General features: G+C 58.2%; 108 protein-coding genes, 3 tRNA genes and 3 pseudogenes (2 of these 114 running past the window's edge). 73 read left to right on the plus strand and 41 right to left on the minus strand.

Annotation, left to right across the window (positions count from 1 at the left end):
* A protein-coding gene (locus PCPL58_RS09770) for a GGDEF domain-containing protein (RefSeq protein WP_065351031.1) crosses the window boundary here: on the minus strand, window positions 1-96 show its 5' end (the start). The gene continues 1677 nt to the left of window position 1, outside the view; 96 of the gene's 1773 nt are visible here — the first part of the coding sequence; its start codon is at window positions 94-96; the stop codon falls past the left edge of the window.
* Between the two features lie 117 nt (window positions 97-213).
* Complete coding sequence (locus tag PCPL58_RS09775) at window positions 214-2295, minus strand: carboxy terminal-processing peptidase (RefSeq protein ID WP_173926058.1); 2082 nt, start codon at window positions 2293-2295, stop codon at window positions 214-216.
* A 138-nt stretch (window positions 2296-2433) separates the two neighbouring features.
* Here PCPL58_RS09775 and PCPL58_RS09780 point away from each other — a divergent pair, with 138 nt between their 5' ends.
* Window positions 2434-3396 (plus strand): NAD(P)H-quinone oxidoreductase, encoded by a 963-nt coding sequence (locus tag PCPL58_RS09780; protein WP_044309986.1) that lies wholly within the window; start codon window positions 2434-2436, stop codon window positions 3394-3396.
* A 19-nt stretch (window positions 3397-3415) separates the two neighbouring features.
* Here PCPL58_RS09780 and PCPL58_RS09785 read toward each other — a convergent pair whose 3' ends face one another.
* The 6 genes from PCPL58_RS09785 to PCPL58_RS09810 all read right to left on the minus strand — a co-directional run bounded on the left by PCPL58_RS09785 (window position 3416) and on the right by PCPL58_RS09810 (window position 8763).
* A complete protein-coding gene (locus PCPL58_RS09785; RefSeq protein WP_003368346.1) occupies window positions 3416-4069 on the minus strand; it encodes an HAD family hydrolase in 654 nt (217 codons plus the stop codon).
* Window positions 4070-4196: 127 nt separating this feature from the next.
* Window positions 4197-5186, minus strand: a complete 990-nt coding sequence (locus PCPL58_RS09790) for an ABC transporter ATP-binding protein (protein ID WP_065349311.1) — start codon at window positions 5184-5186, stop codon at window positions 4197-4199.
* A 1-nt stretch (window position 5187) separates the two neighbouring features.
* On the minus strand, window positions 5188-5985 hold the full coding sequence (locus PCPL58_RS09795; RefSeq protein ID WP_065349312.1) for an ABC transporter permease: 798 nt from the start codon (window positions 5983-5985) through the stop codon (window positions 5188-5190).
* A complete protein-coding gene (locus PCPL58_RS09800) occupies window positions 5972-6814 on the minus strand; it encodes an ABC transporter permease (protein WP_003430949.1) in 843 nt (280 codons plus the stop codon). Before PCPL58_RS09800 ends, PCPL58_RS09795 begins: the two co-directional genes overlap by 14 nt.
* Window positions 6811-7617, minus strand: coding sequence for an alkaline phosphatase family protein (locus tag PCPL58_RS09805; protein ID WP_003430952.1), 807 nt, complete (start codon window positions 7615-7617; stop codon window positions 6811-6813). The genes PCPL58_RS09800 and PCPL58_RS09805 overlap by 4 nt, the downstream gene beginning before the upstream one ends.
* A gap of 78 nt (window positions 7618-7695) precedes the next feature.
* Window positions 7696-8763 carry an ABC transporter substrate-binding protein gene (locus PCPL58_RS09810; RefSeq protein WP_003368360.1) on the minus strand — a complete coding sequence of 356 codons (1068 nt, stop codon included), beginning with the start codon at window positions 8761-8763 and terminating at the stop codon, window positions 7696-7698.
* Between the two features lie 354 nt (window positions 8764-9117).
* On the opposite strand from PCPL58_RS09810, the gene PCPL58_RS09815 reads away from it, so the two are divergent.
* Window positions 9118-9837: a UTRA domain-containing protein gene (locus tag PCPL58_RS09815; protein ID WP_060708803.1), complete on the plus strand. Its 720-nt coding sequence runs from the start codon at window positions 9118-9120 to the stop codon at window positions 9835-9837.
* 911 nt (window positions 9838-10748) lie between these two features.
* A pseudogene (locus tag PCPL58_RS09820) lies at window positions 10749-13985 on the plus strand (beta strand repeat-containing protein); the annotation flags it as partial.
* Window positions 13986-14239: 254 nt separating this feature from the next.
* Here PCPL58_RS09820 and PCPL58_RS09825 read toward each other — a convergent pair.
* The 5 genes from PCPL58_RS09825 to minC form a co-directional block, all read right to left on the minus strand.
* On the minus strand, window positions 14240-15529 hold the full coding sequence (locus PCPL58_RS09825; RefSeq protein ID WP_003368366.1) for a M18 family aminopeptidase: 1290 nt from the start codon (window positions 15527-15529) through the stop codon (window positions 14240-14242).
* A gap of 632 nt (window positions 15530-16161) precedes the next feature.
* Window positions 16162-16797 (minus strand): RluA family pseudouridine synthase, encoded by a 636-nt coding sequence (locus PCPL58_RS09830; protein WP_003368367.1) that lies wholly within the window; start codon window positions 16795-16797, stop codon window positions 16162-16164.
* Window positions 16798-16887: 90 nt separating this feature from the next.
* Complete coding sequence (minE, locus tag PCPL58_RS09835) at window positions 16888-17142, minus strand: cell division topological specificity factor MinE (protein WP_003317453.1); 255 nt, start codon at window positions 17140-17142, stop codon at window positions 16888-16890.
* The gene (gene minD / locus PCPL58_RS09840) at window positions 17142-17954 is read right to left on the minus strand and encodes a septum site-determining protein MinD (protein ID WP_003317454.1); all 813 of its coding nucleotides are present in this window, start codon (window positions 17952-17954) and stop codon (window positions 17142-17144) included. Before minD ends, minE begins: the two co-directional genes overlap by 1 nt.
* A 231-nt stretch (window positions 17955-18185) precedes the next feature.
* Window positions 18186-18926 carry a septum site-determining protein MinC gene (minC, locus tag PCPL58_RS09845; protein ID WP_010432596.1) on the minus strand — a complete coding sequence of 247 codons (741 nt, stop codon included), beginning with the start codon at window positions 18924-18926 and terminating at the stop codon, window positions 18186-18188.
* Window positions 18927-19046: 120 nt separating this feature from the next.
* Between minC and PCPL58_RS09850 the strand changes: the two genes are divergently transcribed.
* Both PCPL58_RS09850 and PCPL58_RS09855 read left to right on the plus strand, forming a co-directional pair.
* Entirely contained in the window at window positions 19047-19979 is a 933-nt protein-coding gene (locus PCPL58_RS09850; RefSeq protein ID WP_003430968.1) for a lipid A biosynthesis lauroyl acyltransferase, read from the plus strand.
* Window positions 19980-20011: 32 nt separating this feature from the next.
* A complete protein-coding gene (locus PCPL58_RS09855; protein WP_054080800.1) occupies window positions 20012-21193 on the plus strand; it encodes a patatin-like phospholipase family protein in 1182 nt (393 codons plus the stop codon).
* Window positions 21194-21260: 67 nt separating this feature from the next.
* Here PCPL58_RS09855 and PCPL58_RS09860 read toward each other — a convergent pair whose 3' ends face one another.
* From PCPL58_RS09860 to PCPL58_RS09870, 3 genes are all read right to left on the minus strand, one after another.
* Entirely contained in the window at window positions 21261-22115 is an 855-nt protein-coding gene (locus tag PCPL58_RS09860) for a pirin family protein (RefSeq protein ID WP_065349313.1), read from the minus strand.
* A 190-nt stretch (window positions 22116-22305) separates the two neighbouring features.
* Window positions 22306-22716 (minus strand): PA2817 family protein, encoded by a 411-nt coding sequence (locus tag PCPL58_RS09865; RefSeq protein WP_003317460.1) that lies wholly within the window; start codon window positions 22714-22716, stop codon window positions 22306-22308.
* A 76-nt stretch (window positions 22717-22792) separates the two neighbouring features.
* On the minus strand, window positions 22793-25240 hold the full coding sequence (locus PCPL58_RS09870; protein ID WP_065349314.1) for an acyl-CoA dehydrogenase: 2448 nt from the start codon (window positions 25238-25240) through the stop codon (window positions 22793-22795).
* A gap of 160 nt (window positions 25241-25400) precedes the next feature.
* On the opposite strand from PCPL58_RS09870, the gene PCPL58_RS09875 reads away from it, so the two are divergent.
* From PCPL58_RS09875 to murB, 10 genes are all read left to right on the plus strand, one after another.
* Complete coding sequence (locus tag PCPL58_RS09875; protein ID WP_065349315.1) at window positions 25401-26027, plus strand: glutathione S-transferase; 627 nt, start codon at window positions 25401-25403, stop codon at window positions 26025-26027.
* Window positions 26028-26210: 183 nt separating this feature from the next.
* Complete coding sequence (locus tag PCPL58_RS09880) at window positions 26211-27143, plus strand: ABC transporter ATP-binding protein (RefSeq protein ID WP_065351032.1); 933 nt, start codon at window positions 26211-26213, stop codon at window positions 27141-27143.
* A complete protein-coding gene (locus PCPL58_RS09885) occupies window positions 27140-27928 on the plus strand; it encodes an ABC transporter permease (RefSeq protein WP_065349316.1) in 789 nt (262 codons plus the stop codon). The genes PCPL58_RS09880 and PCPL58_RS09885 overlap by 4 nt, the downstream gene beginning before the upstream one ends.
* Window positions 27929-28064: 136 nt before the next feature.
* Window positions 28065-30281: a DNA internalization-related competence protein ComEC/Rec2 gene (locus PCPL58_RS09890; protein WP_065349317.1), complete on the plus strand. Its 2217-nt coding sequence runs from the start codon at window positions 28065-28067 to the stop codon at window positions 30279-30281.
* Window positions 30282-30362: 81 nt separating this feature from the next.
* Window positions 30363-31040: a MotA/TolQ/ExbB proton channel family protein gene (locus PCPL58_RS09895; RefSeq protein ID WP_003430973.1), complete on the plus strand. Its 678-nt coding sequence runs from the start codon at window positions 30363-30365 to the stop codon at window positions 31038-31040.
* A complete protein-coding gene (locus PCPL58_RS09900) occupies window positions 31037-31468 on the plus strand; it encodes an ExbD/TolR family protein (protein WP_003409582.1) in 432 nt (143 codons plus the stop codon). Before PCPL58_RS09895 ends, PCPL58_RS09900 begins: the two co-directional genes overlap by 4 nt.
* Complete coding sequence (gene lpxK, locus PCPL58_RS09905) at window positions 31468-32463, plus strand: tetraacyldisaccharide 4'-kinase (RefSeq protein WP_065349318.1); 996 nt, start codon at window positions 31468-31470, stop codon at window positions 32461-32463. Before PCPL58_RS09900 ends, lpxK begins: the two co-directional genes overlap by 1 nt.
* Before the next feature lie 17 nt (window positions 32464-32480).
* A complete protein-coding gene (locus PCPL58_RS09910; protein WP_002552679.1) occupies window positions 32481-32666 on the plus strand; it encodes a Trm112 family protein in 186 nt (61 codons plus the stop codon).
* Window positions 32663-33427, plus strand: coding sequence for a 3-deoxy-manno-octulosonate cytidylyltransferase (gene kdsB, locus PCPL58_RS09915; RefSeq protein WP_003317470.1), 765 nt, complete (start codon window positions 32663-32665; stop codon window positions 33425-33427). Before PCPL58_RS09910 ends, kdsB begins: the two co-directional genes overlap by 4 nt.
* 34 nt (window positions 33428-33461) lie before the next feature.
* A complete protein-coding gene (gene murB, locus PCPL58_RS09920; protein WP_065349319.1) occupies window positions 33462-34481 on the plus strand; it encodes a UDP-N-acetylmuramate dehydrogenase in 1020 nt (339 codons plus the stop codon).
* A 154-nt stretch (window positions 34482-34635) separates the two neighbouring features.
* On the opposite strand, the gene rne is transcribed toward murB, so the two are convergent.
* Window positions 34636-37932, minus strand: a complete 3297-nt coding sequence (gene rne / locus PCPL58_RS09925; RefSeq protein WP_065349320.1) for a ribonuclease E — start codon at window positions 37930-37932, stop codon at window positions 34636-34638.
* 726 nt (window positions 37933-38658) lie between these two features.
* Here rne and rluC point away from each other — a divergent pair.
* Genes rluC through sppA form a run of 3 tightly spaced genes read left to right on the plus strand, consistent with a single transcriptional unit; the run spans window position 38659 to window position 41290 of the window.
* A complete protein-coding gene (gene rluC, locus PCPL58_RS09930) occupies window positions 38659-39615 on the plus strand; it encodes a 23S rRNA pseudouridine(955/2504/2580) synthase RluC (protein WP_003317474.1) in 957 nt (318 codons plus the stop codon).
* Complete coding sequence (locus PCPL58_RS09935) at window positions 39605-40267, plus strand: HAD-IA family hydrolase (RefSeq protein ID WP_065349321.1); 663 nt, start codon at window positions 39605-39607, stop codon at window positions 40265-40267. The genes rluC and PCPL58_RS09935 overlap by 11 nt, the downstream gene beginning before the upstream one ends.
* 24 nt (window positions 40268-40291) lie before the next feature.
* Window positions 40292-41290 carry a signal peptide peptidase SppA gene (gene sppA, locus PCPL58_RS09940; protein WP_003368394.1) on the plus strand — a complete coding sequence of 333 codons (999 nt, stop codon included), beginning with the start codon at window positions 40292-40294 and terminating at the stop codon, window positions 41288-41290.
* Window positions 41291-41345: 55 nt separating this feature from the next.
* On the opposite strand, the gene PCPL58_RS09945 is transcribed toward sppA, so the two are convergent.
* On the minus strand, window positions 41346-41924 hold the full coding sequence (locus tag PCPL58_RS09945; protein WP_065349322.1) for a Maf family protein: 579 nt from the start codon (window positions 41922-41924) through the stop codon (window positions 41346-41348).
* Between the two features lie 106 nt (window positions 41925-42030).
* Between PCPL58_RS09945 and PCPL58_RS09950 the strand changes: the two genes are divergently transcribed.
* From PCPL58_RS09950 to PCPL58_RS10105, 32 genes are all read left to right on the plus strand, one after another.
* Window positions 42031-42558: a YceD family protein gene (locus tag PCPL58_RS09950; RefSeq protein ID WP_002552687.1), complete on the plus strand. Its 528-nt coding sequence runs from the start codon at window positions 42031-42033 to the stop codon at window positions 42556-42558.
* A 13-nt stretch (window positions 42559-42571) separates the two neighbouring features.
* On the plus strand, window positions 42572-42754 hold the full coding sequence (gene rpmF, locus PCPL58_RS09955; RefSeq protein ID WP_003179396.1) for a 50S ribosomal protein L32: 183 nt from the start codon (window positions 42572-42574) through the stop codon (window positions 42752-42754).
* A 4-nt stretch (window positions 42755-42758) separates the two neighbouring features.
* A complete protein-coding gene (plsX, locus tag PCPL58_RS09960; protein WP_065349323.1) occupies window positions 42759-43781 on the plus strand; it encodes a phosphate acyltransferase PlsX in 1023 nt (340 codons plus the stop codon).
* Between the two features lie 116 nt (window positions 43782-43897).
* On the plus strand, window positions 43898-44836 hold the full coding sequence (gene fabD / locus PCPL58_RS09965; RefSeq protein ID WP_025990978.1) for an ACP S-malonyltransferase: 939 nt from the start codon (window positions 43898-43900) through the stop codon (window positions 44834-44836).
* Between the two features lie 15 nt (window positions 44837-44851).
* On the plus strand, window positions 44852-45595 hold the full coding sequence (gene fabG / locus PCPL58_RS09970) for a 3-oxoacyl-ACP reductase FabG (protein WP_003318510.1): 744 nt from the start codon (window positions 44852-44854) through the stop codon (window positions 45593-45595).
* 191 nt (window positions 45596-45786) lie between these two features.
* Window positions 45787-46023, plus strand: coding sequence for an acyl carrier protein (gene acpP, locus PCPL58_RS09975; RefSeq protein WP_065349324.1), 237 nt, complete (start codon window positions 45787-45789; stop codon window positions 46021-46023).
* 114 nt (window positions 46024-46137) lie between these two features.
* Complete coding sequence (gene fabF, locus PCPL58_RS09980) at window positions 46138-47382, plus strand: beta-ketoacyl-ACP synthase II (protein ID WP_004408311.1); 1245 nt, start codon at window positions 46138-46140, stop codon at window positions 47380-47382.
* Complete coding sequence (gene pabC / locus PCPL58_RS09985; RefSeq protein WP_065349325.1) at window positions 47382-48197, plus strand: aminodeoxychorismate lyase; 816 nt, start codon at window positions 47382-47384, stop codon at window positions 48195-48197. Before fabF ends, pabC begins: the two co-directional genes overlap by 1 nt.
* 2 nt (window positions 48198-48199) lie before the next feature.
* Entirely contained in the window at window positions 48200-49333 is a 1134-nt protein-coding gene (mltG, locus tag PCPL58_RS09990; RefSeq protein WP_065349326.1) for an endolytic transglycosylase MltG, read from the plus strand.
* A gap of 19 nt (window positions 49334-49352) precedes the next feature.
* Entirely contained in the window at window positions 49353-49985 is a 633-nt protein-coding gene (tmk, locus tag PCPL58_RS09995; RefSeq protein WP_065349327.1) for a dTMP kinase, read from the plus strand.
* Complete coding sequence (locus PCPL58_RS10000) at window positions 49978-50964, plus strand: DNA polymerase III subunit delta' (RefSeq protein ID WP_024639327.1); 987 nt, start codon at window positions 49978-49980, stop codon at window positions 50962-50964. The genes tmk and PCPL58_RS10000 overlap by 8 nt, the downstream gene beginning before the upstream one ends.
* Window positions 50965-50998: 34 nt before the next feature.
* The gene (locus PCPL58_RS10005; RefSeq protein WP_003368414.1) at window positions 50999-51355 is read left to right on the plus strand and encodes a PilZ domain-containing protein; all 357 of its coding nucleotides are present in this window, start codon (window positions 50999-51001) and stop codon (window positions 51353-51355) included.
* 14 nt (window positions 51356-51369) lie between these two features.
* Window positions 51370-52155, plus strand: coding sequence for a TatD family hydrolase (locus PCPL58_RS10010; RefSeq protein WP_065349328.1), 786 nt, complete (start codon window positions 51370-51372; stop codon window positions 52153-52155).
* Window positions 52156-52458: 303 nt separating this feature from the next.
* Entirely contained in the window at window positions 52459-53112 is a 654-nt protein-coding gene (locus PCPL58_RS10015) for a LysE family translocator (protein WP_065349329.1), read from the plus strand.
* A gap of 157 nt (window positions 53113-53269) precedes the next feature.
* Window positions 53270-53932, plus strand: coding sequence for a TetR/AcrR family transcriptional regulator (locus PCPL58_RS10020; protein ID WP_003368424.1), 663 nt, complete (start codon window positions 53270-53272; stop codon window positions 53930-53932).
* A 123-nt stretch (window positions 53933-54055) separates the two neighbouring features.
* Entirely contained in the window at window positions 54056-54658 is a 603-nt protein-coding gene (locus PCPL58_RS10025) for a DUF4823 domain-containing protein (protein WP_003318496.1), read from the plus strand.
* A 28-nt stretch (window positions 54659-54686) separates the two neighbouring features.
* Window positions 54687-55247: a DUF1285 domain-containing protein gene (locus PCPL58_RS10030; RefSeq protein WP_065349330.1), complete on the plus strand. Its 561-nt coding sequence runs from the start codon at window positions 54687-54689 to the stop codon at window positions 55245-55247.
* 85 nt (window positions 55248-55332) lie between these two features.
* Complete coding sequence (locus tag PCPL58_RS10035) at window positions 55333-56346, plus strand: aspartate-semialdehyde dehydrogenase (RefSeq protein WP_065349331.1); 1014 nt, start codon at window positions 55333-55335, stop codon at window positions 56344-56346.
* Window positions 56347-56455: 109 nt separating this feature from the next.
* The gene (locus PCPL58_RS10040) at window positions 56456-59278 is read left to right on the plus strand and encodes a FimV/HubP family polar landmark protein (protein ID WP_065349332.1); all 2823 of its coding nucleotides are present in this window, start codon (window positions 56456-56458) and stop codon (window positions 59276-59278) included.
* A gap of 159 nt (window positions 59279-59437) precedes the next feature.
* A complete protein-coding gene (truA, locus tag PCPL58_RS10045) occupies window positions 59438-60262 on the plus strand; it encodes a tRNA pseudouridine(38-40) synthase TruA (protein ID WP_003368434.1) in 825 nt (274 codons plus the stop codon).
* A gap of 61 nt (window positions 60263-60323) precedes the next feature.
* Window positions 60324-60944, plus strand: coding sequence for a phosphoribosylanthranilate isomerase (locus PCPL58_RS10050; protein WP_003368435.1), 621 nt, complete (start codon window positions 60324-60326; stop codon window positions 60942-60944).
* Window positions 60945-61196: 252 nt separating this feature from the next.
* On the plus strand, window positions 61197-62117 hold the full coding sequence (accD, locus tag PCPL58_RS10055; protein WP_003318491.1) for an acetyl-CoA carboxylase, carboxyltransferase subunit beta: 921 nt from the start codon (window positions 61197-61199) through the stop codon (window positions 62115-62117).
* Window positions 62114-63418 (plus strand): bifunctional tetrahydrofolate synthase/dihydrofolate synthase, encoded by a 1305-nt coding sequence (gene folC, locus PCPL58_RS10060; protein ID WP_065349333.1) that lies wholly within the window; start codon window positions 62114-62116, stop codon window positions 63416-63418. Before accD ends, folC begins: the two co-directional genes overlap by 4 nt.
* Window positions 63402-64073, plus strand: a complete 672-nt coding sequence (locus tag PCPL58_RS10065; protein WP_003368439.1) for an SPOR domain-containing protein — start codon at window positions 63402-63404, stop codon at window positions 64071-64073. The genes folC and PCPL58_RS10065 overlap by 17 nt, the downstream gene beginning before the upstream one ends.
* 118 nt (window positions 64074-64191) lie before the next feature.
* Window positions 64192-64779 (plus strand): CvpA family protein, encoded by a 588-nt coding sequence (locus tag PCPL58_RS10070; RefSeq protein ID WP_003318487.1) that lies wholly within the window; start codon window positions 64192-64194, stop codon window positions 64777-64779.
* Between the two features lie 12 nt (window positions 64780-64791).
* Window positions 64792-66300 (plus strand): amidophosphoribosyltransferase, encoded by a 1509-nt coding sequence (gene purF, locus PCPL58_RS10075; protein WP_003347797.1) that lies wholly within the window; start codon window positions 64792-64794, stop codon window positions 66298-66300.
* A 20-nt stretch (window positions 66301-66320) separates the two neighbouring features.
* The gene (locus PCPL58_RS10080) at window positions 66321-67532 is read left to right on the plus strand and encodes an O-succinylhomoserine sulfhydrylase (RefSeq protein WP_003368440.1); all 1212 of its coding nucleotides are present in this window, start codon (window positions 66321-66323) and stop codon (window positions 67530-67532) included.
* 50 nt (window positions 67533-67582) lie between these two features.
* Window positions 67583-68347, plus strand: a complete 765-nt coding sequence (locus tag PCPL58_RS10085; RefSeq protein WP_161428779.1) for an SDR family oxidoreductase — start codon at window positions 67583-67585, stop codon at window positions 68345-68347.
* 156 nt (window positions 68348-68503) lie between these two features.
* Window positions 68504-68579: transfer RNA gene (locus tag PCPL58_RS10090), tRNA-Val, on the plus strand.
* Between the two features lie 79 nt (window positions 68580-68658).
* Window positions 68659-68735: transfer RNA gene (locus PCPL58_RS10095), tRNA-Asp, on the plus strand.
* 115 nt (window positions 68736-68850) lie between these two features.
* A tRNA-Asp gene (locus PCPL58_RS10100) sits at window positions 68851-68927 on the plus strand.
* Window positions 68928-69160: 233 nt separating this feature from the next.
* On the plus strand, window positions 69161-70489 hold the full coding sequence (locus PCPL58_RS10105; RefSeq protein ID WP_065349335.1) for a tyrosine-type recombinase/integrase: 1329 nt from the start codon (window positions 69161-69163) through the stop codon (window positions 70487-70489).
* A 152-nt stretch (window positions 70490-70641) separates the two neighbouring features.
* Here PCPL58_RS10105 and PCPL58_RS10110 read toward each other — a convergent pair whose 3' ends face one another.
* Both PCPL58_RS10110 and PCPL58_RS31720 read right to left on the minus strand, forming a co-directional pair.
* Window positions 70642-71511, minus strand: coding sequence for a phage exclusion protein Lit family protein (locus tag PCPL58_RS10110; protein WP_157893897.1), 870 nt, complete (start codon window positions 71509-71511; stop codon window positions 70642-70644).
* Between the two features lie 63 nt (window positions 71512-71574).
* Window positions 71575-72174, minus strand: a complete 600-nt coding sequence (locus PCPL58_RS31720) for a hypothetical protein (protein ID WP_197676931.1) — start codon at window positions 72172-72174, stop codon at window positions 71575-71577.
* A 66-nt stretch (window positions 72175-72240) separates the two neighbouring features.
* Between PCPL58_RS31720 and PCPL58_RS32310 the strand changes: the two genes are divergently transcribed.
* Window positions 72241-72372 (plus strand): hypothetical protein, encoded by a 132-nt coding sequence (locus PCPL58_RS32310; protein ID WP_269453997.1) that lies wholly within the window; start codon window positions 72241-72243, stop codon window positions 72370-72372.
* Between the two features lie 244 nt (window positions 72373-72616).
* Here PCPL58_RS32310 and PCPL58_RS31725 read toward each other — a convergent pair whose 3' ends face one another.
* The 3 genes from PCPL58_RS31725 to PCPL58_RS32315 form a co-directional block, all read right to left on the minus strand.
* Window positions 72617-73006, minus strand: a complete 390-nt coding sequence (locus PCPL58_RS31725; RefSeq protein WP_197676932.1) for a hypothetical protein — start codon at window positions 73004-73006, stop codon at window positions 72617-72619.
* A 120-nt stretch (window positions 73007-73126) separates the two neighbouring features.
* Window positions 73127-73612, minus strand: coding sequence for a hypothetical protein (locus PCPL58_RS31730; protein ID WP_197676933.1), 486 nt, complete (start codon window positions 73610-73612; stop codon window positions 73127-73129).
* 240 nt (window positions 73613-73852) lie between these two features.
* Complete coding sequence (locus PCPL58_RS32315; protein WP_269453998.1) at window positions 73853-73975, minus strand: hypothetical protein; 123 nt, start codon at window positions 73973-73975, stop codon at window positions 73853-73855.
* A 130-nt stretch (window positions 73976-74105) separates the two neighbouring features.
* Here PCPL58_RS32315 and PCPL58_RS10125 point away from each other — a divergent pair, with 130 nt between their 5' ends.
* Complete coding sequence (locus PCPL58_RS10125) at window positions 74106-74990, plus strand: type I restriction enzyme HsdR N-terminal domain-containing protein (RefSeq protein ID WP_065349337.1); 885 nt, start codon at window positions 74106-74108, stop codon at window positions 74988-74990.
* A gap of 248 nt (window positions 74991-75238) precedes the next feature.
* Here PCPL58_RS10125 and PCPL58_RS29360 read toward each other — a convergent pair.
* From PCPL58_RS29360 to PCPL58_RS30790, 5 genes and pseudogenes are all read right to left on the minus strand, one after another.
* Window positions 75239-75511: pseudogene (locus PCPL58_RS29360) on the minus strand (transposase); the annotation flags it as partial.
* Between the two features lie 262 nt (window positions 75512-75773).
* A complete protein-coding gene (locus tag PCPL58_RS10135) occupies window positions 75774-76799 on the minus strand; it encodes an IS110 family RNA-guided transposase (protein WP_065349338.1) in 1026 nt (341 codons plus the stop codon).
* A 414-nt stretch (window positions 76800-77213) separates the two neighbouring features.
* Entirely contained in the window at window positions 77214-77882 is a 669-nt protein-coding gene (locus PCPL58_RS10140; RefSeq protein WP_065349339.1) for a hypothetical protein, read from the minus strand.
* A 2-nt stretch (window positions 77883-77884) separates the two neighbouring features.
* Entirely contained in the window at window positions 77885-78442 is a 558-nt protein-coding gene (locus tag PCPL58_RS10145; protein WP_173926060.1) for a hypothetical protein, read from the minus strand.
* Between the two features lie 143 nt (window positions 78443-78585).
* Window positions 78586-78861 (minus strand): hypothetical protein, encoded by a 276-nt coding sequence (locus tag PCPL58_RS30790; RefSeq protein ID WP_157893898.1) that lies wholly within the window; start codon window positions 78859-78861, stop codon window positions 78586-78588.
* Between the two features lie 202 nt (window positions 78862-79063).
* Here PCPL58_RS30790 and PCPL58_RS10155 point away from each other — a divergent pair, with 202 nt between their 5' ends.
* The 3 genes from PCPL58_RS10155 to PCPL58_RS29370 all read left to right on the plus strand — a co-directional run bounded on the left by PCPL58_RS10155 (window position 79064) and on the right by PCPL58_RS29370 (window position 81309).
* The gene (locus tag PCPL58_RS10155) at window positions 79064-79942 is read left to right on the plus strand and encodes a putative phage abortive infection protein (protein ID WP_029290798.1); all 879 of its coding nucleotides are present in this window, start codon (window positions 79064-79066) and stop codon (window positions 79940-79942) included.
* A gap of 147 nt (window positions 79943-80089) precedes the next feature.
* Window positions 80090-80401: a hypothetical protein gene (locus PCPL58_RS30795; protein ID WP_065349342.1), complete on the plus strand. Its 312-nt coding sequence runs from the start codon at window positions 80090-80092 to the stop codon at window positions 80399-80401.
* Window positions 80402-80547: 146 nt separating this feature from the next.
* On the plus strand, window positions 80548-81309 hold the full coding sequence (locus tag PCPL58_RS29370; protein WP_173926062.1) for a hypothetical protein: 762 nt from the start codon (window positions 80548-80550) through the stop codon (window positions 81307-81309).
* On the opposite strand, the pseudogene PCPL58_RS10165 reads toward PCPL58_RS29370, so the two are convergent.
* The 3 genes and pseudogenes from PCPL58_RS10165 to PCPL58_RS10175 all read right to left on the minus strand — a co-directional run.
* Window positions 81235-82548: pseudogene (locus PCPL58_RS10165) on the minus strand (efflux RND transporter permease subunit); the annotation flags it as partial. The gene PCPL58_RS29370 and the pseudogene PCPL58_RS10165 sit on opposite strands and share 75 nt — an antisense overlap.
* Window positions 82488-83813 carry a DHA2 family efflux MFS transporter permease subunit gene (locus PCPL58_RS10170; RefSeq protein WP_232002915.1) on the minus strand — a complete coding sequence of 442 codons (1326 nt, stop codon included), beginning with the start codon at window positions 83811-83813 and terminating at the stop codon, window positions 82488-82490. The gene PCPL58_RS10170 and the pseudogene PCPL58_RS10165, both read right to left, overlap by 61 nt.
* Entirely contained in the window at window positions 83806-84396 is a 591-nt protein-coding gene (locus PCPL58_RS10175) for an HlyD family secretion protein (RefSeq protein WP_232002917.1), read from the minus strand. The genes PCPL58_RS10170 and PCPL58_RS10175 overlap by 8 nt, the downstream gene beginning before the upstream one ends.
* On the opposite strand from PCPL58_RS10175, the gene istA (PCPL58_RS10180) reads away from it, so the two are divergent.
* Window positions 84343-85365 (plus strand): IS21-like element ISPsy4 family transposase, encoded by a 1023-nt coding sequence (gene istA / locus PCPL58_RS10180; RefSeq protein WP_002551322.1) that lies wholly within the window; start codon window positions 84343-84345, stop codon window positions 85363-85365. The genes PCPL58_RS10175 and istA (PCPL58_RS10180) overlap by 54 nt on opposite strands.
* On the plus strand, window positions 85362-86171 hold the full coding sequence (gene istB / locus PCPL58_RS10185; protein ID WP_005741073.1) for an IS21-like element ISPsy4 family helper ATPase IstB: 810 nt from the start codon (window positions 85362-85364) through the stop codon (window positions 86169-86171). Before istA (PCPL58_RS10180) ends, istB (PCPL58_RS10185) begins: the two co-directional genes overlap by 4 nt.
* Before the next feature lie 25 nt (window positions 86172-86196).
* On the opposite strand, the gene PCPL58_RS10190 is transcribed toward istB (PCPL58_RS10185), so the two are convergent.
* Window positions 86197-86877, minus strand: a complete 681-nt coding sequence (locus tag PCPL58_RS10190) for an HlyD family secretion protein (protein WP_083188363.1) — start codon at window positions 86875-86877, stop codon at window positions 86197-86199.
* Between the two features lie 96 nt (window positions 86878-86973).
* Between PCPL58_RS10190 and PCPL58_RS10195 the strand changes: the two genes are divergently transcribed.
* Entirely contained in the window at window positions 86974-87669 is a 696-nt protein-coding gene (locus PCPL58_RS10195) for a CerR family C-terminal domain-containing protein (RefSeq protein ID WP_065351033.1), read from the plus strand.
* Between the two features lie 60 nt (window positions 87670-87729).
* Here PCPL58_RS10195 and PCPL58_RS10200 read toward each other — a convergent pair whose 3' ends face one another.
* Window positions 87730-88356 carry a TetR/AcrR family transcriptional regulator gene (locus PCPL58_RS10200; protein ID WP_083188364.1) on the minus strand — a complete coding sequence of 209 codons (627 nt, stop codon included), beginning with the start codon at window positions 88354-88356 and terminating at the stop codon, window positions 87730-87732.
* A gap of 187 nt (window positions 88357-88543) precedes the next feature.
* Between PCPL58_RS10200 and PCPL58_RS10205 the strand changes: the two genes are divergently transcribed.
* The 6 genes from PCPL58_RS10205 (at window position 88544) to istB (PCPL58_RS10230) (ending at window position 93364) form a co-directional block, all read left to right on the plus strand.
* Entirely contained in the window at window positions 88544-89062 is a 519-nt protein-coding gene (locus PCPL58_RS10205; protein WP_003419257.1) for an acyloxyacyl hydrolase, read from the plus strand.
* Window positions 89063-89408: 346 nt separating this feature from the next.
* A complete protein-coding gene (locus PCPL58_RS10210) occupies window positions 89409-89822 on the plus strand; it encodes a DUF4398 domain-containing protein (RefSeq protein ID WP_065349345.1) in 414 nt (137 codons plus the stop codon).
* Window positions 89823-89867: 45 nt separating this feature from the next.
* A complete protein-coding gene (locus PCPL58_RS10215) occupies window positions 89868-90650 on the plus strand; it encodes an OmpA family protein (protein ID WP_065349346.1) in 783 nt (260 codons plus the stop codon).
* Window positions 90651-90801: 151 nt separating this feature from the next.
* Window positions 90802-90984 carry a hypothetical protein gene (locus tag PCPL58_RS10220; protein ID WP_065349347.1) on the plus strand — a complete coding sequence of 61 codons (183 nt, stop codon included), beginning with the start codon at window positions 90802-90804 and terminating at the stop codon, window positions 90982-90984.
* A gap of 84 nt (window positions 90985-91068) precedes the next feature.
* Window positions 91069-92568, plus strand: coding sequence for an IS21-like element ISPsy20 family transposase (istA, locus tag PCPL58_RS10225; RefSeq protein WP_104685642.1), 1500 nt, complete (start codon window positions 91069-91071; stop codon window positions 92566-92568).
* Complete coding sequence (gene istB / locus PCPL58_RS10230) at window positions 92561-93364, plus strand: IS21-like element ISPsy20 family helper ATPase IstB (protein WP_031598096.1); 804 nt, start codon at window positions 92561-92563, stop codon at window positions 93362-93364. The genes istA (PCPL58_RS10225) and istB (PCPL58_RS10230) overlap by 8 nt, the downstream gene beginning before the upstream one ends.
* A gap of 208 nt (window positions 93365-93572) precedes the next feature.
* On the opposite strand, the gene PCPL58_RS10235 is transcribed toward istB (PCPL58_RS10230), so the two are convergent.
* Both PCPL58_RS10235 and PCPL58_RS10240 read right to left on the minus strand, forming a co-directional pair.
* Window positions 93573-94631, minus strand: a complete 1059-nt coding sequence (locus PCPL58_RS10235; RefSeq protein WP_232002918.1) for a DNA-binding transcriptional response regulator — start codon at window positions 94629-94631, stop codon at window positions 93573-93575.
* The gene (locus PCPL58_RS10240; protein ID WP_065349349.1) at window positions 94621-95244 is read right to left on the minus strand and encodes a sensor histidine kinase; all 624 of its coding nucleotides are present in this window, start codon (window positions 95242-95244) and stop codon (window positions 94621-94623) included. The genes PCPL58_RS10235 and PCPL58_RS10240 overlap by 11 nt, the downstream gene beginning before the upstream one ends.
* A gap of 46 nt (window positions 95245-95290) precedes the next feature.
* Here PCPL58_RS10240 and PCPL58_RS10245 point away from each other — a divergent pair, with 46 nt between their 5' ends.
* Window positions 95291-96268 carry an IS5 family transposase gene (locus tag PCPL58_RS10245; RefSeq protein ID WP_065348561.1) on the plus strand — a complete coding sequence of 326 codons (978 nt, stop codon included), beginning with the start codon at window positions 95291-95293 and terminating at the stop codon, window positions 96266-96268.
* A gap of 328 nt (window positions 96269-96596) precedes the next feature.
* Here PCPL58_RS10245 and PCPL58_RS29375 read toward each other — a convergent pair whose 3' ends face one another.
* The 4 genes from PCPL58_RS29375 to PCPL58_RS10270 all read right to left on the minus strand — a co-directional run bounded on the left by PCPL58_RS29375 (window position 96597) and on the right by PCPL58_RS10270 (window position 103555).
* The gene (locus PCPL58_RS29375; RefSeq protein ID WP_232002920.1) at window positions 96597-97925 is read right to left on the minus strand and encodes an ATP-binding protein; all 1329 of its coding nucleotides are present in this window, start codon (window positions 97923-97925) and stop codon (window positions 96597-96599) included.
* 35 nt (window positions 97926-97960) lie between these two features.
* A protein-coding gene (locus PCPL58_RS29380) for an IS5 family transposase (RefSeq protein ID WP_102136180.1) occupies window positions 97961-98814 on the minus strand; the annotation gives its coding sequence in 2 pieces (ribosomal slippage) (window positions 97961-98466 and window positions 98466-98814; 855 coding nt in all).
* A gap of 356 nt (window positions 98815-99170) precedes the next feature.
* A complete protein-coding gene (locus tag PCPL58_RS10265; protein ID WP_002554639.1) occupies window positions 99171-100418 on the minus strand; it encodes a ribonucleotide-diphosphate reductase subunit beta in 1248 nt (415 codons plus the stop codon).
* A 224-nt stretch (window positions 100419-100642) separates the two neighbouring features.
* Window positions 100643-103555 (minus strand): ribonucleoside-diphosphate reductase subunit alpha, encoded by a 2913-nt coding sequence (locus PCPL58_RS10270; RefSeq protein WP_003434349.1) that lies wholly within the window; start codon window positions 103553-103555, stop codon window positions 100643-100645.
* Between the two features lie 714 nt (window positions 103556-104269).
* Between PCPL58_RS10270 and PCPL58_RS10275 the strand changes: the two genes are divergently transcribed.
* Genes PCPL58_RS10275 through fhuF form a run of 3 tightly spaced genes read left to right on the plus strand, consistent with a single transcriptional unit; the run spans window position 104270 to window position 107326 of the window.
* Window positions 104270-105007, plus strand: coding sequence for a response regulator (locus PCPL58_RS10275; protein WP_162273815.1), 738 nt, complete (start codon window positions 104270-104272; stop codon window positions 105005-105007).
* A gap of 4 nt (window positions 105008-105011) precedes the next feature.
* Window positions 105012-106622, plus strand: a complete 1611-nt coding sequence (locus PCPL58_RS10280; RefSeq protein ID WP_065349351.1) for an ATP-binding protein — start codon at window positions 105012-105014, stop codon at window positions 106620-106622.
* A complete protein-coding gene (fhuF, locus tag PCPL58_RS10285; protein ID WP_065349352.1) occupies window positions 106580-107326 on the plus strand; it encodes a siderophore-iron reductase FhuF in 747 nt (248 codons plus the stop codon). The genes PCPL58_RS10280 and fhuF overlap by 43 nt, the downstream gene beginning before the upstream one ends.
* Here the strand turns inward: fhuF and PCPL58_RS10290 are convergent, their stop codons facing one another.
* Window positions 107327-108052: a 4'-phosphopantetheinyl transferase family protein gene (locus tag PCPL58_RS10290; protein WP_197676935.1), complete on the minus strand. Its 726-nt coding sequence runs from the start codon at window positions 108050-108052 to the stop codon at window positions 107327-107329. It lies immediately after the preceding gene.
* Between the two features lie 724 nt (window positions 108053-108776).
* Here PCPL58_RS10290 and PCPL58_RS10295 point away from each other — a divergent pair.
* Window positions 108777-109310: an REP-associated tyrosine transposase gene (locus PCPL58_RS10295; protein WP_058417403.1), complete on the plus strand. Its 534-nt coding sequence runs from the start codon at window positions 108777-108779 to the stop codon at window positions 109308-109310.
* A 114-nt stretch (window positions 109311-109424) separates the two neighbouring features.
* Here PCPL58_RS10295 and PCPL58_RS10300 read toward each other — a convergent pair whose 3' ends face one another.
* Window positions 109425-110213 (minus strand): dienelactone hydrolase family protein, encoded by a 789-nt coding sequence (locus tag PCPL58_RS10300; RefSeq protein WP_065349354.1) that lies wholly within the window; start codon window positions 110211-110213, stop codon window positions 109425-109427.
* A gap of 173 nt (window positions 110214-110386) precedes the next feature.
* Between PCPL58_RS10300 and PCPL58_RS10305 the strand changes: the two genes are divergently transcribed.
* The 4 genes from PCPL58_RS10305 to PCPL58_RS10320 all read left to right on the plus strand — a co-directional run.
* A complete protein-coding gene (locus PCPL58_RS10305; RefSeq protein WP_003363261.1) occupies window positions 110387-110737 on the plus strand; it encodes a hypothetical protein in 351 nt (116 codons plus the stop codon).
* Between the two features lie 27 nt (window positions 110738-110764).
* Window positions 110765-111442 (plus strand): response regulator, encoded by a 678-nt coding sequence (locus PCPL58_RS10310; RefSeq protein WP_003407750.1) that lies wholly within the window; start codon window positions 110765-110767, stop codon window positions 111440-111442.
* On the plus strand, window positions 111439-112785 hold the full coding sequence (locus PCPL58_RS10315; RefSeq protein ID WP_003434355.1) for an ATP-binding protein: 1347 nt from the start codon (window positions 111439-111441) through the stop codon (window positions 112783-112785). The genes PCPL58_RS10310 and PCPL58_RS10315 overlap by 4 nt, the downstream gene beginning before the upstream one ends.
* Window positions 112786-113245: 460 nt before the next feature.
* Window positions 113246-114595 carry the 5' portion of a dicarboxylate/amino acid:cation symporter gene (locus PCPL58_RS10320; RefSeq protein ID WP_003363255.1) on the plus strand. The gene runs 3 nt beyond the window's last position, so the window shows 1350 of its 1353 coding nt (coding positions 1-1350); the start codon lies at window positions 113246-113248; its stop codon lies beyond the right edge, outside the window.

Consider the following 114595-nt stretch of genomic DNA (forward strand, 5'->3'; position numbering starts at 1 on the left):
GTGCTCCGACAGCGAGACGATGGGTTGGAACAAGCTGTGCAAATCACCACGAGCCAGAATGGAACTCAGTGCGCTCAGCTGCTCTGTTATGGTCATGGTCGTCTCGGAGAGAATGAAAAAGGGCTGAGCGCTTTCGCGTTCAGCCCCGTATTTCACGACAGCTTCATGACTGTTTGATGACGTTGCGGCTAACTGGCCATCAATGAGCCTGCGTTACTTTTTCGCGACAGCCGCACTCAGACCCAGATAGTCGATGAGAATGCGCCCGGTCTCTGCCAGGTAGGCATCGTCCTCGGGTTTGGTTTTCTCGTCTTCTACCGGCAGCGCGTCTTCATCTTCCTTCTTCAGCTCTTTGAGCGGCTCTTCACCCTTGGCCTTGCGGCGGGTGTTTTCCAGCACAAGTTGCTTGCTTTCGATAGACGCATGCTCGGCACGACGGTCGGCTTCATTGAGGCTGACGGTCTTCTCGTTCATCAGCTTCTTGGCCAGCGCCAGGCGATCCTCGATGAACACGAACTCGGCGTCTTTTGCCGAACGTGCTTCATGACGCGCCTGCAATTGGGCCAGGAACGGCTTGAACGGGTCGATTGCCGGCTTGATCGCCGGTTTGATGCTGTCCCACGGCATGGCTTCGGGCAGCGCGCTCTCGCCGATCTCCTTGGTGTCGATCAGCGATGGGTACGTGATGTCCGGTATCACGCCCTGATGCTGGGTGCTCTGACCGGAAACCCGATAGAACTTGGCCAGTGTCAGTTTCAGTTCGCCGTGATTGAGCGGCTGAATGGTCTGCACGGTGCCTTTACCGAAGGTCTGGCCACCGATCACCAGCGCGCGGTGATAATCCTGCATCGCCCCGGCGAAAATCTCCGACGCCGACGCAGACAGACGGTTGACCAGCAATGCCATCGGGCCTTTGTAGAACGCGCCCTTGGCTTCGTCTTCCAGGACGTCGACCTTGCCGTCGGCATTACGCACCAGCACGGTCGGGCCCTTGTCGATGAACAGGCTGGTCAGCTCGGTGGCTTCCTGCAACGAACCACCACCGTTGTTGCGCAGATCCAGTACCACACCGTCGACCTTCTCGGCCTGCAATTCGGTGAGCAGTTTCTTCACGTCACGGGTGGTGCTCTTGTATTCCGGATCGCCAGCACGGTAGGCCTTGAAGTCCAGATAGAAGGCCGGAATGTCGATGACCCCGAGCTTGTAATCCTTGCCGTCCTGCTTGAGGTGCAGGATCGACTTCTTGGCCGCCTGTTCTTCAAGCTTCACCGCTTCACGGGTAATGGCGACGATCTTGCTGGTCTGGTCGTTCGGTGCATTGCTGGCCGGGATGATCTCCAGGCGTACCACCGAGCCTTTCGGACCGCGAATCAGCTTGACCACTTCATCGAGGCGCCAGCCGATCACGTCGACCATTTCCTTGTCGCCCTGGGCAACGGCCACGATTTTGTCGGCCGGAGCGACCTGTTTGGTCTTGGCCGCCGGACCTGCCGGGACCAGACGCACGATCTTCACGTTGTCGTTGTCGCTCTGCAACACGGCGCCGATGCCTTCCAGCGACAGGCTCATGTTGATGTCGAAGTTCTCCGCGCTGTCAGGTGACAAGTAGTTGGTGTGCGGGTCGTAGGACATGGCGAACGTGTTGATGTAGGCCTGGAAGATATCTTCGGCACGGGTCTGGTTCAGACGCGCCTGCTGATTCTTGTAGCGCTTGGTCAGGGTTTCCTGAATCTTCGCCGGGTCCTTGCCCGCAATCTTCAGACGCAGGACTTCATCCTTGATGCGCTTGCGCCACAGTTCGTCGAGCTCGGCAGTATCCTTGGGCCATGCGGCGTCCTTGCGGTCGACCAGCAGGGTTTCCTTGGTATTGAAGTCGAGCTTGTCGACGCCCTTGCCCAACTCGGCCAGCGCAAAATTCAGACGCGCATTGACGCGGTCCAGATAGCGCTTGTAGATGGTGAAGCCGGCGTTCAGGTCGCCGCTTTTCAGGAAGTCGTCGAACTGGAACTGCCATTTGTCGAAATCGGCAATGTCGCTGGCCATGAAATAGCTGCGCGAGGGGTCCAGTTGCTTGATGTAGCTCTGGTAAATAATCGCCGAACGCTTGTCGTCCAGGGGCGGCTTGCTGTAGTGATGTCGTTTGAGCAGCTCAACCACGTTGAGACTGGCAATCACTTCGTCGCGGTCCGGCTGAAGACTATCCCAGCTGTTGGCGGCAAAGGTACTGGCTGACATCGGCAAAACGCTAAGGCCGACAAACAGTGCGAGGGCAGTGCTGGGGAATAATTGCTTCATGCTGATTCGACGCGAGGACAATTGATAACGCATATTAGGCCGTCTTTGAGGTCGCCGGTTCCTTTGGACCCGGCCGCATAATGCAAAAGCCCGGGCAAAACAGCCACGGGCTCAGTCTGGACTCACTATGGAGGCACCGTGAAGGCATTGCAAGGCGTTGAAGGACATGTGGAATGGGTCGAGGAGCCGAGTCCGGCCCTCGATGTGGGGCAGGTACGCATCAAAGTGGCTGCGGCAGGTTTGAATCGTGCCGATCTGTTACAGCGCGAAGGCAAGTATCCGCCGCCGCCCGGCGTCACTCAGACGCTGGGTCTGGAGTGCTCGGGCGTGATCGCCGAAGTCGGTCCGGGTACGTCCTGGGTGGTCGGAGACCGCGTCTGCGCGCTGTTGGCGGGCGGGGCGATGGCCGAAGAAGTGGTGGTCGATGGGCGACACGTGCTGCCGGTACCGGAAGGTCTGTCGCTGCACGAGGCGGCCGCCATTCCCGAGGTCTATGCCACTGCGTGGTTGAACCTGTTCGAGCTCGCCGGGCTCAAGCCTGGCGAGAAGGTTTTGCTGCACGCTGGCGCAAGTGGGGTTGGTTCAGCCGGGATTCAGCTTTGCAAGGCGTTTGGCAACCCGGTCTGGGTCAGTGTCGGCTCGACCGAACGTCTGGCCTATTGCGTCGAACTGGGTGCTCAGGGCGGTGTGGTACGCAGCGAAAGCCTTGAAGGCCTGAACGACTTTGCACCGTTCAACGTCATCCTCGACCCGGTGGGGGCGAGCTATGCCGAGCTCAACGTCAAACTGCTGGCCCTGGACGGTCGCTGGGTGCTGATCGGCGTCATGAGCGGCCGCGAGGCGCAGGTGGATCTGGCTCACGTACTGGGCAAGCGTATCCGGCTGATGGGTTCGACCTTGCGCAGTCGCGACGACACGTTCAAGGCCGACCTGCTCAGCGACCTGGGCCAGCACGTCTGGCCGCTGTTCACTGAGGGCCGCCTCAAGCCGCAACTGGCGAAATCCTTTGCGATCAAGGATGCCGAGGCGGCGTTCGAAGAGCTGGCGACCAACACGGTTTCCGGCAAGATCGTGCTGGTCATCGACGAAAGCCTGGTCTGATCAGGCGGTGCCTCTGGACTCAGCTCCAGTCGTGCACCGGCCAGCCGGCTTTCTGCGCGTGTTCCAGTAACACGGCATCGGGGTTGACCACGTTAGGGTGGTCAACCTTGAGCAGCAGCGGCAGGTCATTGCGCGAATCCGAATAGAAACTCGCACCCTCAAGATTTTCCCCCTCGGCATCCAGCCATTCCATCAGGCGCGTGATCTTGCCTTCCCGATAGGTCAGCACGCCGACGGTTGCACCGCTGTAGACGCCGTGCTGCACGTCCAGTTCGATACCCAGCACTTCGTCGATCCCGAGGCGTTCGGCGATCGGCTTGACCAAGTGCACGCCCGACGCCGAGATCACCAGAATGCGGTCACCCTTGGCGCGGTGCTTTGCAATGCATGTGCAGGCGTCGCTGTAGATGATCGGCTCGATGACGTCCTCGACCCAAGGGCCGACCAGATGGTCGATTTCTTCAGGGGTACGGCCAGCCATGGGTTCCAGGCTGAAGGCCATGTAGTCTTCCATCGCGAGCTTGCCCTCGCTGTAGGCGGCCATCAGTTCGTCGTTGCGTTGCATGAACGACGTCGAGTCAACCCAGCCCAGGCGACCCATCTGCTCGCTCCAGAGCGTGGCGCAGTCACCACCGATCAGGGTCTCGTCCAGGTCGAAAATTGCCAGGGGCATGTGCGTTTCTCCTAAAAGTCTGTTGAGTCGGCTGTCAGCTTCACGCATGGCGTCTTGATCGGCAAGCGCGTGGCGTTATGCGTGCAGAACGAATTCAGTTCACGGCGCGTTCAGTTCAAGGCAACGCTCAGTTCAAGGCGCAGAGTGCCGACGGTTCAATGTTCAGTGTTACACGCCTTCCGTCCGGGTGCAGGTCGTCGGCGCTGCGGTTCAGTACGTCGACCACAAGGTCTACGCCACGCGCCTGGACCCGGTAGCGGATGACGTTGCCGAGCAGACTGTGACTGCGTACTTCGCCTTCCAGTTCGCCCGTCAGGCTCAATTGGATCGACTCAGGGCGGATCGCCACACGGCTGTTGATCGGGCGCTGCATCAGGCGAGTGGCATTGTCGGCTTCCAGCAGGTTGTAGTTGCCGATGAAGCCTGCGGCGAAAACGTCCACCGGCGCGGTGTACAGTGTCTCGGCGTCACCGCTCTGCACGATCCGGCCCTGGTTCATCAGGAAGATACGGTCTGACAGGGTCAGTGCCTCTTCCTGGTCGTGGGTCACGAAAATAGTGGTCAGGCTCAGCTCGCGCTGAATGGCGCGTATCTGTTCACGCAGGTTCTTGCGAATCCGCGCATCCAGCGCCGACAGCGGCTCATCGAGCAACAGCAGACGCGGGCGAGTGACGAGCGAGCGCGCCAGCGCCACACGCTGGCATTGCCCGCCGGACAGTTGATGCGGGTAGCGCGTGGCAAAATCGTGCAGCTCGACCATGCGCAGAATCTCGGCAACACGCCTTGAGCTCTCGTCGGCACCGACTTTCTGAATGCGCAGCCCGAAGGCAACGTTTTGCTCGACGGTCATGTTGGGAAACAGCGCATAGCTCTGGAACACCATGCCGATGTTGCGCTTTTGCGGCGTGAGCGGCACCAGGTCGCTGCCATCGAGCAGAATGCGCCCGCTGTTTACCGGGGTCAGCCCGGCAATGCAGCGCAATAACGTGGATTTGCCGCAGCCCGACGGGCCCAGCAAGGTAACGAATTCGCCCTTCGCGATGCTGCAGTTGATGTCGCTGAACACTGACGTGCTGGCGTAGCTTTTCTGCAGGTTTTCAATACTGACAAAACTCATCTCAGTCTTTGTCCTTGTTCAGTCGATTGGCGGCCCAGGTCAGCACCAGCACGAAGAGGAAATAGGAAATCACCAGCGCGCTGTTGAAGTGACCACTGCTGTTGCGCATGTTGTTGAGGTAGACCTGCAGGGTTTCATAGCGCGTGCCGACCAGCAGGTTGGCGAACACGAATTCGCCGAACAGGAACGAGAACGACAGCAGCAGGGCAATCATCAGGCCCTTGCGCAGGTTGGGCAGCACGACCATGAACGCCGCCTGCCAGGTGCTGGCGCCGAGCAACTGGGCGGCGTCCATCAGGTCTGTCAGGTTGATGGCCTGCAGGTTGTTGGTGATGGCGCGGTACATGAAGGGCAGGGCGACCGTGAAGTAACAGCCAATCAGAATCCACGGTGTACCGACCATCGCCATGGGGCCTGAGCCATACAGCTGCAGCAGGCCGACCGAGGAGACCACGGGCGGCACGGCGAACGGCAGCAGGATGAGGATGTTCATCAGCCCGTCGAGGCGCGGAAAGCAGTAATGCACGACGAACAGCAGGGGCAGAATCAGCACCACCGAAAGGACCAGTGCGCCGACGCAGACCAGCAACGACTGGCCGAACGCCGTCAGAAAGCGTGGGTCGCTCCACAGCGCCACGTACCATTTGAAGGTCAGGCCGCTGGGCAGAATAGTTGCCGACCAACTGGTCGCGATCGAGTACAGGAAGGTGCCGGCCAGTGGCAGCAACAGGATCAGGAACAGCAGGTAGACCACTGTCTTGTGATAAATGCTCGCAGGCCCTCGTTCAACGCGTGACATGGTAGCTCCTTCTCAACAACCACTGATGGACCACGGTGACCAGGGTCATGAGCCCGACCAGAATCATGGCCAGCGCGCTGGCCATGTTCGGATCCAGCGTGATATCCCCCGCGACCATCGCCGCGATACGGATCGGCAATACGTTGAAATTGCCGGTGGTCAGCGCGTAGACCGTGGCATAGGCGCCCAGCGCATTGGCCAGCAGAATGACAAACGTGCCGAGCAGCGCCGGGGTCAGCACCGGCAGGCCGATGTAGCGCCAGAACTGATAGCTGCTGGCCCCCAGCAACGCTGCCGACTCGTTCCAGTCTTCGCGCACGGCATCGAATGCGGGGTAGAGCAGCAGCACGCCGAGGGGGATCTGGAAGTAGGTATAAAGGATGATCAGTCCGGTCTTGGAATACAGGTTGAAGTCATCGATGATCCCGGTCTGCTTGAGGATCAGGGTCAGCGCGCCGTTGAACCCCAGCAGGATGATGAACGCGAACGCCAGTGGAACGCCGGCAAAATTGCTGGTCATGTTGGCGAACGAGTTGACGAAATCGCGCAGCCGCGAATCCACCTTGCGCAGCGAATAGGCACCCAGGATCGAGATGATGATGCCGAACAGGCTCGACCAGAAGCTGATCTCCAGGCTGTACTGAATGGCTTGCCGGTAGAACTTCGAGCTGAACGCCCGGATGAAGTTTTCCCAGCCCCAGCCAGCATCGCTTTGCAGGCTGTGGATCGCGACCCAGAGCAGCGGTGCGATCTGAAACACGATGAAAAATACGGCGAAGGGCAGCAGGCACAACAGCCCCAGCCACTTGCCTCGGGAAAAGGTTGTCAATTGAGAATCTCCCGGCAGACCGGTTTGTCGTGCGGCACGCCAAGCAGCTCGCAGACGGTGCCGCACAGATCGATCTGGCGCGGCGCGGCGTCGACATTCAGGCTGAAGGCATCACCGATGACGAACAGCGGCACCTCACGCTCTTCCGGCAACAGCCCGTTGTGCGAGCGGTCATTGTTCATGCCGTGGTCGGCCGTCACCAGCACTTGATAACCCGCATCCAGCCAGCGTTGCAGGTAGTCAGCCAGAATGATGTCTGCGCTGCGGGCGCTGTTGCGGTACTGCGCAGTGTCGAGGCCGTGCTTGTGCCCGGCGTCGTCGATGTTCATGGGGTGGATCAGCAGAAAGTTCGGGGCGTGCCCGAGGCGCAGGCTTTCGGCGTCGGCGAACAGGTGCGAATCAGGGTAGTGATCGGCCCAGTAGAACAGTCCGTGCTGAATCGGCAGATCCGTGGCTTCCGTATGGCGATCGCGTGCCGGGTCGAACGGGGTGCGGTTGTACAGCTCGCTGACCCAGTGATAGGCCGCTGCTGCAGTGCTCAGCCCGGCGTCGCGAGCATAGTGAAAGATGCTGCGCTGATTCGACAGGCGCGAGACGTTGTTATGCACGATGCCGCTGTCGATGGGCGCGACACCGGTCAGTATGCATTCGTAAAGGGGGCGTGAGAGGGCGGGCAGTTCGCATTCCATCTTGTAGAGCGCGGCCCGGCCCGCATCATGCCAGGCTTGCAGGTGCCCCATCGCATGGCGTGCGACTTCGTAATTGAGGCCGTCCAGCACGATCAGGATGACGTTGTGTTTCATGGGCGACTCGCTTTGAAAGAACGGGCGAGACTGGCTCGCCCGGAGTACACGACTTCATCCCTGAGCCGCAGGAGAGGATCAGTTCATCTCGATGATGACCTGCTCGTTCCACATCTGCGGCAGCGCTTTGGAAGTTTTCTCCCACGCCTCTGCGTTCTCGATTGGCTTGGCGTTTTTGTACTGGTCTTGCGGCAGCAGTTTGGCTTGAACATCTTCAGGCAGTTTGATGTGCTCTACGCGAATCGGGCGTGCATTGCCCTTGGCCAGATTGATCTGACCCGCGTCGCTGAAGGTGTATTCACGCGCCAGCTTGGCGGCGTTCGGATGTTTGGCATACTTGTTGATGATGGTGGTGTAGCCGGAAATCACCGAGCCGTCCGAAGGGATCAGCACGACGTAATCATCGGGTTTGGTCATCTTGGCTTTGTAGCTCAGGCCGTTGAAGTCCCAGACCACACCGACTTCGATTTCGCCTTTCTCGATGGTCTGAATGGTCGGGTTGGCCAGCGACAGACGCTTCTGTTTGGCCAGATCGGTGAACAGTGCCAGGCCCGGTGCGATGTTGGTTTCGTCACCTTTCATGGCGATGGCCGCTGCCAGTACACCGTTGGCAGCCTGAGCCGCAGTGCTCACGTCGCCGATGGACACCTTGTATTTGCCGGTTTTCAGGTCAGCCCAGCTTTTCGGGATTTCAGAGCCGTGCAGCAGGTTTTTGTTGACGATGAAGGCGATGGTGCCGGTGTAGGCCAGCGCCCAGTGGCCGTCCTTGTCCTTGGCCCAGGTCGGGATCTGATCCCAGGTAGTTGGCTTGTAAGGCTGGGTAACGCCTTTTGCTGTGGCGATAGGGCCGAACGCTGCGCCTACGTCGCCAATGTCACCGCTGGCGTTGTCTTTCTCCGCCTCGAACTTGGCGATCTCCTGGGCCGAACTCATGTCGGTGTCCATGTGCTTGAGGCCATATTTGGCTTCCAGGTCTTTCCAGATGCCGCCCCAGTTTGCCCAGTCATCCGGCATGCCGAGGCTGTTGACCGCGCCTTCAGCCTTGGCCGCAGCCTCCAGCGTTTTAAGATCCGTGTCCGCAGCCATGACCAGCGAACTCATTGCCATGGCTGAACCGAGGAGTGATGCCAACAAAAGATGTTTCATTCGGAGCTCCTAGTGCACTTCTTGAGAAAAGTGTTCGTTGCGGGTTATTTGGTCTAGATCAGCAATACCTGAGCCAAGTTAGGCTTTTTGCATGACATTTTCGTGTCGTGTTGCACGGACAAAAGCGTTTTTCACGGGCCCCGGCAGTGCCTGGCGCTAAGCGTAGACCATCGCAATGGGCCTGTTGGGCAGGGGGTTATGGGCTCTTTTCGGCGCAGTTGGCATGCAACGTGATTTGTCCTGTAACAGTACAGTCATGTCCCCGGCCTAGGCTCACGGCAAGGGAGTCAACGGCGTTGGCTGCACTGATGTATGCCTCGTAACAGGGCTGGTCTAGTCCAGACGGATACCGGAATGCGCGAAGATGTGCCACGGGCGGTAACAACCATTTGCCATGCGCTGCAGGAGCAGATCGAACATGGTTTGTTGCCGCATGGCAGCAAGTTGCCTGCAGAGCGCAAGCTCAGCGAGGTATTCGCCACCACCCGCATCACCTTGCGTGAAGCGCTGTTGCAGCTTGAGGCGCAGGGGTTGATCTATCGGGAAGAGCGGCGTGGCTGGTTCATCTCGCCGCCGCGACTGGCCTATGACCTGATCAGGCGTAGCCATTTCCACGCAATGGTCTGTGCCCAGGGAAGGGTGCCGCACACCCGGCTTCTGTCTGCACGCCTGCAACCTGCTTCAGCGATGATCTGCGAAATGCTGGAACTGCCGGCGCTGTCGAGCGTGATCCAGATCTGTCGCGCGCGACGGATCGATCAGCGTCTGGTGCTGTATGTCGAGCACTACCTGAGACCGGAGTTGTTCCCCGGCATTCTCGAACACGACCTGAACGAATCGCTCAGTGAACTCTACGCCCGCCGCTATGACATTCATTACGGTCGGGTGCGCTTCGACATGGTCCCCACGGCGCTGCACAGCGAAGCAGCCGCTGCACTGAAGGTTTCACTGGGTAGCCCGGGCCTGCGCATTGCACGTGTCAATTATGATCGGAAAGATCGGTTGATCGACTGTGACCTCGAATACTGGCGTCATGATGCTATTCATGTGCGCGCAGAGGTGCACGGCGACTGAATGCCGGTGTGGCAAACCCACTTCCCAAGCGCGGTCTGTGCCACCGTTAGTTCGCTTTTTTCTATAAATAAATACTCATTTCGTTGATAAGAATGTGTGCAATGTACAGCCTGTTTAATAGGTTTTGTATAATGCATACATTTGATTAACAAAAAAAATTAATGAGCGTTATTCTATTGTTGCTGGCGGGGTGGCGTTAAATTAGTTGGTTTTTTTGATGAAATGTCCCAGAGTAATTATTCTAGTTTTCAGCGGATTTAAGAAAAATCTTAATATTAATTAATGTTTGTTAATGGGGTGTGGTAGGTTTTTGGTGTGGAAGGATAGGCGCTGGTTAGTTGGTATTATTTGCACGATCGTTCCACGTTTGGATTAAGGCTGACATGGCAGCTGTCCTATAAAGCAATGCTTGATAAGTGCGGCTGCTTTTATTTAAAGGATCTATGAGGATGCTGTAATGACTCTCGACAAGGCGTTGGTGCTGCGTACCTGTGCAAATAACATGGCCGATCACTGCGGCCTTATATGGCCCGCGTCCGGCACGGTGGAATCCAAATACTGGCAGTCAACCAGGCGGCATGAGAATGGTCTGGTCGGTTTACTGTGGGGCGCTGGAACCAGCGCTTTTCTAAGCGTGCATGCCGATGCTCGATGGATTGTCTGTGAAGTTGCCGTTGCAGACATCATCAGTCTGGAAGAGCCGGGAATGGTCAAGTTTCCGCGGGCCGAGGTGGTTCATGTCGGCGACAGGATCAGCGCGTCACACTTCATTTCGGCACGTCAGGCCGACCCTGCGTCAACGTCAACGCCAATGCCCACGGCCATACCCACGCCCATGCCTGCGGCAGCAAGTGTCACGTTACCGGTGGCCGAACAGGCCCGTCATGAAGTGTTCGATGTCGCGTCGGTCGGACAGCTCGCTGATCGCCGGCTACGGCAGTACCCAGACTTCCGGAGAAGACAGCTCGCTCACAGCGGGTTACGGCAGCACGCAAACGGCTCAGGAAGGCAGCAATCTCACCGCTGGGTATGGCAGCACCGGCACGGCAGGTTCGGACAGCTCGCTGATCGCCGGCTACGGCAGTACCCAGACTTCCGGAGAAGACAGCTCGCTCACAGCGGGTTACGGCAGCACGCAAACGGCTCAGGAAGGCAGCAATCTCACCGCTGGGTATGGCAGCACCGGCACGGCAGGTTCGGACAGCTCGCTGATCGCCGGCTACGGCAGTACCCAGACTTCCGGAGAAGACAGCTCGCTCACAGCGGGTTACGGCAGCACGCAAACGGCTCAGGAAGGCAGCAATCTCACCGCTGGGTATGGCAGCACCGGCACGGCAGGTTCGGACAGCTCGCTGATCGCCGGCTACGGCAGTACCCAGACTTCCGGAGAAGACAGCTCGCTCACAGCGGGTTACGGCAGCACGCAAACGGCTCAGGAAGGCAGCAATCTCACCGCTGGGTATGGCAGCACCGGCACCGCAGGCTCGGACAGCTCGTTGATCGCCGGTTATGGCAGTACACAAACCTCGGGAGGCGACAGTTCGCTGACCGCGGGCTACGGCAGTACTCAGACGGCCCAGGAGGGCAGCAATCTGACGGCGGGGTACGGCAGCACGGGTACAGCAGGTGTCGACAGCTCTCTGATCGCGGGATACGGCAGCACGCAGACCTCGGGAAGTGACAGCGCCCTGACCGCAGGCTATGGCAGCACGCAAACGGCCCAGGAAGGCAGCAATCTCACTGCTGGGTATGGCAGCACCGGCACGGCAGGTTCCGACAGCTCGCTGATCGCCGGTTACGGCAGCACGCAAACCTCGGGCAGTGACAGCTCGCTCACGGCGGGGTACGGCAGTACGCAGACGGCTCAGGAGGGCAGCAACCTGACGGCGGGGTACGGCAGCACGGGTACAGCAGGTGTCGACAGCTCTCTGATCGCGGGATACGGCAGCACGCAGACCTCGGGAAGTGACAGTGCGCTGACAGCGGGGTACGGCAGCACGCAAACGGCTCAGGAAGGCAGCAACCTGACGGCGGGCTACGGCAGCACTGGCACGGCAGGTGCCGACAGTTCGTTGATCGCCGGATATGGCAGCACGCAGACGTCAGGCAGCGAAAGTTCGCTCACCGCAGGCTATGGCAGTACCCAGACTGCCCGTGAGGGCAGCACCCTGACGGCCGGATATGGCAGTACCGGAACAGCTGGCGCTGACAGCTCGCTGATCGCCGGTTACGGCAGCACGCAAACCTCGGGCAGTGAAAGCTCGCTCACGGCAGGTTATGGCAGTACCCAGACCGCACAGCAGGGCAGCGTACTCACATCAGGCTATGGCAGTACGCAAACGGCCGGGGCTGCCAGTAACCTCACCACCGGTTACGGAAGTACAGGTACCGCGGGTCACGAGAGTTTCATCATTGCGGGTTATGGAAGTACACAGACAGCGGGCCACAAAAGTATCCTGACCGCTGGTTATGGCAGTACTCAGACGGCCAGGGACGGTAGCGACCTGATTGCGGGCTATGGCAGTACGGGAACCGCAGGCTCGGGCAGTTCGCTGATCGCAGGTTATGGCAGCACCCAGACCGCGAGTTACAGAAGCATGCTGACCGCCGGCTATGGCAGTACGCAGACCGCCAGAGAACACAGCGACCTTGTCACAGGCTATGGCAGCACTTCAACGGCAGGGTCAAACAGTTCGCTGATCGCCGGCTATGGAAGCACTCAGACGGCGGGCTTCAAAAGCATACTGACCGCCGGTTACGGCAGTACCCAGACGGCACAGGAGCGCAGCGACCTGGTCGCCGGCTACGGCAGCACGTCGACTGCGGGCTATTCCAGTTCCTTGATCGCCGGCTATGGCAGCACGCAGACGGCAGGCTACGAAAGCACGTTGACCGCCGGTTACGGCAGTACGCAAACCGCTCAGGAAAACAGCTCGCTCACCACAGGTTACGGAAGTACTTCTACTGCGGGCTATTCCAGCTCGCTCATCGCGGGTTACGGCAGTACGCAGACGGCAGGCTACGAGAGCACGTTGACCGCCGGTTACGGTAGTACGCAAACCGCGCAGGAGCGCAGTGATCTGGTGACAGGTTATGGAAGTACCTCCACCGCCGGCTATGCGAGCTCGCTGATTGCGGGTTATGGCAGCACGCAGACTGCGGGTTATGAGAGCACGTTGACCGCCGGTTACGGCAGCACGCAAACCGCACAGGAAAACAGCTCGCTCACCACCGGGTACGGAAGTACCTCCACAGCCGGCTTTGCCAGCTCGCTGATCGCCGGTTATGGCAGTACGCAGACAGCCGGCTATAAAAGTACCCTCACGGCCGGTTACGGCAGTACTCAGACCGCAGAGTATGGAAGCTCACTCACTGCGGGCTACGGCAGCACTGCAACGGCCGGGCAGGACAGTTCATTGATAGCCGGCTATGGCAGCTCCCTGACCAGCGGAATCAGAAGTTTTCTGACGGCAGGCTATGGCAGTACGCTGATCGCCGGACTTCGCAGCGTTTTGATCGCCGGTTATGGCAGTAGTCTTACATCGGGCATTCGCAGCACGTTGACTGCGGGTTATGGCAGTAACCAGATTGCAAGTTACGGCAGCTCGTTGATTGCAGGCCATGAAAGCATTCAGGTCGCCGGAAATAAAAGCATGCTGATCGCCGGCAAGGGCAGCTCGCAGACAGCAGGTTTTCGCAGCACGCTGATTGCTGGTGCGGGCAGTGTACAACTGGCGGGTGATCGCAGCCGGTTGATTGCCGGTGCAGACAGTAATCAGACTGCGGGTGACCGCAGCAAACTGCTGGCCGGTAATAACAGTTATCTGACTGCCGGCGATAGAAGCAAACTGACCGGCGGGCATGACTGCACCCTGATGGCGGGAGACCAAAGCAGATTGACCGCTGGTAAGAACAGTGTCTTGACGGCAGGCGCTCGTAGCAAACTGATTGGCAGTGAAGGCTCGACGCTCTCGGCTGGAGAAGACTCCACACTAATTTTCAGGCTCTGGGACGGGAAGAGGTACAGGCAACTGGTCGCCAGAACGGGTGAGAACGGTGTTGAGGCCGACATACCGTATTACGTGAACGAAGATGACGATATTGTCGATAAACCCGACGAGGACGATGACTGGATAGAGGTAAAGTAGCCCGCGTTATTCAAGCACTCCACGACTGAATCATCGACAGGGCGCGTCGATGGAATTCGGGACATGAAGTCCCTTTATAAACAAATGACCTGTTGTCCGGTACGAGGTGGTTCAAAATGGCGCAGGCAAAAGTATCTTTTTTATCGTTATGATGAGAGACATTTTATTTCTTTCAATGGGCACTCTAGCGAGCGTCAACACCGAAACGCGGGAGCAACAGGTCACCCCCGCGTTATCGATTATCGCCTCAGCCGTTATGGCAGCTCGTGGCTGGCATAGAACGCGCTCAATACCTTGACCAGATGCGCCAGGTCATGGCTACCGGCCAGTTCGCGAATCGAGTGCATGGCGAACGTCGGCAAGCCGATGTCTACCGTGCGAATACCCAGATGGCTGGCAGTGATCGGTCCGATGGTCGAGCCGCAACCCATGTCGCTGCGTACCACAAAGCTCTGTACCGGGACCTCTTCGGCCATGCACAGATGGCGGAAGAAACCGGCGGTTTCGCTGTTGGTGGCGTAACGCTGGTTGCTGTTGACCTTGATCACTGGCCCTGCGTTGAGCTTGGGACCATGATTGGCGTCGTGCTTGTCAGCGTAGTTGGGATGAATGCCGTGGGCGTTGTCGGCTGATATCAGCAGCGACTTCTGAATCGTGCGCACGTAGTCTTCGCTGCTTGGCAGCAGACGCTGGACGATCTGCTCGAGCATCGCACCGTCTGCGCCACAAGCGGAAGACGAGCCGACTTCTTCGTGATCGGTGCACACCAGCAGGGCGGTTTCGTCGCTCTCGGTGTTGAGCAGTGCCTGCATCCCGGCGAAACACGACAACAGGTTGTCCAGGCGTGCGCCTGCCAGGAAGTCCCCATTGAGGCCGACCACAGCGGCGCCTTGGGTGTCGTAGAAACTCAGCTCGTAATCGAGCACCACATCGGCATTGAGGCCGTGCTCGCGGGCCAGTTGGTCGGTCAGTAATGCCCGGAAGTCGGCGCGCTCGTCACCGGCGACCTGCGCCAGGATGGGAGGCAGTTCGTTTTGCGCATTGATTGCCCAGCCTTCGTTGGCAGTGCGGTTCAGGTGAATCGCCAGATTGGGGATCACGGCGATCGGCAGTTTGAAGTCGATCAACTGACTTTCAACCTTGCCGTCGCGGCGGAAAGTGACACGGCCGGCCAGCGACAGATCACGGTCAAACCAGGGGGCCAGCAAGGCGCCGCCGTAGACTTCGACGCCCAGTTGCCAAAAACCCTGACGTTGCAGTTCCGGTTGCGGCTTGACCCGCAGGCACGGGCTGTCGGTGTGTGCGCCGACCATGCGGATGCCGCCCGTGAGTGGTGACTGACGACCCATCCGGAAAGCGACGATGGAAGAGTCATTACGGGTGACGAAATAACGGCCCCCGGTTTCTACTGCCCACGTGTCACGTTCGTCCAGCCGCTGAAAGCCTGCGGCTTCGAAGTGTTGCACGAGGGTGGCGGTGGCGTGGAACGGGGTGGGAGAAGCCTTCAGAAAATCGATGAGGCCTTTGTTCAACTCTGCGCGCATAAATAGCTCCAGACAGCAATGGCGCGAGTTTACCGCATTGGCTCAGTCGTTGCCGCTGCCACAGAAACGCTTTTCGGCCGCGAAGGGCCTGACGAAGTTGAGCCGGAAACCGGAGCCAAGGGCCTTGCTCGCTTTGGTCCCTCAAAGTGAGTCGCCGAGGGGCGAAAAGGTAACTTGAGCCGAACGCCAATCCACCTGATATCGCAAACCCTGGGTGACGCGGAGCGTAACGAACTGCATGCCTACGCGGAGCGCAGGCACGATAGTCTAAGCTGACGCACAGCGCCGAGAGTAAAAGCGCTTTTCAACCGCGGTGGCACTGACGACGCAGAGTGCGACGTTAGTGACGGCTGAGTCCTGGCGCTGATCCGGGGGTAGCCTGGCAGGACGCCAGGCTAGCCGCACCGGGCCATGGATGGCCCGTTGCGGCGACCCCCGGATCAGTGACAGGGCGAAGGAACCCGACGAAGTCGGGCCGGAAACAGGAGCGGGGGGCTTTGGTTACTTTGGCCCCATCAAAGTAACTCGCCGAGGGGCGAAAAGGTGACCTGAGTCGACCCTAAATCCACCTGAAGTCGCAGAACCGCTGTTTGACGCGGAGCATCTGCACGATATTCAGCGTGTCATTCAGATCAGAACGGCGCGGTGCACTCGAAGGTCAATCGCTCGCCGGTCCCCGGATGGGTAAAGCTCAGCATGCTGGCATGCAGACACAGACGCGGATACGCCGCCAGCGCTTCCGGATGCGCGTACAGACCATCACCCAACAACGGATGCCCGATCGACAGCATGTGCACACGCAACTGATGCGAGCGGCCAGTGATCGGCGTGAGCTCGACGCGACAGTAAGTGTCATGCCGCTCGACAACCTTCCAGAACGTCAGCGCGTGTTTGCCACCCTCGTGGTCCACCACATGCCGGGGCTTGGTGGGCGGGTCATAGCGCAATGGCAGATCGATACTGCCGCTGTCCAGGGACGGTTGACCCCAACACAGTGCGGTGTAGGCTTTCTCGGTTTCGCGGTCATGAAACTGACGCGACAGCTCTCGATGCGTATCGGCATCACGGGCCAGCAGAATGATGCCCGAGGTTTCCCAGTCCAGGCGATGGACGATACGCGCTTCGGGGTAACCGTTTTCCTGCAGGCGGGTAATCAGACAATCCTTGTTATCGTCGGCACGGCCGGGAACGGAAAGCAGCAGGGTAGGCTTATCGATCACCAGAACGGCGGCGTCCTGATGAATGATGCGGATGTTCGACAACGGCATGCAACGGCCTCGAAACGCTAGAAACGCCAACGGCGGCAAGGGCGCAGCTTCCGTAGAAGTGCGCCGATACCGCCGCGAGCGACTGCCTGATCAGCGATCGGGCAGGGTGATATTGAGTTCCAGAATCGAACAGCTGCCCTGGCTTTCCAGAGCGACCTGTACCTGGTCAGACTCGATATTGACGTATTTACGGATCACTTCCACCAGCTCTTTCTGCAGCGCAGGAAGGTAGTCCGGGGTACTGCGTTGGCCGCGTTCGTGAGCAACGATGATCTGTAGACGCTCTTTCGCGACCGAGGCCGTGCTTCCTTTTTTGCGGTCACGAAAGAAGTCAAAAATATTCATTAATTACCCCCGAACAGGCGTTCAAAGAATCCTTTCTTATGCACATCCAGAAACCGGTGCTCAAGTGTTTTGCCCAGCAGGCGGTCAACCGCATCGCTGTAGGCCTGACCCGCATCGCTCTGGTCATCGAGAATGACCGGCACGCCCTGATTGGAGGCTTTCAGTACAGCCTGGGATTCGGGGATCACGCCGAGCAGGGTAACGGCAAGGATTTCCTTGACGTCTTCCACGCCGAGCATTTCGCCCTTGCTGACGCGCTCAGGGTTGTAGCGGGTCAGCAGCAAGTGTTCCTTGATCGGGTCTTCGCCACGTTCGGCGCGACGCGATTTGCTGGCCAGCAGGCCCAGCATGCGGTCGGAGTCACGTACCGACGAGACTTCAGGGTTGGTCACGACGATGGCTTCGTCGGCGAAGTACATGGCCAGGTGAGCACCGGTTTCGATACCGGCCGGCGAATCGCAGACGATGTATTCGAAGGATTCCTTCAGCTCCATGAGGACTTTTTCAACGCCCTCCTTGGTCAGTGCTTCCTTGTCACGGGTCTGGCTGGCGGCCAGCACAAACAGGCCTTCGATCTTCTTGTCCTTGATCAGCGCCTGTTGCAGGTTGGCTTCGCCATTGACCACGTTGACGAAGTCATACACGACACGACGTTCGCAACCCATGATCAGGTCGAGGTTACGCAGGCCGACGTCGAAGTCGACGATGACTGTCTTGTGGCCGCGCAGTGCGAGACCGGTACCGATGGCGGCGCTGGTGGTGGTCTTGCCCACACCACCCTTGCCGGATGTAACAACGAGAATCTTGGCCAAGGTGTATCACCCCTAGAGGAAAAGGACATTGAGTCCCTGAAAGGCATCTCCTGGCGCCGCGCCCGCCGAAGCATTCTGGAAATCCTGGGGTCTGATTCCGGAAAGCTAGCACTAAGCTATTACTTTCGACTCATATACCCGCTGAAAAGCAGTGCTTTTCAGAACTTCCTGCCGCCTTCACGACAATTTCGCGACGAATCAGAGATGCTTTGAAAATTGCGGCAGTATCCGTTAAAGACGAATGATGTTCAACACATCACCTGACAAGCTGATCTGGACCGGCGAGCCCCATAACGGGTCCCTGCGCAAGTCCTCGGACACCTTGTATTGCCCGGCAATCGAAATCAGCTCGGCACTCAACTGCTGACAGAAGATCCGTGCCTTGGTATCGCCCTTTATTCCCGCCAGTGCCCTACCACGCATCGGGCCGTAGACATGGATGTTTCCATCGGCGAGAAGTTCCGCACCGGGACTGACCGGCGCGACTACCACCAGGTCGCCGCCCTGAGCGTAGATCTGCTGACCGCCGCGTACCGGAGCGGTTATCACGCGGGTCGGCTTGATCAGTGGCTCTGGCGGTTTTTCCGGGATTTTTTTCGGGGCTTCGGCCTCGATCGGGTCGATCACGCGCTCACGTGCGCCGGACGGCGGCAGCACCGGGAGGTCGACGGCAATCGCTGCGGCAATGTCTTCGATACGGTTGGCGCGGATCGCCAGGGTGCGCAGGCCATGCTGGCGACAGATACGCACCAGACCCGGTAGATCCACCGGGCCTTCGTTCGGTGCGAGTTTGTCCAGAGCCAGGATCAGCGGCGTATTGCTGAAGAAGTTGGGGGCTTGTGCCACCTTGGCCGCCAACTGCCTGTCGAGCGCTTCAAGGTTGGTTCGGGCCAGCTCCATCACGGTGATGGCGAGCATGCTGCCCTTGAGCTGAAATACAGGTTCCGGGTTTTGCGATTCAATCTGGCTCATGGTTGATATACACAACAGCTTGTCGCTAAAAGTGCCGAGACTTATAGCGAGAACGCCCGCGAGCCGCAAGCGGCCAGAACCGTTGTAGAATGCGCGGCCTTTGTTCTGACGGAAGCCCAAATGGATCGCCCGCGTCTTAAAGCCAGTTTCCTTCACCCCCGTTTCTGGCCGCTATGGCTGGGGCTGGGGCTCTTGTGGCTGATTGTTCAATTGCCATTTCGCGTTCTGCTGGTCATCGGTCGGGCACTGGGCGCCATCATGTACCGTGTGGCCACTGATCGAAAAAAAATCGCGTCACGCAATCTGGAGCTGTGCTTCCCGCATTTGTCCGCGGCCGAGCGCAAGCGTCTGCTCAAGGAAAACTTCGCCTCCACCGGGATTGCCTTCTTCGAGATGGCCATGAGCTGGTGGTGGTCGAAAAAACGTCTGGCCAGGCTTGCCCACGTCGAAGGGCTCGAGCATTTGCAGAGTGCCCAGGAAAAAGGCGAGGGCGTGATTCTGATGGCGCTGCATTTCACCACGCTGGAAATCGGCGCGGCACTGCTGGGCCAGCAGCACACCATTGACGGCATGTATCGCGAACACAAGAGCCCGTTGTTCGACTTCGTCCAGCGTCGCGGACGCGAGCGCCATAACCTTGATTCACTGGCTGTCGAGCGCGATGACGTACGCGGCATGCTCAAGTTGCTGCGCGCCGGTCGGGCGATCTGGTACGCGCCGGATCAGGACTATGGCGCCAAACAGAGCATTTTTGTGCCGCTGTTCGGCATCCAGGCCGCGACCGTGACCGCCACCAGCAAATTCGCCCGCCTGGGCCGTGCGCAGGTTGTGCCCTTCACTCAGCGGCGTCTGGCAGACGGTAGCGGTTACCGGCTGGTGATTCATCCGCCGCTGGACAACTTTCCGGGTGAGAGCGACGAAGCCGATTGCCTGCGCATCAATCAATGGGTGGAAAAAGCCGTCACTGAATGCCCGGAACAATATCTTTGGGCCCATCGACGCTTTAAAAGTCGACCAGCCGGTGAACAGAAGCTATATGAGAAGCATAGATAAAAAGCGTCGTTGATCACCGAGGTCAGTCGTAGATGCAGGATCGCGCAGTAACGAGCAGTGCAGTAAGTGGTGTCGAGCCTGTAACCGGGCTGATTTTATCGGGTGGCGGGGCGCGTGCGGCCTATCAGGTCGGCGTACTGGCAGGCATTGCCGACCTGCTGCCGCCCGGTTCGCCCAATCCCTTTCCGGTCATCGTCGGTACGTCGGCTGGCGCGATCAATGCCGTCAAGCTGGCCAGTGGCGCGCTGCATTTTCGGATTGCCATCCATCAATTGACCGAATTCTGGCAGTCATTTCGCAGCCATCAGGTGCTGCGCAGCGACTGGTCCGGAGTGATTCATCAGGCCAGCCGTTTTTTCGGTCGCAGTCTGCTGGGGTTTGGACGAAACATCCCGGTTGCCTTGCTCAACAGTTCGCCCCTGCGTGATCTGCTCAATGAGCGGCTGGACCTGTCCGGAATCGAAGCCGCCATCGACGCTCATCATTTGCGTGCAGTGGCGGTGACTGCCTTCGGTTACGAATCGGGTCAGGCGGTCACGTTTTATCAGGGCCGCGGTACGATCGAACCCTGGCTGCGCCATCGCCGTATCGGCCGTCCGACGCAATTGACCGTGGATCACTTGCTCGCCAGTTCAGCCATTCCCTTGCTGTTCGCCCCCGTGATGCTCGACGAGGAATACTTTGGCGACGGGGCCGTGCGTCAGTCGGCACCGATCAGCCCGGCGCTGCACCTGGGCGCCAATCGTGTTCTGGTGGTCGGCGTGAGCGGCAACCCGCGCGGCCTTAAAGCCGAAAGACCGGCACCCCGCGCGCCACGCGGCGCTCAGCCAAGCCTGGCGCAGATCAGCGGCCACATGCTCAACAGCACGTTCATCGACAACCTGGAAAGCGATATCGAGCTGCTCGAACGCTTGAACACCGCCAGTGCGTTGCTGCCCGAGGATCAGGTCAGGCAGCCGGGCATGGAGCCGGTGGAAGTGCTGGTGATTTCGCCGAGCCGTCCGCTGGATGAGATTGCGGCCCGCCACCGCCGCGAATTGCCCCCCGCACTGCGCACGTTCCTGCGCGGGCCGGGTGCGACCAAGAGCAGCGGCGCCAGTGTGCTGAGCTATCTGCTGTTCGAGTCAGGTTATTGCAGCGAATTGATCGAACTGGGGCGTCACGACGCCATTGCTCAGGGTGCCGAACTGAAGCGCTTTCTGCGTCTGGAATAACTCGGCGAGACAGAGGCGGGGCCTCTGTCTCTTGATCAGCGTGCGCAGGGCTCAGTGAGCGAAGTCGTCACGCCGTCAGACGATCTTCCCGGAAGTCACGAATCGCCTGCTCGATCTCTTCCTTGGTGTTCATCACAAAGGGGCCGTACTGCACGATCGGTTCACGCAGGGGCTTGCCTGCAATCAGCAACAGCCGCGCACCAGCGGCGCTGCTGATCTGCACCTCACCGATGTCGGATAGGCGTGCCATTTGGCGTTTACCGATCGGCTGGGTGCTGCCTTCCAGCTCGACACTGCCTTCATAGACGTACAGCAGCACAAGGTGCCCTTCGGGTACGTGCGGGCTGATATGGCTGCCGGCAGGCATATCAAAGTCAAAGTACAACGGCTCGGTGTCCGGACGCTGTACTGCCCCGGCCTGGCGAACCTGGCCATCGTCGAAATGCCCGGCCAATACCACCACTTGTACACCGGTCTGGGTGGTGACACTCGGAACGTTTTCCGGCTGGATGTCCTGGTAGCTGGCATCGCTCAATTTGTTCTTGCCCGGCAGGTTCAGCCAGAGCTGAAAGCCGCGCATGGTGCCTTCTTCCTGTTCAGGCATTTCGCTGTGAATGATCCCGCGTGCCGCCGTCATCCACTGCACACCGCCGCTCTGCAGAAGGCCGACATTGCCCATATGGTCTTCATGACGCATACGGCCTTCAAGCATGTAGGTCACCGTTTCGAAGCCACGGTGCGGGTGAGGTGGAAAACCGGCGATGTAGTCATCCGGCTTGTCTGACCCGAACTCGTCCAGCATCAGAAACGGATCGAACTGCTCCACGCCACGTCCGCCGAAGACGCGCGTCAGCTTGACGCCCGCGCCATCGGACGCTGGTTGACCCGCTTGAATGGACAGGACTTTACGAAATTGAGTCATGGGAGACAGAGCACTCCTTATCAGGTTATACGAAGTGTCATGGTATGCCTGTCCATTCGATAAATTTATTCGAATGCCGGGAAAGAATGATCGTATTGGTCGATAGGTTGCGCTGCATGACGCAGTGGCGCGGAGTGACCGGCAGCCTGCCCGGAATGATCTCCGGGGCAGGCTTGAAGCCAGAGGATGCTCAGTGCTTGCTGCCCTGTGTCGACATGCTCAGCAGCTGTTTCTCCTGATTCCAGTCGAACGGTTCCTCGTTCTGCTCCGCTTCGTAGCGGCGTTCTTCCAGCGCCTGATACAGCTCGATTTCATCATCCGGCATGAAGTGCAGGCAGTCACCGGCGAAGAACCACAGCAGGTCGCGCGGTACCAGATGCGCGATTTGCGGATAGCGCTGGATGACCTGGCAGAGGATGTCCTGACCCAGGTACTGGCTTTCGATGGGGTCCTGCGGCAACAGCTCGACCAGTTCGTCGAAACGCTCCATGAACAGCGCGTGGCTTTCTTCCGGAACCTGCTCGGCCTCGCCCAGCGCGACCAGAATGCTGCGCAAGTGTGCCAGCAGGCCAAGTTGGTGATCGAGAGTGGCGTCGGCCATTGGGTAATCCTCAAATGCAAAAACAGGCGCGAGAGTATAAAGCTTTACGCGCCTGCTGTGTGGTGCGACCTGACTATCAGCGAATCTTGCCGGCTGCCAGGGTCAGTTCTTCCTTGTCGAAATCATCCACATCAATCACCTTGCGGCGGGCTGCCTCGGCGGTACGCAGGGTTTGCGCTTCGTCGGCCTGCAACACACCGATGCGCAGCGCGGCGTCGATGACAGGCTCGCCAGCGTCCGGCTTGACCTGACCACTCTTGATTGCCACTTGCAGCTTCTTGTGCAGCGGATACGCAGCGCTGAGCAGGTCGATGGCTTGTTGCAGCGCGCCGACCGGATCGTCTGCCGATTGCGGGCGATAGCAGCCTGCCAGCAACTCTTCCAGCGTCGGATCGCCCTTGGCGCGGCCCAGCACCTGGGCAACTTCCGCATCAAGCTTGTCCGATGGCCCCTTGTGCCGGCGACCGAACGGGAACACTACGGCACGCAGCACCCCACCCAGTATGCGGTTGGGGAAGTTGCTGAGGATCTCGTCCATCGCACGTTCCGAATGCCCCAGGCTTTCTTCCATGGCCCAGCGGAACAACGGGCTCATATGGTCCGGCGAACCGAGGTCGTGATAACGCTTGAGCGCTGCCGAGGCCAGGTACATATGGCTGAGCACGTCACCCAGGCGGGCCGAAAGGCGTTCGCGGCGTTTCAATTCGCCACCCAGCAGCATCATGCTCAAGTCGGCGAGCATCGCGAACGCTGCTGCCTGACGGTTGAGCGCGCGGAAATAGCCCTGGCTCAAGCCGTTACCCGGCGCTCTTTCGAAATGACCGAAGCCCAGGTTGAGGATGAAGGTGCTGGCGGCATTGCTCACCGCAAAACCGATGTGTTTGAGCAGCAGGCTGTCAAACTCGATCAGCGCCTGCTGCTTGTCTTCGCGCCCGGCGAGGGCCATTTCCTTGAGCACGAACGGATGGCAGCGAATCGCGCCCTGGCCGAAAATCATCAGGTTGCGCGAGAGTATGTTGGCGCCCTCGACCGTGATGAATATCGGCGCACCTTGCCAGTTGCGACCCAGGTAATTGTTCGGGCCCATGATGATGCCCTTGCCGCCATGCACGTCCATGGCGTGACCGATACACTCGCGACCGCGCTCGGTCAGGTGATACTTGAGGATTGCAGAGAGCACCGAAGGCTTCTCGCCCAGGTCGACCGCATTGGCGGTCAGCATGCGCGCGCTGTCCATCAGCCAGGCATTGCCACCGATACGCGCCAGCGCTTCCTGGATGCCTTCGAACGCCGAGATAGGCACGTTGAATTGCTCACGCACCTTCGCGTACTGGCCAGTGACCAAGCTGGTGTACTTGGCTGCGCCGGTGCCGACTGCCGGCAGCGAGATCGAACGACCCACCGACAGGCAGTTCATCAGCATCATCCAGCCTTTGCCCAGCATCGGCTGACCACCGATCAGGTAGCTCAGCGGGATGAACACGTCCTTGCCCGAGTTGGGGCCGTTCATGAACGCTGCGCCCAATGGCAGGTGACGGCGGCCGATTTCCACGCCGGGCGTGTCGGTCGGAATCAGCGCCAGGCTGATGCCCAGATCTTCTTTTTCGCCGAGCAGGTGCTCAGGGTCGTGGGCCTTGAAGGCCAGACCCAGCAGGGTGGCGACCGGGCCGAGGGTGATGTAGCGTTTTTCCCAGGTCAGGCGCAGACCGATGACTTCTTCGCCCTGCCACTGACCCTTGCAGATGATCCCGGTGTCGGTCATCGCGCCTGCATCGGAACCGGCCAGCGGACCGGTCAGCGCGAAGCAGGGGATGTCTTCACCGCGTGCCAGACGTGGCAGGTAATGATTGCGTTGCTCGTCGGTGCCGTAATGCAGCAGCAATTCGGCCGGGCCGAGGGAGTTGGGCACCATCACCGTGGACGCCAGGTCGCCGCTGCGGGTGGCCAGCTTCATGGCTACCTGGGAGTGGGCGTAGGCGGAGAAGCCCTTGCCTCCGAATTCCTTGGGAATGATCAGCGCGAAAAAGCCGTGCGCTTTCATGTGCGCCCAGGCTTCAGGCGGCAGATCCATGGCCTGGCCGATTTCCCAGTCGCTGACCATCGCGCAGAGTTCTTCGGTCGGCCCGTCGATAAAGGCCTGTTCCTCTTCGGTCAGTTGGACTTTCGGGTAGGCCAGCAGCTTGTCCCAGTCCGGGCGACCGCTGAACAGCTCGCCATCCCACCAGACCGTGCCGGCATCGATCGCATCACGCTCGGTTTGCGACATCGGCGGCAGGACTTTTTGAAACCAGCTGAACATCGGCGCAGTGAAATGCTTGCGGCGAAGATCGGGCAGCATTACCGGTATGAACACTGCCAGCCAGAGCAACCAGAACATCGTCAGCAGCCATCCTGGCGCGTGACTGAAAATGCCCATGGCCAGCAGGTAGACAGCTACCACGCCAAGCGCCGGGAGCGGGGCGGTTCGCCGATGAGCCAGCCAGGCAATGCCGACGACCAGCACAACAATCCACAACAACAGCATAAGTATTCCTCCGTGATGACCGCCACTGTGGCGGCGATCAAACTGGTCGCCGGGCAGTGGTGAGGCGACATCGATAGTGACCCCTGGTTGACGAGGAAGTTGCCGCCGCTTCGGGGTAGACTGTGAGCCTTTATTTATCAGCGACTGCGAGGGGAACGCAATGCTCAAGATCTGGGGACGGAAGAATTCCAGCAATGTGCGCAAGGCACTCTGGATTGCCGAGGAAGTGGGCGTACCCTACGAGACGCAGGACGCCGGTGGTGCATTATTCGGCCTGGTCAACGAAGCGGCCTATCGCGCGAAAAACCCCAACGGCCGGATTCCGATGATCGAAGACGGCGACTTCGTGATGTGGGAGTCCAACGCCATCGTGCGCTATCTGGCCGCCCGCCATGCCCCCGATTCTGATTTATACCCCGCTGATCTGCAGGCCCGTGCCAACGCAGAGAAGTGGATGGACTGGACCACCTCGACCATCGCCGCGCCGTTCAGCCCGGTGTTCTGGGGTGTAATACGCACGCCCGCCGATAAACATGACTGGCCGGCCATCGAGCAAGGCATCAAGACGCTGCACAGCCTGCTGCTGGTGGCCGACGAGGCGCTGTCGCGACAGCCCTATCTGTCTGGCGATGCGTTCGGCATGGGTGATATTCCCTTGGGATGCTTCGCCTACGGCTGGTTTGAAATGCCGATTGAACGTCCGCCGCTGCCTCACCTCCAAGCCTGGTATGAACGTCTCAAGACTCGCCCGGCTTATCGCAAGGCGGTCATGACCCCTTTAACCTGAGCATGTGATGTGAACAGGTGATAGGGCTGATCGGGCGCATGTCCGGCGCTCGATATTTACTATTAACAGATGTGTCTGTACTTGAACGGCGCAGCCAAGCACCATTGCGCGGCTGGGTCGTCACGGCAGGCGGCTGGTGACAGTCATCTTCAATTCCTTTTTCTGATGAGTACCTTTCCCGATATGTCTTCCGCTCTGTCCATTCGGCAGCTAACCAAAACCTACGGCAACGGTTTCCAGGCCTTGAATGGCATCGATCTGGACGTCGCCGAAGGTGATTTCTTCGCCTTGCTGGGCCCCAACGGCGCTGGCAAATCCACCACCATCGGCATCATCTCGACGCTGGTCAACAAGACCAGCGGTACGGTGAATATCTTTGGCCACGACCTGGATCGCGAGCCCGCTGCGCTCAAGCGTTGCATCGGTGTCGTGCCGCAGGAGTTCAACTTCAACCAGTTCGAGAAGACCCTGGACATCGTCGTCACTCAGGCGGGCTACTACGGCATCCCGGCGAAAATCGCCAAAGAGCGCGCCGAGCAGTACCTGACGCAGCTGGGGCTTTGGGAAAAGCGCGATGTGCCTTCTCGTTCGCTGTCCGGCGGCATGAAGCGGCGTCTGATGATCGCCAGTGCGCTGATTCATGAGCCGCGCCTGCTGATCCTCGACGAACCCACCGCAGGCGTGGACATCGAGTTGCGCCGTTCGATGTGGACCTTTCTGACCGAGCTGAACAGCAAAGGCATCACCATCATCCTCACCACGCACTACCTGGAAGAGGCTGAACAGCTGTGCCGCAACATCGGCATCATTGACCACGGGGTGATCGTGCAGAACACCGGCATGAAGCAGCTGCTCAGCACGTTGACCGTCGAGACGTTCGTGCTCGATCTCAAGGCCTCCTGGCAGACCGCGCCACAACTGCCCGGTTTCCCTTGCCGCCTGCTCGACAGCCACACCCTGGAAGTGCAGGTCGACAAGAACGTCGGCATCACTGCGCTGTTCAGCCAGTTGGCCTTCCAGAACATCGAAGTCTTGAGCCTGCGTAATAAATCCAATCGCCTTGAGGAGTTGTTTGTGTCCCTGGTGGAAAAAAACCTCGCGAAGGTGGCGGTATGACCGTATCCAACGGCGAGTTGCGCCCCAACCTGATTGCCCTGAAAACCATCGTCTACCGTGAAGTGCACCGCTTCATGCGGATCTGGCCGCAGACCCTGCTGCCGCCAGCCATCACCATGGTTCTGTACTTCGTCATCTTCGGTAACCTCATCGGTCGCCAGATCGGCGACATGGGCGGCTTTACCTACATGCAGTACATCGTGCCGGGGCTGATCATGATGTCGGTGATCACCAACTCCTACGGCAACGTGGTCTCGAGCTTCTTCGGTGCCAAGTTTCAGCACTCCATCGAAGAACTGATGGTCTCGCCGGTCTCGCCGCACACCATTCTGGTCGGTTACACCCTGGGCGGTGTGTTGCGTGGTCTGATGGTCGGTTTCATCGTCACCATGCTGTCGATGTTTTTCACTGACCTGCAAGTGCACCACTTGGGCGTGACCATTCTGGTGGTGGTGTTGACCGCGACGATTTTCTCGCTGCTGGGGTTCATCAACGCAGTGTTTGCACGCAACTTCGATGACATCTCGATCATTCCGACCTTCGTCCTGACCCCGCTGACCTATCTGGGTGGCGTGTTCTACTCGATCAGCCTGTTGCCGCCGTTCTGGCAGACCGTGTCGCTGGCCAACCCGGTCCTGCACATGGTCAATGCCTTCCGCTACGGCATTCTGGGCGTCTCCGACATCAAGATCAGCATCGCTCTGGCGTTCATGATCGTGGCGACCTTCGTGCTGTATATCGGCTGCGCCAGGTTGCTGGTGAGCGGTCGCGGTATGCGTCAGTAACACATTGGCTTCGACCCGCCAGACTGGCGGGTCGAGCGCTGGCCGGGAGCGGCCGTTCAGATTCTGCAACACACCACCTCTTCCGACATTTCCCCGGTGCGCTGATCCTTGAGGCTTTCCGCTGCAAGGAACCGTCATGCGCACAGGGATGATCGCGCTTGCGCTCGGGCTGCTTGCCCTGCGTTTTCTACCGGCGTTGCCGCCGACCTGGCTATTGCTGTTGATGCCGATACTGGCGTTGATGCTGCTGCCGTTCCGTACCTATCCACTGGCGTTGTTCCTGCTCGGTTTCACTTGGGCCTGCGTGTCGGCGCAGTGGGCGTTGAGTGACCGGTTGGCGCCGCGTCTCGATGGTCAGACGCTGTGGATGCAGGGCAAGGTGGTCGGTTTACCGAGTGTCGCCGAAGGTGTGGTGCGTTTCGAACTGGAAGGTGCCACGTCACGACGTGCCAGGCTGCCCGCGCGAATCAGGGTGGCCTGGTACGGCGGCCAGCCGGTGAGCAGCGGCGAGCGCTGGCGTATGGCGGTCAAACTCAAGCGACCGGCCGGGCTGGTCAATCCGGATGCTTTCGACTATGAAGCCTGGCTGCTGGCGCAGCGCATCGGTGCGACCGGCACGGTAGTGGATGGTCAGCTATTGGCACCCGCGCGTGCCGCCTGGCGCGATGCCATTCGTCAGCGCCTGCTGGCGGTCGATGCGCAGGGCCGGGAGGGTGGTCTGGCAGCGCTGGTGCTGGGCGATGGCTCAGGGCTATCGAGCACCGACTGGCAGGTGTTGCAGGATACCGGCACTGTGCATCTGCTGGTCATTTCCGGTCAGCACATCGGGTTGCTGGCCGGGGTGATTTACGCCTTGGTCGCAGGTCTGGCGCGCTGGGGGCTGTGGCCGCGCTTTTTGCCCTGGCTGCCGTGGGCGTGTGCACTGGCGTTCAGCGCTGCACTGGGCTACGGACTGCTGGCCGGTTTCGAGGTGCCGGTCCGGCGCGCCTGTGTGATGGTCGCGATGGTGCTGCTGTGGCGCTTGCGTTTTCGCCATCTGGGTGTGGTCTGGCCCTTGTTGCTGTCCTTCAACACGGTGCTGATCTTCGAGCCGCTGGTGACGCTGCAGCCGGGTTTCTGGCTGTCCTTCGCAGCGGTCGGCATTCTGATCCTGATTTTCAGCGGACGTCTCGGTGCCTGGCGCTGGTGGCAAAGCTGGACACGGGCGCAATGGCTGATCGCCGTTGGCTTGTTGCCGATCCTGCTGGCGCTGAACCTGCCGATCAGCCTCAGTGGGCCGTTTGCCAACTTGCTTGCCGTCCCTTGGGTCAGCGTGATCGTCCTGCCTCCGGCATTGCTCGGAACGCTGTTGCTGCCGGTCCCTGTGGTCGGGGAAGGTCTGCTGTGGCTGGCGGGCGGGGCGCTGCAGTGGCTGTTCGTGTTCCTCGACGCGGTGGCTGCCGCATTGCCGGCCTGGTTACCCAGTGCGGTGCCAATCTGGGCATGGTGGTTGAGCCTGCTCGGGGCCTTGCTCTTGTTGCTGCCCAAGGGCATACCCGTGCGGCCGCTGGGCTGGCCGTTGCTGTTGCTGTGCGTTTTTCCGCCACTCGAATCAGTGCCTGAAGGCCAGGTAGACGTGTTGCAACTGGATGTGGGGCAGGGCCTGGCGATTCTCCTGCGCACCCGCAACCACACACTCCTGTATGACGCAGGTCCACGTTTCGGTGAGTTCGATATCGGTCAGCGCGTGGTCGTGCCCGCCATGCGCAAGGCAGGTGTCCGCCATCTTGACCTGATGTTGATCAGCCATTCCGACGCCGACCATGCCGGAGGTGCGGCGGCGGTTCATCAGGCCTTTCCGGTGAGCCGGGTGCTGGGTGGCGAGCTGGCCAGACTCGCGCCGCAACTCGATGCCCGATTGTGCGAGAGCGGTGCACGCTGGGAGTGGGATGGCGTGGTGTTTTCCACGTGGCGCTGGGAGCAGGGGCCTAATGGCAATCCAGCCTCCTGCATCCTCAGCGTCGACGCCGGGGGCGAGCGTCTGCTGCTGGCCGGCGATATCGATGTGAACGCCGAGCGCGCGGCGATGGACAGCGGGTTCGACCTTCGTGCCCACTGGTTGCAGTCGCCACATCACGGCAGCCGGACCTCGTCGTCCAAAGCGTTTCTGCGCGCCGTGGCACCGGTAGGCGTGCTGATTTCCCGTGGTCGCAACAACGCGTTCGGTCACCCGCATCCGTTGGTCATGGCGCGCTATCGAGGCCTGGGCATCGCCAGTTACGACAGTGCCGAGCTGGGCGCGGTCCGCCTGCAACTGGGGACGTTCGGAACGCCACAGGCCGAGCGCGCGCAACGGCGCTTCTGGCGTGATTGAGTGAATGGATATCGATCTCGGCGTTCGGCACTTGGCGACCCTATGGTAGAGTGGCGCCAATTTTTCGAGGGAGTGATCACTGTGTGGGAACTGGTCAAATCTGGCGGCTGGATGATGCTGCCGATTATTCTGAGCTCCATCGCCGCCGCCGGCATCATCATCGAGCGCCTGTGGACGTTGCGTGCCAGCCGTATCACGCCACCGCACCTGCTCGGGCAGGTCTGGCAGTGGATTCAGGAAAAGAAGCTGGACAGCGAAAAGCTCAAGCAGCTGCGCGCGGACTCGCCGCTGGGTGAAATCCTGGCCGCAGGTCTGGCCAATTCCAGGCATGGTCGCGAGATCATGAAGGAATGCATCGAAGAAGCCGCTGCGCGGGTCATTCATGAGCTGGAGCGCTACCTCAGCGCACTGGGCTCGATCGCTGCCATGGCGCCGCTGCTTGGTTTGCTGGGCACCGTGCTGGGCATGATCGATATCTTCGGCTCGTTCAACAGCTCCGGGGCTACCGCCAACGCCGGCGTGCTGGCAGGTGGTATTTCCAAGGCGCTGATCTGTACGGCGTCGGGTCTTATCGTCGCGATCCCGGCGATCTTCTTTCATCGCTTTCTGCAGAGCCGCGTCGATGAGCTGGTGGTCGGCATGGAGCAACAGGCCATTCGTCTGGTTGAAGTGGTGCAGGGCGACCGCGATGTCGATCTGATCGACGCCAAGATCGATCTCAAGTCGCTGGCCAGAGCGGGCGGGGGCAAGAAGAAGTGAAATTTCGCCGTCGCAGACCCCGGGAAAACATCGACATCAATCTGGTCTCTCTGATTGATGTGGTGTTCATCCTGCTGCTGTTCTTCATTGTGACGACCACCTTCACTCGCGAAACCCAGTTGCGGGTGGATCTGCCACAGGCCGTTACCGGAACGCCGGACGTGGACGCCAGCGCCAAACAGCTGGACATCGCCATCAACGCCGACGGGATTTTCTCGCTGAACAATCAGTTGTTGCCGAAAAACGACCTGGCAACGCTGATCGAGGCGCTGCAGCGCGAATCGGCGGGCGATACCAGTCTGCCGCTGTCGATCAGTGCCGATGGCAAGACCCCGCACCAGTCGGTCATCACGGCCATGGATGCGGCGGGCAAGCTGGGCTTCAGTCACTTGCGCATGACCACTGTCGAGGCCACACCGGCTAACTGATGGCATTCACTGACCGTTTGCTCGACGCCTGGTACAAGGGCCACCCTGCGCTGGCGCTGTTGCGCCCGCTCGAAGGCCTTTACCGGCGTGTCGTAGAACGCAAACGGGCGCGGTTTGTGGCGGGCGAGGGGGATATCTACCGCGCGCCGGTGCCGGTTATCGTGGTGGGTAATATCACCGTCGGTGGCACTGGCAAGACGCCGTTGATTCTCTGGATGATCGAGCACTGCCGCCGTCGCGGCCTGCGTGTCGGTGTGGTCAGCCGCGGTTACGGCGCCACGCCGCCAAGCCTGCCGTGGCGCGTCCTGCCTGAACAAAGTGCCAGCGAGGCAGGGGACGAGCCCCTGCTCATCGTTCAGCGCTGCGGCGTGCCACTGATGATCGATCCGGATCGCAGTCGTGCCGTACAGGCCTTGCTCGCTGCCGAACCACTGGATCTGATTCTTTCCGACGACGGCTTGCAGCATTACCGTCTGGCTCGCGACCTGGAACTGGTGCTGATCGATGCCGCCCGTGGTCTGGGCAATCGCCGTTGTCTGCCTGCCGGGCCGTTGCGCGAACCGGTCGAGCGGCTGAGCAGTGTCGACGCCTTGCTTTATAACGGCGCGACGGCTGACAGGGACGACGGCTACGCCTTCAGGCTCAAGCCTTCGGCACTGATCAATCTGCGCAGTGGCGAACGTCAGCCGGTGGATTATTTCCCGGCCGGTCAGGCGCTGCATGCGGTCGCCGGAATCGGCAATCCCCAACGTTTCTTCAATACCCTCGAAGGATTACACTGGCAACCGGTGACTCACGCGTTCGCCGACCATGCTGTCTACAGCGCCGAAGCACTGACATTTGCACCTGCGTTGCCCTTGGTCATGACCGAGAAGGATGCGGTGAAATGCCGTGCCTTTGCCGCTGATGACTGGTGGTATCTGGCAGTGGATGCACTACCTTCCGATGCCTTTGTCGGTTGGTTCGACCAGCAACTGCTACGTCTTTCTCCATGATTGCTTCAGGATCTCCTATGGACACCAAACTACTCGATATCCTCGCTTGCCCTGTCTGCAAGGGACCATTGAAGCTCAGCGCCGACAAGACCGAGCTGATCAGCAAGGGCGCAGGTCTTGCCTATCCGGTGCGCGACGGCATCCCGGTGATGCTCGAAAGCGAAGCTCGTACCCTGAGCACCGACGAGCGGCTGGAAAAATGACCGCAGCGTTTACCGTTGTCATTCCGGCGCGCTACGGCTCCAGTCGCTTTCCGGGCAAGCCGCTGAAAACCATTGCCGGCAAACCCATGGTTCAGCTGGTCTGGGAGCAGGCGTGCAAGAGCAGCGCCGAACGTGTGGTGATTGCCACCGACGATGCGCGCATTGTCGAAGCCTGTCAGGCTTTTGGTGCCGAAGTGCTGCTGACGCGCGACGATCACAACTCCGGCACCGATCGTCTGGCTGAGGTGGCCGCGCAATTGGGCCTGGCGGCTGACGCGATTGTCGTCAATGTGCAGGGCGACGAGCCGATGATCCCGCCTGCGGTGATCGATCAGGTGGCGTCCAATCTGGCCGCTCATCCCGAAGCCGGCATGTCTACACTGGCCGAGCCTATCGACGACGTGGCCGCGTTGTTCAACCCCAACATCGTCAAGGTGGCTACGGACATCAACGGCTTGGCGCTGACGTTCAGCCGGGCTCCCTTGCCATGGGCGCGCGATGCGCTCGCAGCAAATCGTGACCAATTGCCTGCCGGTGTGCCTTATCGTCGGCATATCGGTATCTATGCCTACCGTGCGGGCTTTCTGCATGACTTCGTCAGTTGGGGGCCGTGCTGGCTGGAAAACACTGAAAGCCTGGAGCAATTGCGTGCGCTATGGAATGGCGTGCGGATTCACGTTGCCGACGCGCTTGAAGCGCCACCCGGTGGGGTCGATACGCCTGAAGACCTGGAGCGCGTAAGGCGCTTGCTGGAGGGTTGATGCGCTGCGTCCATTGCTTCGGGAAGGCGAGGGTATGACCTTGCAGGTGCAATCCGCGATTTCCCTCAAACCGTTCAATACGTTCGGTGTGGATGTTCAAGCCCGGCTATTTGCCGAAGCGCACAGCGATGACGATGTTCGCCAGGCGCTGGCCTATTCGGCCGAGCACGATGTGCCACTGCTGGTGATTGGCGGTGGCAGCAACCTGCTGCTCAGCGCTGACGTGCAGTCACTGGTCGTACGCATGGTCAGCCGCGGCATTCGCATCGTGCATGAGGACTGTCTCGAGTCGATTGTCGAGGCAGAGGCTGGCGAGCCCTGGCATCCGTTCGTGCAGTCCTGTCTGGAGCTGGGGCTGGCGGGGCTGGAAAACCTCAGTCTGATTCCAGGCACCGTTGGTGCGGCACCCATGCAGAACATCGGTGCCTATGGCGTCGAGATCAAGGATGTCTTCCATAGCCTGACTGCGCTGGATCGTGAAACGGGCGAATTGCGCGAGTTTTCTCTGGAGGACTGCGCGTTCGGCTACCGCGACAGCGTGTTCAAGCATCAGGTCGCGCGCTGGTTGATCCTGCGTGTGCGTTTCAAGCTCAGTCGCGTAGCTCGCCTGCACCTCGAGTATGGCCCGGTTCGTCAGCGTCTCGACGAGCTGGGTATTGATCGGCCGACGCCGTTCGATGTCAGCCGTGCGATCTGCGCCATTCGCAGTGAAAAGCTGCCTGACCCCGCGGTGCTGGGCAATGCCGGCAGTTTCTTCAAAAACCCGATTATCCCTGCCGAACTGTACGCAACGATCAAACAGCAACACCCAGGTGTCGTTGGCTACCCGCTGGACGATGGCCGGGTGAAACTGGCGGCCGGATGGCTGATCGAGCAGGCGGGCTGGAAGGGTTATCGCGATGGTGATGCTGGCGTGCACAAGCTTCAGTCGCTGGTGCTGGTCAACTATGGGCAGGCCAGTGGCTTGCAGCTGCTGAGTCTGGCGCGCCGTATCCAGACCGACATCGCCGAACGTTTCGGTGTCGAGCTGGAGATGGAGCCGAACCTCTACTGATAGCCTGAAGATGGTCTCTTGTGGGAGCGAGCCTGCTCGCGAAGGGATCAGATCAAGCGCTGTGTATTGAAGATGAACGCAGTGTAGCCCTCAATCAACGGGCATGAAAAAGCCCCGCCTGTTTGCACAGGCGGGGCTTTTTCATGGGCCGGGATTAGGCGAGGGGTTTAGGCTCGTTTTCTTTCTCGGCTTCATGTTGCGGTTTGACTGCTGGTTGCTCAGTGGCCGCTTCTTCGGTCTTTTCCCCGGCTGCCGGTGAAGGCTGGGCCGATTCTGCTTCAGCAGCAGGCGCTGCCTCGACGACTGGAGCGCTAGCAGCAGCGGCTTCCTGTTGACGACGTGCTTCTTCTTCACGCTTGCGGCGACGAACTTCACGAGGATCGTTCGGTGCGCGGCCCGTGCTGCTGACCACTGGTGCAGGCGCTGCTTCTTCAGCCGCAGGTGCCTGCTCTAGTGGGGCAGGTGCCTGTTCTTCAACGACCGGCTGAGGCGCGACGTAAGGAGCAGGCTCTTCTTTCACGGCTACCGGCTCGACGGCAGCAGCAGGTGCAGGCGTTGGCAGTTCGGATGATTCGGTGGCTGGCACTTCCTCATGAGCCGCTGCTTCGACCGGCGCCTGTGGTGCTGGCTCTGGCGTCGGCTTGAACGGCACTACGCGTTCTGCGTGAGGTGCTTCGAACAGTTCGGACTGCGCAGCAATGGCCGGGGCTTCGACCGCTGCCGGCTGAACTTCAACCTCTGGAGCAGGCTGTGCTACAGGAGCATCGTCCGCTACAGGGGCTTCAACGGCAGGTGCCTCGACAGTCGGTTCGGCAACGGTCGGTGCTTTTTCGGCAGTCGGTGCTTCGGTGGCTGGCGTTTCAGCTACTGGCGTTTCAGTCACAGGCGCTTCGGTCGCAGATGCTTTGGCAGCAGCTGCCTGATGCGCTGGCTCGGCGTCTGCAGCGGCGGCGTTGCTGTTGGCACGTTCGGCCTGCTGATGCGCGTCGGCTTCGGCAGGCGCGCTGATCACGCTGCTGGCAGCGGAAGCTGCGGCGGTGAAGCCCAGACCCGCCGACAGGTCGGTGGCGCTGCCTTCTTCTTCGTTGCCGTTCTCTTCGGAGCCTTCGATCACGTTGCCATTGGCATCGCGCTGACGCTCACGACGATTGCTGCGACGACGCTGGCCACGCGAGCGGCGGCGAGGGCGGTCGCCTTCGCTACCGTCGTTGCCTTCCTGGTTCTCGTCATTGATCTGCTCTTCGTTGAGCAGCACTTCCTCTTCGCTCACGGCAGCCGCGGCCTGTTCGGCGCGTGGTTGACGTTCTTCACGAGGGGCGCGCGGCTGGCGCTCTTCGCGTGGTGCGCGTTCAGGACGCTCCTCGCGAGCGAGGTTCACCGCAGGGGCTGCATCCAGAGGCTCGCGCAGTTCGCGAACCGGGCGATCTTCGCGCGCTTCACGCGGCTTGCGCTCGCGGGTGGTACGGGCTGGACGCTCTTCGCGCGGTGCCGACTCCTCGCGGGCTTCACGCGGTTCGCGAACGGTGCGCTCTTCACGAGGTGCACGCTCTTCACGAGGTGCGCGCTCTGCACGCTCTTCGCGGGGGGCGCGTTCTTCACGAGGCTTGCGCTCTTCGTCGCGGCGATTGTTGCGGCCACGGCTCTGCTGGCGGCCGTTGCGGCGTTCCTCGTTGCGGGCTGGACGCTGTTCTGCAACAGGCTTCTCAACCACAACCGGAGCGACAGGCTCTTCCTTGGTCGCGAACAGGCTGACCAGGGATTTCACCAGACCCTTGAACAGGCTTGGCTCGTGAGCGGCAGGTGCCGGTGCAGGCGTTGCCGCAGGGGCAGCGGCTTCTACCGGGACCGGCGCATTGGCGCGAGCCGGAGCAGTCTTGACGGCCGCTTCCTGACGAACCAGGGTGCGGGTTGCGGCGGCCAGTGGTGCAATTTCTTCCACTTCGGCAGCGGCAGCAGCGATTTCATAGCTGGTCTGGCTGCTGTGCGCTTCAGGGCTGTCATCACGCAGACGCTGAACTTCGAAGTGCGGCGTTTCCAGCTGATCGTTCGGCAGAATGATGATGCGCGCACGGGTGCGCAGTTCGATCTTGGTGATCGAGTTGCGTTTTTCGTTGAGCAGGAAAGCCGCGACCGGAATCGGCACCTGAGCGCGCACTTCGGCAGTGCGGTCTTTCAGGGCTTCTTCTTCGATCAGGCGCAGGATGGCCAGCGACAGCGATTCAACATCACGGATGATGCCGGTGCCGTTGCAGCGAGGGCAGACGATGCCGCTGCTTTCGCCCAGCGATGGACGCAGGCGCTGACGGGACATTTCCAGCAGACCGAAGCGCGAAATGCGACCGATCTGCACGCGGGCACGGTCGGCTTCCAGGCTTTCGCGGACTTTCTCTTCCACGGCGCGCTGGTTCTTGGCCGGCGTCATGTCGATGAAGTCGATGACGATCAGGCCGCCGATGTCACGCAGACGCAGTTGACGGGCGATTTCCTCAGCCGCTTCAAGGTTGGTCTGCAGGGCGGTTTCTTCGATGTCGCTGCCTTTGGTGGCGCGCGCCGAGTTGATGTCGATGGACACCAGGGCTTCGGTCGGATCGATGACGATGGAGCCACCGGAAGGCAGTTCGACTACGCGCTGGAAGGCGGTTTCGATCTGGCTTTCGATCTGGAAGCGGTTGAACAGCGGAACGCTGTCTTCGTACAGCTTGATCTTGCTGGCGTACTGCGGCATCACTTGACGGATGAACGTCAGCGCTTCTTCCTGGGCTTCGATGCTGTCGATCAGGACTTCACCGATATCCTGACGCAGGTAGTCACGGATGGCGCGGATGATGACGTTGCTTTCCTGGTAGATCAGGAAAGGGGCGGAGCGATCGAGGGACGCTTCCTTGATGGCGGTCCACAGTTGCAGCAGGTAATCGAGGTCCCACTGCATTTCTTCGCTGCTGCGGCCCAGGCCGGCAGTACGAACGATCAGGCCCATGTCGGCTGGCGCGATCAGGCCGTTGAGGGCTTCACGCAGTTCGTTGCGCTCTTCGCCTTCGATACGGCGCGAGATACCGCCGGCACGAGGGTTGTTCGGCATCAGAACCAGATAGCGGCCTGCGAGGCTGATGAAGGTGGTCAGGGCTGCGCCCTTGTTGCCACGCTCTTCTTTCTCGACCTGAACGATGACTTCCTGGCCTTCGCTCAGGACGTCCTTGATGTTGACGCGGCCTTCAGGGGCTTTCTTGAAGTACTCGCGGGAGATTTCCTTGAGGGGCAGGAAGCCGTGGCGCTCAGAGCCGAAATCGACAAAGGCAGCCTCGAGGCTGGGTTCGATGCGAGTGATTCGGCCTTTATAGATGTTGGCCTTCTTCTGCTCGCGTGCACCTGACTCGATGTCCAGGTCGTAGAGGCGCTGGCCGTCTACCAGTGCAACACGCAACTCTTCGGGTTGAGTTGCGTTAATCAGCATTCTTTTCATGTAGTACCGTCGGTTTCCGGGCTGCCGGAAACGGCGTTCGGCACACACGACTTCTCACGGTCGGTGTCAGGGCACGTCAGGAGTGGTTGGACACTCCAGTGTCTAGCGAGGTCCTCGCCCAGAGGGGGCGGAGGGTCGCGACGACGTTTCCTGCTTGCTGTGGTGGCATAAGACACCCCTTTCAGCAAAAGCTTTGTCAGGAGGAGGAATCGACCATCGGTAGCGGACGAGATGAAGCGTCTAGAACAAGCCTTGTGCTACACAGTCCGATGGTTGTGCGTCTCCACCCTACACGTATCCCTGATAATTCGGGTGCTGCCGCGCGCAGAATCCGCAGCGGGTTGGCATTTACCGCGACCTTCGATAGGGAAGGTCGCGCATCATGGCTTGAGGCGTTGTTCCCGAAGCATTCGCTCGTAGCGTCTGAAAGCGACTGCACTTTGTGAACTGGCCATGAACTGTCCGCACTGGCCGCGAGCTGTCTGCTCTGCGGTCAGGCGTGTTTCCGGCCTCATGTCACCTGCGCTCGTTACGTTTTCAGCGTGCTCCGTTGTCACCGAACACTGCGTAGGACGGCCTCCCGTCCTTGTGAATTGCGTTGGTCAGGGCCGGTTGTCAACCGTTGGTCCGCTGTCCGGCCGCTTTTGGCGGCGTTCGCGACTATAGCAGCAATCATTAAGTGCTTCAAATCCATAAAAAATTGTTATCATTTGCGGCATGACGAATATTGCCCCTCCAACCCCCGGCGTCCAGCTGGTTGAGGTTGCCCCGGAACTTGCCGGTCAACGCATCGATAATTTTCTGATCACTTATCTCAAGGGTGTACCCAAAACCTTGATTTACCGCATTTTGCGCAAAGGCGAAGTGCGTGTGAACAAGGGGCGGATCAAGCCGGAGTACAAGTTGCAGGCAGGCGATATCGTGCGCATTCCTCCTGTGCGCGTGCCTGAGCGCGACGAGCCTGTGCCGGTCGCGCAGGCACTGTTGCAGCGTCTCGAAGCTGCGATCGTTTACGAAGACAAGGCGCTTATCGTGCTCAACAAGCCCGCAGGTATCGCCGTGCATGGCGGCAGCGGCCTGAGTTTTGGTGTGATCGAAGCGTTTCGCCAGTTGCGCCCGGATGCCAAGGAGCTCGAACTGGTGCACCGTCTCGATCGCGACACGTCCGGTCTGCTGATGATTGCCAAGAAACGCAGCATGCTGCGTCATCTGCACGAAGCCCTGCGCGGCGACGGCGTCGACAAGCGCTACATGGCGCTGGTCCGCGGTAACTGGGCAACGGCCCTGAAGCAGGTGCGTGCGCCGCTGATGAAAAGCAACCTGCGCTCCGGCGAGCGCATGGTCGAAGTGAATGAAGAGGGCAAGGAGGCTCTGACGATTTTCAAGGTGCTGCGTCGTTTTGGCGACTTTGCCACCATGGTCGAAGCCAAGCCGGTCACCGGACGTACCCACCAGATCCGCGTGCACACCTTGCACGCGGGTCATGCGATTGCAGGTGACACCAAGTACGGTGACGAGAATTTCAGTCGCGAAATTCGCGATCTGGGCGGCAAGCGTCTGTTTCTGCACGCCTACATGCTGACGGTGCCGATGCCCGATGGCAGCAAGCTTAATGTGCAGGCGCCTGTCGATGACATGTGGGCCAAAACAGTGGAGCGTTTGAGTGCGCCGTGATTACGATCTGTTGATTTTCGACTGGGACGGCACACTGGCCGACTCGGTCGGGCGCATCGTCCTGTCCATGCGCACGGCGGCCATCGAGACCGACCTTGAAGTTCGTGACGATACGGCGATCAAGGGGATTATTGGCCTGGGGCTGCCCGAGGCGATTCGAACCCTGTATCCGCAGATCAGCGGCAACCAGCTGATCGATTTTCGGCAGCGCTACGCGGACAGTTACATGGCGATGGATAACGTGCCGTCGCCGCTGTTCGACGGTGTGGTGGAGTCGATGCAGGCGTTTCGCGAGGACGGCTATCGTCTGGCGGTCGCTACCGGCAAGGCGCGTCGTGGGCTTGATCGTGTGCTGAAGGCCAATGGCTGGCAGGATTACTTCGATGTCACCCGGGCAGCCGACGAGACCGCCAGCAAGCCTGATCCGCTGATGTTGAACGAGATCATGGCGCACTGTGAGGTTACGCCGCAGCGTTCGCTGATGATCGGCGATGCTTCGTTCGATCTGCTGATGGCTCGCAACGCCGGTATGGATTCGGTTGCGGTGGGCTATGGCGCTCAGCCGCTGGAGTCGCTGCGTCAGTTCGAGCCGCGGCTGGCTATCGAGCATTTTTCCGAGCTGCGCACCTGGTTGAACGGGCGCAGCGTCTAGTTTTCGGGTTGGAGTGATTGGAACATGTCTGACGAATGGAAGGCACCCGTTTCGCAAGGCGCGGACGAGGGCATCAATGGCAGGGAAGAGGCGAAGAGCTGGAAGCTTCTTGAAAAGACGCTGCTGGCCAGTGTTCAGGAGCAGCGCCGCGCGCGTCGCTGGGGGATCTTTTTCAAGCTGCTGACGTTCGCGTTCCTGTTTGTTGCAGTGATCGTCCCGATGCTGGATTTCGAGGGCGGCACTTCTCGTCGTTCCAGCCACACTGCGCTGATCGATGTGCAGGGCGTGATTGCCGACAAGGAAGCGGCCAGTGCCGAGAACATTGTCACTGCGCTGCAGAAGGCCTTCGAGGATGAAAAGACCAAGGGTGTGATTCTGCGAATCAACAGCCCCGGTGGCAGTCCTGTGCAGTCGGGCTATGTCTACGACGAAATCCGTCGTCTGCGCGCGGCGAAGCCGGACATCAAGGTGTATGCGGTCATTACCGATCTCGGTGCTTCGGGGGCTTATTACATCGCCAGTGCCGCTGACCAGATTTACGCCGACAAGGCCAGTCTTGTGGGGTCGATCGGTGTGACGGCAGCAGGTTTCGGCTTTGTCGGTGCCATGGATAAGCTCGGCGTTGACCGCCGTACCTATACTTCCGGCGAGCACAAGGCATTCCTTGATCCGTTCCAGCCGCAGAAGGCTGATGAAACGCAGTTCTGGCAGGGTGTGCTGGACACGACTCATCGCCAGTTCATCGCCAGTGTCAAACAGGGTCGTGGCGACCGGCTGAAGGACAAGGATCACCCGGAGCTGTTCTCCGGGCTGATCTGGACCGGCGAGCAGGCTGTCGCGCTGGGTCTGGTGGATGGTCTGGGCAGTGCAAGTTATGTTGCGCGTGACGTAATCAAGGAAAAGGACATCGTCGAGTACACCGTCGAAGAGTCGCCTTTTGATCGCTTTTCGAAAAAACTCGGCACCAGTATCGCCGAGCGAATTGCCATGCTGGTCGGTTTCAACGGCCCAAGCCTGCGTTGATGGCTTGATGCAGAAATAAAGAACCCGGCCAATGGCCGGGTTCTTTGTCTGAGTCTCAGGGTACGCTGAGGCCTTCCTTTATTAGCATGTCCACCAGGCGTATCAGCGGCAGGCCGATCAGGCTGGTCGCATCGCTGCCTTCGGTGCTGCGAAACAGGCTGACGCCAAGGCCTTCTGCCTTGAAGCTGCCTGCGCAGTCATAGGGCTGTTCAGCATGCAGGTAGCGTTCGATGCTGGCCCGGTCGAGTTCGCGCATGTGTACTGTAAAAGGCACGCAGTCGACCTGGCACTCGCCGGTCGAGCTGTTGAGCAGGGCCAGACCGGTCAGGAAGGTCACGCTTTTGCCGCTCGCTGCCGTCAGCTGTTCCAGTGCGCGTTCGAAGCTGTGCGGTTTGCCCAGGACCTGTTCGTCAAGAACGGCGACCTGGTCGGAGCCGATGATCAGGTGGTGTGGATGTTCCGCGGCCAGCGCCTGGGCCTTCTCCAGGGCAAGGCGTTGTACGAGGTCGAATGCGGCCTCGTTCGGTCGCCGGCTTTCATCGATATCCGGAGACCTGCAGGTGAATGGCAGGCGCAGGCGGGCGAGCAGTTCGCGGCGGTATGAGGAGCTGGAAGCGAGGAGCAGGGATGGCATGCGGTTCTCCGTAGGCTGAGCGTTGATTCTAAAGAGTGGCCGGAGTGACGAACAGGCCTGAATTTCCTTTGACATGCCCGGGGGGCATCCCTAGAATGCTGCGCCTATGTTGAATGACCCGATTCCATCTCACGTTGACCCGCGCAAATTGTCCGATCGCGGCACTACCCTTCAGGGTGAAGTGCTGCTGGGCGATCTGAAGAGACTCTGCGACCCGCTGGCCGACACTGTCGGTACGGTGCAGGCGAAATTCGTTTTTGAGCGTGACGAACGCCGTTCTGTGGTTATCCACAGTTCGATAGACGTCCCGGTCAAGATGGTTTGCCAGCGTTGTCTTGAGCTGGTGACCCTGCCGATCCACAGCGAATGCAGTTACGCCGTGGTGAAGGAGGGTGCGAATACCCAGTCGTTACCGAAAGGTTATGACGTGCTGGAACTGGGCGAAGATCCTTTGGATCTGCTGGCATTGATCGAGGAGGAGCTATTGCTCGCCTTGCCCATTGTGCCTGCTCATCATCCTGAAGAATGCCAGCAACCGGCGGGTCTCGATGAGCCCGAACCGAGCGTGGACGAGGTAACGCGGTCCAACCCGTTCAGTGTATTGGCGCAGTTAAAGCGTGACCCAAACGTTTAGGAGTTAATCAATTATGGCTGTTCAGCAGAACAAAAAATCCCGCTCTGCCCGTGACATGCGTCGTTCGCACGACGCTCTTGAGGCAAGCACTCTGTCGGTAGAAAAGACCACTGGTGAAGTTCACCTGCGTCACCACGTATCGCCAGAAGGCGTATACCGTGGTCGTAAAGTGATCGACAAGGGCGCTGACGAGTAATTTCTTGTCCGCTCCGATCATCGCGATCGACGCAATGGGCGGGGACTTCGGTCCCCGCAACATTGTTCAGGCAAGCCTCGCGTGCCTGACAGCTACTCCCTCGCTTCACCTGGCCCTTGTCGGCCAAGCTCCCCTTATTGAAGAACTCGTCTCTGCTCATGAAGCCGTGGACCGTTCGCGCCTGCGTGTCATTCATGCCAGTGAAACGATTGCGATGGACGAGCGTCCGTCTCAGGCGTTGCGTGGCAAACCTGACTCCTCCATGCGCGTTGCTCTCGAGCTGGTGGCCAGCGGTCAGGCCCAGGCCTGTGTCAGTGCCGGCAATACCGGTGCGCTGATGGCGCTTTCCCGGTTCGTGCTCAAGACCTTGCCAGGGATCGACCGCCCGGCAATGATCGCAGCCATTCCCACTTGCTCGGGTCATTGCCAACTGCTGGACCTGGGGGCGAACGTCGATTGCAGTGCCGAGGCGCTCTATCAGTTTGCAGTGATGGGTTCGGTGCTTGCCGAGATCCTCGGTGTCGCAACGCCCAGAGTGGCCTTGCTCAACGTGGGCACTGAAGACATCAAGGGCAATCAGCAGGTCAAGCGTGCTGCCGGTCTTTTGCAGTCTGCGTCGGGGCTTAACTACATTGGTTATGTAGAAGGCGACGGGTTGTACAGGGGGGAGGCTGACGTGGTGGTGTGTGATGGTTTCGTCGGCAACGTATTGCTCAAGTCGAGTGAGGGGCTGGCGACCATGATTGCAGCCAGAATCGAGGCGCTGTTCCAGCGTAATCTGCTCAGCAGGGCAGTCGGCGCGCTGGCGTTGCCCTTGCTGAAGCGCTTGCAGACCGATCTGGCACCCGCCCGTCATAATGGTGCGAGCCTGCTCGGGTTGCAGGGGGTCGTGGTGAAAAGCCACGGTTCTGCGAGTGTTTCAGGTTTTCAGAGTGCGATTCAGCGAGCGGTCGTCGAGTCCCGTGAAAACCTGCCAGAGCGTTTGAGGGGGCGGCTTGAAGCGATGTTTCAGGACGGCCGAACCTGAAAATGTGACGCATCAGACTGGTCAGTCATCCAACCGATCAGTCATGTAAATTAGAATTCCCGCGTTCGGCTTGTCCGGACGCCCATTTTGGCGACAATAATTCAGAGGCTTGTCAAATGTCTGCATCCCTCGCATTCGTCTTTCCGGGTCAAGGATCGCAATCGCTCGGTATGCTCGCCGAGCAAGGCGCGCAGCATCCGCTGATCCTCGACACTTTCGAGCAGGCTTCCGAAGCCCTCGGCTACGACCTGTGGGCATTGACTCAGAACGGTCCTGCCGAGCTGCTCAATCAGACCGACAAGACCCAGCCGGCCATTCTCACCGCTTCCGTTGCCTTGTGGCATGTGTGGCTGGCCGAGGGCGGTGCGGTTCCTGCGTTCGTCGCCGGTCACAGCCTGGGTGAATACAGCGCACTGGTGGCCGCGCAAAGCCTGAGCCTGGCCGACGCCGTGAAGCTTGTCGAGCGTCGCGGCCAGTTGATGCAGGAAGCGGTGCCAGCGGGTCAGGGCGGCATGGCCGCCATTCTGGGTCTGGATGATGCCGACGTTATCGCAGCCTGCGCCGAAGCGGCGCAGGGCGAAGTCGTCAGTGCCGTGAATTTCAACTCGCCGGGTCAGGTGGTGATTGCCGGTTCCGCCGAGGCCGTCAAGCGTGCCATGGAGCTGTGCAAGGCCCGTGGTGCCAAGCGCGCCTTGCCGTTGCCGGTCAGCGTGCCATCGCACTGCGAACTGATGCGCCCGGCCGCGGAACGTTTCGCCGAGGCCGTTGAGGCCATCGAATGGCAGGCGCCGGAAATCGCGCTGGTACAAAACGTCAGTGCCAGTGCTGTCAGTGATCTGGCGACGCTCAAGCGTGATTTGCTGGAGCAGTTGTACAAGCCGGTACGCTGGGTCGAATCAATTCAATGTCTGGCGAGTCGCGGTGCGACCCAACTTGTGGAGTGCGGTCCGGGCAAAGTGCTGGCCGGTCTGAACAAGCGTTGCGCCGACGGCGTGATTACCTACAACCTTGATACCCCGGACGCCTTTGCCGCCGCGCGCGCGGCACTGGCCTGATTAGGAGAAGCCTGCATGAGTCTTCAAGGTAAAGTGGCACTGGTAACCGGTGCAAGTCGCGGCATTGGTCAAGCCATTGCTCTGGAATTGGGACGCAACGGTGCTGTTGTCGTGGGCACCGCGACGTCAGAGTCCGGCGCCGAGCGCATCAGTGCGACGTTCAAGGAAAACGGCATCGAAGGCTTTGGCCTGATGCTGGATGTCTGTGATGCCGAGTCTGTGAATTCGGTCCTGTCCACCATTCAGGAGCGCGTTGGCGCACCGTTGATTCTGGTCAATAATGCCGGTATCACCCGTGATAACCTGATGATGCGCATGAAAGATGACGAATGGTATGACGTCGTCAACACCAATCTGAACAGCCTTTTCCGTCTTTCCAAGGGCGTTTTGCGTGGCATGACCAAGGCGCGTTGGGGACGTATTATCAGCATTGGTTCGGTTGTGGGTGCCATGGGCAACGCCGGTCAAGTAAACTATGCTTCCGCGAAGGCCGGTCTGGAAGGCTTCAGCAGGGCTCTGGCCCGTGAAGTGGGCTCGCGGGCGGTCACCGTGAATTCGGTGGCACCGGGTTTCATCGACACCGACATGACGCGTGAGCTGCCTGAGGCTCAGCGTGAGTCACTGATTACCCAGATACCCCTGGGCCGTTTGGGGCAAGCCGAAGAGATTGCGCACGTAGTCGCTTTTCTTGCGTCCGAAGGCGCAGGCTACGTTACCGGGGCCACAATCCCTGTTAACGGCGGCATGTACATGAGCTAATGTGACGACCTGTTTCAAAAAAATGTCATACGAGCTGTCTAAAATCCGTTATAAAGCTGCAATCTATGAATGGGCGAAGGTACGGTTGGGCATAAGGGGAGAGCGTTAAGCTTGAAATTCGCAAAACCTCTTCTATACACTTACCCACTGGCCAGATGCCTGAACATTTCCACTAGGAGTTAAAACTAGGTATGAGCACCATCGAAGAGCGCGTCAAGAAAATCGTTACAGAGCAACTTGGCGTCAAACCAGAAGAGGTTGTCAACACTGCTTCTTTCGTTGAGGACCTGGGCGCTGACTCCCTGGACACCGTCGAGCTGGTAATGGCTCTGGAAGAGGAATTCGAGACCGAAATCCCGGACGAAGAAGCGGAAAAGATCACTACCGTTCAAGCAGCAATCGACTACGTCACTAACCATCAGGCTTAAGATTTGTAGTCGCTGACTGCTGTCACGGGAAAACCGCACTGCTTTAATCGGCGTGCGGTTTTTTCTTTAAAAAACGCTGTGATTGTTCCGTAAACAAGAGAGAAGGAGAGTCCTGTGTCGCGTAGACGCGTCGTGGTCACCGGGATGGGCATGCTTTCGCCACTGGGCAATGACGTGCCCAGCAGTTGGCAAGGCATTCTGGCGGGCCGCAGTGGCATTGGCCTTATCGAGCACACGGACTTGTCAGCCTTCACCACCCGCTTCGGCGGCTCGGTCAAGGGTTTCAATGTCGAAGAATACCTCGCGCCCAAAGAAGCGCGCCGCCTCGATCTCTTTATTCAGTATGGCCTCGCGGCCAGCTTCCAGGCAGTGCGTAATGCCGGCCTTGAAGTCACTGATGCAAACCGTGAGCGCATCGGCGTTGCCATGGGTTCGGGCATCGGTGGTCTGACCAATATTGAAAACAGCAGTCGTCTGCTGCACGAGCAGGGTCCGGGACGGATTTCACCGTTCTTCGTTCCTGGCTCGATCATCAACATGATTTCCGGTTTCCTGTCGATCCATCTGGGCGCACAGGGACCCAATTACTCCATCGCGACGGCTTGCACCACTGCAACCCACTGCATCGGCATGGCCGCGCGCAACATCGCCTATGACGAAGCGGACGTGATGATCGCTGGCGGCGCCGAAATGGCCGCCTGCGGCCTCGGTCTGGGCGGCTTCGGTGCAGCGCGTGCGCTGTCGACCCGCAACGACGACCCCACCCGCGCCAGTCGTCCCTGGGACAAGGGCCGCGATGGCTTCGTCCTGTCAGATGGTGCCGGTGCCATGGTGCTCGAAGAGCTTGAGCACGCCAAGGCGCGTGGCGCGACCATCTATGCAGAGCTGGTCGGGTTCGGCATGAGCGGTGACGCCTATCACATGACCTCGCCACCTGATGACGGCGCCGGTGCTGCGCGCTGCATCGTCAATGCGTTGCGTGATGCCAGGGTCAATCCCGATCAGGTGCAGTACATCAACGCACACGGTACGTCGACGCCTGCAGGCGATCTGGCCGAAGCTTCTGCGATCAAATCGGTATTCGGTGATCACGCCTACAAGCTGGCAGTCAGTTCGACCAAGTCGATGACCGGCCACCTGCTGGGCGCCGCCGGTGCTGTCGAAGCGATCTTCAGTGTGTTGGCAATGGTTGATCAGGTGGCTCCGCCGACCATCAACCTGGATGAGCCAAGCGAAGGCTGCGATCTGGACTTCGTGCCCCACGAAGCGCGCCGCATGCCGATCGACGTCGTTCTGTCGAACTCCTTCGGCTTCGGTGGCACCAACGGCTCGCTGGTATTCCGTCGGTTCGCCGAGTAATGCCCGCCTGGGTCGATGGCTGCCCCGCAGACGCCTTGTCCCTCAAGGACCGGGGGCTGGCCTACGGCGATGGACTGTTTGAAACCATCGTCGTCAAGGCCGGGCAGCCATTGCTCCTGGAGCGCCATCTGCAGCGTCTCGAAAACGGATGCGCGCGCTTGTCGATCGCAACCGATCATGCGCTTATCCGTGCAGAAATGACCCGCTTCGCTGCAGAGCTTGGCGATGGGGTCATGAAGCTGATCCTTACCCGCGGCGACAGCCAGCGCGGTTACGCTCCAGCCCCCAATGCCCAATCGCGTCGAATCCTGCAGGGCGGCCCTGCGCCAGCCTATCCGGGTGTGCATGCCGAGCAGGGCGTGCGCCTGTTTGCCTGCCAGACGCGTCTGGCGGAACAGCCGCTTCTGGCTGGACTCAAGCACCTCAATCGTCTGGAGCAGGTACTGGCTCGCTCCGAGTGGAGTGACAGCGAGCACGCCGAGGGCTTGATGCGTGACACGTCCGGGCGACTGATAGAGGGTGTCTACAGCAACCTGTTTCTGGTCAGTCAGGGTCGTCTGCTGACTGCCGATCTCAGCCGCTGCGGGGTCGCCGGTGTGATGCGTGCCGAGTTGCTGGATCAGGCACCAAAGCTGGGGCTGGCTGTCGATATCCGTGACCTGCACATGTCTGACCTTGAATCGGCGGACGAAGTGTTTCTATGCAATAGCGTGTACGGCCTCTGGCCGGTTTGCAGCTTTGCAGCGTTGAACTGGCCGGTCGGGCCGCTCACCCGTAAACTGCAAGGTATTGCCCGCACCCTTCTGGATATCTGATTTTGATCCGAAAAATATTGGTGTTGCTGGAAACAGCGGTTGTCCTGGCAGGTTTGCTGCTCGGCTTTGCGTTCTGGCAGCAGTATCAGGCGCTGAACCAGCCACTTGAGGTGGCTCAGGAACAACTGCTGGACGTTCCTGCTGGTTCAACGCCGACCGGCGTACTCAATCGATTGCAGGCCGATGGCGTGATCAAGGACGCTTTCTGGCTGCGTCTCTACTGGCGTTTCAACCTGTCCGGACAGGCGCTGCACAGCGGTGAATACCGCATGGTGCCGGGTATGAACGTCAAGGGCCTGTTCGACGTCTGGAAGCGCAAGGAGGTCGTGCAATACAGCCTGACGCTGGTCGCAGGCTGGAATTTCCGCCAGGTGCGTGCTGCGCTGGCCAAGCAGGCCAAGCTCGATCAAACGCTGGCAGGTCTGTCCGACAGCGAGCTGATGGCGAAAATCGGCCATCCCGATGTGTTTCCAGAAGGCCGCTTCTTTCCCGACACCTACCGCTACGTGCGCGGCATGACCGATGCCGAATTGCTCAAGCAGGCTTATAGCCGCCTGGAAGATGTACTCGACGAGGAATGGAATGCGCGGTCGTCAGAGGCTCCCTATTCAAACCCTTACCAGGCGCTGATCATGGCGTCGCTGGTCGAGAAGGAGACCGGCGTACCTCAGGAGCGCGGCCAGATAGCCGGTGTGTTCGTGCGTCGCCTGAAGCTGGGCATGCAGTTGCAGACCGACCCGACCGTTATCTACGGCATGGGCGAGCGCTACAACGGCAAACTGACCCGCGCCAACCTCAAGGAAGCAACACCCTACAACACCTACATGATCGCCGGCCTGCCGCCGACGCCCATTTCGCTGGTGGGGCGCGAAGCGATTCATGCTGCGCTCAATCCGGTGGACGGCAGCAGCCTGTATTTCGTGGCCAAGGGTGACGGCAGCCATGTGTTCTCGGACGACCTGGATGCCCATAATGCGGCCGTGCGTGACTATCAGCTCAAGCGCCGCGCGGATTATCGCTCCAGCCCGGCACCTGCAGCACCGGCCACACCGGCACCGGCAACTGACTCGCCCTCTTCGGAAACCGTGCCTGCGGATGCTCCGGATGCGCCGCAGTCCGAGCCGAGTGCGCAATGATGACGATTAAGGATGACCTGTGACTGGCTTGTTTATCACTCTTGAAGGCCCGGAAGGTGCAGGCAAAAGCACCAACCGCGACTACCTGGCGGCGCAATTGCGTGCGCAGGGTATTCAGGTACTGCTGACCCGCGAACCGGGCGGCACTCCGCTGGCCGAGCGTATTCGCGAGCTGTTGCTGGCGCCCAGCGACGAGGCCATGAGCGCCGACACCGAATTGCTGCTGGTGTTTGCCGCGCGTGCACAGCATTTGGCCGAAGTCATTCGTCCAGCGCTGGCGCGTGGCGAGGTGGTGCTCTGTGATCGGTTTACCGATGCGACCTACGCCTATCAGGGCGGCGGTCGCGGCCTGTCCCATGAGCGTATTGCAGCGCTGGAGCAATTCGTTCAAGGCGACCTGCGACCTGACCTGACGCTGGTGTTCGATCTGCCCGTGGAGATCGGCCTTTCACGTGCCGCTGCACGCGGTCGGCTGGATCGGTTCGAGCAGGAAGGCCGGGCATTCTTCGACGCCGTGCGCAGCACCTATCTGGAGCGCGCCAAGGCTGAACCTGCGCGCTATCGCCTGGTAGACGCCGCACAGGCCCTGGCCGATGTTCAGGCTTCCCTCGATACCTTGCTGCCTCAGTTGCTGGAGCTGCAACGTGGCTGAAGCCTACCCCTGGCAGGCTTCGCTCTGGCAGCAGATGGCCGGTCGCGCCCAGCATGCTCACGCCTATCTGCTGCACGGGCCGGCGGGTATCGGCAAGCGCGCCCTGGCTGAACGGCTGATGGCCAGCCTGTTGTGCAAGACGCCCGAAGGGCTTGATGCCTGCGGGCACTGCAAGTCCTGCCTGCTGCTGGCGGCTGGCAGCCATCCTGACAATTACGTGCTTGAACCGGAAGAGGCGGACAAACCGATCAAGGTCGATCAGGTGCGTGATCTGGTCAGTTTCGTGGTGCAGACCGCCCAGATGGGCGGGCGCAAGGTGGTGCTCGTCGAGCCGGTGGAAGCGATGAATACCAACGCCGCCAATGCCTTGCTGAAAAGTCTGGAAGAGCCGTCAGGCAATACCGTTCTGTTGCTGGTCAGCCATCAGCCGAGTCGTTTGCTGCCAACGGTCAAGAGCCGCTGCGTGCAGCAGGCCTGCCCATTGCCTGGCGAGCAGATGAGTCTCGACTGGCTGAGCGGGGCCTTGCCCGATTGTACCCAGGACGAGCGTTTCGAGTTGCTGACGCTGGCCGCCGGGTCGCCGCTGGCTGCGGTGGCGCTGCATACGCAGGGCGTTCGCGAACAGCGCGCGCTGGTGGTCGACGGCGTCAAGAAGCTGCTCAAGCAACAACAGTCGGCTACCCAGCTGGCCGAGGGCTGGAAGGATATTCCGCTGTTACTGTTGTTCGACTGGTTCTGTGACTGGTCGCATCTGATCCTGCGCTATCAGATGACGCAGGACGAGGAAGGCCTTGGCCTGGGTGACATGCGCAAGGTGATTCAGTACCTGGCGCAGAAGTCTTCTCGCGCCAAAGTGCTGGATATTCAGGACTGGATTCTGGCGCAGCGTCAGAAAGTCATGTCCAAGGCCAACCTCAATAGGGTCTTGCTGCTTGAAGCGTTGTTGGTGCAGTGGGCAGGCCTGCCGGGACAGGCGTAGACTCTGCGTTATCCGGAACCGTTGAGGTGTTGTCATGAGTTTGCCGCCGAGCACAGGTCCACGTAATGGCATTCTGTCCCTGACCATCAAGGACAAATCCGTTCTCTACGCTGCGTACATGCCGTTCATCAGAAACGGCGGGCTGTTCATTCCGACCAGCAAAAGCTACAAGCTGGGCGATGAAGTGTTCATGCTGCTCAATCTGATGGACGAACCGGAAAAGGTTCCGGTAGCCGGCCGGGTTGCCTGGATCACGCCAAAAGGCGCCCAGGGCAATCGCACCGCTGGCGTGGGCGTGCAGTTCAATGACGGCGACAACACCGCCCGCAATCTGATCGAAACTTACCTGGTCGGCGCTCTCAAGTCCGATCGTCCAACCCATACGATGTAGTTGTGTTTTAACCCATGCTTGTAGATTCCCATTGTCACCTCGATCGCCTTGACCTTGCCCAGCACGACGGCTCTCTGGATGCAGCCCTCAATGCCGCCCGTGGCAGAGGGGTCGGGCATTTTCTCTGCATCGGTGTCAGCGCCGACAATGCGAGTGCGGTCAAGGCACTCGCCGAACGCTACGCGGATGTCGATTGCTCGGTGGGCATTCATCCGCTGGACGTGAAGCCCGGCGAAATGCCGCCCCTGGACTGGTTGCTCAAGGAACTGGATCACCCGCGGGTGGTAGCGATTGGCGAGACCGGTCTGGACTATCACTACGAACCTGAAGCGGCCGAGCTGCAACAGGCGTCTTTCCGGGTTCATCTCGAGGCAGCCAGAATCACTGAAAAACCAGTGGTCATCCACACTCGGGGCGCACGTGCCGATACCCTCAGCCTGTTGCGCGAAGCCGCCTTGCCCCACGCCGGTGTCCTGCACTGTTTCACCGAAGACTGGGAGATGGCCAAGGCCGCGCTGGACCTGGGTTACTACATTTCGCTGTCCGGTATCGTGACGTTTCGCAATGCCGATGCCCTGCGCGACGTTGCCAGGCAGGTGCCCGCCGATCGTTTGCTGGTCGAGACCGACTCCCCGTACCTCGCACCGATCCCGTACCGGGGCAAGCCGAATCTGCCCCAGTACGTACGTGAGGTTGCCGAGTTTTTGGCCATGCTGCGAGGCGAGCCCTATGAGCGCTTTGCCGAGCAGACCACAGCCAATTTCGCTCGCCTGTTTCCGCTGGCGCACGTTCAGCGCTGACGGATACGGACGTCGACGGGCAGGCAAATCGCAGGCAAAAAAAACCCGGATTCTGGGGGGTGAAGCCGGGTTAAGACCATTAGGAGTAAAACAAAGGTGCGCTCTTCCTTTGGCACCTCTACTGCCGAGTCATTTGGGGAATGATGACGCGTCAGCAGCTTAAGTATTGTTCAGGGCGGCGTAGCGTCCAGTGTCTTTTGGTCGTTTTTTAAACAGTTTTGGAATACTAAAGCGATCCTTGAGTGCTAGATGAACACTCTCATCGGGCGAAATACCAAGGCGTCGCAGTAATGGAGTGGTGGGGTGGAGTTTTCCAATGGTTTTCTGCTGAGTCTTTCCTTGTGCCTGGACATCGGTCTGGCAAACATCGCCATGATTACGCTGTCCATGCAGCGCGGTTTTTCCAGAGGCCTGTGGCTGGGCCTGGGAACCTGCGTTGGGGATCTGGCCTACGCAATCCTGGCCATGCTCGGCATGGCCGTGCTGCTGCAATATGAAGCGGTGCGCTACGTGCTCTGGATTGGCGGCACTGCGGTGCTGGCCTGGTTCTGCTTCAGGATGGTCATGTGTGCCACTGCCGTCAGCACTGGTCTCGGCAGCCAGGACGTTGCATCGGAAAAATCCAGCCTGGCGCTGTTCCTGCGCGGGATCTTTCTGGCGATGTCCTCTCCCAGCGCCATCCTCTGGTTTGCCGCAGTCGGCGGAGCGCTGATTGCCCGGCAAGGCTCTGATCTTGCCAGCGCTTCGACCTTTCTCGCCGGGTTCGTCGCCGCAGGCGTGGTCTGGTCGATCTCGCTGTGTGCGCTGGCTCACCAGGGAGGGCGTTTCATGGGCGAGCGAATGTTGCGCTGGTCTTACATAGCCTCGGCGCTGATCTTTGCCTACTTCACGTTGTATGTGGTGATCACGGGTTATCTGGAATTTGTCGTCGCTGCCCCCGCGTTGCCAGCGCACTAGATTTCCAGCGCAGCGGAATGCTAGCGGGCGCGCGATGACCGGTGCGGATTTCCCGTGCGAATCGTTCATGCAGGTCGACAAGTATGGATGAACCGTGCAATTTAGCGCCGATTGGGCATAATACCCCGCTTCGATTTCGATCCTGACAGACCTCTCTATGCAGAAAGAACCTCGTAAGGTCCGTGAATTTCGCCGCCGTGAGCAGGAAATTCTCGACACCGCGCTAAAGCTGTTTCTCGAGCAAGGCGAAGACAGCGTCACTGTCGAGATGATCGCGGACGCCGTCGGCATTGGCAAAGGCACCATCTACAAGCACTTCAAGTCCAAGGCGGAAATCTACCTGCGCCTGATGCTCGACTACGAGCGGGACCTGAACGAGCTGCTGCATTCGGCCGATGTCGACAAGGACAAGGAATCGCTCTCGCGCGCCTACTTCGAATTCCGCATGCGTGACCCGCAGCGCTATCGCCTGTTCGACCGCCTGGAAGAGAAGGTGGTCAAGGGCAATCAGGTGCCTGAGCTGGTCGAAGAGCTGCACAAGATCCGCGCTTCCAACTTCGAACACCTGACGCTGCTGATCAAAGGCCGCATCAGTGAAGGCAAGCTCGAAGATGTCCCGCCTTACTACCATTACTGTGCTGCCTGGGCGCTGGTGCATGGCGCCGTTGCGCTGTATCACTCGCCGTTCTGGAGCAACGTGCTGGAAGACCAGGAAGGCTTCTTCCACTTCCTAATGGATATCGGCGTACGCATGGGCAATAAGCGCAAGCGCGACGGCGACGTCAGCGCTGAGCCCACGCCGGATCCCGCCGCCGAATAACCCGCCAGCCCGGTCTTGAGCGCCAGCTTCAAGGCTTTGATGGCGGCTGTGCCAGATATGGCGCGGAAGCTGCATCCGACGACCATTCGCCGGTTTTCCGTCACCGGTATTTGGGAGGGGATAATGCGTAGCCTGGTTATGCTGCTCGCGCTTCTGGCGTTGAGTGGCTGCATGAAAGTCAGTGACATGGGCGAAGGTGTTCGCGAGCAATTCAGCGACGCAGGTCTGCTCGACCATAGCGAAACCCGTCGTACTGCCAACTGGCGCGTGCAGCCTGACTCGTTCATTTACATCGCTCAGGGCGCCTTCGTGCCGCCAGGCAATGCCTATCCGCGCCCCAACGTGGTGGCTGAAGAAGCCTTCAAGGGCTTTATCGAGTACTTCCCGATGGTTCGTCGTGCCCGAGGCCCATTGGGGCTGGATGAAGCCATGGTCGAGGCGCGTGCTGCGGGCGCACATTATTTGCTCTATGCGCGTTTCGCCAAGGCTGACGACCGAATCGGCAATGGCGATCAATGGGCCGATCAGGAAGCGGTGGATCGTCTGGGCGTCGACAGCGGCGTCATTCAGCTGATGCTGATCGAGACCGGCACCCGCTACCTCATCGACAGCGCACGCATTCGCAGCCGTGGCGGATTGCTGACGCTTTACGACAAAAGCCCCGAGGATTTGCTGGGTCCGCCTCTTGAGGACTACGCTCGTACCTTATTGGGTGTCGAACGCTAGAGCCTAAAGCTCGCATCAGGAGAGTGGAGTGACCGATTCAAACAAGGCGGGTGATCTGTTTGCACAGATCCCCAAAACCAAGGGGTTGCCGCCTGTTCATTTGTGGAATCCGGATTTCTGCGGCGATATCGACATGCGTATCGCTCGCGACGGTACCTGGTATTACCTGGGTACGCCGATTGGCCGCAAGCCGATGGTCCGGTTGTTCTCGACCATCATGCGCCGCGACGGCGACGACTATTTCCTGATCACTCCTGTGGAGAAGGTCGGCATCACGGTTGATGATGCGCCTTTTGTCGCCGTCAGCCTTGAGGTGCTGGGGGAGGGTGAGGGCCAGGTGTTGCGCTTTCTGACCAATGTAGAGGATCAGGCCGAGGCGGGACCGGAACACCCTTTACGCGTTGTAACCGACCCTGATACCCATGAACCGGCGCCCTACATTCACGTGCGGAGCAATCTGGAGGCGCTGATTCACCGCAATGTTTTCTATCAGTTGGTCGAGCTGGCCGTTTCCCGCGATATAGATGAACAGCGCTGGCTGGGCATCTGGAGCCATGGCGTGTTCTTCCCGATAGGGCTCGAGCCTTGAAATACACACCTGATTGCCGGCTTGAATTGCCTGTCGGCAATGCGGCGGTTAAAGTGCCGCTCCCTGATTTTCCTGAGGTTTTTGCATGAGCCAGTCCTTTGATATCGCCGTAGTCGGCGCAACCGGTACTGTCGGCGAAACCGTTGTGCAGGTTCTGGAGGAGCGCAATTTCCCGGTCGGCAATCTGTACCTGCTGGCCAGCATCGAATCCGCAGGCCACTCGGTGCCGTTTCGAGGCAAGAATGTGCGCGTACGTGAAGTCGACGAGTTCGATTTCAACACGGTGCGCATGGCGTTTTTCGCTGCAGGACCTGCGGTCAGTCGCAGTCACGCCGAAAAGGCGGTAGCGGCGGGGTGCACGGTCATCGACCTGTCGGGCGCATTTACCGCAGTCCAGGCACCTAATGTCGTGCCGGAAATAGATGCTACGCTTTTGCACAACCGTGGCGTCGCTCCTTGTCTGGTTGCCAGTCCCAGTGCTTCTGCCACTGCGGTTGCCCTGGCTCTGGCGCCGTTGCTCGGCCTGATCGATATACAGTCGGTGGCGGTAACGGCGTGTCTGGCGGTATCGGCACTGGGGCGTGAAGGCGTCAGTGAGCTGGCTCGTCAGACCACCGAGCTATTGAATGTTCGCCCGCTGGAAGCGCGGTTTTTTGATCGTCAGATGGCGTTCAACCTGCTGGCGCAAGTAGGTACACCAGACGCGTCGGGGCACCTGCCGCTGGAAAGGCGTCTGGTCGAAGAATTGCGCGAACTGCTGGCGCTGCCATCGCTCAAAGTGTCTGCGACCTGCATTCAGGTACCGGTGTTCTTTGGTGACAGCTTCACGGTAGCGTTGCGCACGGCCGGGGCGGTCGACGTGGCGGCGGTCAATGCTGCACTCGAGTCTGCAGACGGAATCGAACTGGTCGATGCGGGGGATTACCCTACGCCGGTGGGCGATGCGGTGGGCCAGGACGTGGTTTATGTGGGACGCGTCAGGGCGGGAACCGACGATTCCGAGCAGCTCAATCTGTGGCTGACCTCGGATAATGTGCGCAAAGGCGCTGCGCTCAACGCTGTGCAGGTTGGCGAATTGTTGATAAAAGACTATGTGTAAAAGATACTTGGCAACAATTTGAATAATTGTTTTAGCGGCGATACGCCTTACACCCAAATGCAGGACTACCTCCCCGGATCTCGGGGAATCTTTAAACAAGGGATGGGCTATGGTTCAGGTTCGTAAACTGGTATTAGCAATCGCTGCGGCATCAGCGCTGTCATCGGGTATGGCGCAGGCGCTGGGGCTCGGGGAATTGTCGGTCAAGTCGACCCTGAATCAGCCATTGGTAGCGGAAATCGAGTTGACCGAGGCTCAGGGGTTCAACGCAACGCAAGTTGTGCCCAGCCTGGCCACCACGGCTGACTTCGCGCAGGCAGGTGTGACCCGTCAGGCATTTCTCAACGATCTCACCTTTACCCCGGTTATCAATGCCAGCGGTAAAAGTGTTCTGCGCATTACTTCCAGCAAGCCGGTGCGCGAGCCTTATGTGAAGTTCCTGGTTCAGGTGCTCTGGCCCAATGGCCGGTTGCTGCGTGAGTACAGCCTTCTGCTCGATCCGCCGAAATTCTCTCCCGAGGCAGCCGCTGCGGCTGCTGCCCCGGCCCCAGCTGCAGCGCCCGCGGCGCCTGCGCAACTGGCAACGGTAGCCCCGTCGGCTGAAGCGCCGGCAGCCGAGGCGCCAGCACCGGCAGCCAACACATCCGCATTGCCAGCGCCAGCCGCCGACAAGCAGTCACAGTACGTCACCGCCAATAACGACACTTTGTGGGAAATTGCTGCGAAGGTGCGCAATGGCGGGACTGTCCAGCAAACCATGCTGGCGATTCAGGCGTTGAATCCGGATGCGTTCATTGGTGGCAACATCAACCGCCTGAAGAAAGGGCAGGTGCTGCGCCTTCCGACGCCGCAGCAGACCACCGCGCTGCCGCAATCACAGGCAGTGGCAGAAGTTTCCCGGCAATACAGCGCCTGGCGTGAAGGTCGCCGTCTGCCGGCCGGTACACGTCAGGTCGATGCTACCCGTCGTGACCGCGCGGGTGCGGCGCCTTCCAAAGTCGATACCTCCGATAACCTCAGTCTGGTCTCGGCAAGCGGCAAGCCGGCGGCAAAAGGTGCGGCGGGCGACAGCGATCTGGGCAACAAGCTGGCCGTGGCTCAGGAAGCGCTGGATACCACACGCCGTGATAATGCCGAGCTGAAAAGCCGCATGAACGACCTGCAAAGCCAACTCGACAAGCTGCAGCGTCTGATCGAGTTGAAAAACGGTCAGTTGGCCAAGATGCAGGCCGCTGGCGCAGCCGTGCCTCCACCTGCCGCTACTCCGGAAGCTGCAACGCCGGCCAACGCGGCAGTGCCTGCCTCGCTGGTCGACGCCAACGGTGCTCCGGTCAAACCGGCTGGCGAGATTGCGCCTGAAGATGCATTGCCTGCCGGTGCTGCCGAAGTTGCGACGCCGGCGCCAGAGCAGCCGCTGGCGGTGGAGCCGGTTGCTGCAGCAGACGAAGACCAGGACGCGCTGCAGAAAATCATCAACAACCCTGTACTGCTTGGCCTGATCGGTGGGGCGGTACTGCTGATTCTGGCCTTGCTGTTGTTGTTCCTGGCGCGTCGTCGCGCGGCGAAGGCCGAAGCCGAGAAGCACAAGCGCATGGCGCGTGCGCTGGCCGAGGAGTCGGATTTCGTCTCGGACATGGACATGAATGCACCGCCCGCCAGCTTCGACGGGCTTGATGTGCCGCCGCCCAACGTGCGCATGGGAGGCGCCGCAGCAGCCGTTGCCGGTCGTGAACGTCCTGCCGATCCGCTGGTTCAGGCCGAGATCCATATCGCTTACGGTCGTATGAATCAGGCGATCGAGCTGCTGGAAGAAGCCGTCAACGAAGACCCCAAGCGCGACGATATCCGTCTGAAACTGATGGAAATTTACGCCGAGCAGGGTAACAACAAAGCCTATGCCGCCCACGAACGTAAACTGGTGGCTGCGGGAAAGCTTGAAGCTGAGGTCGAGCAGCGGGAAGAACTTAACTCGACCCTGAAGCCGGTGGCTCCTGTTGCTGCGCCGCTGGCTTCTGAAACCTCTACTGCATCGGCTGCTCCTGCCGTCGCTGCAGCCGCCGCGGCGGCTACAACGGCCGCACTGGTTGCAGAGCTCGATGCCAAATATCTTGAAGAGCTGCTGGCCGATGATTCGGCAGAGCAGGAGCCCGAGCCCGAGCCTGAAATTGTTGCAACGCCTGAGCCTGAGCCGGAAGTCACCGCTCCGCTGGCCGCAGAGCCTGTCGAAGAGGCAGACCCGTTCGATAACGATTTTGACTTGAGCCTGGACGAGTTCGAAGAACCGTCTGTGCCTGAAGTCTCTACCGTTAACGATCTCGATGACCTGATGCTCGACGAGCCCAAGGTCTCGGCGGTAGCGGATGACGAAGAGCTGAGCTTCGAGTCTGTCATGCAGCAGCAGGAAGAGGCCCGTGCAGCGGCAACGCCGCAGGACCTCGCCGACTTCGATCTGGACTTGTCCGAGGAAGACCCGGCCCTCAAGAGCGAAGATGATTTCCTGCTCGGCCTTGGCGAAGATCCGCTGGATTTGGGTGAAACCTCGCCTACACCACCGGTCACTGATGACCTCGAGCTTCCAGAGGATTTCGACCTGTCGCTGGCGGACGAGATTGAAACCGATCAGGCAAGCCAGGCATTCGCGACTGAAATCGACGACGTCAACGCCGAGCTTGAGCGTCTTTCGCAGAATCTCGAACATCCGCCGCTCGATGAGCCAAGATTCACCGCCGAGGATGCGGCAGCGCTGGATGACGAGCCGGACTTCGACTTCATGGCTGGTACTGACGAGGCGGCGACCAAGCTTGATCTGGCGCGTGCCTACATCGACATGGGCGATGCGGACGGCGCTCGGGATATTCTTGATGAGGTCGTCACCGAGGGCGATGACGGTCAGAAAAGCGAAGCGCGGGAGATGCTTTCGCGGCTGGCCTGATTCAACCCCGGCAACCTGCACACGGCCGCTTATGCGGCCGTTTGCATTTCAGATGTCCGGCTTGAGTAGCGTGTTTTTTTTGCGGCCGTATAATGGCCGACTTTTCGCGAACCGACAGGCTGTACCACTTTGGCGAACATAGATAACCCGGCCGCCGAGATGGCAGCCGAGGGCTTTTCCCGAATCGCGCTGGGCGTCGAGTACAAGGGCTCGCGCTATTGCGGCTGGCAACGTCAGGCGTCCGGCGTGCTGACCGTGCAGGAAACCCTTGAAGACGCTTTGTCAAAAGTGGCCGCGTCACCGGTGTCACTGATGTGTGCCGGTCGCACGGACGCGGGGGTGCATGCCTGTGGTCAGGTGGTGCACTTCGACACCCAGGCCGAGCGCACCATGAAGGCCTGGGTCATGGGCGCCAATATCAATCTGCCCCATGATGTCAGCGTCACCTGGGCCAGAGTCATGCCGGCCACCTTTCACGCGCGCTTCAAGGCCATCGCCCGGCGTTATCGGTATGTGATCTACAACGATCAGATCCGCCCGGCGCACCTGAATCAGGAAATTACCTGGAACCACCGCCCGCTGGATGTCGAGCGCATGGCGCAGGCTGCCGAATACCTGGTGGGTACTCACGATTTCAGTGCCTTTCGCGCCGGTCAGTGTCAGGCCAAGTCGCCGGTCAAGCAGTTGCACCATCTGCGCGTGACCCGCCACGGCAAGATGATCGTGATCGATGTGCGCGCCAATGCCTTTCTTCATCATATGGTGCGCAATATCGCCGGAGTGCTGATGACCATCGGCACCGGCGAGCGTCCGGTCGAGTGGGCGCGGGAGGTGCTGGAAAGCCGGATTCGGCGTACCGGTGGTGTCACGGCCCATCCTTACGGGCTGTACCTGGTCGGGGTCGAGTACCGTGATGAGTTCCCGTTGCCCGAGCGCTATATCGGTCCTCATTTTCTTACGGGCTTTGCGGAATTGGACGGCTGACGATCCCGGCAGCATTTGCTAACATCCGGGACTTTCCGAAAGGCTTGAGGTTACTCACGACATGTCAGCCGTTCGCAGCAAGATCTGCGGGATTACCCGCATAGAGGATGCACTGGCTGCCGCCGAGGCAGGTGCCGACGCGATCGGTCTGGTGTTCTATCCGAAAAGCCCGCGTGCGGTGACGGTATTGCAGGCGCGTGCCATCATTGCCGCGTTGCCGCCGTTCATCACCACCGTTGGCCTGTTCGTCAACGCCAGTCGCTGTGAGCTCAACGAGACGCTGGATGCCGTCGCGCTGGACATGCTGCAGTTTCATGGCGATGAAACACCCGATGAGTGCGATGGGTATCATCGCCCGTACATCAAGGCGCTGCGGGTCAAGGCCGGTGATGACATTGCCGGGGTCTGCCGGACCTATCGCAATGCACGCGGCGTGCTACTCGATACCTACGTTGAGGGGGTGCCCGGCGGTACCGGAGAAACCTTCGACTGGGCATTGATTCCGGACGACCTGGACAAGCCGGTCATCCTGGCGGGCGGGCTGACGTCCGCCAATGTGGCGCAGGCCATCGCTCAAGTCCGGCCCTATGCAGTGGATGTCAGCGGCGGCGTTGAAAAGAGCAAGGGCATCAAGGATCGGGAGAAAATCCTGGCGTTCATGAGTGCGGTGCACGGCACCTGATGTGACGGCTATTGATCGGCCGCCGTCCATAAGCCTGTTCCCGCCACGAGGCATGCGGGTCGAATCGAGTAAGCGGTGGTGCCACTGAGCAACGCCGTCGTTGTGAAAAATCGGGGTGAGGGGCGCGCAGGTCCGGCCATGAGTCGATCGCTATCCTTTCATCGTCGTCCATATACGAATTTATCCGAGGGCATGCGACTGGCGTTTGATTTGTCAGTCGTTCGAGCCACACCGGTACTGGAGATATAAAGCATGAGCAACTGGTTGGTAGACAAACTGATCCCATCGATCATGCGTTCCGAGGTCAAGAAGAGCTCGGTTCCCGAAGGCCTCTGGCACAAATGCCCGTCCTGTGAGGCGGTGCTGTATCGCCCTGAGCTGGAAAAGACCCTGGACGTCTGCCCCAAGTGCAACCACCACATGCGTATCGGCGCACGTGCACGTCTGAACATTTTTCTGGACGTCGAAGGGCGCGAAGAGCTGGGTGCCGATCTCGAGCCGGTCGACCGTCTGAAATTCCGCGACGGCAAGAAGTACAAGGATCGCCTGACCGCTGCGCAGAAGCAGACCGGTGAAAAGGACGCGCTGATTTCCATGAGCGGCACCTTGCTGGGCATGCCGGTGGTGGCTTCGGCATTCGAATTCTCGTTCATGGGTGGTTCGATGGGTGCCATTGTCGGCGAGCGTTTCGTACGTGCCGCCAACTATGCGCTGGAAAATCGCTGCCCGTTCGTCTGCTTCGCCGCTTCCGGCGGTGCGCGCATGCAGGAAGCGCTGATCTCGCTGATGCAGATGGCCAAGACCTCGGCTGTTCTGGCGCGTCTTCGCGAAGAAGGGCTGCCGTTCATCTCGGTGCTGACCGACCCGGTCTACGGTGGCGTTTCCGCCAGCCTGGCCATGCTGGGTGACGTCATCGTCGCCGAGCCCAAGGCGCTGATCGGTTTTGCCGGTCCACGGGTCATCGAGCAAACGGTTCGCGAGAAGCTGCCTGAAGGCTTCCAGCGCAGTGAATTCCTGCTGGATCACGGGGCCATCGACATGATCGTCTCGCGCAGTGAGCTTCGTCCGCGCCTGGGTAACCTGCTGGCACAGATGATGAATCTGCCGACCCCTCGCTTTGTCGCACCCGTCATCGAGCCAATCGTCGTCCCGCCGGCACCCGCGACGATATGACCTCTACGTCCCTGAGCGACTGGCTCGCCTATCTGGAGCAACTGCATCCGTCGGCCATCGACATGGGCCTGGACCGGTCTCGACAGGTGGCGCTGCAATTGGGGCTTACACGCCCGGCGCGACAGGTGATCACGGTGACGGGCACCAACGGCAAGGGCTCGACCTGCGCCTTTGTCGCTGCCTTGTTGCAGGCTCAGGGCTTGAAGGTTGGTGTCTACAGCTCCCCGCATTTGATTCGCTATAACGAGCGGGTGAAAGTGCAGGGCGCCGAGGCAACCGATCTGGAACTATGCGACGCCTTCGCTGCGGTCGAAGCGGCGCGCGGCGATGTCACCCTGACTTATTTCGAAATGGGCACGCTGGCGGCGTTCTGGCTGTTCGAGCAGGCCCGGCTCGATGCAGTGGTGCTGGAAGTCGGTCTGGGCGGTCGTCTGGACGCGGTCAATCTAGTGGATGCGGATCTGGCGCTGGTCACCAGTATCGGGGTCGATCATGCCGAGTATCTGGGCGACACCCGTGAGTCGGTCGCTTTCGAGAAAGCCGGGATCTTTCGCGCCGGTTGTCCAGCGCTGTGCGGTGACCCGGCGCCCCCCGAGCCGCTGCTGGCCAAAGCCCGCGAGCTGGGCTGTCCGTTGTTGCTGCGTGGCCGGGATTTCGATCTTTCCATAGGTGAAGACAGCTGGGACTGGTGCGGTGTCGCTCAGGGCGAGCAGATCGAGCTGCGCGGTCTGCCGCTGCTCGATCTGCCCATGCAGAATGCCGCGCTGGCGCTTCAGGCCTTTGCCCTGCTGGGGTATCCATTGCAAGCGGATGCGACAGGCAAGGTGCTTGCCGAGACCCGGCTCGCCGGTCGTCTCGATCGCAGGGTCGTCAGGTGGCACGGCAAGTCGCTCAACCTGCTTCTGGATGTAGGCCATAACCCCCATGCGGCCCGGTTTCTGGGCCAACGCCTCGCGCGGCAGCCAGTCGGCGGCAAACGTCGAGCGGTGTTTGGTCTGCTCGGCGACAAGGATCTCGACGGCGTGGTCGCGCACCTTGCACCGGTCATTGAAGAGTGGGCTGTTGCGCCGCTTCCGACCTCGCGCAGTCGGCCAGCAGAAGAGTTGCAGACGGCCTTGCAGAACCTTGGCGCCCGCGTGACGTCCTATCAGAGTATCGCGTTGGCGCTGGAAGCTCAGTGCGCGCATGCCACGCCCGATGACGAGATTCTGCTGTTCGGTTCATTTTACTGTGTTGCCGAGGCCCTTGAATGGTTGGCCCGGTACACCGATGAGGACGCTGCAAATGGCTTTGCTGGATAACGTATTCAAGCAGCGAATGGTTGGAGCACTGGTGCTGATCGCCGTGGCGGTCATTTTCCTGCCCATGCTTTTCACGCGTGAAGATGAAACACGTCAGGTGCAGGTCGAGGCGCCAGCCGCGCCTCAGGCACCCGCAGCTGCGCAGGTGCGGGTCGATCCGGTGCCTGTTCCGGAGCCTCAGGTTCTGCCTCAGGAGCCTGTGCCGGGTGACGATGACATGAGCAGCAACCAGCCGCCTGCCATGCCGATCGCGCCTGCGCCGACTGTTCAGGCTGCACCTGCAGCGCCTGCTGCTCCGGTCTCCAAACCTGCTGCCAAACCGGCACCCGCTCCGGCGCCAGCGACGGCTGCTGCACCAGCAGCGACACCGGCTCCTGCCAAACCTGCAGCACCTGCTGGCGTCGATGCCAATGGTCTGTCGATCAGTTGGTCGGTGCAATTGGCAAGCATGTCCAATCGGGCCAATGCCGACAATCTGCAAAAGACGCTGCGTACCCAGGGCTACAACGCCTACATTCGCACCGCTGATGGCGTGAACCGGGTGTTTGTCGGCCCGCTCATCGAGCGCTCCGAGGCCGATCGCCTGCGCGATCAGCTCGATAAACAGCAAAAGCTCAAGGGTATTGTGGTGCGCTTTCAGCCCGAGCGCGGCTGACCGTTCGGCACCTGGTGCCCCTGGCACAAAGGAAAATGCCTCGCGCCGGTAATCGCTGCTTACCGGCAGGCGGACGCTCTGCTAAAATGCGCCGCCTTATCCGTCTGCAGGCTGCAACGTGCCATTTACTCCGGTTGACTGGGCAATTCTCGGAATTGTCGCCATCTCCGCCCTGATCAGTCTGAAGCGCGGCTTCGTAAAAGAAGCACTGTCGTTGACGACGTGGATCATTGCAGGTGTTGTGGCCTGGATGTTTGGCGCAGGGCTGTCGCAGTATCTGGTCAATTACATAGAAACACCTTCGGCCCGCGTGATCGCGAGCTGTACCATTCTTTTTGTCGCCACCCTGCTGGTAGGCGCCATGGTCAATTTTCTGATAGGCGAGCTGATTCGCGTCACCGGGCTTTCCGGGACCGATCGTTTTCTCGGCATGGTCTTCGGCGCAGCGCGCGGAGGCCTGCTTGTCGTTGTGGCGGTAGGGCTGTTGAGCCTGGGGCCGGTGCAACAGGATCAATGGTGGCAGCAGTCGAGGCTGGTGCCGCAATTTCTCATGGTCGCTGACTGGTCGAAAAACCTGATTCTCGGGATGTCCAGCAAGTGGCTCGCCAGCGGCATCAGCGTACCCGCTGACATGCCGTTCAAGGAACAGATCCTGCCGTCTACAATGCCGCAGGATGTGCTCGGTAAATCCAGTTCCACTAAGTAGGGGTTGTGTCGCATGTGTGGCATCGTCGGTATCGTCGGCAAGTCGAACGTCAATCAGGCGCTGTATGACGCGCTTACCGTCCTCCAGCACCGCGGCCAGGACGCTGCCGGTATCGTAACCAGCCATGATGGCCGGTTATTCCTGCGCAAGGACAACGGATTGGTGCGCGATGTGTTTCATCAACGTCATATGCAGCGTCTGGTCGGGCATATGGGTATCGGTCACGTGCGTTACCCCACCGCGGGCAGCTCGACGTCGGCCGAGGCTCAGCCGTTCTACGTCAACTCGCCTTACGGCATCACGCTGGCGCATAACGGCAACCTCACCAACGTCGAGCAGTTGGCCAAGGAAATTTACGAATCCGACCTGCGCCATGTGAACACCAATTCCGATTCGGAAGTGCTGCTCAACGTATTCGCCCATGAGCTGGCCGTGCGTGGCAAGTTGCAGCCGACCGAAGAGGATATCTTCGCGGCAGTGACCGATGTGCATAATCGCTGCCGTGGTGGTTACGCGGTCGTGGCCATGATCACCGGCTACGGTATAGTCGGCTTCCGTGACCCGGACGCCATTCGTCCTATCGTGTTCGGCCAGCGTCATACCGACGAAGGCGTCGAGTACATGATCGCCTCGGAAAGCGTATCGCTGGACGTGCTGGGCTTTACCCTGATTCGCGACCTGGCGCCGGGCGAAGCGGTCTACATCACCGAAGACGGCAAGCTGCACACCCGTCAGTGCGCGGCCAACCCCAAGTACGCACCGTGCATCTTCGAGCACGTCTATCTGGCGCGCCCGGATTCGATCATCGACGGCATCTCGGTCTACAAGGCGCGCCTGCGCATGGGCGAGAAGCTGGCCGACAAGATCCTGCGCGAGCGTCCGGATCACGATATCGATGTGGTCATCCCGATTCCGGACACCAGCCGGACCGCCGCTTTGGAGTTGGCCAACCATCTGGGCGTCAAGTTCCGCGAAGGCTTCGTCAAGAACCGTTACATCGGCCGGACCTTCATCATGCCGGGCCAGGCTGCGCGCAAGAAATCCGTACGCCAGAAGCTCAACGCCATTGAGCTGGAGTTCCGTGGCAAGAACGTGATGCTGGTGGATGACTCCATCGTGCGTGGCACCACTTGCAAGCAGATCATCCAGATGGCCCGCGAAGCCGGTGCCAAGAATGTCTACTTCTGTTCTGCAGCCCCGGCTGTGCGCTACCCCAACGTCTACGGCATCGACATGCCGAGTGCTCACGAGCTGATTGCCCACAACCGCACCACTCAGGACGTGGCCGACCTCATCGGTGCCGACTGGCTGGTCTATCAGGATCTGAATGACCTGATCGAAGCGGTCAGCGGCAGCAAGAAAATCAAGATCGACAACTTCGATTGCTCGGTTTTCGACGGCAAGTACGTGACCGGCGACATCGACGAGCATTATTTGAACCGGATCGAGAGCGCGCGTAATGACGCCTCCAAGATCAAGACTCAGGCAGTGAGCGCGATCATCGATCTGTACAACAACTAATTGGGCAAGGAGTGGGCGGCATGACTCAGGAATGGGATGCAGGTCGGCTGGACAGCGACCTTGAAGGCGTAGGTTTCGATACCCTAGCCGTACGTGCCGGGCATCACCGTACACCGGAAGGAGAGCATGGCGAACCCATGTTCTTTACCTCCAGTTACGTATTTCGCACGGCCGCCGATGCGGCTGCGCGTTTCTCCGGTGAGGTGCCGGGCAACGTCTACTCACGTTACACCAACCCGACGGTGCGTTCGTTCGAAGAGCGCATTGCCGCACTGGAAGGTGCCGAGCAGGCTGTCGCCACAGCGACCGGCATGGCGGCAACCCTGGCCGTGGTGATGAGCCTGTGCAGCGCCGGTGATCACGTTCTGGTGTCACGCAGCGTGTTCGGCTCGACCATCAGCCTGTTCGACAAGTACTTCAAGCGCTTTGGTGTCGAGGTTGATTACGTTCCTCTCGCCGATCTGAGCGGCTGGGACGCGGCGATCAAGCCCAACACCAAAATGCTCTTCGTCGAATCGCCGTCCAATCCCCTGGCCGAGCTGGTCGACATCGCGGCCCTGGCCGAGATCGCGCACGCCAAGGGCGCGATGCTGATCGTCGACAACTGTTTCTGTACGCCGGCCTTGCAGCAGCCACTGTTGCTGGGTGCTGACATTGTCGTGCATTCGGCCACCAAGTTCATCGACGGCCAGGGCCGTTGCATGGGCGGCGTGGTTGCCGGGCGCAGCGAGCAGATGAAAGAAGTGGTCGGCTTCCTGCGTACTGCCGGGCCGACGCTCAGCCCGTTCAATGCGTGGATCTTTCTCAAGGGCCTCGAAACCCTGAACCTGCGCATGCGCGCTCACTGTGCCAATGCCCAGGCACTGGCCGAGTGGCTCGAGCAGCAGGATGGCATCGAAAAAGTCCATTACGCAGGGCTGAAGAGCCACCCGCAGCACGCGTTGGCCCAGCGTCAGCAAAAGGGTTTCGGCGCTGTGGTGAGCTTCGAGGTCAAGGGTGGCAAGGACGGCGCATGGCGCTTCATCGATGCCACACGACTGATTTCGATCACCGCCAACCTGGGCGACAGCAAAACCACGATCACTCACCCGAGCACCACCTCTCACGGTCGTCTGGCACCTCAGGAACGTGAGGCCGCAGGTATTCGCGACAGCCTGATTCGGGTTGCAGTGGGGCTGGAAGACGTGGCTGATCTGCAGGCTGACCTGGCCCGTGGTCTGGCGGCGTTGTGAGTAGCGAGGCCAGCAAACCGGCCAGTGGCAAGCCGGGTGAGGCGTGGGCGTTGAAATTTTCCAGCGTCCACAATGGTCGTGTCGCCCTGGTGACCGGTGCCGCTCGCGGTATCGGGCTCGGCATTGCAGCGTGGCTGATTGCCGAAGGCTGGCAAGTCGTGTTGACCGATCTGGATCGTGCGCGTGGTTCGAAAGTGGCCGGTGCCCTGGGTGAAAATGCCCTGTTCATTGCCATGGACGTTGCCAGTGAAGAGCAGGTCGCAGCGGGTGTGGCCGAGGTGCTTCGGCAGTTCGGTCGTCTCGATGCGCTGGTGTGCAACGCCGCGATTGCCGATCCGCACAACACTACGCTGGAAAGCCTTGAGCTGTCGCACTGGAACCGTGTACTGGCAGTCAACCTCGGCGGTCCGATGCTGCTGGCCAAGCATTGCGCGCCTTACCTGCGTGCGCATTGCGGCAGCATCGTCAACCTGACCTCCACACGCTCTCGCCAGTCGGAGGCCGACACCGAAGCTTATGCGGCCAGCAAGGGCGGTCTGATGGCGCTGACACATGCGCTGGCGATCAGTCTGGGGCCGGAGATTCGTGTCAATGCTGTCAGCCCTGGCTGGATCGACGCGCGCGACCCCTCGTTGCGCAGAGCCGAGCCTTTGTCCGAGACCGATCATGCCCAGCATCCGGCGGGCAGGGTAGGGACAGTGGAGGACGTTGCGGCGATGGTTGCCTGGCTGTTGTCCAGAAACGCCGGTTTCGTGACCGGGCAGGAGTTCGTGGTCGACGGTGGCATGACGCGCAAGATGGTGTACGCCGAGTAGTTTGCGCGGACGAGCTTCGATTGAGCTATTGCTTGTGCTTGTGCTTTTGGTGTGTGGTGAGGGTTTTGTGATTGAGGCGGTTTTTAAAAAAACTTCAATCAGGCTATTGACTTAGGTTCGTTAGGTGCGTAAATTTCGCGGCCTCAACGAAGCAAAGGGTGATTAGCTCAGCTGGGAGAGCAGCTGCCTTACAAGCAGCGGGTCGGCGGTTCGATCCCGTCATCACCCACCATCGTTGAGTTTGAAAGCTGAAGTACGAGGGCTTTCAAAAGTGATTTTAAAAAGCTTACACGGACGCAAGTCCACAATGCGCAGCGGTAGTTCAGTCGGTTAGAATACCGGCCTGTCACGCCGGGGGTCGCGGGTTCGAGTCCCGTCCGCTGCGCCATATTTGTACAGATCGGGTTCTCCGGGTCTGCGATTGAAAAGCCCAAGGGTCTTTCGGTCACATGTACAGGAAGCAGCCTACCTAAGGTTTGTTTCAAACAGGTTTACAGCGATACGCAGCGGTAGTTCAGTCGGTTAGAATACCGGCCTGTCACGCCGGGGGTCGCGGGTTCGAGTCCCGTCCGCTGCGCCATATTTGCTTCCACTAAGGCCCACTGAACGCCTGGAAGCTACGGAAATAGCGGCCTTGAGCCGTTTTTTTCGTTTTCTGAATTCCACTGGAATCCATTTCCAGCCACGGTTTTTAAGTACACATTTAAGTACACCGCTGGCACAGCCTTTTACGATTCCTTGCGCATCAATTTTCGTATTGGTCCGTCTACCGCTGGGTTGTATTCCCCTCCTTGATCCAAAAGGAGGTGTCTGATGGCTCTGACAGATACAGCGATCAAGCAAGCCAAGCCCGCCAGCAAGCCTTATACGTTAACTGATGGGGATGGCTTATCTCTGCAAGTGCCTACGACGGGTTCGAAACGCTGGCATTTCCGTTTCTATTGGCATGACAAGCAATTGCGCATTTCCCTCGGCACCTATCCTGACGTTAGCCTCAAGGAGGCTCGCCAGCGGAGAGAGGCTGCACGTGCGCTGGTGGCCAACAATATCGATCCCCGCTCACATCGTCGCGCCGAGCGCCAAAAAGCCTCTCACGCCGCCAACAACACGTTTGAAGCGGTTGCTGGTCGCTGGCATGAGTTCCGAAGTAAAAAGCTGACGAAAAGTAAGAAGGGCAGTGCAGGGCAAGCCAGTAAATACCTGAAGAAGGACATGCTGCCGTGTTTGGGCAATCTTCCGATCTCAGATATTTCTCGTGGTGACGTGCTGGAGCTCATTAGGCGAATTGAGCGCAGAGGGGCGCTGGTTTCTGCTCGAAAGGTACGCACCTGGCTCAACCAGATCTTTCGTTTTGCCATGGCGGAAGGGCTAGTTGATGTGAACCCGGCAGCAGATCTTGATCTCGTTGCCGAGACGCCGCGGCCAGTTCGCCATAATCCCTTCCTCCAGGTAAATGAACTTCCAGGAATGCTCAGGACCGTTACCAACTATGGGTGTGCAGAAGCGACACGGCTTGGTATTCGGCTATTGCTGCTGACAGGGGTGCGTACAGGAGAGCTGCGGGCGGCGACCCCAGACCAATTCGATCTCGACAAGGGGATTTGGCTGGTGCCGCCGGAGGGTGTGAAGCAACTCCGGAGCCGTGTTCGAACACAGGGGAATGAGATCCCACCTTATGTGATTCCACTGTCTATTCAAGCAATTGCAATTGTGCAGCGGCTGTTGCAGTTAAGGACGCGCGGTGCGCGTTATCTGCTGGTTCACCGATACGAACCGCAGGAAATGATCAGTGAAAATACCCTTAACACCGCGATCAGCCGGATGGGTTACAAAGGAAGGCTCACCGGTCATGGCATCAGGGCTACGATCTCCACGGCGCTTAACGAGGTTGGCTTTGTAGAAGAGTGGATTGAGGCGCAGCTTTCACACGCTGATACCAACCAAATTCGGGCTGCATACAATCATGCAGAATACGTCGAGCCGAGACGTAGGATGATGCAATATTGGGCGGACTTATTAGATGCGCTAGAGGTCGGCTTTGCTCCACCTAGGCCAGAAACATACATGGCGCAGAGCGGTCGACGTTCAATGGATTTTCTGAACGCGCAGCAGGAGTATGCTGGTGATGGTATGAGGTGCTAGGGTTAGAGTTTTGGAATCAATCCGTCCCGACTATATTTTTCAATGAGTTAGCCCAATCTGAAAAGGTTGGGCTTTTTCATGTCTAAAAAATACTCCCACATTTACTCCCACGGATATCTTGGACCTCGGTAGATATGCCACTTGAGAGGCCTTCAACCGAGCCGGTCGAGCAGCATTTCGACCATTTCTTTGTTCGAGTAGGCGACAATGTCGAGCGGAAGGTTTTCCTGCCGCATAAGCGCGATTAGGGCACAGGCTGTGAAGGCCCAGAATGATGAATCGGCTGGCAGAGTGTAGCCACGGATCATTGCTGTCAGCCGTTCGGTAATCGGTGGATATTCGCTATTGCCCCAACGTGCATGGGGCGGCGTCATCGCATGAATGATGACGGCGGCGAGCGTGATGCCCATCGCACGCTTGTTCTGGACCTGGGCGAAATCGTGTCCGTGTACCTTCGCATAGGCGGCGAGCTCGCTTGTCATGAAAGTTCGGGCATAGGTGTCGCAGGCGATTTCCTCTTCAGGTCGCGTAGAGGGCGCGCGTTTATCGTCGCAGAACATGACTTGGTGGAATTCGTGTAGCAGGGCGAAGGCCAAGGCGAGCGCAACAAGGTCGAATGCCGCCATGTGCTGAATGTTGCCCAGGCCATCACGGTCGGCGCTCGGCAGGGGGATGTCCACCGGCCAGGATACGTCTGAGGTCTTTTCGGCTGTGATGAGCGACTGGGCGGCGGCGATGCGCTGCTTGTAGTCGAATTCATATTGGCCGCGTTCTTCATCGACACTGAGGGCTTGGTCGAGCGGTAACCCGTTGGATGTCGCGACAACTAAGGCTGGTGCGTACACTTCGATGGCCCGCCACGAGCTGAAGCCAAGTAGCCAGAACAAGTCGATCGTCTTAGTGTCGAACTGGATACGTTTCCCGTTGGCATTCATCGTCACGCCCTTTCTACTTGGCGCGACCTCGACGGCATGGCCGTATTGGCTCCAAAGACCGCTGATTTCATCGGCTCGTTCGGGCACGGCGCCTCGGAGGAGATGTAGGATGATCGTCCGATTAGATGGCTCATTCGTCATTGTCGTTGTCTATTCTGTGCTCGTGGGGGCAGGAGGTTGGCGACGGTCACGCGGCTTGCTCGTCACAGCGGGTTTGCCGTCCAACTGTAGATGAGTGATCGACGAGATGACTGAATTCGCCCAAATCGTGCTGCATTCGATGTCGCCATCGCGTTCAAACCAGTGGGTCACGCCGGGGATTAGATCAAACGGGATGGGATGTGTGGCCAATGGGTTGTGAAACACTTCCAGTTCCTGACACCAAGCTTCGCCCCACGGCCAGAGTGCTTGGTATTCGGCACTGTCGACGGCAAGGTTGAAATCGATAGGCTCTAATGCGCCCGGAGTTCGGTCGACGAGAATGTCGCGCCTGATCATCGCCAGCCCGGGCGGTCGCCATCCTGCCAAGAAACCCATGCGGTTGAATTTGGCGAGCGTTGCAGAATTACTGAAGATGACGGCCGAGAGGTGTGCGAAATTTGGGTCGCGGAAGAGCCCAGCAGGAATGCTGTGTGGGTCCGTCAGATTTGAGATCGGCACTCCAATCGCGCGACGATCAGTGCCATCTCCGGTGACGTCCGCGCGTAAGCTGTAGAGGTAGGTGGGAAGAGCCTCGCGGCTCCAAACCATGGAGCCGAAATCATGGAAGTCGGCGATCGCTAAGGCGAACGGCTGTCCTTTTACAAGGTCCAGTTCATGATAGTTGCGCTGGAGCTTGCCGCGCAGCGTCTTTGCGAATCGTTCCGCCGGGTTGCCTGTGAACCGTTCAATGCAATCCTTTGGGGCGTGAACTCATTTCCCAATACCGCCGGCGCGTGGAAGCTCTGAGTTTGCTGTAACTGCCTCAATCCAGCATGCGTTACCTCCTTCTCGATCAAGAAGTCGGGAGAGACATGGTCTTGTCGGACGTTCAAACCCTGCTCACGAAAGCAGCTGAAAAGGTAGAGCTCGAACAGAGGGGACGCAAAGTTGTTGGTTTGAAAATCCGAGACGAAATTGGCGTCGGGGTTGGGAAGCGCCAGGTAGCATTCGCCGACCGCCATGAGCGCCGGCAGATGGTTGATCGTGGTTGTCAGCAGCTGGAACTCTGGAAATGTCCACGCGGCCCCGGTTTCAGCAAATGCGGGCGACGCCTGACTCCTGGCGGCGATGGTTCCGGTGGATCACTGGCAGGCATAGCGACGGTGAGTAGGTCTAGTGCAGTCTCGGGTGTGGAGTAGGGCCCGCTTTCATCTACTTTGATCCAACAGTGGTCGATGCGGCGGCGCATGGCCAGATATGTGAAAGCTCCTGTGTCCGGATCAAGAAGAATGCAGCCGGTTACGCCGCCGGTTTCGGCCTGATAGGCACTGAAAATATGTGCGGGGTCGAAATTGGGACCGTGCTCGAGCGACAGGGCATAGAGCTCCAATTGGCGCTGGCTAATTAAGGTGAAAAGTCGAGTTTCGCCGGTTGCGGACATGGTCGGCCTCTTAGCCCTTTATGTAGCAGATGCGCGAATTCAAGTTCCTCTTCACAAGGACTCCGCTGCGGCAAGAATGTCGGTGGACTCCCAGTTGTCGATCTCGCGGATGGTCACGAACTAACGGTCCCAGACGCCCCAATTCACGGTCAATGGTGCCTGTGCCAGGATATGGTGAACATAGGTGATTGGCGGAACCTGACGCGAGAGGTTGCCAAGGCCAACCCGTGACCAGATCACGCCAGAGATATCTGCGAAGCGCTCGTCAAGAAATGCCGAGCGCGGGATCGGATTGCGTTCTCGGTGGATCAAGGGAGAGACGTGAAAGCCTTCTTCGATGACATCGCCTGTATCGCGATCGATAGTGAGGAAAGCATCGCCGATGGGGAACAGTGTCGTCATGATGAGTGGTAAGGGATGTTCGGGGACATAGATGCCGAAGCGGCTGGCGCTGATCGCGACGATGCGAGCGTCTTCCGGGTCGATCACGCCCTGTTCGATATAGCGGCTGATCTTCGTTGCTTTGGTCCAGAATGCCCTGGAGGTCCGAAGTTGCGCTTGACGGATCGGCGCAGCAATAAGGCCTCCGCCCTCATTGATCGGCACAGGACGCACAATCCGTTATGGTCCCGCAGCGCGTCCGTCTGGAGCTATAGCTTCGATCCAGATACGGCGATTCTCTTCAAGCACGCATAGGTCGGGCTGGCCGCCTTCGCGCTGACGGTCGGCAACGGGCAACAATGTGCGCCCCGCCTCAAAAAGTGTGCAACCCAGATACATCCCCCGGAAGCGTACATCCACGTCACGTGCGAATCCCTGGCGGAAGTCTGGATCGGCATAGAGCTCCTAGTGGGTCCAAAGCTCTTGCAGTGTGACGCGAAGCTGCTGCTCAACCGGGCTTTCGGCGGCCTTCAGGTTCTCGAACCCCAGATCGAGATTGGAACCTTCAACATCGAGTAGGTCGCTCATTGTCTGATTGTTTCCATATGCAAAAGCGCGGGTGAGGGGGGTGACGACAAAAGTTTTGTCATACGGCTCTCTATGCTCTCTTAAATGTCTGAGTTATGACTTTTTTTTTTGGCTGAGATTTGGTGGTCCGATGAGAATTAAGGAGAGTTTTAATCCGATCAAGGATTTTAAACTGGAGGAACTTGATGATCCAGATTTCAAGGAGGACTCTGTTAGGGAGGAAATTATTTTTCCTATATTGAAGCATCTAGGGTATTCGGCTAGTAAGCCATATAAAATTATTCGCAGTAAACCGCTTGTTCATCCTTTCATATCGATTGGTAGCTCTCGAAAAAAGATTACCTGCATCCCGGATTACCTCTTTGAAGTAAATGGTCAGTATTCGTGGCTTCTTGAAGCAAAGGCTCCGGACGAAAATATCACTTCAGGGGCTCACGTTGAACAGGTTTATTCTTATGCTATTCATAGTGAGATTCGTGTGCCAATGTTTGCATTGTGTAATGGTCGGGAGTTTGTGCTTTTTAATATAAGTAAGCCGGACCCTATATTGCATTTTGCAATGGCTCTGTTGCCTCAGTATCTGGATGAGCTTAAGAGGATTCTGGGGCCAGAAAACTCATTGAGTTATGAATTTAAGTTAGCGAAGGATCTTGGCCTGCATCTTAAGAGGCTTGGCTTTCATCAGGTCGAGCATTTAATATTTCCAGGTGTTCCTATAAGTTTCATTGCCCAGCTTGATGGCAATATGTTCACAACTGGAAGTAGTACTGCGTTGCCTGGTGGCGACAGCTATGTTGTTTCGCTAGATTTCGGGCTGAGCGCCCTTGCTCAGTTGACAGCTAAAATACCCGCAGACGCAATGAAAAATCTCCTTGAAAGAAAATCCGCAGGGAGGTCTTGCGTCAGGTTTACAAATGCGTCGATATTGACAACTGTGGATTGTCGTGTTGGTGAGAAGCTAGAAGAAAATTCAGATGAGATTTTTATGCCCCTCATTGTAAATAATTTTATTTGACGTGCTCTGTTGCTGGTGAAGCAGCTGACCTCTTCGGTAGGGGTATAAAATTAGAAGAAAATGTACGGCAGTCCACGCAGTTTTCGGAATTACGGTCGTTGTAGGCCGTTGGTTGTTGGCAAACAGCCACGTCGAGCGCCCGGTACGGGCGCTTTCTTCTGCCTGATGTTGGCGCTGATGCCGAATTGCCCGACCTGCTTGGGCAAGACTGACCCTGGCATGAATAAGTAGATAGCCAGCACAGACGGCCGCAGCTCAAGGATTTGCTTTAGCGCATCGTTCAGCTCAGAGGCCGGAACGACGGCCTCACCGGCACTGACTGCCGACAAGCTGGCTTCCTTGTAAAGCTTGCGCCACAGGAAAAGCTGGTTGGCATTCATACCCTTGCGCCTGGCGACTACTGAGACGCTCTGCCCGGGCTCCAGGCTCTAGCGCACCATGGCCAGCTTCTGCTCGGGGCTCCAGCGCCGCCGCTCTTGACTAAGCAATTTGCCCCCACCCTTGTCGTTACTGTTAGTCATAAACATATCTATGGTCACCCCCATTTTTGCAATGCTGATTAACGGGCGATGTGGTGGCTTGCTTAAATCTATCAGGCGTCTGTTGGGGCAAGCCCCGCGCCACGATGAGAGTCGCGCCCGGCGATCCTTAAAAACCCGTGCGGCTTAAAAAGCCAGATGTTTATCCAGGATCTTCGCCAGGCCGGTTGGCCGTTCACATCATCTGTTGTTCAACTATCGCAAAACCTGAAAGGTGAATCGTGGTACAGCAACAACCGAAGGATCAGGCTTTCACCACGTCTGGCCCTGCTTCGTATTGGGTGTGGTGCGCAGAAATTGCCCAGGCTATGCGGGCCAGCTTGTTGGCCAGCGCGCAGGCAACCACGTTGGAATGCCGCCGTGTCAGCAGCGATCGCACCCATTCGGCCAACCCGCCCTTTTGGCGCTCCAGATGCCGCATATAGACTCTTGCGCATTGCACTAATAGGCTTCGCAGGTTCTTGTCTCCCCGCTTGCTGATACCTAACAAGTTGGCTTTGCCACCGGTGCTGTACTGCCTTGGCACTAGGCCTAGCGAAGCCGCGAAGTCTCGACTACAGCCGTACTGCTGTCCGTCGCCCATTTCCACAGCCAGCAGGCTGGCGGTGATCGGGCCGATACATGGCATGCTCAGCAAGCGACGGCCTAGATCATCGTCAGCCAGTTGGCCCGCCAGTTCTTTATCCAATTGCTTGATTTGCTCGTCCAAGTAGACGAAATGATCATGCAGACGGTGCAGCAACACCGTCAGCCGAACAGGCAACTCATGCTCCGCCAGAACGGCCGACAGGCGTTTCATCACGGCCAGGCCTTGCGGCAGACTGATACCGAACTCGAGCAAGAAACCGTGCATCCGGTTGACCGCCTTGGTGCGGTCTCGGATCAGCGATTCGCGCAGCCGATGCAATACTGAAAGAGTCTGCTGGCCTTCGGTCTTCGGCGAAACAAAGCGCATTGTCGGGCGCGAAGCGGCCTCGCAGATGGCCTGCGCATCGACGAAATCATTTTTGTTGCCTTTGACGAAGGGCTTAACGAACTGCGGGGAAATCAGCTTGGCCTGATGCCCTAGGGCGGTCAGTTCGCGTGCGACGAAGTGCGCTCCGGCGCAGGCTTCCATCACCACGGTGCACGCGGGCAGGTTGGCAAAGAACCGCATCATCTGCTGTCGTGAAAGCTTCTTGCGAAACAGCTCTCGGCCAGGTTTGTCTTGGCCGTGCAGATGGAAGGTTTGTTTGCCGAGGTCGATACCGACCAGTGCCAAATTGCTCATGGTGATGGTCTCCGAATTAAAAACACCCTACGAAAGCGTAGCCTTCGCAGGATGTCGGGGGTGACCATCTCATTACCCGTCTGCCTACCCCTTATCTTAAATATCCTGTCTTTCAAGTGGCTCGTTCACGTCCTTGAAGAATCGATGTTCGAGAGAGTGAGCACGTTCAGGTTTTTGGAGGCTTTACCCGCTTCGCTTTAGAGATCAAGTGATGGGTCTTAATACCGCTATCAGCCTCGGACCGGGATGCGCTGGCTGGGTGATGCTGGTCGGGTGGCGCTGAGGCTGCTATGGGCGCTGCGTTTCGTGCTAGGCGGGATGGCGGACTACTTGCGCGACCACCGCATCGAGGTGTTTCAGCAGTAATGAAGGAGGTGTTGATCCGAACCCCGCTTCATGGCCACGGAACGGAGATCATCCAGCGCACTTGCCCAGCTTGATGGTTTTGCCTAGGGCGAACAGCGTGCTGTCGATGTGCATCAGGTAATCCGCTGACTCTTTAAGTTGCGGGTCGAAGCATTCGGTTTTCAGCCAGCTCTTGTAATCGTTGATACCAGAGACCTGGTTGTTGAGCAATGTGATCCGGCGGATGGAGTCCATCTTTTTTTCGTCGTTGCGATCGGCGCGCCATAGCAGGAAACCACGCAGGACATGCTGGTCGATGATGGGCTCGCGCTTGTCGGCAAGGTGGCGGCCAAACTGGTGGAACACCTGTCCCGGGCCGTTTTTCCGGGCAGTGTCGGCATGGGCGCCGCGCACTCCTTCGACGATGTGCGTCACCTTCGCCAGGTCGCCGTTCTTCCAAGCAATGGAATAGAGCAGCTTTTCCAGCGGTGACAGCGTCCTGGCGCTGATTCGGGGGTGGAGCTCGCCCTCGTCGGTCAGCAGCCCGTCGGCTATCAGGGTGGCGATCTCATCGCTGTTGATCGAGAGCCGCAGTTCCGGGTAGTCATTACGGTCCAGTCGATTGACATGAAGGTCGGGGCGCTGGGAGACGATGGCCGAAAACTCATCGGTAGAGCGTGCCCGTAGAATGTCGGCGAACACCGCATCGACCAGCTTCAGGGCTTGGACGTTGTTCACCTTCAAGCGTCCTCGCCGACGTTGTTGTAGGTCTTGCGGTTGACCAGCCAGGGCAATGCTGGCTGGCTGCGAACGTGCTTGTAGCGGCCCCTGGCGAATTCATAGGTTTTCAGCTCCTGGAAATAGCGACTGCGCCCGTGCCATTCATAGGTCACGAGAAATACCAGCAATGGCTTGTCCGCGTGTTCCCATACCCCGTGTATGCGCTCCAGCGCCATCTGCAGCTCAGTGACCCTGGTGTAGCCGATGAAGGTCTGAAACACTGCATCATCAGCGCGTTTCAGCAGCTTTTCGAACTCATTGATATCGGTATGGGCGCGTTTCCATTCCCATTCCACATAGGACAGGGTTTGTTCCGGAAAACGTATGACTGCATCGGTACGGCCGCCTTGCTCGAATAGTGCGCGAGCGCCGAGCAGGGTCGCGCATTGCCTGACCACCAAGCCGATATGAATAGTCCAGTTGGCAGGGTTGGCCATGGAGTGCTCCTCTGTCACGGGAAAGTCTCGATACCAGAGGCAGTTGAAGAGGGTTACGAAATCTCGTTCGATGCGTTTCACCGGCATTCCTTGCATGGGGCAGGAGGAGGGGGGGCATCATATTGCAATAATGTGGCGATGGCACACCGCCTCATAATTACTGTTGCTGCAGGGCCATGTGTTTGCGGTACCTGCAGTGTGCTGAACTGCTGCGTCAGCAACGTCTAGACGGGGGATACAGCAATATCGGGAGTGTGTCCCCGGTCCAGCTGGCGCAACTGGAATTTCACGGCTGTCATGGTGCCCATCGACGCCAGTGCCTTGTTCATCCAGATGATGGGTCGTAGTTTCGAAGCATTGTCCCGCCCCTGGCGCCACTGCCTTGCCAGGTCGGGCTCCATGGCCAAAACGGTACCGTTCCCAGCCATGGCAATACCCGAAGCGATCACCTGTTCTACCACGGCGCGATGTCGGATGCCGCCGGCAACCATCAGCGGCATTTCCGTCACGCCCTGCAAATCCCGGGCAAAGTCGATGAAGTAGGCGTTCTGGGCTAGGGGCCGTCCGTAGGGCGCTGTAGGTGTTCCTCTAGCAGTGCTCCGGCCCAAGCTCGATTGTGCCGCTTCTAATAAGTCTCGGCGTCGGTTTACGCCGAGGATGAGGCATAGCATTATGATGCCATTCGAAAGCAGGAGCATTAGTATGGCAGCTTGGATGGCGAGGTTAATGAATAGGCCATTTCAATGGTTTGAGTCTTTCGTTAAACCAGGAGATGATCTTGGCGTCAAAGGACTATATCGAATTTTTATTTTCGCATTATTAGTTGTTTCGGCGATTTTTTTAATCGATGTGGCATTGACCCTCTCCACAAATAAGGAGAGCGAACCAAGTCACGGGGTTTTTGGTGATTTTTTTGGCGGAGTGGCCAACCCTTTTTTGACGTTCCTTACATTTATGGGCTTGCTTCTGACAATAGTTGTTCAGAAAGTGGAACTAAGAGATTCAAGGGAGGAAATGAAGCGCTCCGCAGATGCTTTGAGTGAGCAGGTAGTGGCCTTCAGGAAGCAGAGCTTTGAGGTGACTTTTTTGAAAATGCTCGAGATTCACTCCGCGCTTACCCAGTCGATAGATCTGTTGTTAGTAAAAGCCAACAAGACCGTCACCGGGACAGACTGTATGGCTCGCTTCCATTTGAGGCTAAAAACAAAATACCGTAGTAAATTTAAAGGTAATGGAATGTCTTTTGACGGCATGACACTGCAAGGTATGGAGGAACTAAAATCTATGTATGTTGAGTATTGGGAGCCTACTAGAAAAAATTTGCATAGCTGGCATGAAAGCCTTTCAGTAATTCTGGGATATATTGAGTCGGAGTCCAGTTCAAATGAACCCTACCTGTCGATGGTATCTGCTCAGCTATCGGAATATGAAAAAATATTAGTTTTTTATCATGTTGCTCTTCACGATCAAGCTCGGTTGAAAAAGCTGGTTTTAGAGTTGGGTTTTTTGAGAAACTTACCCGCTGATCTTCTCCTTCATAAAAGTCATATGCAGTTGTTGCCGACGACGAGTTTTTTGTAGGACGACTGCAAGCGAGCGGGGTTGGTCTCTCGGAAAGCTAGGGTGCATCATTAGCCTGCAAGGTGTCTAAAAAATGGACGTGATTTAGACCTCTCGAGCATGGTGTGTACATTCGGCTGCCCAATCTCTGAATGTGCTACGAAACCGATGCGCAGTGATGACTCTGTCACTGCTACCACGCGGGCCTTTGCCCTCATCTTCGAGGTCTCTATGATCCACGCGACGCAGGGCCATCAACATGGCTATGTTGCTAATCGGTCCGTGCTCCTGGAAACAGTCGCGAGCTTCTTTGGATTCGTGGGAGCCTGTTTAGCTCAACTGCGGGGCACGTTGCAGAGCAAGCGTCAGCCAGCCGTAAACCTGAAGATCGATGGCTCGCAACGGCGCGTCGATCTGAAGGTGGATAATATCGACATAGCCTTCCTCATGGGCAAACTGCAATGGTTCATCGACCACTGACAGCAACGTTCAGAAACTCTACAATTCTCATCTTGGCCCTCACTGTATTAAGGGGTTAAGGCGTAAGCCCTGCATTGGTTTTGATCGAGCATTTCGTAGCGCTCACTTGCTGAAACCCAAAGAATTCAAAATCGAAAGGACTCTTCATGACTGCAGGTAGCAGAAGCCAATCCACCTCCACGGAACTGACTGGTGGGGCAGGATTCAACTACGAAGACCAAGTAGTGGCTTACTACCTCGTGGCGCTACTGCTCGAAGGACATGCGGCGGGATGTACCGGGGTGGTCAGGTCCGTTGCGGTACAGCAGGCGGCCGATCATCCGATGGATGATCTTATCGTGGAGATGAAGGACGAAGCCGGTAAGCGAGTGCTCGGCCTGCAAGTAAAACGTTCGTTGCGGCTCACTGCGGCGGCTAGCAATTCAGATTTTCTCAGCATTATGACTGCCGCTGCCGCTACCCGGCGGCTGCCGACTTTCCAGGTCGGCCGCGATGCCTATGGCTTTGTGACCGAGCATGTTGCGGTGGCGAGTTACCGTTCGATCAACCGGTTGATTGACTGGGCCCGCGCAGATGTCTTTGGAAAAGATTTTGCTAGGCGCTTCGAGGTCGGGGGAACTGCGGCCGCTTCAGAGCGTTCTTTGCGGACAGAACTGCAGCCGTTGACTGAGACACAGACAAAGAACGAAGAAAAGGACTTCTATCAACACCTTGTAGCGCTGCGTATTGACGGACTCGGTGAGGGCGGCATTTATCGTGGCGCCGTAATCACCCAGTTGAAAGGGGTGATCGCTAGCGATCAGGAAGGGCTTCCAGAGTTGTTGTTCAATCGGTTAACCGTTGTAGCGCTCCAGTTGCACGGGTGCTGTTCGCCAACTTGCTTTTGCGAATGCCGAAAAGAGCACTAATTTGGCCGAGGTTTTTCCATCTGCTCCGATGCTGGTGATGGGGACAGCCATGTTCATGACGTCCTGCGGTGTCATGCGATGCGAGGCATCAGCTTGCAGGTAAACACGCAATACATTGCCATCGCGACTAAAGTCGTTGGCATAAGCCGAGCCAAAATTGATTGCCAAAGTGGCATTGACGTCGGCAATTTGCAGGCCTAGGGCGCGCGCGTGAATGCGGTCGATCTCGACATACAACTGAGGGGCGTCCCCTTGGCCATCAGGGCGAACGCCTGCCAAGGCTGGGTTCTTCATCGCCAGGGCGATGATTGCGTTGCGCGCTTCAACAAGGCTACCCCGGTCCGATCCGCTGCGGTCTTCGATCTTCATCGAAAAGCCAGTTGCGTTACCCAACGAAGGGATAGGAGGAAGGTTGAGCGGATACACCGTCGCGCCTGCGATCTCGCTCACGGCTGCCATGGTGCCGCCAATCAACGCCTCCACGCCGTCGCCTTTGCCCGTCCGCTCTTCCCAAGGTATCAAGTCCACGAACGACATAGCTGCGGACTGGCTTTGCCCTGAAAAGTTGTAGCCGATAATCGACATCACATTGCGCACTTCAGGTTGTGTACGCAGGTACGCTTCGGCCTTGGCAACCGCTACTTTTGTTTGGGCCATGGTTGCACTGGGAGGGGCGTCGTAGTTAATCATGTACGAGCCCTGGTCTTCGGTCGGGAGGTAACCACCAGGCAAGCGCATGAACATCAACACGGTGATGGCCAACACCACCAGGAACGCGGCCAACCAACGCAGTGGCGCGCTGGTCATTGTGCCCACGGCGTTCGCGTAGCGATCCGTTGCGCGGCCAAAACGTCGATTGAATCCGTCGAAGAAGCGTTGCAGTAGGCTTCGATGGGCCGGGTGAGGTTCAGCATTGCCACGGTAAGCCGGTTGCGCATGGGCTTTCAGCAAAGTAGCGCAGAGGGCCGGGGTAAGCGTCAGTGCCAGGACCGCAGAGAAAAAAATCGATACCGCGAGCGTGACTGAGAACTGTCGATAAATACCCCCGGTAGAACCGGGCACGAAGGCCATGGGGACGAACACAGCCACCAACACCAACGTAATGCCAATAATGGCGCCACGTATCTGACCCATTGCCTTGACGGTGGCGCGCCGAGGTGACAGTCCTTCCTGTGCCATCAACCGCTCGACGTTTTCCACGACCACGATGGCATCGTCAACCAGAATAGCAATGCCAACCCCAAGGTTCCGCCCAGATTGCGCGACATGTTGTAAAGGCCTGCGGCATCGCCAGCATCCTGGGTTTCGACCGAGCGCATTGACAGCTGACTAAGGGGCATCATGACCAGGATTTGCCCGAAACCCCTTAGCAGTTGAGACAGTACGAAATCGTGACCAACGCTAGTCGCTGTCAGATACGTGTCCACATAACAACTTGCCCAATAGAGAACCAGCCCTAGCCCTATAAGCAGGCGGGCATCGCCTCGGCCCAGTATTTTGGGTAAAAGCGGCAGCAGCAGGAAGGCCGGGATACCTGATAGCAGCATGATCGATCCGGATTGCTGTGCGTTATAGCCAGACAGGACTCCCAAGAATTGAGGAACGAGATAGGCCGTACCATAGAGCCCTGCACCTACCGCTGTGCCGATCAGTAGCACGCTGCCAAAAGTACTGTTGGCCAGTAATCTCAGACGCAATATCGAGTCATTCGACGTAAATTGGCTGAGCGCGAGCATCATGAATCCAGAAATCATCGCGACGCTCAGCCAGATAATCAGCGTCGAATCAAACCAGTGCTCACGTTGGCCCTCTTCAAGGACGACGGTCAGGGAGCTAAGGCCCATGGCGAGACCAATGATTCCGAGCCAATCTGCTTTGATGAACCGCTCAAGGTTTGCTCGCTCTGCCGGAAGTCCGGTCAGCAACAACGTAATCAGTGCAATGCTGATAGGCAGGTTGAGAAAGAAGCACCATTTCCAGCTGATATTTTCGGTCAGCCAGCCGCCAATCACCGGGCCGAGTAACGGTCCTAGAATGGCTGTCATGCCGAACAACGTCGTGCCAATGGGGAGTTGATGGGCGGGCAGGCGGGTACGGATAATGGTTTGCGCGGTAGGAATCATCGCTCCCCCTGCAAAGCCTTGTCCGACGCGCCCCGCGATCATTGCCCCCAAACTTGAAGACAGTCCGCAGAAGAGCGAAAATAAGGTAAACATCATGGCGGTCCCTATTAGAAACCGCCTCAGGCCAAGTACTCGCGTCAGCCAAGCTGCGAGCGGAATCATCACGATTTCAGACATCAGGTAGCCGGTTGCGATCCAGGTGCCTTCTGTGCCGGTAGCGCCAATCTGCCCTTGAATTTGAGGGAGGGCCGAGTTAGTGATGGATATGTCCAGGGTGGCTAAAAGAGCGCCTAATGAACCCGCTGCCACAGCTATCCAGTCAGTTAGCGAGGCGTTTGGGACAGCTTGTTCTATCGAGGAGACGGTTGATGTCTCAGCCATGGTAGGCATCCGAGCCGCCAGTGCGAGTATCAACATCTACAGTGGCGGAAAGGCCGGGAACAATCGCATTTCGCAGTTCGGCAGGGATCTCCAGGCGAATTCGCACCGGAACACGCTGAACGATTTTGGTGAAGTTGCCGGTAGCGTTCGAGGGGGGGAGCAGTGCGAATTGCGCACCCGTGCCAGGTGCCAGGCTGTCGATTTTGCCATGCAACTCAGAGCGGGGTAATGCATCGACATGCACTGTGACCGATTGGCCTGCGTGCATATCGCCAATTTGGGTCTCCTTGTAATTAGCAGTGAGGTAGATCGCATCCATTGGTACTACGGTTAGCAGTCGTGTACCCGGCTGTACATACTGACCGACCCGAACACCTCGGTCTGCAATTCGACCGTCCAGCGGGCTGCGGATTAAGCCGTCATCGACATCAAGCTGCGCCTGCGTGTCACCGCCACTGTAAAAATGACCCCCTAACGCCAACCTAGAATTGACCCCCCTGGGTAAAACTGGCGGCTTTGAGCTGCCAATATGTTGACCCAGGAGCAGTCTGTGGAAATTAAAGTGTTGGCCCGTCAGGGCCATGGCATCAAATTCATCGCCCGTGAGCTGGGTATTTCGCGTAACACCGTGCGCAAGTACCTGCGAAAGGCCCGGTCGCTACCCAGTGACAAGGTGAGACCCGCACGTCCGTGCAAAATCGACCCCTTCAAGGACTACCTGCACGAGCGTATTGAGGCGGCGCGCCCACACTGGATTCCGGCGACCGTCCTGCTGCGTGAGATCACGGCATTGGGGTACAGCGGCGGCGTCAGTCGTCTGAAGGCTTATATTCGCCCCTTCAAACGTAAGGCAGAAGAGCCGGTGGTACGTTTCGAGACACTGCCCGGCAAGCAGATACAGGTGGACTTCACCACCATTCGACGAGGCCGTCAGCCGCTTAAGGCGTTCGTGGCGACACTTGGTTTTAGTCGAGCAAGCTTTGTCCGTTTCTCCGAGCGAGAGGACAGCGAAGCCTGGCTGACAGGGCTTCGGGAGGCGTTCGCTTACTTTGGCGGCGTGCCCGAGCAGGCATTGTTTGATAACGCCGGAACCATCATCACCGAGCGAGATGCTTTTGGGGAGGGCCAGCACCGTTGGCATCCCCGATTGGCTGCGCTGGCCGATGAGTTTGGTTTTATTCCCAAGGTCTGCCGCCCTTACCGTGCCCAGACCAAGGGCAAGGTTGAGCGCTTCAACGGGTATCTGAAGGGCAGTTTCATTACCCCGTTGGCCGCTACGCTCAAGAGTGCGGGTCTGACGCTGGATGTGGTGACGGCCAACGCACATATCGGCCAATGGCTCGACGAAGTCGCTCATCAGCGGATTCACGGCACGACGGGTGTTCAACCGGCGGTACGTCTGGCCCAAGAGCAGCAGGTACTATTACCACTGCCAACACAGAGCCTGCGCCCGCAACCCGCCCAAGGCCTACGCCTGGGACGGGTCCTGCCGTACGAGAGCTTGCAGCATCCGCTGTCGGTTTATGAGCAACTGCTGGAGGTGAGAGCATGAACCTTCAACATGCTCGCCTGACAGAACTATGCAAGGGGCTAAAGCTTGAGCGCGTCGGGGTGGACTGGCCGCACCTGGCCCAACAAGCAGCAAGCGGCGAAGACAGCTTTGCCGACTTCCTCGAAAAGCTGCTGGCTGCCGAGACCGATGCCCGAAGTGAACGCTCTCGACAGGCCCTGCTGAAAACTGCCGCGCTGCCCGCTGTGAAAACGCTGGAGCAATACGACTTCGCGTTTGCCACCGGCGTCCCCCGGGCACAGCTCCAGGAGCTGGCAGCACTGAGTTTTGTTGGACGTGCCGAGAACATCGTGTTCCTGGGGCCTAGTGGTGTAGGCAAGAGCCACCTGGCTATCGCCCTGGCCTACCGGGCAGTGATGGCCGGTATCAAAACCCGCTTCGTCACGGCGGCTGACTTGATGCTGCAACTGACCGCTGCGCACCGCCAGGAACGGCTCAAGGAATACTTCAGTCGTGTGGTGATGGCCCCTGGGTTGTTGGTCATCGATGAAATCGGCTACCTGCCGTTTGGTCGTGATGAAGCCAACCTGTTCTTCAATGTTGTCGCCAAGCGCTACGAGCAAGGCAGCCTGATCCTCACGAGTAACTTGCCGTTTACCCAGTGGGCCGGAACCTTTGCGGATGATCAAACACTGACAGCGGCCATGCTGGACAGGCTGTTACATCATGCCCATATCGTGCAGATGACAGGTGAAAGCTATCGACTCAAGGACAAGCGCAAAGCAGGAACCAAATCTTCTCGGGCCGAACCGGCTCGAAAATATGAACCCGAGGGGGGTCAAAACTAAGTTGGCGATTTAGCACGGAAGGGGGTCACTTTTTAGTTGGCGTTGACACCTGCGCCTCGCTTGCCTGTGGGACGCCTACTTGCGCATGTGCCTGCTTGAGTTGAGCTTGCAGGGTTGCGTAGTGACTTTGGCTCGAACGAAGAGCCGCTTGTTTTGCTGTTACGCTACTGCTCGCCTGCGCTAATTCGTTCTTGAGTTGCGCAAGACGCTCTTCAGGTTCTGCGCCCGAGCGAGCAAGCGGGGCGTAGCGCTCAACCTCTGCCTGTGCGTGACGAAAATCCGCCCGACTCCCTTGAAGTTCTGCGCGTGCCTGCGCAATTGCGGCATTTTGTTGATTGAGATCCGCCTCTGCTTTGGCCAAGTCCGCCTCCTTGGCTGCGGTAGTAGCTGCTGCCTGCTCACGGGCGGCTTGATACTTTCTCGTGTCGAGACGGACAAGGATGTCTCCGCGCTTCACGCTCTGGTTATCGACGACCAGAAGCTCTCCCACGTATCCATTTATCTTTGGGGCAATGCTGATGGTGTCTGCTTGCAGGTAGGCGTCGTCCGTCGTTTGGATAAAGCGGCCCTCAAACCACCAATACCCCGCCCAGGCGATGCCAGCCACCACCGCGACGGCTCCCAGCCCTAACAATATCCGGCTTGTTTTCCCACGTTGGTTGCTGTCGACGCCAGCGGGTTGAGGCACGTCAGATATTGCGCCCATCTACAACTCCAAATTTATACCAGTTGTAACAAAATCAGATTTCCGTGAATGTTTGTCAAGTGGTATATTTTGGCTCTGCACATTTTGGGGCACGTGATGGCACGGCACAGACCAGCTGTTGAGGGCGGGTATCAGCGCGGAGAAGAGACGCGAGCGAGGATTATCAATACCGCATTGGTCGTCTTCGCAGATCGCGGTTTTGAAGGTGCGTCCACGAGAGAGATAGCAGCAGCCGCTGGAGTCAATGCACCTGCCATCCAGTATTACTTCGACAGCAAAGAAGGCGTGTATCTGGAGTGTGTTAAGCACGTCATCGCGTTGCTGTGGGAGCAAGTTGGCGACTCCGTTGAAACCGCCGAGCGAGCACTGGTAGGCCCTGACGACGACGCGATTTTTATCGCAGGCGTATTAGGCATTCTAGGCGCCGTCATCTCATTGATTCGCGATGATCCCCAGACCGCCGCATGGAGGCCTTTCCTTGATCGCCATCAGGCGGACGTCGGGCCAGCCAGCGCTTCAATTGTTTTTGATGAATGGTTCAAGGGTCGCATAGGTCGCGTTTTTCAGGAGTTGCTAGCGCGTTTGATGAAGCTTCCAGTGGAAGATGAAAGCATCGTCATCCACTCCTTCGCTTTCTTTTCGCATGCACTGGCATTCAGGGCTCAAAGGACCGGCATCCTCCGATCTTTTGGTTGGACGGAAATAGATCAACCGGGTATGGAACGCATCAGGGATGTTGCTCTCATCCATGCCAGATTCACGTTAGAGGGCCTGATTAGGCAGAGGGCGTGATTGCCAGCGTGCAAGATAGTCGTTCGGGGGTGAATACCACTGTTGCACTGGGCCTGCGGATCATTTGCGCATGAGGGCATTGAAGTAGCTTGTGAATACCCTTGGAATTTCAATTTTTATGAAGTCATCCCGCGCATCGGGATGGTCCTGACAGATTTGTAGAAGACCTATCGGCAAGCCCAACGTCGCCATGACATGCCGCCTACGTTGTGCCTCATCGTAGTCAGGCATCCTGGTCCGCAGGGCAAAATCATAGGTTTGGAAAATATCGTCAACCAGTTCGGGAGCCCCATTTTTCTCCCGCTCTTTTTCGTTATCAGCTGAAACCAGGCAATCTGGGTTCTGCGCCAGATACTCCACCAGCGGCATGGTGAGTTTTTGCACCATTTCCTCGGTACTGATAGTGATCCAATCTTCAGCGCTAACACGACGTATAACCTGCATCAGGTCGTTGATGGCCTGAACGTGGCGTAGTCGCAGGGCGCCAAGAACTGCTTCCTTATTGGGAAAAAAATGATACAGCGACCCTATCGCTGTGCCGGACTCTTTCGCGATCAGGTTCATCGTCAGTCCTGCGCGGCCGTTTCTGACAATCAGCCGAGCGCAGCCCTCAAGGATGCGAGCGGTGCGTTCATAGCCTCGCGCTTGCTGGGGCACGCGGGGAGTATCTTGAGCTGGAGATGACATTGGATAGGCTAGTTAGTCAGGGGATGACAATTATGACTGAAAAAGTACATCTCCGAGATTAAGAAAAAAATAGAATAAATCGTCCACTTTTGTCTGATGTTGGGGCACCATGTTCACTCAAACAGGTCTGAGCGGCTTGTCAGAGGTTCGGCGCGGCGAAAAGTGTTCATGGAGAAGGAATCTGGATATGCACAAAATTGCAGTGGCGTTTTTGGTGGCGTTTGGCAGTGCCTGTAGTTTCGACGCGCCAGCGGCAGAGATTACAGGAGCTGTAGGTGCTACCAGCCAAGGCGGTATGACGTATCGGCTTGGTGCAGGATTCGCATGGGATACGTCCTGGCTGAATACCTCAACAGGACGACTGACCGGTTACTGGGACGCTGGTTATACCTACTGGGCCGCCGGGGATAAGGGCTCGTCGGCTAGCTCTGTCTCGTTCGCTCCAGTTCTGGTTTATGAGTTTGCGGGGGATACCGTTAAGCCCTATATAGAAGCTGGTATCGGTGTCGCTGGGTTTTCCAGTACTCATGCGGGCGAGCAGGACCTAGGATCGTCTTTCAACTTTGAGGACCGCATCGGCTTGGGTCTGAAATTTGGTGAAGGACAAAAAGTGGGTTTGCGCGCGATCCATTATTCAAACGCTGGCATCAAAGAGCCCAATGACGGCATCGAATCCTTCTCGGTGTTTTACAGTCACGAGCTTTGACGTCCCTGGATACCAATGAGGGCGTGTGACAGCGCCTTCAGAGCGCTTGATTCAAAGCCGCAGCGGGTGGGGGGGGCGGCCGCGTACTGGTAATCTGTCTTCCTCCCCTTTTGGCTACTGCCGTTTAGATACGAGGCGCTGTCTAGTGCCGCGAAACTGTCGCAATGATATCCCAGAAAAACTGAACTAGAATAAATCCTCTACGGTCACACCCAGTGATGCGCTTATCAGACGCCCAATCAGACGCCCAATGAGTTGGGTGGACGCGTGAATCGCGGCGATTTGGGCCGAGGCTTGATAAGCATGCAGGTCTACAAAATCAATACGCATTTCGGTCGAGGTATTCATGAATCTGAATTTTCTGAAAACGGTGACATTGGCCCCGCACGCGCTGCGTTTTGGGCGCGGGAAGGTCATTGCCCTTGCTTTAAGTGCTAGCGCACTTCTTGCAGGTTGTGCCGGAAATCCGCCAAGCGAGCAATACGCGGTGACTCAGTCAGCAGTGAATAGTGCTGTTAGTGCTGGAGGGACAGAATTTGCAGCGGTTGAGATGAAGTCCGCCCAGGACAAGTTCAAGCAGGCAGAACTGGCCATGCACGACGAACGCTACGACGAAGCCAGGCGTCTCGCTGAGCAGGCAGAGTGGGATGCACGGGTAGCGGAACGTAAAGCCCAAGCATCAAAAGCAGCTAGGGCTGTCCAGGATGCTCATCAAGGCGTTGAGGATCTTCGGGATGAAGGGATGCGGGCGACTCAGTAAAAAACGTTCGGTATCAACCTCACGAATCGACTGAAGGAATAATTGATGAACAAGCATTTTATGATCCCCGCCTTGCTGGCCATCACCGCAGGCCTCGCCGCATGTGCTACGGATCCAAACCCCAGCCTGGAACAGGCTCGAACCGCTTACTCGGCGCTGCAAAGCAACCCGCACGCCAGCACCTTGGCGGCGCTGGAGACCCAAGATGCGTCGCAGTGGCTGGACAAATCCGACAAAGCCTTCCGCGAAGGCGAGGACAAAAAGGCCGTTGACCAGATGGCGTATCTCACTAGTCAGCGCATTGCCTTGGCGAATGAAACCATACAACTGCGCAGTGCTGAAAATGAACTCAAAAACTCAGCCGCTCGCCGCGCTCAGGCACGACTAGATGCGCGCGATGCGCAAATCAAGAGCCTGCAAAACAGTTTGAACGCCAAGCAAACTGATCGCGGTTCAGTGGTGACTTTTGGAGACGTACTGTTTGACTACAACAAATCTCAGTTGAAATCGGGAGCGTTTGTAAACATCACTCGTCTGGCGCAGTTCCTTCAGAGCAATCCTGACCGAAAAGTAATTGTTGAGGGATACACCGACAGCACTGGATCGGCTTCGTATAACCAAAACCTGTCAGAAAGCCGCGCCACTTCGGTTATGTCTGCGCTGGTTCGTGCTGGTATTGAGCCCTCGCGCATAGTCGCCCAGGGTTACGGCAAAGAGTACCCGATTGCCGACAACATCAGCGATGCAGGGCGCGCTCAAAACCGTCGTGTTGAAGTGACTATTTCTAACGATAACCAACCGGTTGCCCCGAGGGCGTCCCTACGCTAAGGCGTGCGTCAATATCACCTTTGTGGAACGTGATCAATTCCGGTGGGGATCGAGCTTTGTTGCGTGTCGATTAATGCACCCTCCTTTTTAATGCGAGGGGGCAACCGCCGGACTGCATTGCACGTATTTACTGAGAGTCAGAAGGTTCATTATGAGAATTAAAGCGGCGATTTTTTTGAGTACCGCCTATGTGAGCCTTGCCGCACCGTATGTGTTGGCGGACAGCGTGGTTTTGAAAAATGGCGACCGTCTCAGCGGAAATATCATTTTTTTGGATGGTGCAAATTTAGTGTTGAACACCACTGTTGCCGCTGACCGAAAACTGACCCAGTAGAGGCTGTTCTGCCGACTGAAAACTGACCCAGGTGTTCAACTGCTTCTGCTCACTTTTTGAGCAGGAGAACACAGGGTGATCAGCATGGAAATGTTGGGAAAAATCCGGCGGATGTACTTCCGCGACAAGCTCTCGCTGCATCAGATAGCCAAGCGTACCGGGCTGTCGAGAAACACCATCCGAAAATGGGTCAGAGCGCCCGAAGCCAATCAACCAGCGTACCAACGGTGCGCATCCTTCAATAAGCTCAACCCTTTTCACGAGACCTTAGAGCAGGCGCTCAAGGCTGATTCGTTCCGGCCAAAACACAACCGTAGGAGCGCCAAGGCACTTTTTGAGCAGATCAAGGCCGAGGGTTATGACGGCGGTTACAGCCAGCTCACGGCGTTTGTCCGCTCTTGGCGGTGCGAGCAAGGCAAGTCTGTACGCGCTTTTGTACCGCTGACTTTTGCCCTCGGTGAGGCCTTTCAGTTTGACTGGAGCGAAGAAGGCCTGCTGATCGGTGGCCTGTTTCGACGTATCCAGGTCTCCCATATGAAGCTGTGCGCAAGTCGCGCGTTCTGGTTGGTTGCGTACCCCAGTCAAGGCCACGAGATGCTGTTTGATGCCCATACACGTTCGTTTGGAGCGTTGGGTGGCGTGCCACGTCGCGGCATCTACGACAACATGAAAACGGCTGTCGACAAGGTTAACAAAGGCAAAGGCCGCACGGTCAATGCCCGGTTTTCCGTGATGTGCGCGCACTATCTGTTCGATCCGGACTTCTGCAACGTGGCCTCTGGCTGGGAGAAAGGCATCGTCGAAAAGAACGTGCAAGACAGCCGGAGGCGAATCTGGCTCGATGCTCAAAATTGCATGTTCCATACCTTCGAGGAGCTGAACGTCTGGCTCGGCCAACGCTGTCGTACGCTCTGGGCTGAACTTGTACATCCGCAGTACAACGGTTTGACGGTGGCAGAAGCCCTGGAGCTGGAGCAGGCTGAAATGATGCCGATGCCGACGGCCTTTGATGGCTACGTGGAACGCACCGTCCGTGTCTCTAGCACCTGCCTGATCAGCGTGGCGCGCAATCGTTGTTCGGTGCCTTGCGAGCGTGTGGATCAATGGGTCAGCAGCCGTTTGTACCCTTCGCGAATCGTGGTCATTGCCGACGAAACGGTGATCGCCAGTCACGAGCGCCTCTTTGATCGAGATCAGATCGGTTTTGACTGGCAGCACTACATCCCACTCATCGAACGCAAGCCTGGTGCACTGCGCAATGGCGCTCCATTTGCTGATCTGCCAAAACCGTTACAGCTTCTTAAACGCGGACTGAGGCGTCACACCAACGGTGATCGAATCATGATGCAGGTACTGGCTGCTGTGCCCATCGCCGGTCTCGAACCAGTGCTGGTGGCGGTGGAGCTGGTACTTGAATCGGGAAGTCTGAGCGCCGATCACATCCTCAATGTCGTTGCCCGCCTGACCTCCACCGCACCACCTCCCTGTGTAGAAACCAGCCTGCAACTCAAAGTGGCGCCGGTTGCCAATACAGCACGCTACGACCGGCTCCGTACGACCGATGAGGAGAATCGCAATGCGTGACCTAATGACTGAACTCAAAGAACTGCGCCTGCACGGCATGGCCAGTGCTTGGGAAGAACTGGTCTCTCAAGGAACAGCGTCGACGGCTTCATCGAAATGGCTGCTGGAACATCTGCTTCAGCAGGAACATGCGGATCGCGCGGTGCGCTCGGTGAATCATCAGATGAACATGGCAAAACTCCCCATGCACCGTGACTTAGCTGGCTTTGACTTCAGCGCTTCCAGCGCTGATGCCCGGCTGGTCAGCGATCTATCCAGCTTGGCGTTCACTGAAACCGCGCAGAATGTCGTGTTCATCGGCGGCCCTGGCACCGGGAAAACACACCTGGCCAGTGCCTTGGCTGTATCCGGAATCACGGCCTACAACAAACGCGTGCGCTTCTTTTCCACGGTGGATCTGGTGAATCTGCTGGAGCGTGAGAAGTACGATGGCAAGGCAGGGCGAATCGCCCAGGCACTGCTGCGCACAGACCTGGTGATACTGGATGAACTCGGATATTTGCCCTTCAGCCAAAGCGGTGGCGCCCTGTTATTTCACCTGCTGTCCAAACTGTACGAACACACCAGCGTGGTCATCACCACCAACCTGAGCTTCTCGGAATGGTCGAGTGTGTTTGGCGACGCCAAGATGACCACCGCGTTGCTGGATCGGCTGACACACCACTGCCACATCGTCGAAACGGGCAACGAGTCCTACCGCCTACAACACAGCACATTGGCTGCCCAGACAAAGATCAAAACACGCGAACGAAAGCGAAAGGACGGAAATGATATCGAGGACGATGAGCCATTTTGATCCGCACCATAAATGCCCTGCTGCATGCGGTGGGGCTTGATGCGTCTTCAATCGGAACACTGCTGCTAAGCTTATCCACAATTGCTGGGGCAAAAATCAGCAATCCGTCCTGGGTCAATTTTCAATCGGCAGGGTGGGTCAGTTTTCAATCAGCGCCAACATTGGGCGTACCGCTGCATAAAAAAAGCTCCTATTCAGGAGCTTTTTTTTATTTCGAGTACTCTAGGCAATGTTGAGAGTCTATGTCAGGAGCTCCCGGTCTGCCTATGAAAGCGGAAAACCTATGTATTAAGTTTGGAAGAAATTTTGGCGAGACTGCAGCTATAATTTTTTGGCTGCTTAGTGAGGAATATTTAATGACGGTTAATTGTTCGAAATCAACTATATATGGCGCCGTGCCTTTTTCCAAGGGCGGTAAAAAATGGGTGCTCAGATTATTGGCTTGGTTTATGAGGTTGTTGAGAGATGTAAAGTCTCCCCCTGTTGCTTTTTCGAGATATTTTTCATATTTATCGTGTGTGCGGCACTTGGCGAGCAATAAGCTATAGTCTGTGGAGCAACGCGTAATGTCACACGCCGGTGTTAAAATAATCCAAGTTTCAGTTTCGTACTCAATGATGTCGCCAGTCATTAATTTGCTTCTTGTAACTGGGTAGATATAGCTTTCTTGAGGGTGGCATTTTGTAGTGCTTGTAACTGTTAAAATACTATCAGCTACGTTTTCAAGAATAACTCTTAGTGCTGATTCGGCAGGGATTGAGGTTGCTCCAACAGATAGTCTGGTTGCTACGCCACCGTGAAACAGCGGAGCAAGTTCTTTGTTAAGAAGCAAAAAGGATTGCCTCATTAAAGCTATAAGCTTTAGCTTGGTTTTTATCCATTGAAAAATTTTAGTTTCAGCTTCCGTTTCTTTAGTGAATTTCGCCATCGAAGCATTGTCGATGGCGGATTGCTCTACGTCTGTTGGCTTGCCGGTGAGAATGGCAATCGGGCAAGGAGATATCTGTCTAAGCTGTTTGATAAATTCATTACCGATCTCAACAGCGCTGCATTCTGCATTGCCCGCTTCAATTTTTAAATCTGTTACTATTACATCGAACCTTGATGTTTCTAGAGCGAGTTTTGCTAGTTCTATATTTTCTACGGTTTTTGAAATGATTTGAAATTCATTGCCTTCTTTGTTGAAAAATTCTACTTCTTTGCTGAAGTTGTCTCTTAAGCTTTTTTCATCTCCAATAAATAATAAATTAATTTGATTAAGTATCATTTTTCAGTCCTTTGATAGTTATTTTGAAGATGCATCCGATTTCCGAGTCCAGCAATTCTATTGATCCGCCAATTCGAGCTAGCGTCTCCCTTGAAATCGCTAATCCCAAGCCTTGTCCTTCAGATGTCTTAGTGCTGAAGCCGGCTTCAAATATGGAGTTTCTGTATTGCTCTGAGATCCCTGGACCATTATCTGCAACCGTAATTTCTATTTCGTCGCCCACAGTGGATAATATTATTTTTACAATTGGTGTTTTGGTTTTATGCTTGGATAGCCAATAAATTGAATTGTTGATCATGTTGATTAGGGCTGTCTGAATTTCATCGCCGTAACCAAGGTATTTAGGTTTGGAATTGCCTTCGAACTCAATAGCTACACCCTCTTCAGATGCTAGTATTGATAGTATGTCAACTGAAGATGCTATAGGGTCATGCACGTCTTGAATCGAAGGGGGGCCGGACTTTTTAGTCGCTAAGGGATCGAGCTGTATTAAAAGTTTTTCCATTCTTTTGTTTTGAGCAGAGTTGTCACTGATACGGTTTTTATATTCATCTTTTAAAGCTTTGTTTTCTTCTGCTGGCTTGGTTAGGGAAACTCTGAAAAAGACTTCCAAATCTGGTGAAATACGCCAGTCCCAAGCACTGAACGGTTGAGTCCCGATGAAGCAGATGTCCTTCGCTGACGCCGAATACGCTGGCAAACGCAAACAAACCCGCCGTGAACGCTTCCTGATCGAGATGGATCAGGTCGTGCCCTGGAATGGCTTGGTCAAACTGATCGAGCCACACTATCCAAAGGGCGAAGGTGGTCGCCCTGCCTATCCGTTGATGGCGATGTTGCGGGTTCATCTGATGCAAAACTGGTTCGGCTACAGCGATCCGGCCATGGAAGAATCGCTCTACGAAACCACAATTCTGCGACAGTTTGCAGGACTGCACCTGGATCGGATTCCGGACGAAACCACGATCCTCAATTTCCGCCGACTGCTGGAGAAACATGAGCTGGCCGGTGGGATTTTGCAGGTCATCAATGGCTATTTGGGCGACCGTGGTTTGTTGCTGCGCCAGGGCACCGTGGTCGATGCAACGATCATCCATGCGGCGAGTTCGACCAAGAACGAGGACGGAAAACGTGACCCTGAAATGCACCAGACGAAGAAAGGAAATCAATATTTCTTCGGGATGAAAGCGCACATCGGTGTCGATGCCGAATCCGGTTTGGTGCATAGCGTGGTGGGCACGGCGGCGAATGTAGCTGACGTAACTCAGGTCGACCAGTTACTGCACGGAGAAGAAACTTACGTCTCTGGCGACGCGGGCTACACCGGTGTCGAAAAGCGTCCCGAGCATCAAAATCGCCAAATGATATGGTCGATTGCAGCGCGGCCCAGCAGTTATAAAAAGCATGCAAAGGAAAGTCTGATCGGGCGCATGCGTCGCAAAATCGAATACGCGAAAGCTCAACTGCGCGCCAAGGTTGAGCATCCGTTTCGAGTGATCAAACGCCAGTTTGGTTATACGAAAGTACGCTTCCGAGGCCTGCTGAAAAACACTGCGCAGCAGACCACGCTATTTGCTCTGTCCAATCTGTGGATGATGCGAAAACGACTGCTGAATACAGGAGAGGTGCGCCTGTAATGTGGACAATTGACGCTAAAAAGCGCTTGTCCGAAGAAAAAAGAGGAGTTGGGCGAGGCAAAGGTCTGATTTTCGATTGAAACGACGTTTTTTGAAACTTTGAAGCAACGGGAGGGTTAAAAAGTCTGCCTACTTCAGACCTTCCTTAGTACTGCCCAGTCAAGCGCAATATGACGAAGAACTCCTCCAATAGACTTTAGTGGCGTGCGAAACTCGTGTAGTACCTCCGCTATTATGTTGCCTAAAGTTGCTCTAGCTTCAAGTACTCTCTCATGAGCTATTTGTTCAGTTAGTTTCTTTTTCAGATCTTCCTGGGCTGACTCGATAATTATTCGAGCTGCTGGTCTTTTATTGGCCGGTATTTCCGAAAGCACTTTCTCTTTCCAAGTGAATTCTGCAGCTTCGATAAAATTTTCATGTCGGCTCTTTCTTTTACCTTTTCCTGTGCCCTCACGAACGTTTCGGCGCATGGGTTCAATAGTCGTGCCCAACAAATCTGTAATCTTTTGTAAGCACCATTAGCTTCAAGGCCTTCTCGACTGCTCCGCTCAATGAGGTCACTGCTTTTCTCATCAGCAATGAATATGAAGCCAGCTATTTGGTTAGGGCCAATACGCATTGAGGGATTATCAACCTTACGTCTGCTAAGCTCCAGCCAGTCCTGATCCTTATCACCATATGGTCTAATTCTAAACGAATCTCTATAAATACCCACTCCTGTCATTTCGTCTAGAATTTGTCTCGCCGCTCGTTTACCATATCCGGTCAGCTTTGCTCTTTCAATCAGTTGATCTATAGATGACGCTTCTCGATCAAATATAAGTAGACGTATTTTTACATCTCCACAAGGAGCTAGTCCGGAATCTTCTGCAATATCAAAGTTTCCTGATATTTTCTCTGAAAAAGGCTTTCCTAATGCATTGAATGTCATTAGGCCCTCAAACTTACCAGAATTATCAAACTCTCCCGTAACTACGTAGTCGGCACTCTCCAGTATAGGCGCGGGCTCGATTTTTGTTGGCGTTTTACCCGCAGTATCTATTAATGGTAATGGTATGGATTTTTTAAACGCTTTGGTCAGATCTAAGTATATTGAGAATTTTGGAATTGAATGACTGCTACTTTTTGCGTCTTCTTTCTTCAGTGGAGATACTAGTCGACGCAGCTCCCGATATAGCTCAAGAATTTCATTCGAGACCCATTCATCTCTAAGATTTCTTATTCTTATCGTTGTACCGGTTGTGTGATCAGGTGGTCGAAAAGACTTTCTAATTTGTATTGGCACTTGATCTAGATATTTTTCACCGTCAAAGCTTTTCCAGTTTATTCGTACCGTAGTTATCTCTACGCTTAGCTTATCCTCGCTGAGAGCTGCGGTAACTAACGTCATCGAGTCTCCTAACCTGGACGCTGCAAAGCGACCTATCCCTTTAGAACCAAGTAGTTTTCTACCTTTATCTGAATGTGTTTTTTTTACTTTATGTTCTGTAGCGGGCTCCATCCATGATCCAATTAATGTTTCATACTTCATTCCGTGACCTAGGTCTAGGATCTCTATACTTGTAGATGTTTGCAGGTTGTTAGATATAAACTTTATTATGGAAAAAGGAGAGTCTGCATCATGAGAGTTTTTTACCAGTTCTACTATGGCTGCCACAGGGCCACTGACTAATTTGTCACCGATGGTCCTAATTAGGGTTTGTCTGAAAAGTCAGCCCGCAAGCATCTTTCGATGCAGGCCAGTGTGACCATGGCTTTAAAGCTGCTGGCCAGTTTGTCGTAACGCGTACAGATCCGACGTTTTTCCTTAAGCCAGCTGAATACTCGCTCAATAACGTTGCGTTTTTTGTACTGAGGCCTGTCAAACAGCCGAGGCAAGCCGGGTCGAGGCTTGCGATGCATCTTGCGCAGCGGAATCACCGGCTGCATGCCGTAGCGGTCGCAGTACTGACGTATAACCTGACTGTCATAACCCTTGTCGGCAAGCACATAACGGCAACGCTTGCGCGGGCGACCCCTGCTGCCAGGAAGGCTGATCTGATCCAGCAACGGCATGAAGTGGCGCGAGTCAGCCTGCTCGCCGGGCGACAGCATGATGGCCAGCGGGAAGCCATGACTGTCGCAGGCGAGGTGTATTTTGGTGGTCAGTCCGCCCCTGCTTCGGCCGAGACAGTGGTGTTGCGGTTCCTGCGGGCCCCTTTTTTTCCAGCACCGCTGGCAGCCCGGGCGGCCCGGATTGACGTGGAATCGACCATCCAGGTATCCAGATCGATAAACCCGTCTTCTCGCAAACGAAGATGAAGGTGGCGCAGAACCTGCTTGAACGTGCCGTTGTCACGCCATTGCCTGAAGCGCTGGTAAACGGTCTTCCAAGGCCCAAAACGTTCTGGAAGATCCCGCCATTTGGCGCCAGAGCACAAAATCCAGAAGATTCCATCAAGCATCTGACGATCATCGCGCCTTGGCCGCCCCATGTGTTGAGGAGGGGAAACAATGGCTTCAATGATCGCCCAACGCTCAGATGAAATTTCATAACGGCCTGTCATGACGGCTCTCCTGGCAACCAGAGGGCATCATTCTAACGAACGCGACTTTTCAGACAATCCCTAGTCTTGCTCTAGGCTTAAAATTATAAATTTTCACTAATTTTTCCTTCAATCAGTGGTTTTCGCTTCGTTTTAACTATTTTTTTCTATCGAAATCAATATTTTCTGTTTATAGCATGGCTTTTTGCCACTTTCAAGTATTAAGGCTTTTATTGTAGAGTTGCAGCGCCCAAATCTATAATCTAAGGTTCATATTGATTGACGAAATGAAGTCTTGAAAATTTGAAGTATTACAGATACTAAAAGGCCGGGAAATCACGTCCCGGCCCTACAGTATCAGTCAACACTCCTGCAAATCAATCCCAGCTCAAAGCCCCACCCGTCTGATACTCAATAACCCGAGTCTCAAAGAAGTTCTTCTCTTTCTTCAGGTCCATGATCTCGCTCATCCAAGGGAACGGGTTGGTCGTCCCTGGATACTCTTCCTTCAAGCCAATCTGGCTCAGACGACGGTTCGCGATGAATTTCAGATAGTCTTCCATCATCGCCGCGTTCATGCCCAGCACGCCGCGGGGCATGGTGTCGCGGGCGTATTCGATTTCCAGCTGGGTGCCTTGCAGGATCATCTGCGTGGCTTCTTCTTTCATCTCGGCATCCCACAGGTGTGGGTTTTCGATTTTGATCTGGTTAATCACGTCGATGCCGAAGTTCAGGTGCATGGACTCGTCGCGCAGGATGTACTGGAACTGCTCGGCGACGCCGGTCATCTTGTTGCGGCGGCCCATGGAGAGGATCTGGGTGAAGCCGCAATAGAAGAAGATGCCTTCCAGTACGCAGTAGTAAGCGATCAGGTTGCGCAGCAGCTCTTTGTCGGTTTCGACGGTGCCGGTTTCGAACTTCGGATCGGAGATCGAACGGGTGTACTTCAGGCCCCAGGCCGCTTTTTTAGCGACCGATGGGATCTCGTGGTACATGTTGAAGATCTCGCCTTCATCCATGGCCAGCGATTCGATGCAGTACTGGTAGGCGTGGGTGTGGATCGCTTCTTCGAAGGCCTGGCGCAGGATGTATTGGCGGCACTCCGGGTTGGTGATCAGGCGGTACACGGCCAGCACCAGGTTGTTGGCAACCAGCGAGTCGGCAGTGGAGAAGAAGCCCAGGTTGCGCATGACGATGCGGCGCTCGTCGTCGGTCAGGCCTTCCGGGTTTTTCCAGAGGGCGATGTCGGCGGTCATGTTGACTTCTTGCGGCATCCAGTGGTTTGCGCAACCGTCCAGGTACTTCTGCCAGGCCCAGTCGTACTTGAAAGGTACGAGCTGGTTGAGGTCGGCGCGGCAGTTGATCATCATTTTTTCGTCAACGGCGACGCGGGCGCTGGCGCCTTCGAGCTCGGCCAGGCCTTCAGCGACGTCCAGTGCGTCCAGCGCTTTCTTGGCGCGGATCAGGGCAGCGGAGTCGGCGGCGGTTACGGCGCGAGCTTCCTGGGCTGCGAGGCCACCGGCGCTGTCGAGGCGGTCCATGTTGGCTTCGTTGGCGTGGCCGGCGTTGGTCGCTTTGGCGACTACTTCGCCGTCTTCTTTATCGAATTCGTCCCAGCTCAGCATGGTGTACTTCTCCTGCTTGAGGGTCAGTCGGGTGGACTGGCCTGTTGGATCCAGAGGGGGTGTTGCTTGCTTTTAAGGTGTTGCGCGCAAGGAACATGAATTTTTGGCTTTTGAGGCCTTTGGGTGAGGAGGCGGGCGGTAAGGGTAGGTTTCCCTTACCGGCCTCTTCGCGAGCAAGCTCGCTCCCACAGTTCTAAACGCGCTGTGGGGGCGAGGTGGGTTGCCTACTGGCAAGCCTCACAATCCGGCTCGTCGATTGCGCAAGCCTTTGGCACTGGGGCCGGGCCGGCCGGTGCTGCTTCGGTTGGACGCGGGGCGGTGATCGCCGAGTCGTCCGGGCCGTGGCCGCCGCTCGATACTGCGTTGAGCTTGCCGGTGTTGACGGTGGATTTCTCGGTGCTGGTCGCGGCCAGGGCACGGAGGTAGTAAGTGGTTTTCAGACCACGGTACCAGGCCATGCGGTAGGTCACGTCCAGCTTCTTGCCCGAAGCGCCAGCGATGTACAGGTTCAGCGACTGAGCCTGGTCGATCCACTTCTGACGACGGCTTGCCGCGTCGACGATCCACTTGGTGTCCACTTCGAAAGCAGTCGCGTAAAGCTCCTTGAGCTCCTGCGGGATGCGCTCGATCTGCTGTACCGAACCGTCGTAGTACTTCAGGTCGTTGATCATGACCGAGTCCCACAGGTCGCGGGCCTTGAGGTCGCGTACCAGGTACGGGTTGATCACGGTGAATTCGCCGGACAGGTTCGATTTCACGTAGAGGTTCTGATAGGTCGGTTCGATCGACTGCGACACGCCAGTGATGTTGGCGATGGTGGCGGTCGGTGCGATGGCCATGATGTTCGAGTTACGGATACCTTTCTGCACACGGGCACGAACCGGCGCCCAGTCCAGGGTTTCCTTCAGGTCGACATCGATGTACTTCTCGCCACGCTGCTCGATCAGGATCTGTTGCGAATCCAGCGGCAGGATGCCTTTGGACCACAGCGAACCCTGGAACGTCTCGTAGGCACCGCGCTCGTCGGCCAGGTCGCAGGACGCCTGGATGGCGTAGTAGCTGACCGCTTCCATGGACGTGTCGGCGAACTGCACGGCAGCATCGGAACCGTACGGGATGTGCTGCAGGTACAGCGCATCCTGGAAGCCCATGATGCCCAGGCCGACCGGACGGTGGCGCAGGTTGGAGTTCTTGGCCTGCGGTACCGAGTAGTAGTTGATGTCGATCACGTTATCGAGCATGCGTACCGCTACATCGACAGTGCGCTTGAGCTTGTCGGTGTCCAGCTTGCCGTCGACGATGTGGTTCGGCAGGTTGATCGAGCCCAGGTTGCAGACCGCGATCTCGTCCTTGTTGGTGTTCAGGGTGATCTCGGTGCACAGGTTCGAGCTGTGAACCACGCCCACGTGCTGCTGCGGGCTGCGCAGGTTGCACGGGTCCTTGAAGGTCAGCCAAGGGTGGCCGGTTTCGAACAGCATCGAGAGCATCTTGCGCCACAGATCCTTGGCCTGGATGGTCTTGAACAGTTTGATCTTGCCTGGGTATTCGGTCAGCGCTTCGTAGTACTCGTAACGCTCCTGGAAGGCCTTGCCGGTCAGGTCGTGCAGGTCCGGTACTTCGGATGGCGAGAACAGGGTCCACGGGCCGTCGTCGAAGACGCGCTTCATGAACAGGTCAGGGATCCAGTTGGCGGTGTTCATGTCGTGGGTACGACGACGGTCATCACCGGTGTTCTTGCGCAGCTCGATGAACTCTTCGATGTCCATGTGCCAGGTTTCCAGGTAGGCACAGACAGCGCCCTTGCGCTTGCCGCCCTGGTTGACCGCAACGGCGGTGTCGTTGACCACTTTCAGGAACGGCACGACGCCTTGCGATTTGCCGTTGGTGCCCTTGATGTACGAGCCCAGCGCACGAACCGGTGTCCAGTCGTTACCCAGGCCGCCTGCGAATTTGGACAGCATGGCGTTGTCGTGGATCGCGTGGTAGATGCCCGACAGGTCATCCGGCACGGTGGTCAGGTAGCAGCTGGACAGCTGTGGACGCAGGGTGCCGGCGTTGAACAGCGTCGGGGTCGACGACATGTAGTCGAACGACGACAGCAGGTTGTAGAACTCGATGGCGCGGTCTTCACGGGCTTTCTCTTCGATTGCCAGGCCCATGGCCACGCGCATGAAGAAGATCTGCGGCAGTTCGAAACGCACGCCATCCTTGTGGATGAAGTAACGGTCGTACAGGGTTTGCAGGCCCAGGTAGGTGAACTGCTGATCACGCTCGTGGTTGATCGCCTTGCCGAGTTTTTCGAGGTCGAATTCGGCCAGCACAGGGTTGAGCAGTTCGAACTTGATACCGGTGGCGACGTAGGCAGGCAGCGCCTTGGCGTACAGGTCGGCCATTTCGTGGTGAGTGGCGCTGTCGGCGACACCGAGGAAGCCCAGGCCTTCGGCACGCAGGGTGTCCATCAGCAGGCGGGCGGTGACGAACGAGTAGTTCGGCTCGCGCTCGACCAGGGTACGGGCGGTCATCACCAGCGCGGTGTTGACGTCTTTCAGCGCCACGCCGTCGTACAGGTTTTTCAGGGTTTCGGTCTGGATCAGGTCGGCGTCGACTTCAGCCAGGCCTTCGCACGCTTCGGTGACGATGGTGTTCAGGCGGCCCATGTCCAGCGGCGCAAAGCTGCCGTCGGCGCGGGTGATGCGGATCGACGGGTGAGCCTGGACCTGCTCTTCGGGGGCGCGAACGGCACGCTCCTTGGCGCGCGAGTCACGGTAGATGACGTAGTCGCGAGCCACTTTCTGCTCGCCGGCACGCATCAGTGCCAGTTCGACCTGATCCTGGATTTCTTCGATGTGGATGGTGCCGCCCGAAGGCATGCGACGCTTGAACGTGGCGCTGACCTGTTCGGTCAGGCGTGCAACGGTGTCATGGATGCGCGACGAGGCAGCAGCATTGCCGCCTTCAACTGCAAGAAACGCCTTGGTGATGGCAACGGTGATCTTGTCGTCCGTGTAGGGAACGACAGTACCGTTACGCTTGATCACGCGCAGTTGACCGGGGGCAGTGGCAGACAGATCCTGCTGGGTCTGGCTTGCCTGCGGCGCGCCGGTCGGCGAGTTCTCGCGAGTTGTGTCTGTTTGCATGTGTGACTCCACGTTCTTTAAGTTTGTTCGGGCATTGCTGCCCACCATTTCGTTTAGAGCAGTCAGTCGCAAAAGGCGACCAAAGGGCTCCAAAACGAAGGTGAAAGCGGGGTGCTGTCGCCGCTTCCAGGTTTTGAAGCCAAAAAGGACCGGGCTATGCCCGATCCTTCGAAAATCTGATCAAGAGTGCGTGTTCGATGTTGCAAAACGTGTACGGGATGGCTCTGGTTCACGCGCGAGCGTCTTGGTGCCTAAACTGGCTTGAAGTTCAACCCCTCAGACGCAACAAAAATGCTTGAATTTCCCATTTGAGTTGTGCTGGCGTTTTTATTCAAAACCCCACATGTAGGGTGTGTCTCGTCGCCGGGCTACAAGATAATGCGTTTTGGACATGAATTGCAACGCACCGCTTGTGGATAAAGTGTGTGTAGTTTGTGTATGAATCGAACACCTTGCGTGTAGGCCGCATAACTACTGGATCGTGACCGTTTGTCACCGTTTTCTGTAGGCACTGGTGAGGCACTGCTGATTTTTAAGGGCGCGAACCCTATCACAAAAAAACACAGCTGAAAGGCCGTTCTGGCATGTCATGTGCTATGCCGCGTGCGGTGTCGTGTGATCCGCGCAAGGGTTGCTACACTCGCCTGCGACGTGGTGCCGCAACCCCTGCATTTCAAAAACAAAAAGCGCTCGATAACGACAAGGAAGATTGCTGTGGAGCCACATGCCTGGCACGTGCTGATCGTCGAGGATGACCAGCGACTGGCCGAACTGACCAGCGATTACCTGCAGAGCCACGGTCTGCGCGTGAGCATCGAAGGCGACGGCGCGCTGGCGGCGGCGCGGATCATCGCCGAGCAGCCGGATCTGGTGATCCTCGACCTGATGCTGCCCGGCGAGGACGGTTTCAGCATCTGCCGCAGCGTACGTGACCGCTACGACGGGCCGATCCTGATGCTCACCGCGCGCACCGATGATACCGACCATATAGAAGGACTCGACACCGGCGCCGACGATTTCGTCTGCAAACCGGTGCATCCGCGCGTGTTGTTGGCGCGTATTAAAGCCCTGCTGCGCCGCAGTGAAGCGCCGCAGGTGCCGGCTGCCGAGCTGCGCCGTCTGGTGTTCGGTCCGTTGGTGGTGGACAACGCACTGCGTGAGGCCTGGCTGCGCGAGCAGAGCATCGAACTGACTGGTGCCGAGTTCGACCTGCTGTGGCTGCTGGTGGCCAACGCCGGGCGCACGCTGTCCCGCGAAGAGATATTCACTGCGTTGCGCGGCGTGGGGTACGACGGGCAGGATCGCTCCATCGATGTGCGTATCTCGCGTATCCGCCCGAAAATCGGCGACGATCCCATTCATCCGCGTCTGATCAAGACCGGGCGCAGCAAGGGCTATCTGTTTGTGCCCGAAGCGGCGCAGGACATGAGCGGCCGCGTGTTCAGCGGATGACCTGATGAATTCGATCTTTCTGCGCATCTACGGTGGTGTGCTTGGCGTGTTGGTGCTGGTCGCGCTGCTTGGCGTGCTGGCCCTGCATGTGCTCAATCAGTCGCGCGGCGAGCAGTACCGCGAGCGCTTGGCTCACGGCACTTTTACGATCATGGCCGACAATCTGGTGCCGCTTGATGGCATCGAACGGCGCCGCGCCCTGGCGATCTGGGAGCGCCTGCTGGGAATTCCCCTGAGCCTGCAAAGTCTTGAGCAGGCTCACCTCGACAGCAGCGCACTGGGCCAACTGGCGCGCGGCAAGGTGGTGGTCGAACAGATCGGGCCGCACGCTGCCAGGGTTTATCGTCAGTTGAGCGACAAGGAGCCGCTGTTGCTGACCGGCGAAGTGCAGCAGATCACCGAACAATTGGCGAGAGCCACTATCTACCTGCTGATCGATGAACTGGTGCGCTTTCCGGTCGACGAGCAACCGGCGCGGCTGCAGGCCCTGCGCAGCGACAAGGGATTCGGTTTCGACCTGCACCTGCTGGCGCTGGATCAGGCGGATCTGGACGATGACCAGCGCCGCCGCGTCTATGAGGGCGATACGGTCATGGCGCTGGGCAAGGGCGGCGATTCGATCCGCGTGCTGGCCGGGATCGTCGACACCAACTGGGTGCTGGAAATCGGTCCGCTGTACCAGATGAACCCTTATCCGCTGCATTGGCTGTTGCTGATCGCCTTGATGGGCCTGTGTCTGATCGGTTTGGTGGTGTACTTGCTGGTGCGGCGTCTGGAGCGACGGGTGCTGGAGCTGGAGGCGGCCGCCACGCAGATTGCCCGGGGCAGCCTGCACACCCGCGTGCCGACCGAGGGCTCCGACTCGGTGGGGCGTGTGGCGGCGGCGTTCAACAGCATGGCCGAACACCTGCAACGCTCATTGATGATCCAGCGCGAACTGGTGCGCGCGGTGTCTCACGAACTGCGCACGCCGGTGGCGCGGCTGCGTTTCGGTCTGGAGATGGTCAGCGACGCCGCCACTCCCGAGGCGCGGCGCAAATACATGCGCGGCATGGACAGCGATATCCAGGACCTCGACAAGCTGGTCGATGAGATGCTCACCTACGCGCGTCTTGAGCAGGGCGCGCCGACCCTGAATTTCCAGCGTGTCGATCTGGATGCGCTGATCGATCAGGTGATCGCCGAACTGGCGCCATTGCGCGCCGACGTACGGGTTTCGCGCGGCGAATGCCTGAGGGCCGAAGAGGGTGAGGCTGCCTGGGTCGAGGGCGAGCCGCGCTACCTGCACCGCGCGGTGCAGAACCTGGTGAGCAATGCGCTGCGCCATGCCGAGAACGAGGTGCGCATCAGCTATCGGCTGGAGGCGCAGCAGTGCCGTATCGACGTGGACGACGATGGTCCTGGCGTTCCGGAACAGGCGTGGGAACAGATTTTCACACCGTTCATGCGCATCGATGACAGCCGCACCCGAGCCTCGGGCGGGCATGGGCTGGGCTTGTCGATCGTGCGGCGGATCATCCATTGGCATGAAGGTCGTGCGCTGATCGGGCATAGCGTCAGCCTGGGCGGGGCGTGCTTCAGCCTGTCCTGGCCGCGCACGCAGGTGCCGCGTTGAGCTTGCCGTTGTTTGTCGGGCCATTTGCGCAGTTCGGGCGGACGTTGCTGACGGCGGATGATGCGCGCCCGGTAGTGACGTTGCCTGATCTGCTGCAACCCGAGCGTCTCGATCAACTGCTGCTGGCTGTTTACGGGCCGCAGCTGATGCCCGATCAATTGCCGGTGCTGGTGTCGCAGTGGGCCAAGTTTTACTTCATGCAACTGATTCCGCCGGTGCTGGTGGCCGGCCTGGTGCATGACTGGCATTGGCCGTTGCAGCTTGAGCAGGTGGCGCTGGCGCTGGATGAGCGCGGCGTGCCGAGCGGCGTCAGGCTGGCGGGGGAGGGACGCCTCTGCCGGGGTATGTCGGTTGATCCGTTTCAGCGCTTTGCCGGATTGCTCGATGACAATCTTCAGCCCTTCATTGCATCGCTGAGCGCTTATGGCGGACTGCCTGCCGCGGTGTTATGGAGCAGCGCCGGGGATTATCTGGAGGGCTGCCTTGCGCAACTGGCCACGTGCAGTGATGTGTCGCTGGCTGCGGGGCTGGCGCTGTTAAGCGAGAAGAAAAGGCCGGACGGGCGCGCCAATCCTCTGTTTCAGGCAGTGCGTTATGTGCCGCAGGCGCAGGGCGGCGAACCACGCAGGCAACGGCGTGTGTGCTGTTTGAGTCATCGGGTCGAGTGGGTTGGGCGTTGCGAACATTGTCCGCTGCCCGGCTGATCAACCTTCGACGGCAACCAGGCTCAACAGGTGATCGTCCTGCACACTGAACTGACCGTCCAGCTCCTTGCCCGCATGCCACTCGCTGGACAGGTCGATCAGCAGCTGTAGCCGTGCGCGGCCGTCGGCGGACCATTCCAGCAGTTGCGCGTCTTCGAAGTAGAAGCGCTTGTGCACGATGGGGTAGAGCGCTTTGAACAGCGCTTCCTTGATCGAAAAGGTCAGGGTCACGCGCAGTGCGATCTGATCTTCGGGACCCGCCGCCATCTCTGCCAGCTCGGTCGCCGTCAGAATCTCCCCGGCCAGGCGTGAGGCGCGGTCGTGGCTCAGCAGGTTTTCCGTGTCCAGCCCCAACCCGCGCCACTGCTGCTTGTGCGCCACCACGGCGGCAGCCCAGCCGGTGCTGTGAGTGATCGAACCACAGACATCTGCGGGCCAGATTGGCGCGCGGTCTTCCCCCACCACCGGAACATGTAAGCGGCCATCCAGCTGACGCATGGCTTCGCGGGCGCAGAGACGACCGGCGAGGAATTCAGTCTGACGCTTGGCCACCGAACGCTGAATGCTCGCCGGCATTTGCAGCTCACAACGCTGAAAGTCGCCGTCGACCAGCTTGAGCGGATCAAAATGTCCACTCACCAGTACCGCTCCCGGCAAGGCTTGTGGCAACGGCCAATGCCGGATCAGTTCCGGGCAGCAGATGGGGAGGTCGGATAGTCGAGTCATGGGCGGCATTTTGCCGGGGGAATGGGTTGGAGGGAAGGGCACTGGTAACATCTGCGTCCTCTTGGCGACGCAGAGCGTCGAGACCTGCATTCCCACGCTGGAGCGTGCGGAACGATCATCGCAACTACCGTGCGGCACTCTGCGTCGCATGCCGTTCAGGACGCTCCGCGTCCTCTTGGCGACGCAGAGCGTCGAGAACGGCATTCCCACGCTGGAGCGTGAGGAACGATCATCGCAACTATCGTGCGGCACTCCGCGCCGCATGCCTTTCCGGACGCTCTGCGTCCTCTTGGCGACGCAGAGCGTCGAGAACTGCATTCCCACGCTGGAGCGTGCGGAACGATCACCACAACTATCGTGCGTCGCTCCGCGTCGCATGCCTTTCTGGACGCTCCGCGTCCTCTTGCGACGCAGAGCGTCGAGACCTGCATTCCCACGCTGGAGCGTGCGGAATGATCGTAACTATCGTGCGTCGCTCCGCGTCGCATGCCTTTCCGGACGCTCCGCGTCCTCTTGCGACGCAGAGCGTCGAGAACTGCATTCCCACGCTGGAGCGTGAGGAACGATCATCGCAACTATCGTGCGACGCTCTGCGTCGCATGCCTTTCCGGGCGCTCTGCGTCCTCTTGGCGGTGCATAGCAAAAAACTGGTCACACTTTCATTATTTCCACGTACTCGGTCGGAAGGTACTTTTCACGGCTCTGATGATTCAAGGATGAACACATGGGCCGGAGTAGATACACCATCACCGAACCTGAGAAGCCTCATTTCCTGACGTGCACGGTGGTGGAGTGGTTACCGCTTTTTACCCGGCCTGTTCTGGTAGACATTCTGTTCAACGCCTGGCGCTACCAACAGGCTCATCAAGGACTGCAGCTCTTCGGGTATGTCGTACTGGAAAACCATTTGCACTTCGTGGCCCAAGCGCCCGCCTTGGACAAATGTGTGAGTAGTTTCAAGTCATTTACGGCTCGACAGATAATCGAAGCACTTAAGAACGCCAACGCCGAGAGCACGCTGGAGCGTCTGCGATTCGTCAAGCGTCTGCACAAGAGTGACAGGGTTTATCAGGTCTGGCAGGAAGGGGCTCATGCGGAGCTGGTGTGGAATGAAGCGGTGATGCGGCAGAAGCTCGATTACATTCACCACAACCCGGTAAAGAGAGGCTATGTGGACATCGGTGAGCACTGGAGATACTCCAGCGCTCGCGATTATGAGGGGCAGCGCGGTTTGATCGATATTCAGCGCTGGTATTGACGCATAGCGTGCGGAGCGATGACCTCAACTATCGTGCGGCGCTCCGCGTCGCATGCCTTTCCGGACGCTCCGCGTCCTCCCCGTTTCGGGCGGACGCGGAGTTTCAGTTATCGCTCAACCAAATATCTTTTTGAAAAACACTTTCATGTCCGCCCAGGAGTTCTCATCGGCGGCCTTGTCGTAGCCGATGTCCGGGCCGCCGTGTTCGCCGTGGCTGAGGCGGTCGGCGTCTGGGTTGGTGAAGCCGTGTTTGGCGCCGTCGATGCTGACGAATTTGTAGTCAGCCTTGGCGTCGTCCATTTCCTTCTTGAACGCGGTGACGTTTTCAGGGGTGACCATGCTGTCCTTGGCGCCGTGTTCGACCAGCATTGGCACCTTGATACCTGGTTTCGCCGGGGTGTTGGTGACCAGTGCGCCGTGGAAACTTACCACGCCCAGCAGCGGCTCATCGCGGCGTGCCGCGTCGAGCACGATCTTGCCGCCGAAGCAGTAACCGATCGCGGCGATCTTTTTCGGATCGGTCTGAGGCTGCTGCTTCAATTGCTCCAGCCCGGCGTCAAAACGCTTGTCTGCGGCATCGCTGTCCTTCAACGCGGCCTGCATGAAGGCCATCGCGTCCTTCGGGTGTTCGGTGTTCTTGCCTTCGCCGTACATATCGATGGCCATCGCGCTGTAACCCAGTGCAGCCAGATCGCGAGCGCGGCGCTTGGCGTAGTCGTTCAACCCCCACCATTCGTGAACCACCAGGACGCCAGGGCGCGGGCCTTTTACCGCGTCGTCGTAAGCGTAATAGCCCACCAGCTTGGTGCCGTCGGCACTTTTATAATCGATCTGCTCGGTCTTGATTGCCGCCTGGGCGAGGCCGGTCAGGCCCATCATGATCATTGCAATCCACACACGCATGGTCAGCTCCTTGTTGATGTTTTGAAGTGGCAAACAACGATAGCCGATTCTGCTGCACAGGGTGCGGATGACTGTTCAGCGCCGGTTCATGCAGTGTTCAGTCGGGGTTCAGCCCGGCGCGATTACTGTTGGCCCATACCTTGACAGCGTCCCCGAGCGCAAAAGGAGTCGATATGTTGAATCTCAACAAGTTTTTCCTGGCCCTGGCTTTCCTGGGCGGCAGTGCTGCGGTGCAGGCGGGTGATGGTCGGCTTGACGTGGCCCGTATCGAGTTCAGCAAGACCAGCGAAAGGCTTGACGATACCAACAGCTGGGGACACGCGCTCGGGGAGCAGGCGCATTCCAACGTCTCGGCGGGGACGCTTTATTCGCCGCCGGTTTACGGCAGCCTGACGGGCACTCACAATGGTGCGCCTGTCAGCCGCGAAATCCTGCTGGGCAGCTATGATGTGACACAGCACGTGCCCGTCAGCGCCCGCCTGTTGAGTACTGATGCGACGATGTCGTTTCATTCTTTGTCTTGAGGCTGCGATTGTGCCTGGGAGAGCTGCATGAAGTTGTTGGTAGTTGAGGATGAAGCGCTGCTGCGCCACCACCTGCGAACCCGTCTGACCGAAGCCGGGCATGTGGTGGAAGCGGTGGCCAACGCTGAAGAGGCGTTGTATCAGGTCGCGCAATTCAATCACGACCTGGCGGTGATCGACCTGGGCTTGCCGGGCATCGGCGGCCTGGACCTGATTCGCCAGCTGCGCACATTGGGCAAGGCGTTTCCGATTCTGATTCTGACCGCGCGTGGCAACTGGCAGGACAAGGTCGAAGGCCTGGCTGCCGGTGCTGACGACTACGTGGTCAAACCTTTCCAGTTCGAAGAACTGGAAGCACGGCTGAATGCCTTGTTACGGCGTTCCAGCGGCTTCATCCAGTCAACCATCACGGCTGGCCCGCTGTTGCTGGACCTCAATCGCAAGCACGCCGCCCTGGCCGAGCAGCCCTTGGCGCTGACGGCCTACGAATACCGCATTCTCGAGTACCTGATGCTCCATCATCAGCAAGTGGTGCCCAAGGAGCGCCTGATGGAGCAGCTGTACCCCGATGACGACGAGCGCGACCCGAACGTGATCGAAGTGCTGGTCGGTCGTCTGCGTCGCAAACTGGACAGCAGCGTGGCCTTCAAACCTATCGAAACCGTGCGCGGCATGGGCTATCTGTTCAATGAGCGCTGTACGTGATTCGTTCGCTTCGCCTGCGCCTGATGCTGGGTGCCGCCACGCTGGCGGTGATCTTCATGCTGCTGATGCTGCCTGCACTGCAGGGGGCGTTCAGCCTGGCGCTGCGCGGAGCGATCGAGCAACGCCTGGCTTCTGATGTAACGACCATGATTTCGGCGGCTCGCGTCGAAAACGACCATTTGTTGATGCCCTCAGTATTGCCGGGCGAACAATTCAATCTGCCCGGCAGCCGACTGCTGGGTTACATCTATAACCGCCAAGGGCAGATGGTCTGGCGCTCGTTGTCGACCGAAGGCGAAAACATCGACTACCGCCCGCAATACGACGGGCAGGGCAGCGAGTTTACCAAGATCAAGGAAATCAATGGCGATGAGTATTTCGTCTATGACGTCGAGATCCGGCTGCTCGGCGGGCGCAATGCCGCGTTCAGTATCGTTGCCGTGCAGCCGTTGCGCGGCTATCAGGAAACCATCGACGGTCTGCGCCGCAAGCTCTATCTGGGCTTTGGCGCAGCACTGGCGGTGCTGCTCGGGTTGCTGTGGATGGGCCTGACCTGGGGGCTGCGGGCCTTGCGCGGCTTGAGCCAGGAACTGGATCAAGTGGAAGCCGGTGCGCGCGACAGCCTCAGCGAAGAACACCCCAGCGAACTGCTGCGCCTGACCGATTCGCTCAACCGCCTGTTGCGCAGCGAGCGGGAGCAACGGATCCGTTACCGCGATTCTCTGGATGACCTGGCGCATAGCCTGAAAACCCCGCTGGCGGTCTTGCAGGGCGTAAGCGAGAACATCGCCAAGCGTCCCGAGGATGTCGAGCAGGCGTGGGTGCTGCAATCGCAGATCGAACGCATGAGCCAGCAGATCGGCTATCAACTGCAGCGGGCCAGCCTGCGCAAAAGCGGTCTGGTGCGCCATCACGTGATGTTGCGGCCTGTGGTCGAAAGCCTGTGCAACACGCTGGACAAGGTGTATCGCGACAAACAGGTCAAGGCCACGCTGGACCTCCCCGAGCACTGCCAGGTGCACATGGAGGAGGGTGCGCTGCTGGAAATGCTCGGCAACCTGCTGGAAAACGCCTATCGGCTGTGCCTGAGCGAAGTGCGCGTGAGCTTTACCCGCTCAGCGGACGGCGATGAGCTGTGCGTCGAAGACGATGGCCCCGGCGTCCCGCAGAGCCAGCGTGCCCGCATTCTCGAACGCGGCGAACGGCTGGACCGCCAGAACCCCGGGCAAGGCATCGGCCTGGCGGTGGTCAAGGACATCATCGAAAGCTACGGCGCGCAACTGACGCTGGGCGATTCCCCATTGGGTGGCGCGGCGTTCAGGATTCATTTTCTGGCGCAGTGAGGGTGTGTTCGCCCCAGTTTCAAGAGCGGACGCAGAGCGTCCATAACGGCGTGCCAACGCGGAGCATTGGCACGATAGTGTTAACACACCTGTCGCTCCTCATGCTCCAGCGTGGCAATGCCGTTGGTGACGCTCTGCGTCACACCTTTGCGCGTCACCGAGCACTCCAGTCGCCACAGAAAAAGGCGGATACCCGCCACTGTGTGCGCATTTTTCCCACCATACGGCGGAAAACCGCCACCTCTCCTGTCGAATCCCTACTACCGTTACCAGTGTGCGCCTTGTATTGCGGGGTTTTGATATCAAAATGATTCTATGGCACGCGTATTGCTACCTACATGGCAGAGGCCTGCCTTGCGCAGCTCGACAAAACAAATCCCTCCAGTGCAGGAGGGTTAGCGCTTTATAGGCTCGCGTGCATCAGGTGAAGATGCCGACGACGCCCTTGAGGAAAACTGCAATGACGACTCGTCAGCCCATCTACAAATCCCTCTATTTTCAGGTAATCGTAGCGATTGTCATCGGTATCCTGATCGGTCACTTCTATCCGGACACCGGCAAGGCGTTAAAACCGCTGGGTGACGGGTTCATCAAACTGATCAAGATGGTCATTGCCCCGATCATCTTCTGTACCGTTGTCAGCGGCATCGCCGGCATGCAGAGCATGAAGTCGGTCGGCAAGACCGGCGGCTACGCGCTGCTGTACTTCGAGATCGTTTCGACCATCGCCCTGCTGATCGGTCTGATCGTGGTCAACGTGGTTCAGCCGGGTGTCGGCATGAACATTGACGTCAGCACGCTCGACGCTTCGAAGATCGCCGCCTACGTCACTGCCGGTCAGGATCAGAGCATCGTCGGCTTTATCCTTAACGTGATTCCGAACACCATCGTCGGCGCGTTTGCCAACGGCGATATCCTGCAAGTGCTGATGTTCTCGGTGATCTTCGGCTTCGCGCTGCATCGCCTGGGTGCCTACGGCAAGCCGGTTCTGGACTTCATCGATCGCTTCGCCCACGTGATGTTCAACATCATCAACATGATCATGAAACTGGCCCCGCTGGGTGCGTTCGGTGCCATGGCCTTCACCATCGGTGCCTATGGCGTCAGCTCGCTGGTGCAGCTGGGTCAGTTGATGATCTGCTTCTACATCACCTGCGTTCTGTTCATCGTGTTTGTACTGGGCGCGATCGCCCGCGCTCACGGCTTCAGCATCTTCAAGCTGATTCGCTACATCCGTGAAGAGCTGTTGATCGTACTGGGTACTTCTTCTTCGGAATCGGCCCTGCCGCGCATGCTGATCAAGATGGAGCGCCTGGGTGCCAAGAAGTCTGTGGTTGGTCTGGTTATCCCGACGGGCTACTCGTTCAACCTGGACGGTACGTCGATTTACCTGACCATGGCTGCCGTGTTCATCGCTCAGGCGACCAACACGCACATGGACATCACGCACCAGATCACCCTGTTGCTGGTGTTGCTGCTGTCGTCCAAAGGTGCTGCCGGCGTAACCGGTAGCGGCTTCATCGTGCTGGCTGCGACCCTGTCGGCTGTAGGCCACCTGCCGGTTGCCGGTCTGGCGCTGATTCTGGGTATCGACCGCTTCATGTCCGAAGCCCGCGCCCTGACCAACCTGGTCGGTAACGCTGTTGCTACCGTTGTGGTTGCCAAGTGGGTCGGCGAGCTGGACACCGACAAGCTGCAGTCCGAGCTGGCTTCCGGTGGCTCTGCCATTCTGGAAACCCGTCCTGAAGACGACCTCGGCGTTGCCGAAGGCCCGACTCCAGCGGCTGCGGTGAACACCACCAAGACCGTC

It is taken from the genome of Pseudomonas cerasi (genome assembly GCF_900074915.1).
Classification (GTDB): domain Bacteria; phylum Pseudomonadota; class Gammaproteobacteria; order Pseudomonadales; family Pseudomonadaceae; genus Aquipseudomonas; species Aquipseudomonas cerasi.

What these genes read in the sequence shown, in the direction of transcription:
- PCPL58_RS09775 (WP_173926058.1), bottom strand. Translation starts at nt 2,295, where the DNA reads ATGAAGCAATTATTCCCCAGCACTGCCCTCGCACTGTTTGTCGGCCTT.
- PCPL58_RS09785 (WP_003368346.1), bottom strand. Translation starts at nt 4,069, where the DNA reads ATGCCCCTGGCAATTTTCGACCTGGACGAGACCCTGATCGGTGGTGAC.
- PCPL58_RS09790 (WP_065349311.1), bottom strand. Translation starts at nt 5,186, where the DNA reads ATGAGTTTTGTCAGTATTGAAAACCTGCAGAAAAGCTACGCCAGCACG.
- PCPL58_RS09795 (WP_065349312.1), bottom strand. Translation starts at nt 5,985, where the DNA reads ATGTCACGCGTTGAACGAGGGCCTGCGAGCATTTATCACAAGACAGTG.
- PCPL58_RS09805 (WP_003430952.1), bottom strand. Translation starts at nt 7,617, where the DNA reads ATGAAACACAACGTCATCCTGATCGTGCTGGACGGCCTCAATTACGAA.
- PCPL58_RS09810 (WP_003368360.1), bottom strand. Translation starts at nt 8,763, where the DNA reads ATGAAACATCTTTTGTTGGCATCACTCCTCGGTTCAGCCATGGCAATG.
- PCPL58_RS09815 (WP_060708803.1), top strand. Translation starts at nt 9,118, where the DNA reads ATGCGCGAAGATGTGCCACGGGCGGTAACAACCATTTGCCATGCGCTG.
- PCPL58_RS09825 (WP_003368366.1), bottom strand. Translation starts at nt 15,529, where the DNA reads ATGCGCGCAGAGTTGAACAAAGGCCTCATCGATTTTCTGAAGGCTTCT.
- PCPL58_RS09830 (WP_003368367.1), bottom strand. Translation starts at nt 16,797, where the DNA reads ATGCCGTTGTCGAACATCCGCATCATTCATCAGGACGCCGCCGTTCTG.
- minE (WP_003317453.1), bottom strand. Translation starts at nt 17,142, where the DNA reads ATGAATATTTTTGACTTCTTTCGTGACCGCAAAAAAGGAAGCACGGCC.
- minC (WP_010432596.1), bottom strand. Translation starts at nt 18,926, where the DNA reads ATGAGCCAGATTGAATCGCAAAACCCGGAACCTGTATTTCAGCTCAAG.
- PCPL58_RS09850 (WP_003430968.1), top strand. Translation starts at nt 19,047, where the DNA reads ATGGATCGCCCGCGTCTTAAAGCCAGTTTCCTTCACCCCCGTTTCTGG.
- PCPL58_RS09855 (WP_054080800.1), top strand. Translation starts at nt 20,012, where the DNA reads ATGCAGGATCGCGCAGTAACGAGCAGTGCAGTAAGTGGTGTCGAGCCT.
- PCPL58_RS09860 (WP_065349313.1), bottom strand. Translation starts at nt 22,115, where the DNA reads ATGACTCAATTTCGTAAAGTCCTGTCCATTCAAGCGGGTCAACCAGCG.
- PCPL58_RS09865 (WP_003317460.1), bottom strand. Translation starts at nt 22,716, where the DNA reads ATGGCCGACGCCACTCTCGATCACCAACTTGGCCTGCTGGCACACTTG.
- PCPL58_RS09870 (WP_065349314.1), bottom strand. Translation starts at nt 25,240, where the DNA reads ATGCTGTTGTTGTGGATTGTTGTGCTGGTCGTCGGCATTGCCTGGCTG.
- PCPL58_RS09875 (WP_065349315.1), top strand. Translation starts at nt 25,401, where the DNA reads ATGCTCAAGATCTGGGGACGGAAGAATTCCAGCAATGTGCGCAAGGCA.
- PCPL58_RS09880 (WP_065351032.1), top strand. Translation starts at nt 26,211, where the DNA reads ATGTCTTCCGCTCTGTCCATTCGGCAGCTAACCAAAACCTACGGCAAC.
- PCPL58_RS09885 (WP_065349316.1), top strand. Translation starts at nt 27,140, where the DNA reads ATGACCGTATCCAACGGCGAGTTGCGCCCCAACCTGATTGCCCTGAAA.
- PCPL58_RS09890 (WP_065349317.1), top strand. Translation starts at nt 28,065, where the DNA reads ATGCGCACAGGGATGATCGCGCTTGCGCTCGGGCTGCTTGCCCTGCGT.
- lpxK (WP_065349318.1), top strand. Translation starts at nt 31,468, where the DNA reads ATGGCATTCACTGACCGTTTGCTCGACGCCTGGTACAAGGGCCACCCT.
- PCPL58_RS09910 (WP_002552679.1), top strand. Translation starts at nt 32,481, where the DNA reads ATGGACACCAAACTACTCGATATCCTCGCTTGCCCTGTCTGCAAGGGA.
- kdsB (WP_003317470.1), top strand. Translation starts at nt 32,663, where the DNA reads ATGACCGCAGCGTTTACCGTTGTCATTCCGGCGCGCTACGGCTCCAGT.
- murB (WP_065349319.1), top strand. Translation starts at nt 33,462, where the DNA reads ATGACCTTGCAGGTGCAATCCGCGATTTCCCTCAAACCGTTCAATACG.
- rne (WP_065349320.1), bottom strand. Translation starts at nt 37,932, where the DNA reads ATGCTGATTAACGCAACTCAACCCGAAGAGTTGCGTGTTGCACTGGTA.
- rluC (WP_003317474.1), top strand. Translation starts at nt 38,659, where the DNA reads ATGACGAATATTGCCCCTCCAACCCCCGGCGTCCAGCTGGTTGAGGTT.
- sppA (WP_003368394.1), top strand. Translation starts at nt 40,292, where the DNA reads ATGTCTGACGAATGGAAGGCACCCGTTTCGCAAGGCGCGGACGAGGGC.
- PCPL58_RS09945 (WP_065349322.1), bottom strand. Translation starts at nt 41,924, where the DNA reads ATGCCATCCCTGCTCCTCGCTTCCAGCTCCTCATACCGCCGCGAACTG.
- PCPL58_RS09950 (WP_002552687.1), top strand. Translation starts at nt 42,031, where the DNA reads ATGTTGAATGACCCGATTCCATCTCACGTTGACCCGCGCAAATTGTCC.
- rpmF (WP_003179396.1), top strand. Translation starts at nt 42,572, where the DNA reads ATGGCTGTTCAGCAGAACAAAAAATCCCGCTCTGCCCGTGACATGCGT.
- fabD (WP_025990978.1), top strand. Translation starts at nt 43,898, where the DNA reads ATGTCTGCATCCCTCGCATTCGTCTTTCCGGGTCAAGGATCGCAATCG.
- fabG (WP_003318510.1), top strand. Translation starts at nt 44,852, where the DNA reads ATGAGTCTTCAAGGTAAAGTGGCACTGGTAACCGGTGCAAGTCGCGGC.
- acpP (WP_065349324.1), top strand. Translation starts at nt 45,787, where the DNA reads ATGAGCACCATCGAAGAGCGCGTCAAGAAAATCGTTACAGAGCAACTT.
- pabC (WP_065349325.1), top strand. Translation starts at nt 47,382, where the DNA reads ATGCCCGCCTGGGTCGATGGCTGCCCCGCAGACGCCTTGTCCCTCAAG.
- PCPL58_RS10005 (WP_003368414.1), top strand. Translation starts at nt 50,999, where the DNA reads ATGAGTTTGCCGCCGAGCACAGGTCCACGTAATGGCATTCTGTCCCTG.
- PCPL58_RS10010 (WP_065349328.1), top strand. Translation starts at nt 51,370, where the DNA reads ATGCTTGTAGATTCCCATTGTCACCTCGATCGCCTTGACCTTGCCCAG.
- PCPL58_RS10020 (WP_003368424.1), top strand. Translation starts at nt 53,270, where the DNA reads ATGCAGAAAGAACCTCGTAAGGTCCGTGAATTTCGCCGCCGTGAGCAG.
- PCPL58_RS10025 (WP_003318496.1), top strand. Translation starts at nt 54,056, where the DNA reads ATGCGTAGCCTGGTTATGCTGCTCGCGCTTCTGGCGTTGAGTGGCTGC.
- PCPL58_RS10035 (WP_065349331.1), top strand. Translation starts at nt 55,333, where the DNA reads ATGAGCCAGTCCTTTGATATCGCCGTAGTCGGCGCAACCGGTACTGTC.
- PCPL58_RS10040 (WP_065349332.1), top strand. Translation starts at nt 56,456, where the DNA reads ATGGTTCAGGTTCGTAAACTGGTATTAGCAATCGCTGCGGCATCAGCG.
- truA (WP_003368434.1), top strand. Translation starts at nt 59,438, where the DNA reads ATGGCAGCCGAGGGCTTTTCCCGAATCGCGCTGGGCGTCGAGTACAAG.
- PCPL58_RS10050 (WP_003368435.1), top strand. Translation starts at nt 60,324, where the DNA reads ATGTCAGCCGTTCGCAGCAAGATCTGCGGGATTACCCGCATAGAGGAT.
- accD (WP_003318491.1), top strand. Translation starts at nt 61,197, where the DNA reads ATGAGCAACTGGTTGGTAGACAAACTGATCCCATCGATCATGCGTTCC.
- folC (WP_065349333.1), top strand. Translation starts at nt 62,114, where the DNA reads ATGACCTCTACGTCCCTGAGCGACTGGCTCGCCTATCTGGAGCAACTG.
- PCPL58_RS10065 (WP_003368439.1), top strand. Translation starts at nt 63,402, where the DNA reads ATGGCTTTGCTGGATAACGTATTCAAGCAGCGAATGGTTGGAGCACTG.
- purF (WP_003347797.1), top strand. Translation starts at nt 64,792, where the DNA reads ATGTGTGGCATCGTCGGTATCGTCGGCAAGTCGAACGTCAATCAGGCG.
- PCPL58_RS10080 (WP_003368440.1), top strand. Translation starts at nt 66,321, where the DNA reads ATGACTCAGGAATGGGATGCAGGTCGGCTGGACAGCGACCTTGAAGGC.
- PCPL58_RS10105 (WP_065349335.1), top strand. Translation starts at nt 69,161, where the DNA reads ATGGCTCTGACAGATACAGCGATCAAGCAAGCCAAGCCCGCCAGCAAG.
- PCPL58_RS31720 (WP_197676931.1), bottom strand. Translation starts at nt 72,174, where the DNA reads ATGGTTTGGAGCCGCGAGGCTCTTCCCACCTACCTCTACAGCTTACGC.
- PCPL58_RS32310 (WP_269453997.1), top strand. Translation starts at nt 72,241, where the DNA reads ATGATAGTTGCGCTGGAGCTTGCCGCGCAGCGTCTTTGCGAATCGTTC.
- PCPL58_RS31725 (WP_197676932.1), bottom strand. Translation starts at nt 73,006, where the DNA reads ATGTCCGCAACCGGCGAAACTCGACTTTTCACCTTAATTAGCCAGCGC.
- PCPL58_RS32315 (WP_269453998.1), bottom strand. Translation starts at nt 73,975, where the DNA reads ATGAGCGACCTACTCGATGTTGAAGGTTCCAATCTCGATCTGGGGTTC.
- PCPL58_RS10125 (WP_065349337.1), top strand. Translation starts at nt 74,106, where the DNA reads ATGAGAATTAAGGAGAGTTTTAATCCGATCAAGGATTTTAAACTGGAG.
- PCPL58_RS10135 (WP_065349338.1), bottom strand. Translation starts at nt 76,799, where the DNA reads ATGAGCAATTTGGCACTGGTCGGTATCGACCTCGGCAAACAAACCTTC.
- PCPL58_RS30790 (WP_157893898.1), bottom strand. Translation starts at nt 78,861, where the DNA reads ATGCCGCTGATGGTTGCCGGCGGCATCCGACATCGCGCCGTGGTAGAA.
- PCPL58_RS10155 (WP_029290798.1), top strand. Translation starts at nt 79,064, where the DNA reads ATGGCAGCTTGGATGGCGAGGTTAATGAATAGGCCATTTCAATGGTTT.
- PCPL58_RS30795 (WP_065349342.1), top strand. Translation starts at nt 80,090, where the DNA reads ATGCGCAGTGATGACTCTGTCACTGCTACCACGCGGGCCTTTGCCCTC.
- PCPL58_RS29370 (WP_173926062.1), top strand. Translation starts at nt 80,548, where the DNA reads ATGACTGCAGGTAGCAGAAGCCAATCCACCTCCACGGAACTGACTGGT.
- PCPL58_RS10170 (WP_232002915.1), bottom strand. Translation starts at nt 83,813, where the DNA reads ATGGCTGAGACATCAACCGTCTCCTCGATAGAACAAGCTGTCCCAAAC.
- istA (WP_002551322.1), top strand. Translation starts at nt 84,343, where the DNA reads ATGTTGACCCAGGAGCAGTCTGTGGAAATTAAAGTGTTGGCCCGTCAG.
- PCPL58_RS10175 (WP_232002917.1), bottom strand. Translation starts at nt 84,396, where the DNA reads ATGGCCCTGACGGGCCAACACTTTAATTTCCACAGACTGCTCCTGGGT.
- istB (WP_005741073.1), top strand. Translation starts at nt 85,362, where the DNA reads ATGAACCTTCAACATGCTCGCCTGACAGAACTATGCAAGGGGCTAAAG.
- PCPL58_RS10190 (WP_083188363.1), bottom strand. Translation starts at nt 86,877, where the DNA reads ATGGGCGCAATATCTGACGTGCCTCAACCCGCTGGCGTCGACAGCAAC.
- PCPL58_RS10195 (WP_065351033.1), top strand. Translation starts at nt 86,974, where the DNA reads ATGGCACGGCACAGACCAGCTGTTGAGGGCGGGTATCAGCGCGGAGAA.
- PCPL58_RS10200 (WP_083188364.1), bottom strand. Translation starts at nt 88,356, where the DNA reads ATGTCATCTCCAGCTCAAGATACTCCCCGCGTGCCCCAGCAAGCGCGA.
- PCPL58_RS10205 (WP_003419257.1), top strand. Translation starts at nt 88,544, where the DNA reads ATGCACAAAATTGCAGTGGCGTTTTTGGTGGCGTTTGGCAGTGCCTGT.
- PCPL58_RS10210 (WP_065349345.1), top strand. Translation starts at nt 89,409, where the DNA reads ATGAATCTGAATTTTCTGAAAACGGTGACATTGGCCCCGCACGCGCTG.
- PCPL58_RS10215 (WP_065349346.1), top strand. Translation starts at nt 89,868, where the DNA reads ATGAACAAGCATTTTATGATCCCCGCCTTGCTGGCCATCACCGCAGGC.
- PCPL58_RS10220 (WP_065349347.1), top strand. Translation starts at nt 90,802, where the DNA reads ATGAGAATTAAAGCGGCGATTTTTTTGAGTACCGCCTATGTGAGCCTT.
- istA (WP_104685642.1), top strand. Translation starts at nt 91,069, where the DNA reads ATGGAAATGTTGGGAAAAATCCGGCGGATGTACTTCCGCGACAAGCTC.
- istB (WP_031598096.1), top strand. Translation starts at nt 92,561, where the DNA reads ATGCGTGACCTAATGACTGAACTCAAAGAACTGCGCCTGCACGGCATG.
- PCPL58_RS10235 (WP_232002918.1), bottom strand. Translation starts at nt 94,631, where the DNA reads ATGATACTTAATCAAATTAATTTATTATTTATTGGAGATGAAAAAAGC.
- PCPL58_RS10245 (WP_065348561.1), top strand. Translation starts at nt 95,291, where the DNA reads ATGAAGCAGATGTCCTTCGCTGACGCCGAATACGCTGGCAAACGCAAA.
- PCPL58_RS10265 (WP_002554639.1), bottom strand. Translation starts at nt 100,418, where the DNA reads ATGCTGAGCTGGGACGAATTCGATAAAGAAGACGGCGAAGTAGTCGCC.
- PCPL58_RS10270 (WP_003434349.1), bottom strand. Translation starts at nt 103,555, where the DNA reads ATGCAAACAGACACAACTCGCGAGAACTCGCCGACCGGCGCGCCGCAG.
- PCPL58_RS10280 (WP_065349351.1), top strand. Translation starts at nt 105,012, where the DNA reads ATGAATTCGATCTTTCTGCGCATCTACGGTGGTGTGCTTGGCGTGTTG.
- PCPL58_RS10290 (WP_197676935.1), bottom strand. Translation starts at nt 108,052, where the DNA reads ATGACTCGACTATCCGACCTCCCCATCTGCTGCCCGGAACTGATCCGG.
- PCPL58_RS10295 (WP_058417403.1), top strand. Translation starts at nt 108,777, where the DNA reads ATGGGCCGGAGTAGATACACCATCACCGAACCTGAGAAGCCTCATTTC.
- PCPL58_RS10300 (WP_065349354.1), bottom strand. Translation starts at nt 110,213, where the DNA reads ATGCGTGTGTGGATTGCAATGATCATGATGGGCCTGACCGGCCTCGCC.
- PCPL58_RS10305 (WP_003363261.1), top strand. Translation starts at nt 110,387, where the DNA reads ATGTTGAATCTCAACAAGTTTTTCCTGGCCCTGGCTTTCCTGGGCGGC.
- PCPL58_RS10310 (WP_003407750.1), top strand. Translation starts at nt 110,765, where the DNA reads ATGAAGTTGTTGGTAGTTGAGGATGAAGCGCTGCTGCGCCACCACCTG.